At 64.2% G+C, this 115343-nt stretch carries 91 protein-coding genes and 1 pseudogene (2 of these 92 cut by a window edge); 51 read left to right on the top strand and 41 right to left on the bottom strand.

From position 1 onward, the window contains the following. The 3 genes from HK353_RS09640 to HK353_RS09630 form a co-directional block, all read right to left on the bottom strand. Nucleotides 1-2810: the 5' portion of an alpha/beta fold hydrolase gene (locus tag HK353_RS09640; protein WP_173155614.1), read on the bottom strand. The gene continues 19 nt to the left of window position 1, outside the view; only the first 2810 of its 2829 coding nucleotides appear in the window; it begins with the start codon at nucleotides 2808-2810; its stop codon lies beyond the left edge, outside the window. A gap of 8 nt (nucleotides 2811-2818) precedes the next feature. Then, the gene (locus tag HK353_RS09635; RefSeq protein ID WP_173155612.1) at nucleotides 2819-3847 is read right to left on the bottom strand and encodes a 3-oxoacyl-ACP synthase III; all 1029 of its coding nucleotides are present in this window, start codon (nucleotides 3845-3847) and stop codon (nucleotides 2819-2821) included. Between the two features lie 124 nt (nucleotides 3848-3971). After that, nucleotides 3972-5000, bottom strand: coding sequence for a hypothetical protein (locus HK353_RS09630; protein ID WP_173155610.1), 1029 nt, complete (start codon nucleotides 4998-5000; stop codon nucleotides 3972-3974). A 344-nt stretch (nucleotides 5001-5344) separates the two neighbouring features. Here HK353_RS09630 and HK353_RS09625 point away from each other — a divergent pair, with 344 nt between their 5' ends. Continuing rightward, a complete protein-coding gene (locus HK353_RS09625) occupies nucleotides 5345-6148 on the top strand; it encodes a 3-oxoacyl-ACP reductase (RefSeq protein WP_173155608.1) in 804 nt (267 codons plus the stop codon). Nucleotides 6149-6251: 103 nt separating this feature from the next. Here the strand turns inward: HK353_RS09625 and HK353_RS09620 are convergent, their stop codons facing one another. From HK353_RS09620 to HK353_RS09610, 3 genes are all read right to left on the bottom strand, one after another. Then, a complete protein-coding gene (locus HK353_RS09620) occupies nucleotides 6252-6932 on the bottom strand; it encodes a dienelactone hydrolase family protein (protein ID WP_281063469.1) in 681 nt (226 codons plus the stop codon). Next, complete coding sequence (locus tag HK353_RS09615) at nucleotides 6850-8433, bottom strand: FMN-binding glutamate synthase family protein (protein ID WP_173155603.1); 1584 nt, start codon at nucleotides 8431-8433, stop codon at nucleotides 6850-6852. The genes HK353_RS09620 and HK353_RS09615 overlap by 83 nt, the downstream gene beginning before the upstream one ends. Nucleotides 8434-8579: 146 nt before the next feature. Further along, entirely contained in the window at nucleotides 8580-9074 is a 495-nt protein-coding gene (locus HK353_RS09610) for a TM2 domain-containing protein (protein ID WP_173155601.1), read from the bottom strand. Between the two features lie 155 nt (nucleotides 9075-9229). On the opposite strand from HK353_RS09610, the gene HK353_RS09605 reads away from it, so the two are divergent. Continuing rightward, nucleotides 9230-10621 (top strand): MFS transporter, encoded by a 1392-nt coding sequence (locus tag HK353_RS09605; RefSeq protein WP_173155599.1) that lies wholly within the window; start codon nucleotides 9230-9232, stop codon nucleotides 10619-10621. A 107-nt stretch (nucleotides 10622-10728) separates the two neighbouring features. Continuing rightward, nucleotides 10729-11628, top strand: coding sequence for an enoyl-CoA hydratase-related protein (locus tag HK353_RS09600; protein ID WP_173155597.1), 900 nt, complete (start codon nucleotides 10729-10731; stop codon nucleotides 11626-11628). Nucleotides 11629-11711: 83 nt separating this feature from the next. Here HK353_RS09600 and HK353_RS09595 read toward each other — a convergent pair whose 3' ends face one another. Beyond that, entirely contained in the window at nucleotides 11712-12413 is a 702-nt protein-coding gene (locus tag HK353_RS09595; RefSeq protein ID WP_173155595.1) for an NUDIX hydrolase, read from the bottom strand. A 193-nt stretch (nucleotides 12414-12606) separates the two neighbouring features. Here HK353_RS09595 and cls point away from each other — a divergent pair, with 193 nt between their 5' ends. Beyond that, nucleotides 12607-14103, top strand: a complete 1497-nt coding sequence (cls, locus tag HK353_RS09590; protein ID WP_173155593.1) for a cardiolipin synthase — start codon at nucleotides 12607-12609, stop codon at nucleotides 14101-14103. A 242-nt stretch (nucleotides 14104-14345) separates the two neighbouring features. On the opposite strand, the gene HK353_RS09585 is transcribed toward cls, so the two are convergent. Further along, nucleotides 14346-14786: a hypothetical protein gene (locus HK353_RS09585; RefSeq protein WP_173155591.1), complete on the bottom strand. Its 441-nt coding sequence runs from the start codon at nucleotides 14784-14786 to the stop codon at nucleotides 14346-14348. Between the two features lie 359 nt (nucleotides 14787-15145). Continuing rightward, nucleotides 15146-16180: an agmatine deiminase family protein gene (locus HK353_RS09580; protein ID WP_173155589.1), complete on the bottom strand. Its 1035-nt coding sequence runs from the start codon at nucleotides 16178-16180 to the stop codon at nucleotides 15146-15148. A gap of 217 nt (nucleotides 16181-16397) precedes the next feature. Here HK353_RS09580 and HK353_RS09575 point away from each other — a divergent pair, with 217 nt between their 5' ends. The 3 genes from HK353_RS09575 (at nucleotide 16398) to HK353_RS09565 (ending at nucleotide 19766) form a co-directional block, all read left to right on the top strand. Then, complete coding sequence (locus HK353_RS09575; protein WP_173155587.1) at nucleotides 16398-17567, top strand: CoA transferase; 1170 nt, start codon at nucleotides 16398-16400, stop codon at nucleotides 17565-17567. A gap of 215 nt (nucleotides 17568-17782) precedes the next feature. After that, a complete protein-coding gene (locus HK353_RS09570) occupies nucleotides 17783-18571 on the top strand; it encodes a DUF5819 family protein (protein WP_173155585.1) in 789 nt (262 codons plus the stop codon). Beyond that, nucleotides 18561-19766: an HTTM domain-containing protein gene (locus HK353_RS09565; protein WP_342589874.1), complete on the top strand. Its 1206-nt coding sequence runs from the start codon at nucleotides 18561-18563 to the stop codon at nucleotides 19764-19766. The genes HK353_RS09570 and HK353_RS09565 overlap by 11 nt, the downstream gene beginning before the upstream one ends. Before the next feature lie 229 nt (nucleotides 19767-19995). Here HK353_RS09565 and clpB read toward each other — a convergent pair whose 3' ends face one another. Next, nucleotides 19996-22602 (bottom strand): ATP-dependent chaperone ClpB, encoded by a 2607-nt coding sequence (gene clpB, locus HK353_RS09560; RefSeq protein ID WP_173155583.1) that lies wholly within the window; start codon nucleotides 22600-22602, stop codon nucleotides 19996-19998. 150 nt (nucleotides 22603-22752) lie between these two features. After that, nucleotides 22753-24330 carry a Na+/H+ antiporter gene (locus tag HK353_RS09555; protein WP_173155581.1) on the bottom strand — a complete coding sequence of 526 codons (1578 nt, stop codon included), beginning with the start codon at nucleotides 24328-24330 and terminating at the stop codon, nucleotides 22753-22755. Nucleotides 24331-24438: 108 nt separating this feature from the next. Here HK353_RS09555 and HK353_RS09550 point away from each other — a divergent pair, with 108 nt between their 5' ends. Then, nucleotides 24439-25218 carry an enoyl-CoA hydratase gene (locus HK353_RS09550; protein WP_173155579.1) on the top strand — a complete coding sequence of 260 codons (780 nt, stop codon included), beginning with the start codon at nucleotides 24439-24441 and terminating at the stop codon, nucleotides 25216-25218. A 45-nt stretch (nucleotides 25219-25263) separates the two neighbouring features. Further along, nucleotides 25264-26184 (top strand): NAD-dependent epimerase/dehydratase family protein, encoded by a 921-nt coding sequence (locus HK353_RS09545; protein WP_342589873.1) that lies wholly within the window; start codon nucleotides 25264-25266, stop codon nucleotides 26182-26184. Nucleotides 26185-26268: 84 nt separating this feature from the next. On the opposite strand, the gene HK353_RS09540 is transcribed toward HK353_RS09545, so the two are convergent. The 6 genes from HK353_RS09540 to HK353_RS09515 form a co-directional block, all read right to left on the bottom strand. Beyond that, complete coding sequence (locus tag HK353_RS09540; protein ID WP_173155575.1) at nucleotides 26269-27108, bottom strand: SDR family NAD(P)-dependent oxidoreductase; 840 nt, start codon at nucleotides 27106-27108, stop codon at nucleotides 26269-26271. Next, nucleotides 27105-28847, bottom strand: a complete 1743-nt coding sequence (locus tag HK353_RS09535) for an FAD-binding dehydrogenase (protein ID WP_173155734.1) — start codon at nucleotides 28845-28847, stop codon at nucleotides 27105-27107. The genes HK353_RS09540 and HK353_RS09535 overlap by 4 nt, the downstream gene beginning before the upstream one ends. Nucleotides 28848-29096: 249 nt before the next feature. Next, entirely contained in the window at nucleotides 29097-30035 is a 939-nt protein-coding gene (pheA, locus tag HK353_RS09530) for a prephenate dehydratase (protein WP_173155573.1), read from the bottom strand. Further along, nucleotides 30032-30880, bottom strand: coding sequence for a glycosyltransferase family 2 protein (locus tag HK353_RS09525; protein WP_173155571.1), 849 nt, complete (start codon nucleotides 30878-30880; stop codon nucleotides 30032-30034). The genes pheA and HK353_RS09525 overlap by 4 nt, the downstream gene beginning before the upstream one ends. A gap of 81 nt (nucleotides 30881-30961) precedes the next feature. Beyond that, nucleotides 30962-31840 carry a DUF5926 family protein gene (locus HK353_RS09520; RefSeq protein ID WP_173155569.1) on the bottom strand — a complete coding sequence of 293 codons (879 nt, stop codon included), beginning with the start codon at nucleotides 31838-31840 and terminating at the stop codon, nucleotides 30962-30964. A 150-nt stretch (nucleotides 31841-31990) separates the two neighbouring features. Next, a complete protein-coding gene (locus HK353_RS09515; RefSeq protein ID WP_173155567.1) occupies nucleotides 31991-32905 on the bottom strand; it encodes a GTP pyrophosphokinase in 915 nt (304 codons plus the stop codon). 154 nt (nucleotides 32906-33059) lie between these two features. Here HK353_RS09515 and HK353_RS09510 point away from each other — a divergent pair, with 154 nt between their 5' ends. Then, nucleotides 33060-33662 (top strand): nucleotidyltransferase family protein, encoded by a 603-nt coding sequence (locus HK353_RS09510; protein WP_342589872.1) that lies wholly within the window; start codon nucleotides 33060-33062, stop codon nucleotides 33660-33662. A 1340-nt stretch (nucleotides 33663-35002) separates the two neighbouring features. Here HK353_RS09510 and HK353_RS09505 read toward each other — a convergent pair. The 7 genes from HK353_RS09505 to HK353_RS09475 form a co-directional block, all read right to left on the bottom strand. After that, nucleotides 35003-36121 carry an XdhC family protein gene (locus tag HK353_RS09505; protein ID WP_342589882.1) on the bottom strand — a complete coding sequence of 373 codons (1119 nt, stop codon included), beginning with the start codon at nucleotides 36119-36121 and terminating at the stop codon, nucleotides 35003-35005. A 105-nt stretch (nucleotides 36122-36226) separates the two neighbouring features. Further along, nucleotides 36227-37549: a benzoate/H(+) symporter BenE family transporter gene (locus HK353_RS09500; protein ID WP_173155561.1), complete on the bottom strand. Its 1323-nt coding sequence runs from the start codon at nucleotides 37547-37549 to the stop codon at nucleotides 36227-36229. 12 nt (nucleotides 37550-37561) lie between these two features. Next, the gene (locus HK353_RS09495) at nucleotides 37562-39157 is read right to left on the bottom strand and encodes a class I adenylate-forming enzyme family protein (RefSeq protein WP_173155559.1); all 1596 of its coding nucleotides are present in this window, start codon (nucleotides 39155-39157) and stop codon (nucleotides 37562-37564) included. A gap of 3 nt (nucleotides 39158-39160) precedes the next feature. Then, the gene (locus HK353_RS09490) at nucleotides 39161-40417 is read right to left on the bottom strand and encodes a xanthine dehydrogenase family Fe-S subunit (RefSeq protein WP_173155555.1); all 1257 of its coding nucleotides are present in this window, start codon (nucleotides 40415-40417) and stop codon (nucleotides 39161-39163) included. A gap of 2 nt (nucleotides 40418-40419) precedes the next feature. Next, nucleotides 40420-41322 carry an FAD binding domain-containing protein gene (locus HK353_RS09485; RefSeq protein ID WP_173155552.1) on the bottom strand — a complete coding sequence of 301 codons (903 nt, stop codon included), beginning with the start codon at nucleotides 41320-41322 and terminating at the stop codon, nucleotides 40420-40422. A 1-nt stretch (nucleotide 41323) separates the two neighbouring features. Beyond that, nucleotides 41324-42103 carry an enoyl-CoA hydratase/isomerase family protein gene (locus HK353_RS09480; RefSeq protein WP_173155550.1) on the bottom strand — a complete coding sequence of 260 codons (780 nt, stop codon included), beginning with the start codon at nucleotides 42101-42103 and terminating at the stop codon, nucleotides 41324-41326. Between the two features lie 27 nt (nucleotides 42104-42130). Next, the gene (locus HK353_RS09475; protein WP_173155548.1) at nucleotides 42131-44596 is read right to left on the bottom strand and encodes a xanthine dehydrogenase family protein molybdopterin-binding subunit; all 2466 of its coding nucleotides are present in this window, start codon (nucleotides 44594-44596) and stop codon (nucleotides 42131-42133) included. Nucleotides 44597-44690: 94 nt separating this feature from the next. Here HK353_RS09475 and HK353_RS09470 point away from each other — a divergent pair, with 94 nt between their 5' ends. The 3 genes from HK353_RS09470 (at nucleotide 44691) to HK353_RS17610 (ending at nucleotide 46014) form a co-directional block, all read left to right on the top strand. Then, nucleotides 44691-45257 carry a PadR family transcriptional regulator gene (locus HK353_RS09470; protein ID WP_173155546.1) on the top strand — a complete coding sequence of 189 codons (567 nt, stop codon included), beginning with the start codon at nucleotides 44691-44693 and terminating at the stop codon, nucleotides 45255-45257. A gap of 129 nt (nucleotides 45258-45386) precedes the next feature. Further along, complete coding sequence (locus HK353_RS17300; RefSeq protein ID WP_173155544.1) at nucleotides 45387-45776, top strand: transposase; 390 nt, start codon at nucleotides 45387-45389, stop codon at nucleotides 45774-45776. Nucleotides 45777-45822: 46 nt separating this feature from the next. Beyond that, nucleotides 45823-46014: an XdhC family protein gene (locus HK353_RS17610; RefSeq protein WP_217278370.1), complete on the top strand. Its 192-nt coding sequence runs from the start codon at nucleotides 45823-45825 to the stop codon at nucleotides 46012-46014. A 289-nt stretch (nucleotides 46015-46303) separates the two neighbouring features. On the opposite strand, the gene HK353_RS09455 is transcribed toward HK353_RS17610, so the two are convergent. Then, complete coding sequence (locus tag HK353_RS09455; protein ID WP_173155542.1) at nucleotides 46304-47098, bottom strand: exodeoxyribonuclease III; 795 nt, start codon at nucleotides 47096-47098, stop codon at nucleotides 46304-46306. A gap of 155 nt (nucleotides 47099-47253) precedes the next feature. Between HK353_RS09455 and HK353_RS09450 the strand changes: the two genes are divergently transcribed. Next, a complete protein-coding gene (locus HK353_RS09450; protein WP_173155540.1) occupies nucleotides 47254-48078 on the top strand; it encodes a thioesterase family protein in 825 nt (274 codons plus the stop codon). Beyond that, nucleotides 48075-48851 (top strand): SDR family NAD(P)-dependent oxidoreductase, encoded by a 777-nt coding sequence (locus tag HK353_RS09445; RefSeq protein ID WP_173155538.1) that lies wholly within the window; start codon nucleotides 48075-48077, stop codon nucleotides 48849-48851. The genes HK353_RS09450 and HK353_RS09445 overlap by 4 nt, the downstream gene beginning before the upstream one ends. 585 nt (nucleotides 48852-49436) lie before the next feature. On the opposite strand, the gene HK353_RS09440 is transcribed toward HK353_RS09445, so the two are convergent. Together HK353_RS09440 and HK353_RS09435 are read right to left on the bottom strand one after the other, a co-directional pair. After that, nucleotides 49437-49784, bottom strand: a complete 348-nt coding sequence (locus tag HK353_RS09440) for a hypothetical protein (RefSeq protein ID WP_173155536.1) — start codon at nucleotides 49782-49784, stop codon at nucleotides 49437-49439. Nucleotides 49785-50056: 272 nt separating this feature from the next. Beyond that, the gene (locus HK353_RS09435) at nucleotides 50057-50329 is read right to left on the bottom strand and encodes a GlsB/YeaQ/YmgE family stress response membrane protein (RefSeq protein ID WP_173155534.1); all 273 of its coding nucleotides are present in this window, start codon (nucleotides 50327-50329) and stop codon (nucleotides 50057-50059) included. A gap of 240 nt (nucleotides 50330-50569) precedes the next feature. Here HK353_RS09435 and pyrE point away from each other — a divergent pair, with 240 nt between their 5' ends. The 4 genes from pyrE to HK353_RS09415 all read left to right on the top strand — a co-directional run bounded on the left by pyrE (nucleotide 50570) and on the right by HK353_RS09415 (nucleotide 54497). After that, the gene (gene pyrE / locus HK353_RS09430; RefSeq protein WP_062862586.1) at nucleotides 50570-51136 is read left to right on the top strand and encodes an orotate phosphoribosyltransferase; all 567 of its coding nucleotides are present in this window, start codon (nucleotides 50570-50572) and stop codon (nucleotides 51134-51136) included. 207 nt (nucleotides 51137-51343) lie between these two features. Continuing rightward, nucleotides 51344-52219, top strand: coding sequence for an ATP-binding cassette domain-containing protein (locus HK353_RS09425; RefSeq protein ID WP_173155532.1), 876 nt, complete (start codon nucleotides 51344-51346; stop codon nucleotides 52217-52219). Then, nucleotides 52219-53871 carry an ABC transporter permease gene (locus HK353_RS09420; RefSeq protein WP_173155530.1) on the top strand — a complete coding sequence of 551 codons (1653 nt, stop codon included), beginning with the start codon at nucleotides 52219-52221 and terminating at the stop codon, nucleotides 53869-53871. Before HK353_RS09425 ends, HK353_RS09420 begins: the two co-directional genes overlap by 1 nt. Then, a complete protein-coding gene (locus tag HK353_RS09415) occupies nucleotides 53868-54497 on the top strand; it encodes a TrmH family RNA methyltransferase (protein WP_173155528.1) in 630 nt (209 codons plus the stop codon). The genes HK353_RS09420 and HK353_RS09415 overlap by 4 nt, the downstream gene beginning before the upstream one ends. A gap of 459 nt (nucleotides 54498-54956) precedes the next feature. Here the strand turns inward: HK353_RS09415 and HK353_RS09410 are convergent, their stop codons facing one another. Continuing rightward, complete coding sequence (locus HK353_RS09410) at nucleotides 54957-56102, bottom strand: acyl-CoA dehydrogenase family protein (protein ID WP_173155526.1); 1146 nt, start codon at nucleotides 56100-56102, stop codon at nucleotides 54957-54959. 38 nt (nucleotides 56103-56140) lie between these two features. After that, nucleotides 56141-57334, bottom strand: coding sequence for an acyl-CoA dehydrogenase family protein (locus HK353_RS09405; RefSeq protein ID WP_173155524.1), 1194 nt, complete (start codon nucleotides 57332-57334; stop codon nucleotides 56141-56143). 303 nt (nucleotides 57335-57637) lie between these two features. Between HK353_RS09405 and HK353_RS17605 the strand changes: the two are divergent. The 13 genes and pseudogenes from HK353_RS17605 to HK353_RS17470 all read left to right on the top strand — a co-directional run. Next, nucleotides 57638-58054: pseudogene (locus HK353_RS17605) on the top strand (ATP-binding protein); the annotation flags it as partial. Nucleotides 58055-59434: 1380 nt separating this feature from the next. Then, complete coding sequence (locus HK353_RS17600) at nucleotides 59435-60184, top strand: helix-turn-helix transcriptional regulator (protein WP_245395923.1); 750 nt, start codon at nucleotides 59435-59437, stop codon at nucleotides 60182-60184. After that, nucleotides 60169-62742, top strand: a complete 2574-nt coding sequence (locus HK353_RS09395) for a LuxR family transcriptional regulator (protein ID WP_173155520.1) — start codon at nucleotides 60169-60171, stop codon at nucleotides 62740-62742. Before HK353_RS17600 ends, HK353_RS09395 begins: the two co-directional genes overlap by 16 nt. Before the next feature lie 283 nt (nucleotides 62743-63025). Then, nucleotides 63026-65713, top strand: coding sequence for a LuxR C-terminal-related transcriptional regulator (locus tag HK353_RS09390; RefSeq protein ID WP_173155518.1), 2688 nt, complete (start codon nucleotides 63026-63028; stop codon nucleotides 65711-65713). A gap of 248 nt (nucleotides 65714-65961) precedes the next feature. Continuing rightward, nucleotides 65962-67896, top strand: a complete 1935-nt coding sequence (locus tag HK353_RS09385) for a nucleoside-diphosphate sugar epimerase/dehydratase (protein WP_173155516.1) — start codon at nucleotides 65962-65964, stop codon at nucleotides 67894-67896. Beyond that, the gene (locus HK353_RS09380; protein ID WP_173155514.1) at nucleotides 67893-69095 is read left to right on the top strand and encodes a DegT/DnrJ/EryC1/StrS family aminotransferase; all 1203 of its coding nucleotides are present in this window, start codon (nucleotides 67893-67895) and stop codon (nucleotides 69093-69095) included. Before HK353_RS09385 ends, HK353_RS09380 begins: the two co-directional genes overlap by 4 nt. A gap of 352 nt (nucleotides 69096-69447) precedes the next feature. Then, nucleotides 69448-70062 carry an arsenate reductase/protein-tyrosine-phosphatase family protein gene (locus tag HK353_RS09375; RefSeq protein WP_173155512.1) on the top strand — a complete coding sequence of 205 codons (615 nt, stop codon included), beginning with the start codon at nucleotides 69448-69450 and terminating at the stop codon, nucleotides 70060-70062. A gap of 80 nt (nucleotides 70063-70142) precedes the next feature. Next, nucleotides 70143-70745: a sugar transferase gene (locus HK353_RS09370; RefSeq protein WP_342589871.1), complete on the top strand. Its 603-nt coding sequence runs from the start codon at nucleotides 70143-70145 to the stop codon at nucleotides 70743-70745. Then, nucleotides 70732-72093: a lipopolysaccharide biosynthesis protein gene (locus HK353_RS09365; RefSeq protein WP_173155508.1), complete on the top strand. Its 1362-nt coding sequence runs from the start codon at nucleotides 70732-70734 to the stop codon at nucleotides 72091-72093. The genes HK353_RS09370 and HK353_RS09365 overlap by 14 nt, the downstream gene beginning before the upstream one ends. A 4-nt stretch (nucleotides 72094-72097) precedes the next feature. After that, complete coding sequence (locus HK353_RS09360) at nucleotides 72098-73276, top strand: glycosyltransferase family 4 protein (protein WP_173155506.1); 1179 nt, start codon at nucleotides 72098-72100, stop codon at nucleotides 73274-73276. Between the two features lie 108 nt (nucleotides 73277-73384). After that, nucleotides 73385-74935: a tyrosine-protein kinase domain-containing protein gene (locus tag HK353_RS09355; protein WP_173155504.1), complete on the top strand. Its 1551-nt coding sequence runs from the start codon at nucleotides 73385-73387 to the stop codon at nucleotides 74933-74935. 104 nt (nucleotides 74936-75039) lie between these two features. Beyond that, nucleotides 75040-76458, top strand: a complete 1419-nt coding sequence (locus HK353_RS09350; protein ID WP_173155502.1) for an O-antigen polymerase — start codon at nucleotides 75040-75042, stop codon at nucleotides 76456-76458. A gap of 154 nt (nucleotides 76459-76612) precedes the next feature. Beyond that, entirely contained in the window at nucleotides 76613-77650 is a 1038-nt protein-coding gene (locus HK353_RS17470; RefSeq protein WP_342589870.1) for an ATP-grasp domain-containing protein, read from the top strand. Nucleotides 77651-77709: 59 nt separating this feature from the next. Here the strand turns inward: HK353_RS17470 and HK353_RS09340 are convergent, their stop codons facing one another. After that, nucleotides 77710-78966, bottom strand: a complete 1257-nt coding sequence (locus HK353_RS09340; RefSeq protein ID WP_342589869.1) for a type III PLP-dependent enzyme domain-containing protein — start codon at nucleotides 78964-78966, stop codon at nucleotides 77710-77712. A 394-nt stretch (nucleotides 78967-79360) separates the two neighbouring features. Here HK353_RS09340 and HK353_RS09335 point away from each other — a divergent pair, with 394 nt between their 5' ends. Further along, nucleotides 79361-80401: an ATP-grasp domain-containing protein gene (locus tag HK353_RS09335; protein ID WP_173155496.1), complete on the top strand. Its 1041-nt coding sequence runs from the start codon at nucleotides 79361-79363 to the stop codon at nucleotides 80399-80401. Between the two features lie 295 nt (nucleotides 80402-80696). After that, complete coding sequence (locus tag HK353_RS09330; RefSeq protein WP_173155494.1) at nucleotides 80697-82988, top strand: helix-turn-helix transcriptional regulator; 2292 nt, start codon at nucleotides 80697-80699, stop codon at nucleotides 82986-82988. On the opposite strand, the gene HK353_RS09325 is transcribed toward HK353_RS09330, so the two are convergent. From HK353_RS09325 to HK353_RS09310, 4 genes are all read right to left on the bottom strand, one after another. Then, entirely contained in the window at nucleotides 82978-84717 is a 1740-nt protein-coding gene (locus HK353_RS09325; protein WP_173155492.1) for an ABC transporter permease, read from the bottom strand. The genes HK353_RS09330 and HK353_RS09325 overlap by 11 nt on opposite strands. Then, on the bottom strand, nucleotides 84714-85652 hold the full coding sequence (locus HK353_RS09320) for an ABC transporter ATP-binding protein (protein WP_173155490.1): 939 nt from the start codon (nucleotides 85650-85652) through the stop codon (nucleotides 84714-84716). The genes HK353_RS09325 and HK353_RS09320 overlap by 4 nt, the downstream gene beginning before the upstream one ends. Continuing rightward, the gene (locus HK353_RS09315; RefSeq protein WP_039212078.1) at nucleotides 85649-86293 is read right to left on the bottom strand and encodes a TetR/AcrR family transcriptional regulator; all 645 of its coding nucleotides are present in this window, start codon (nucleotides 86291-86293) and stop codon (nucleotides 85649-85651) included. The genes HK353_RS09320 and HK353_RS09315 overlap by 4 nt, the downstream gene beginning before the upstream one ends. Nucleotides 86294-86362: 69 nt before the next feature. Next, complete coding sequence (locus tag HK353_RS09310; RefSeq protein ID WP_173155488.1) at nucleotides 86363-87553, bottom strand: lipid II:glycine glycyltransferase FemX; 1191 nt, start codon at nucleotides 87551-87553, stop codon at nucleotides 86363-86365. A gap of 208 nt (nucleotides 87554-87761) precedes the next feature. Here HK353_RS09310 and HK353_RS09305 point away from each other — a divergent pair, with 208 nt between their 5' ends. Then, nucleotides 87762-88103 (top strand): ArsR/SmtB family transcription factor, encoded by a 342-nt coding sequence (locus HK353_RS09305; RefSeq protein WP_039212082.1) that lies wholly within the window; start codon nucleotides 87762-87764, stop codon nucleotides 88101-88103. 31 nt (nucleotides 88104-88134) lie between these two features. Continuing rightward, nucleotides 88135-88623: an SRPBCC family protein gene (locus tag HK353_RS09300; RefSeq protein ID WP_173155478.1), complete on the top strand. Its 489-nt coding sequence runs from the start codon at nucleotides 88135-88137 to the stop codon at nucleotides 88621-88623. Between the two features lie 36 nt (nucleotides 88624-88659). Here the strand turns inward: HK353_RS09300 and HK353_RS09295 are convergent, their stop codons facing one another. Next, the gene (locus HK353_RS09295; RefSeq protein ID WP_173155476.1) at nucleotides 88660-89991 is read right to left on the bottom strand and encodes an MFS transporter; all 1332 of its coding nucleotides are present in this window, start codon (nucleotides 89989-89991) and stop codon (nucleotides 88660-88662) included. Between the two features lie 234 nt (nucleotides 89992-90225). Between HK353_RS09295 and HK353_RS09290 the strand changes: the two genes are divergently transcribed. Then, nucleotides 90226-92139, top strand: coding sequence for a BCCT family transporter (locus HK353_RS09290; protein ID WP_173155474.1), 1914 nt, complete (start codon nucleotides 90226-90228; stop codon nucleotides 92137-92139). A 315-nt stretch (nucleotides 92140-92454) separates the two neighbouring features. Further along, nucleotides 92455-93480 (top strand): class II fructose-bisphosphate aldolase, encoded by a 1026-nt coding sequence (fbaA, locus tag HK353_RS09285; protein WP_173155472.1) that lies wholly within the window; start codon nucleotides 92455-92457, stop codon nucleotides 93478-93480. Between the two features lie 466 nt (nucleotides 93481-93946). Here the strand turns inward: fbaA and HK353_RS09280 are convergent, their stop codons facing one another. Continuing rightward, complete coding sequence (locus HK353_RS09280; RefSeq protein ID WP_173155470.1) at nucleotides 93947-95485, bottom strand: amino acid carrier protein; 1539 nt, start codon at nucleotides 95483-95485, stop codon at nucleotides 93947-93949. Nucleotides 95486-95957: 472 nt separating this feature from the next. Here HK353_RS09280 and HK353_RS09275 point away from each other — a divergent pair, with 472 nt between their 5' ends. The 4 genes from HK353_RS09275 (at nucleotide 95958) to HK353_RS09260 (ending at nucleotide 101688) form a co-directional block, all read left to right on the top strand. Beyond that, complete coding sequence (locus HK353_RS09275; protein WP_173155468.1) at nucleotides 95958-97592, top strand: ABC transporter substrate-binding protein; 1635 nt, start codon at nucleotides 95958-95960, stop codon at nucleotides 97590-97592. Between the two features lie 141 nt (nucleotides 97593-97733). Further along, nucleotides 97734-98825 carry an ABC transporter permease gene (locus HK353_RS09270; protein WP_173155466.1) on the top strand — a complete coding sequence of 364 codons (1092 nt, stop codon included), beginning with the start codon at nucleotides 97734-97736 and terminating at the stop codon, nucleotides 98823-98825. Beyond that, nucleotides 98825-99886: an ABC transporter permease gene (locus HK353_RS09265; protein ID WP_245395905.1), complete on the top strand. Its 1062-nt coding sequence runs from the start codon at nucleotides 98825-98827 to the stop codon at nucleotides 99884-99886. Before HK353_RS09270 ends, HK353_RS09265 begins: the two co-directional genes overlap by 1 nt. Continuing rightward, nucleotides 99883-101688, top strand: a complete 1806-nt coding sequence (locus HK353_RS09260) for a dipeptide ABC transporter ATP-binding protein (protein WP_173155464.1) — start codon at nucleotides 99883-99885, stop codon at nucleotides 101686-101688. Before HK353_RS09265 ends, HK353_RS09260 begins: the two co-directional genes overlap by 4 nt. A 67-nt stretch (nucleotides 101689-101755) precedes the next feature. Here the strand turns inward: HK353_RS09260 and HK353_RS09255 are convergent, their stop codons facing one another. Next, nucleotides 101756-102415 carry a TetR-type transcription factor C-terminal domain-containing protein gene (locus HK353_RS09255; protein ID WP_173155462.1) on the bottom strand — a complete coding sequence of 220 codons (660 nt, stop codon included), beginning with the start codon at nucleotides 102413-102415 and terminating at the stop codon, nucleotides 101756-101758. Between the two features lies 1 nt (nucleotide 102416). Between HK353_RS09255 and HK353_RS09250 the strand changes: the two genes are divergently transcribed. The 3 genes from HK353_RS09250 to HK353_RS09240 all read left to right on the top strand — a co-directional run bounded on the left by HK353_RS09250 (nucleotide 102417) and on the right by HK353_RS09240 (nucleotide 104392). Next, the gene (locus HK353_RS09250; RefSeq protein ID WP_173155460.1) at nucleotides 102417-102803 is read left to right on the top strand and encodes a hypothetical protein; all 387 of its coding nucleotides are present in this window, start codon (nucleotides 102417-102419) and stop codon (nucleotides 102801-102803) included. An 8-nt stretch (nucleotides 102804-102811) separates the two neighbouring features. Beyond that, entirely contained in the window at nucleotides 102812-103390 is a 579-nt protein-coding gene (locus HK353_RS09245; protein WP_173155458.1) for an NADPH-dependent FMN reductase, read from the top strand. Nucleotides 103391-103630: 240 nt separating this feature from the next. Beyond that, the gene (locus HK353_RS09240) at nucleotides 103631-104392 is read left to right on the top strand and encodes a 3-hydroxyacyl-CoA dehydrogenase (RefSeq protein ID WP_173155457.1); all 762 of its coding nucleotides are present in this window, start codon (nucleotides 103631-103633) and stop codon (nucleotides 104390-104392) included. A gap of 14 nt (nucleotides 104393-104406) precedes the next feature. On the opposite strand, the gene HK353_RS09235 is transcribed toward HK353_RS09240, so the two are convergent. Continuing rightward, entirely contained in the window at nucleotides 104407-105039 is a 633-nt protein-coding gene (locus HK353_RS09235) for a response regulator (protein WP_173155455.1), read from the bottom strand. Further along, complete coding sequence (locus HK353_RS17085) at nucleotides 105036-106445, bottom strand: histidine kinase (RefSeq protein ID WP_173155453.1); 1410 nt, start codon at nucleotides 106443-106445, stop codon at nucleotides 105036-105038. The genes HK353_RS09235 and HK353_RS17085 overlap by 4 nt, the downstream gene beginning before the upstream one ends. 181 nt (nucleotides 106446-106626) lie before the next feature. On the opposite strand from HK353_RS17085, the gene HK353_RS09225 reads away from it, so the two are divergent. Together HK353_RS09225 and HK353_RS09220 are read left to right on the top strand one after the other, a co-directional pair. Next, nucleotides 106627-107640, top strand: a complete 1014-nt coding sequence (locus HK353_RS09225; protein WP_173155451.1) for a CPBP family intramembrane glutamic endopeptidase — start codon at nucleotides 106627-106629, stop codon at nucleotides 107638-107640. Further along, nucleotides 107637-108041 (top strand): hypothetical protein, encoded by a 405-nt coding sequence (locus HK353_RS09220; protein ID WP_173155449.1) that lies wholly within the window; start codon nucleotides 107637-107639, stop codon nucleotides 108039-108041. The genes HK353_RS09225 and HK353_RS09220 overlap by 4 nt, the downstream gene beginning before the upstream one ends. On the opposite strand, the gene HK353_RS09215 is transcribed toward HK353_RS09220, so the two are convergent. Then, entirely contained in the window at nucleotides 107983-108870 is an 888-nt protein-coding gene (locus HK353_RS09215; RefSeq protein WP_173155447.1) for a hypothetical protein, read from the bottom strand. The two genes, HK353_RS09220 and HK353_RS09215, sit on opposite strands and share 59 nt — an antisense overlap. A gap of 343 nt (nucleotides 108871-109213) precedes the next feature. Then, entirely contained in the window at nucleotides 109214-110245 is a 1032-nt protein-coding gene (locus tag HK353_RS09210) for a nitronate monooxygenase (protein WP_173155445.1), read from the bottom strand. A gap of 442 nt (nucleotides 110246-110687) precedes the next feature. Between HK353_RS09210 and HK353_RS09205 the strand changes: the two genes are divergently transcribed. From HK353_RS09205 to HK353_RS09190, 4 genes are all read left to right on the top strand, one after another. Continuing rightward, on the top strand, nucleotides 110688-111977 hold the full coding sequence (locus HK353_RS09205) for an aminotransferase class I/II-fold pyridoxal phosphate-dependent enzyme (protein ID WP_173155436.1): 1290 nt from the start codon (nucleotides 110688-110690) through the stop codon (nucleotides 111975-111977). Between the two features lie 154 nt (nucleotides 111978-112131). Beyond that, nucleotides 112132-114069: a sensor histidine kinase gene (locus HK353_RS09200; RefSeq protein WP_173155435.1), complete on the top strand. Its 1938-nt coding sequence runs from the start codon at nucleotides 112132-112134 to the stop codon at nucleotides 114067-114069. Next, entirely contained in the window at nucleotides 114057-114701 is a 645-nt protein-coding gene (locus tag HK353_RS09195; protein WP_173155433.1) for a response regulator transcription factor, read from the top strand. The genes HK353_RS09200 and HK353_RS09195 overlap by 13 nt, the downstream gene beginning before the upstream one ends. A gap of 1 nt (nucleotide 114702) precedes the next feature. Next, nucleotides 114703-115343 carry the 5' portion of a hypothetical protein gene (locus HK353_RS09190; protein WP_173155431.1) on the top strand. It continues 295 nt past the right edge of the window, so the window shows 641 of its 936 coding nt (coding positions 1-641); its start codon is at nucleotides 114703-114705; the stop codon falls past the right edge of the window.

The raw sequence follows: 115343 nt of genomic DNA, 5'->3' as shown, positions 1-115343 counted from the left end.
GGCCCACCGGCCAGGACGCTGCCGGCCCAGGCGGCGAGGCGGGAGCGGTCGATCTTCGAATTGTGGCGGATGTCGGTGGGGAACTCGGGCGCCACGAGCACAGCGGTCAGATCATGGCCGACCGCCTCGGCGACCTTCTCCCGCAGGCGCGCCGTCAGGTCCAAGGGCGCGAGACCGGGAGACAGCGAGGTGCCCTCGGCATCGAGCACGGCCACAAGCGCCTGGGTGCCGACCGGACCGATGCCGACGACGGAGCTGCGGCTGACCTGCACATCGGCGTCGATGAGCGCTTCAAGGCCTCCGGGCCCGACCGGTCCGCACGGCGTCGTGACGACATGCTGCAGACGTCCCTCGAGCCACACCCGACCGTTCTCATCGATGTGGCCGATGTCGTTCGTGCGGTGCCAGGTCAGACCACGCAGATCATCACGGGCCGAATCCGCAGTCGTGTGCCACAGATTGTCGTAGCCGGACTTGATATGGGCGGCACTGACGACGAATTCGCCGAGGCGGCCCTGCGCGGTCGCGCCCTGCAGCAGCTCATCGGCCGAACGTCCCGACTCATCGATGGGGGCCAGAGCGAGTTCGACGCCGTCGATCGGCTGCCCCACGCAGACCCCGAGACCACCGGTGGCATCGGCGGCGGCCACGCCGTCACGGTCGATGTCGGTGAGCAGGAGACCCTCGGTCATGCCGTAGGGGGAGTGGATGGACGCGTTCGGGAACACCTCGGCAATGGCATCCATGAGCTCCAGGGGCACGGGCGCACCCGCCGAGAGCACGAGTTCGACCCCGGCACACGCTTCCCGCTGCCGGTCATCGAGCTCGCCGGCGGTCGCGGCGACATTCGTGTATGCGGCCGGGGAGGCGAAGACCATGGTGGCCCGTCCGGCGATGATCGCATCGGCGATCGCAGTGGCCGTGAGCGTCTTCGGTTTCGTCACCGACATGTCCGGTGTCACCGAGGTGGCTCCGATGGCCGGTCCCAACAGGGCGAACGGTGGGAACCCGGCAACCAGCCCAGTGCCTTCGGTGACGTTGAAGGTCCTGGTCAGTACGGCCGCCAGCGCGGAGATGTCCGCATGCGTATAGCGCACGCCCTTCGCGGGTCCTGTCGACCCGGAGGTGAAGAGGATCGCCGCGTCGGCATCCGGTGACGGGGTCGGCAGCTCGGCCCGGTGCGGGGTGCGGGAGAGTTCCGTCAGGCTCGTCTCTGCCTTGAACACGCGCGAGCGCACGGGTCCGAGCCGACGCACGGAGATCCGCCGGCCGGGCCAGCCGAAGGCGCGGGCCAGAGCGAGTCCGGGCAGCTCGCCGATGATCCACTGCGGATCGGCCGAGGTGATCGCCCGAGTCATTCCCTTCGGGCCGAGTCCGGCATCGGCGACGACGGCGACCGCGCCGATCTTCAGGCACGCATAGAGGGCAGCGGTGAGATTGTTTCCCGGAGGCACAAGCATGGACACCCGGTCCCCGGGCTTCACGCCGAGGTCGAGCAGTCCGTTCGCGATCGACGTCGTCACGTGCCACAGGTGGTGCCAGGTGATCTGCTGCGCCGGATTCTGCGCGAAGTCGACCGAGGCGAGCGCCTCGTCGTCACGGCGGGCATCGAGGATCGCCGTCACCGCGCGGACCTCCGCAGATCCGTTGCCGGTGGCGGAGTCATCCGCGACATCGGAAGTCGATCCCCTCGCCGAGGAGGGCGTTCCCGACCGCGCAGACGCTGCTTCCGTCGCCGAGGCGGCCGCGCCCTTCCGCTCGGACGATCCTTTCGCGGGGGCCGCCTCGGTGGGGGTGTTCGCGGTGGTGGGCGCATCGAACTGGGCGCTCAGCCAGTCGAGGACGAGACCGGGAACATCGTGATCTTCGCTGACGAGGTGGGAGGCCGTTTCGAACCGGTGCACATCGGCCTGGGGCAGGCGCTGGCGCAGGTCGCGCAGATAGCGTTCGAGGAACGCCGGATCCTTCGGGCCCCAGACGAGCAGCGCCGGTTTGTCGAAGGCAGCGATGTCCTGGCCGATGCGCTGGAGTTCGGGATCGGAGGCATGAGTGTCATCGACGGGGATGTCGGCGACGAAGTTGCCGATCGCCCACCGGTCCTCTGCCCTCCGGTACGGGGCGTGGAAGGCGTCCTTGGTTTCGGCGTCGAGGTCGCCCAAGGCGAGGGTGACGCGCAGGAAGCCGTCGGTGAGCACGGTGGCCGCAGGCAGCATGGGCCCGGCCAGGGTCGCGCGCAGCGGCGCAGGAACCGGGGCGTCCTCGGGCTGGTGGACGGCCGTGTTGAGGCTGATCGCCGCGGACACCAGTTCGGTGTTCCTGGCGGCCCAGCCGAGTGAGAGGACTCCGCCCCAGTCGTGACCGATCGTCACGATCGGGTGGGTGGCGGATCCGGTGGCGGCCACCTCGGCGAACAGGTTGGAGACGACCCCATCGAAATCGCTGATGCGATCGGCGATGCGACGGACCTCTGCGGATTTCGGGGCCGGCATCGAGGAGTGGGCGAGCCGTTCGGAGAAGCCCATCTCGAGCTGGTCGGGGGCGATGAGCCGCCAGGCGCGGCCGCCGGACTGCGCGGCATCGATGGTGGCCTGTGCCAGCCTGCGCCACAGATACGACCAGGTCGGGTTGCCGTGGAGGGCGACGATCGTGCCCGCCGGCTCCACACCGGCTGCGGTCAGGGCGGGCAGCGTGTCGAGCACATGGAACGCATGCGTCCCGTCGGAGGTTCTCGCCTCGACGATTCGGGACCAGGCGGGGTCCCACTCGGGCAGCTGCGGGGGAAGCGTGGCCGGCCGTGCAGGAAATCTCATGAAGGTCTCTACCACTCGATCTCGGTCATGGCGGTGTTGAGGCCGGAGCCGACGCCCATGCACAGGATGCGGTCGCCGGGTCTGAGGTTCTCGGCCTCACGGGACAGGGTGATGGGCAGTGAGGCGGGGCCGACGTTGCCCAGCTCCGGGTAGCTCACGGGGATCCGGTCGGGGTCGAGGTTCGCGGCCTTCGTGATCGAATTCGTGTGCACATCGGAGACCTGGTGCATGACGTAGCGGTCCATCTCCCGCCAGTTCCACCCGGTCTCGTGGGCTTCCTCCCACGCAGCGACGACGAGTTCCATGCCGCCGGAGAGCAGCCCCTTCGTGTCGGTGAACATTCCGTTGTGATCGCCGACGCACAGCTCGTGATGCTGGGTGGCCGCACGGGTGATCCCGCCGAGGATGCGGTGGCCCTCCGGATGTCTGTCGGCCGGTCCGAGGACGGCGGCGGCAGCGCCGGATCCCAAGGTCAGGGACGCGAATTCGTTGAGGTACTCCTCGCGGGTGATCTCCGGGCGGTTGAGGCGACGCAGCGTCGCGTCTTGGACGCGGGAGGCGTCTTCGCCGGCGACGATGAGGGCGTATTCGATCTGCCCGGCGTCGATCATGTTCGCGGCCAGGGTCATTCCGTTGACGAATCCCAGGCATGCGTTGGCGATGTCGAAGTTCATCGCCTGCGGGCCGAGCCCGATGCCGGCGTGGACGCCGACGGCCACGGACGGTTCCAGGTGCTCACGGGTCACGGAGGTGTTGACCATCAGTCCGATGGCGTCGGGAGGGACCCCCGCCTCGGCGAGGGCCTTCTTTCCGGCCGCGATCGCACCATCGGCGAACTGGTGGGGCTCATCCCAGTTGCGGCGGGCGTACACACCGGCGACGCGTTGGAGCAGACCCTGGGGCAGTTTGAGAGATGACAGCGTATCGGCGAGGCGGTCGTCGAATTCCTGCGAGGTCACTTCGTTCGGGGCCAGGGTCTCGGTCAGGCCGAGCAGGGCCACGTTGGAGTGCCGAAATGTTGCGTTGCCATTCGCCAATTGAAGTACTCATCCCTTTTCGGGTCGTTCGTCGGTGTCGATATCGTCCGCAGAGGCGCGCGCCTGACGCGTCACCACGGGGGAATTCCGGACCTATCTTACCGCCCGGTTTCTGGGATGTTCATCAGCGTGTGAACCAGGTGAAGCCGTCATAGAGCAATCCTGTGGCGGCGAGCACAGCAATGACGGCGAGGACGAGCGAGGTCACAGTGTGCGAGACCTTCGACGTCTGGAAGCGCACGGCACGCGAATACGACATGGGACGATCGGTGACGTTGTGGCCGAACTGGGCGAAGATCCGCCAATCCATCACGTCGACGAGCGACTTCGCGGCGAGGGTGAAGACGATGATGCAGCCGATGCCCATGAACAGCAGGAACACGAAGCCGAAGAAGCCGAAGTCCTTGAAGAACGTCACCACCCGGTCGCCGATGGCCACGGCGAAGGCGGAGAAGCCGTCGCTGAAGGGCAGGGCGTCGAACGAGTCGGTGATCGTGGACAAGCTGATGTTGTCGCGCACTGTCTGCACGGAGCCGATGTACATGAAGATCGACGCGGCCAAAGCGACGAGCAGGTTGATGATGGAGATCGTCGCGTTGTCCGGCCAGAAGTCCAGGTGCTTGATCGTGTAGGTCGCCGAGAGAGCCACGCAGATGATCGCGCCCGTCAGCGCGCCGATGGTGGCCGGCAGCAGCAGGTTGTTGAAGAACACGAAGGCGACGACGGCGATGAGTGCGGCGCCGAGGATGTAGGTGAACACTGCGACGGTGTCGCCGTTGGCCGCGGTGGCGGCTCGTCGGTTGGCCTCGATCATCTGGCCGGAGTACTGGATGTTGGCGGCGAGTTCGTTCTTCGTCGCTCGCGGCAGATCGGCGTCGACGTCGTCGTAGCCCTGCGCGTTGTAGCCCTGCGCGTTGCTGGGCAGAACGCGGGTCTCATCCTCGCTGCTCCACGGGCGACCGGACTGGTTGTAGCCGGGCTGGCCGTAGGGGTTCTGACCGTACTGAGTCTGCGGGTAGCCGCCCTGGGCGCCGCCTCCACTGGCGGGGTTCCTGGGCTGCCATCGTCCGAGCTTCGCTCCGATGAAGTAGATGACGAAGACGACGAGAGCCGCGAGGACTCCGATGGAGATGCCGGCGCCGAGCTCGTTCATAAGGGTGACTTCCTGGGGATGGACAACGGTGGTCTTCTTTTCAGTCTATGGACTCATGCCGCTCAGAGCACGTTCCGTCGCCCATGTGCGCGCGGTTCGGGGCGATTTGCTCCTTGCTGAGCGGGGTGCGAACACGGCCGTCGCACGATTGTTAGGTCGATCCACGGTGTTCTGAGCCGCGGTATCACCGTGGATCGACCCAACAATCGCCACGTACCACGGTGGTTTCGCACTGCAGCGCCGTCGCGCACGACTCCGTCCTGGCACAGCTCCGTCCTGGCACGCGTGGTTCGTGGGTATGGTGGGGTCAGGATCCGCCCACCGACGTTCGAAGGAGACACGCGATGAGCAACCCACAGGCATTCACCTCCGAAGCCCTGCCTCTCGATGAGCAGGTCGTGCTCGTCACCGGGTCCGGACGCGGCCTGGGCGCTGCGATCGCGAAGGCCTTCGCACCGGAAGGTGCGGCGCTGGTCATCAACTATCGATACTCGGCCGAGACTGCAGAAGAGCTCGCCGAGGCGGTCCGCGCTCGTGGTGGACGTGCAGTGGCCATCGAAGCCGATGTCACGGACTCCCGCGCCGTCGACGCCATGTTCGAAACCGCCGCCGCCGAGTTCGGTACTCCCGTATCCACTGTGGTCAACAACGCTCTCGCAGACTTCTCGTTCAACGGCGATGAACGCCAACCGGCCGATGAGATCGACTATTCGGATTTCGCCGACCAGTTCCGCGGTTCCGTCGAGGGCGCGGTCAACACGATCCAAGCCGCGATGCATGGTTTCCGAGAGCTCGGATCTGGCCGGGTCATCAACATCGGCACCAACCTCTTCCAGGACCCGGTTGTCCCGTACCACGACTACACGGCAGGCAAGGCGGCGCTGCTGTCGCTGACCAGGACGTTCGCGAAGGATCTCGGTCCGGCCGGGGTGCGGGTGAACATGGTCTCCGGCGGACTGCTGCGCACCACCGATGCGTCCTCGGCGACGCCCGAAGAGGTCTTCGACCAGATCGCGGCCGCCAGTGCGCTGCGACGTGTGACGACTCCGGAGGACTTCGCCTCGGCGGTGGTGTTCTTCGCTTCTCCCGCTTCGCGTGCGGTGACCGGTCAGAACCTTATCGTCGACAACGGCCTCGTCATGGGCTGAGACGGCCGACTGTGACATGTGTGGGCAGCGCCCGCCAGCATCGACGGGGGTGAGCGGCGGGTGGGCTGCGTGCAAGGGCGGCCCCGGAGCCGGGGAGTGGATTTCAGAACCGGTCGAGGAAGGCCAAGGCCCGTTCGTAGAGCAGTTCGGCGCTGTCCTCGCGGTAGTCCGGAGTGGTCGGGTCGCTGAACAGGTGGGTGCTTCCCGGGTAGAGGAAGTACTCTGCCTGCGCACCCGCCTGCGTCGCAGACTCCATCAGCGTCTCGATCGTGCCCGGGCTGCGCCAGGAGTCGTCGACGGCGAAATGAGCCTGCACTGGCACTCCTACCTGCCAGCGCGTCGGCTTGGGGAAGCCACCGCCGTGGAAGAGCAGGACTCCGCGGGCACGCGGATCGTTCTTGCCCATCTGCTGAGCGAGCGCGGCACCGAGTGAGAATCCGCCGAAGACGAGATCGGCGCCGAGGTCCTCGCAGGCGTCCTTCACCCGATCCACGAGGGTCGAGAACCCGACCTCCTGGGAATGGGCGACTCCCGATTCTGCGTCGTCGAAGGTCCTGCCCGCGTAGATGTCGGGAGTGTGCACGGTATATCCGGCCAGGGCGAAGCGTTCGGCGATGGCGTCCATCCCGGACGTCCGCCCCAGAGCCGAGTGGAGAAGGACAAGGGTGGTCATGGGCAATCCTTTCGGAAGCGACGGCGGCTCAGCGGCTGTGTCCGCGGGGGATGGTGAAGGTGTCCGCGCGGGCCGTGGCCCAGTCGTCGGCCCACTCCGAGGGGGTGTCATCAAGGAGCTCGCCGGGCTTCAGCCAGTCGTAGAGGCGAGCATAGGACCAGGATTCGGAGGCCGAGACATTGCGTCGCAGCATCGTCGGCTCCAGCTCGTCCGGTGCTGCCGCACCCATCGATGCCATGAGGCGGACCGCCTCGGCGACGACTCCGTCGTGGTAGTTGCGCACACGTTCTGCCTTGGTGGGCACGTCGATGGCGCGCGCTCGCCGCGGATCCTGTGTGGCGACGCCGACGGGGCATTTGCCCGTGTGGCAGGCCTGGGCCTGGATGCAGCCGACGGCCATCATCATCGCCCGCGCCGAGTTCGTGAAGTCGGCACCCTGGATGAGGCGTTTGACGATATCGGTGCCGGTGGCGATCTTGCCCGAGGCGCCGACCTTGATCTTCTTCCGCAGGCCCGCGCCGACGAGCGCGTTGTGGACGATCATCAGCCCCTGGGTCAGAGGCAGACCGACATTGTCCTCGAACTCCAATGGTGCAGCACCCGTGCCGCCTTCGGAGCCGTCGACGATGATGAAGTCCGGCAGGATCTGGGTCTCCACCATGGCCTTGACGATCGAGAGGAACTCCGTGCGCGAGCCGATGCACAGTTTGAAACCAGCCGGCTTGCCGCCGGAGAGTTCTCGCATCTGCCGGATGAACTCGAGCAGTTCGATCGGAGTCGAGAACACCGTGTGTCCGGGAGGGCTGATGCAGGTCTGGCCGACGGGGATGCCGCGGATCTCGGAGATCTCCTCGGTGACCTTCGGCCCTGGCAGCACACCGCCGATGCCCGGCTTCGCGCCCTGGGAGAGCTTGAGCGAGACCATCTTCACCTGCGGGTCCTGCGCCTTCTCGGCGAAGATCTCGGGGGAGAATTTTCCTTCGGGGGTGCGGGCTCCGAAGTATCCGGTGCCGAGCTCCCAGATGAGGTCGCCGCCGTGCTCACGGTGATACGGCGAAATCGATCCCTCACCGGTGTCGTGGGCGAATCCGCCCAGCGCCGCACCCTTGTTCAGGGCTCGGATGGCGTTGTTGCTCAGCGAGCCGAAGCTCATTGCCGAGACGTTGAGCAGCGAGATGTCGTAGGGCTGGGTGCACTCGTCACCGCCGACGCGCACGCGTGGTGGCCTGGGCGGATTGGGGATCGGCATGTTCGAGTGCATGAGCGCCTCGTAGCCGGCGCGGTCGACATCGTGCTCGGTGCCGAACGCGTGTTCTGAGTGAGTGCCTTTGGCTCGTTCGTAGATGGTGGTGCGGATGTCGCGATTGAACGGGCGCCCGTCCCAGTTGCGTTCGATGAAGTACTGCTGGATCTCCGGCCGGATCGACTCCAGCAGGAATCGGGCGTGCCCGGCGATCGGATAGTTGCGCAGGATCGAGTGCTTCTTCTGCGTGAGATCCCATGCGGCGAGTGCGCCGAGTCCGAGCGCCGAGGCGGCCGCCGCCGCTCCGGCGATCTGCTTGCCTGCCGATTCGCCGGTGAGCATCCGGACAATGGGGAATTGCCGTTTCATTGTGCCTCCTTGAACTGTCCTGATCTCGAGCCTAGACCGAGAACGTGCAGTTTTCAGGAAAGGCAGACCTGAGACAGTCGTGAACTGTCGGCGAACCGTCTCAGGACAGGCTGCCGAGGCGCATCAGAACAGGCGGCGGGACCGTCTCAGAAGAGGCTGCCGAGGAACGTCGTGACGAGCTCGTCGACCTGCATCGAATAGGCGACGATGAGGGTGAACCCGGTGGCGATCCACGCGATCTCCTTGTCCTGCGCGTAACCGCGCAGCGGCTCCCGCCGATAGCGCAGACCGCAGGCGAGGACGATGCCGAGATCGATGATCCACCAGATCCCCATTCCGCCGAGGCTGAGCAGCTTGAGCGCGCCCGTGAGGTACCGGCCGGTATAGAGCCGATCGAAACCGAGGGCCCCGAAGAGCATCGACAGCAGCCAGGTGATGACGAAGGACCGATTGCCGGGCACGCCCGTGTGTCGGCTATCGGTCGGCGCAAGCGATTCCAGGGACGAAGCAGAGACACCAGGGGAGGGCAGGGCCGGGTTCTGTGGAGCGGCTGACGAGTCAGAGGGCGCGGCAGGGCGGTTCGCGTGGTCTGCGCTGAGTGCGGGAATCTCGCTGGTCGCCGTCATCGCTGGCACGTCCATTCACTGCTCGTCGAACTTCAGGTCTTCAGCCTAGAAGTCCCAGGACCGCCTCGGCGATGGGGTTATCCTCCGCATCCCCGCGGTGTCCGGACTCACACGGTCCGGGACCCGGAATCGTTTGAGCCGCTGCTTGCCGGAGGCATAGCGTAGGGCTCATGAGCACAGGTGAGCCGAGTCCGACGAGCACTCGGCGTACCGTAGCCGCGGTCTTCCTAGCGGGAATCTCCGTCTTTCTCGTCCTCTATGAGACCCAGGGACTGCTGCCGGCGATCCGGGACGCCTACGGAATCGACGGTCCGACGGCGAGCCTGACCGTGTCCGCGACGAACGTGGCCATGGCCTGTTTCCTCATTCCCTTCTCGATGCTCGCCCCGCGCATCGGCCACGCCCGCCAGATCGGCGCGGGGGTGATCGTTGCGGCGATCCTCGCGCTCGTCCTTCCTTTCACTCCGACCCCGGAGCTGCTCATCGTCGTCCGGTTCCTCCAGGGACTGGCGATCGCTTCGGTGCCGGCCACGGCCATGGCCTATCTCTCTTTGCGTCTGCCGCCGGCCGCGCTGCCCGGAGCGATCGGGGTCTACATCGCCGGAAACACGATCGGCGGGCTTTGCTCGAGGCTGCTCACCGGGCTGGCGTCGGAATTCCTCGGCTGGCACGGCGGGCTTGCGTTCACCGCGGTCGTGTCACTGATCTTCGGGCTCATCGTCGTCTGGCTGCTGCGCCACGATCTTTTCTCCACCGCCCGCAGCCGGGCCGTCCTCGATTCGGACGATTCCGCTCCGTCCGATACGGATCCCACCCCCACCGAGGCGGCCGACCCTGACGCTGTCGCCGCAGGTGACGGCAGGGCCAGCAATGCTCTCGCCGACGGTGATGGCGTCCCGGCCGCTACCGACGGGTCCGTCGACGACGATGCCGACTCTGCCGGCGACGCCGCCGACGACGGTGGGGCTGGGAGCGCGCAGCCGCCTCGGCGAGCGATTCCGCTGCGCGGAGGTCTGTGGCGGATCTACCTCACCGGGTTCCTGTGCATGATCGTCTTCGGCGGATCATTCACGATGCTCGGCACCCGCCTGCAGCACGATCCGTGGCACCTGAGCGAGGGCGCGGTCGCCCTGTTCTTCCTCATCTACCTCGTCGGCACCGTCGTCACCACGTATTACGGCCGCTTGGCCACGAAGTACTCACGCACTCGGATCACCCTGGCGGGAATGGTCATCGCGCTCGCCGGTGCGGGGCTGACTCTGGTCGATTCGCTCGTGGTGATCATCATCGGCATGTCGCTGCTCACCGCCGGATTCTTCCTCGGACATACGGGTGCTTCCGCGGCGGCGAGTGCCGCCCGGCCGGGAGTCGACTCCACACGTTCTGCGGCCATCTACCTCACCGTCTACTACCTGGGTACGAGCCTCGGCGCCTGGCTCTCGGCGGTCCTCTTCTCCGACTTCGCTTGGCCGGGAGTCGTCGCCATGTGCGCGAGCTCCCTCATCGTGGTCTTCGTCTTGACCCTGACCGGTGCTCCGCTAGGCTTCAGGAAACGCAGCTGATCGCTCGTTCAGTGTCGCCGGCGTCGGTGGCCTGTCGCCTGCGGTTGCGTCGTGCTCCTCATCCGCCGGTGACTTCCGCGCCGGCATCGTCGTCGAAAGGCCAGTTCATGTCCGAGACCACCAACTCGACCGTCGTCTACGCGATCACTGACGGCGTCGCCCACGTCGAGATCGACCGTGCCGACAAGCTCAATTCGCTCACCCGCGAGGTCTTCGAAGACCTCGTCGAGGCGGGGCTGGCACTGAAGGATTCGAGCGAGGTCAAGGCCGTGGTCCTGTCCGGTCGCGGTCGTGCCTTCAGCGCCGGTCTCGACTTCACCGAGATGGCCCGGATCGCCGGGGCCGGAGCAGCGACCCGCTCATCCGCTGAGGAAGTCGCCGAGCAGGCCGAGGCAGCGGCCGAGCGGAACGCCGGTGAATCGGAAGCGGCGGACTCCGTGGCCACCGCCGTCGATATCGGCGAGCGACTCGGTTCGGCCCGGGCCCTGGCGCAGAAAGCCGTGCACGTGTGGTCGCTCGTCGAGGTTCCGGTCATCGCGGCGGTGCGCGGACCGGCGCTCGGCGGCGGGCTGCAGATCGCTCTCGGTGCGGACATGCGTGTGGCCGGACCGGACGCGAAGCTCTCACTCATGGAACTCAACTGGGGGATCATCCCCGATATGTGCGGCACCCAGCTGCTGCCGCGACTCGTCGGACCCGCTCAGGCGAAGAAGCTCATCGTCACCGCCGATACAATCGGTGCCGAAGAAGCTCTGCGCATCGGCCTCGTCGAAGAGGTCGTCGAGGACCCTCTGGCCCGTGCTCTCGAACTGGCCGGGCAGATCGCGGGCCAGTCACGGTCGGCGCTGGTGTGGGCGAAGCGGCTCGTCGACCTGTCCTATGACTCCGACTTCAGCACCGGACTCGACGCCGAACAGGAAGCCCTCGCGGCGCTGTTGGGCACCGACGAGCAGAAGCAGGTCGTAGCCACGCGCCTGGCCGCGATGAGGGCCCGCGCCAAGGGCTGAGGTCGAGATCGCCGGGGTCCTGCTGCGAACAGCGAGATCCTGGACTCAGGCGCGGGAAGTCGGACTCAGGCGAATGAGGTGACCTAAGAACCGCGGTTGGAGGGGAACTCCGGGCGTACGGGATCGATGATCCTCTCGGCGGTGATCGCCTCGGCGGCGGTGGAGAATTCCGCGAGCTCACGCAGCAGCACGAACGTCGGACGCATGAGCTTCAGCCGCCCGGCTCCCTCATCTGCGAGGATCCCGGTCACCGAGCGCCACTCGCTCGTGTGCGCCTCCGTCGTCTGATGCTGGGCGGCGGCGAGCTCGGGAGCTGCGATCGTATAGAAGTACGTATCGAAGCGTTTGGGCCGACCCAATGGAGTCACCCAGTTCGCCCACGGTTTGAGCCCGACCGGGTCGAGGACCGCGCCCGTCTCCTCCTCGACCTCGCGCACAGCGGTGGCGAGCAGGACGCGCCAACCCTCGGCATCCTCGGCGATGGTCGAATCGGACCATGCGGAGGTGTGCACCTGCGGATCGGGGACGGCGATGGTCGGTGCGGTCGTCGCATCGACAGGGTCGACGCGACCGCCGGGGAAGACGACGACACCGGCCGCGAAATCCATCGTCGATACCCGGTGCTGGACGAACACCTCGAGCCCCTCGTCCCCGTCACGGAGCATGAGCACGCTGACGGCGGGCTTGATCGGGACCGCCTCGGCGTCGGCGATATCGGGACCGCGGCTTGCGCTGTCGGCGGTATCCGAACGGTCTGAGCCTTCGGGGCGGATGTCTCGAATCACGTTCAGCACCTTCGCTCTCAGCAATTGATGTCTGCTTTCAGTATGCCCGGACTCGGGCAGACGGCCGACGGCGGGGTGGGGCGAGTGCGTGCGTGCGGGGCGGGCAGGATACGATGGGTGACAATCTGACATCCTCCATCTGAGGCCGATAACCCAACCGGTGACGAACAGGGCGGGGCTGAACGGGCACTATATGAGCAGTTTCGGGGTCTATCCGTTCTTCAACATCAACCAGGCTTGGCCGAACTGGCTGATCATCATCCTGCTGTTGGTCGACATGATCATCCGCATCATCGCGCTCGGGTGGATTCCGCACAATCGCAGGCCGTCGGTCGCGCTCGGCTGGCTGCTTGCGATCTTCCTCATCCCGTATGTGGGCATTGCGGCGTTCCTGCTGCTGGGGTCGTCGAAGCTGCCGAAGCGGCGGCGGGACAAACAGTCGAAGATGAATGACCTCTTCCGCGATCAGATCCGCCACCAGGCGATCGTCGGACGCCAGGACCATATGCCCGAACCGCTGAGCACCGCAGCGCAGCTCAACTTCGACCTCGGTGCCCTGCCCATGACCCACGGCAACTCCTTCGACCTCCACGTCGACAACCACGCCTGCATGGAGGCGATGGCCGATGCCGTCGACCGAGCACAGCGGTTCGTCCACTTCGAGTTCTACATCGTCGCCATCGACGACACGACGAGGCGGCTGCTCGAATCGCTGCTGGCCGCGCACCGGCGCGGTGTGAGTGTGCGGGTCCTCATCGACCATGTGGGGTCGCTGGGCTACCCGGGCTATTCGGAGCTGGTGAAGAAGCTCGACGCTTCGGGCATCAGCTGGCGCCGGGCGCTGCCGATCCGCCCTTGGAAGGGCGAGTACCAGCGGCCCGACCTGCGCAATCACCGCAAGATCCTCGTCGTCGACGGGGAGGTCGCGTTCACCGGTTCGCAGAACATCATCGACCGCAGCTACAACAAGGCTCGCAACCGCCGGAAGGGCTTCCAGTGGAAGGACCTGTCGGTGGAATGTCGTGGACCGGTCGTCGAAGAGCTCGATGCCGTGTTCATCACCGACTGGTATTCGGAGACCGACGAGATCCTCGACGAACCCGACAGCTTCGAGCTCAAAGCTCCCGAATTCGGCGGCATCCAAGCTCAGATCGTGCCGTCGGGCCCGGGCTTCGAAGACGAGAACAATCTGCGCCTGTTCAACCACCTCATCTACAATGCGAATCGTCGCGTCGTCGTCTGCTCACCGTATTTCGTACCCGACGAGTCCCTGCTGCACGCGCTGACGACCGAGGCCAGATCGGGAGTCGATGTGCGTTTGTACGTCGGTGAGACGAGCGACCATTGGCTGACCCATAAGGCGCAGCAGTCGTACTATGACGAGTTGGTGCGCGCCGGGGTGCGGATCTTCATGTACCACGCGCCGACGGTGCTGCACTCGAAGTTCCTCATGATCGACGACGAGGTTTCGATCATCGGCTCGTCGAATATGGACGAACGGTCCTTCGCGATGAACCTCGAGGTCACGCTCTTCATCGTCAACAAGGAATTCACGCAGCGCATGTACGACCTCGAGGCCGAACGCTATGCACCGAATTCGGTCGAGCTCAATGCGGAGGAGTGGCAGGCGCGGCCGCTGCTGAAGAAGTATCTGGAGAACGTCGCCCGCCTGACGAGCTCGCTGCTGTAGGCGCGCGGGGACGTTGCCTGCAGCGGCGGTGGTACCTGCGAACTGGAGTGCCGTCGTCATCGCGGCGGGAGGGAGCGGGTGGAAGCCGCGGACGTCGAAGGCGGCGGGATCCGCAAACAGCACAGAAATAGGCGTATAGCCCAGTTTCAAAACTAGGCTATACGCCTATTTTTGGGCCGTAGCGAACTAGGTCGGGGTCGCGCTGACCGAAGTGCGCGGCGACTCAGCCGGCCTGCCGATGCTCAGTGGTCGTCGGCGACTCCGGCCGGACCTTCGTCCTCGAGGTGACGCTCGGGATCGGTGATCGAGTCCTGGGCCTTCGGCGAGGACTTGTGCTTCGCCGTGGTGTTCGACTTCGCTGTTTCCTGCGCGGCCGTGGTGCTCTTCGCCGTCGTGTCGGTCGTCGCACCAGCCGAATCCTCGTCACCGTCGAATTCGGAGACGGGAGTGTTCGTGGCAGCGGCGGCATTGACCTTGTCGGCGGCGGTCTGAACGGCATCGGCGACGGCCGGCGACTTCTCGCGGATGGACTGGTTGGCCTTCTCGACGGTGTCCTGGACGCGCGGGTCGGTCCACAGATCCTGAGCCTGGGCCTTCAGCCGTTCGTAGCTCTGCCGCCCGGTGCGTGATCCCAGTATGAATCCGACTCCGAGACCGGCCAGGAGAATCAATCTCTTCTTCATGGTCTTGCTCCTCTTCGCAACTCGACGTCACCGTATTCGGCGCTGTTGTGCGGTACAGGTCCGGGCAGCGATGTGGCAGCGCACGGGCACTGTGCCCTCAAGATCCAGCTTATACCGAGTCGGGCTCGTACGGGTATGGATTCGCCCGCGCCGTCATCGCAGATTCTCGACGATCCCCGGCCCGACACGCGGGGAACCCGGCTCGGCACGTGGTAACCCGACTCGGCACGTGGTAACCCGACTCGGCACGTGGTAACCCGGCTCGGCACGTGGTAACCCTGCTCGACACGCGGGGAACCCGGCTCGGCACGCACGGCCCGGGGTTGGAAGCCGGGACCTGCAGCAGGTTCCGGCTCGATTCAGTCGAGACTCGGCTGCTGCTGGGTGATGCAGTGGATTCCGCCGCCGCGGGCGAAGAGCTCTCGCGCATCGACTCCGACGACCTTCCGCCCCGGGTAGACGCGCTCGAGCACGGCTGCCGCCTCGGCGTCCATCGGATCGTCGAAGGTGCAGGCGATGACCCCGCGGTTGGTGACAAGGTGATTGACATACGAATAGTCGACCCACCCTTCCTCGTCGCGCAGCACCTCGGGAGCCGGGATCGGCACCACTTCGAAGGGCGTCCCGTCGGCGGTGGTCTCGGCCGCGAACTGCTCCTTGAGCGCACGACTGAATTCGTAGTCCGGATGGTCGGGATTGCGCTGATCGTGGACGAGGACGACGCCGGGGCTGGGCATCGCGGCGACGATGTCGACGTGTCCCCGGGTGCCGAAGGTCTGATTGTCCCGGTGGAGTCCGCGGTCGAGCCAGATGACCTTCTTCGCCCCGATCGTGCGCGCGAATTCGGCTTCCACATCGGCTTCGGTCAGTCCCGGGTTGCGGCCGGGATCGAGCTGCACGCTGCGCGTTGCAAGCACCGTTCCCTGACCGTCGACGTGGAATCCGCCGCCTTCGTTGCGCAGATCCGAGGACACCACGGGAGTCCCGGCGAGGCCCGCGACGAATTCTCCGATGTGCTCATCGTGGTCCCAGCTCGCCCATTCCTGCGCGCCCCACCCGTTGAACACCCAGTCCACCGCATGCAGGGCACCTGCCTCGTCGACGACGAAGCTCGGCCCGATATCGCGCATCCACGCATCGTCGAGTTCAGCGTTGACGATCGTGATCGCGTGGTTGATCCCCTCGCCGAGGTGGCGCTTGGCATGATCGGTCTGTGCACTGGTCACCACGACCGTGACAGGGGTGAATTCGCTGGTGGCGCGGGCAACGGCGGACCACGTGGCGCGTGCCGCCTCGGCCTCGGCTTCCGTGTCGCCGAGCGCGTAGCCGGAGGATGGGAATGCCATCCAGACTCGGTCCTGGGCGGCGGTCTCCGCCGGCATGTGCAACGTCATCGTTCGTCCCTTCGCTGGTGGACTGTCGCTGAGCCGAGTGTAGCCAGAATCCCGCCGAGGCGGTCGACGGATTTCGTTGCCGCCCGCCCGGCTCTCGGCCCGTTTCCGCGGACGCTCACCCCACAGGCCAGGGCGGCCATGTCGATTCCGTATAGTCAGGCGAAGAACAGGCAAGTAGGAAGAACAGGCAAGTAGAACGTGCCAAAGGAGGCATCAAGTGTCAGCAGCAGACGCAGCATTCGGACGGCAGGGGACGGGGCCTCTGGCCGGAACCATCGTGGCCGATTTCTCCCGAGTCCTCGCCGGCCCCTACGCGACGATGATGCTTGCGGATCTGGGTGCCACGGTCATCAAGGTGGAGGGGAAGACCGGGGACGATACACGTCACTGGGCACCGCCTCGGCGCGGGGATGATGCGACGTATTTCCTCACAGCGAACCGGAACAAGCACTCCGTCGTCCTCGATTTCAAGGACTCCGACGACCTTGCCTGCGCCCAGCAGCTCGCCGCTCGCGCGGATGTGCTCGTGGAGAACTTCAAGGCCGGGGGACTGGCGAAGTACGGCCTCGACTATGAGACGGTCAGCGCCGTCAATCCGGGCATCGTCTACGCCTCGGTGACGGGTTTCGGTCGCGACAATCCTCAGCCGGGCTACGATCTGCTCATCCAGGGCTTGTCCGGATTCATGTCGGTCACCGGCTCCGAGGAGTCGGGCCCGGTGAAGGCGGGTGTCGCCGTCGTCGACGTGATCACGGGACTGCATACGGCGGTCGGCATCCTCGGCGCGCTCAACCACCGCAAGGACACCGGGGTCGGTCAGCTGGTCGAGACGAACCTGCTGTCCTCGGCGCTGTCCGGGCTGGCGAACCAGACCTCGGCATATGTGGCCGGCGGCGTGGTACCGCAGGCGATGGGCAACAAGCACCCGAGCCTCTACCCGTATCAGCCGATGCCCACGGCGGAGGGTCAGATCATCATCGCGTGCGGCAACGACAAACAGTTCGCCCGGCTCGCCGAGGTGCTCGGCCACCCCGAATGGGCGACCGATGAACGGTTCGCGAACTTCGCCGACCGCAACGTCAACCGCGATGACCTCGAACCCGAGCTCATCGCCGCGCTGAGTGAGAAGACGAACCAGGAATGGTTCGACATCCTCACCGAGGCGGGGCTGCCCTGTGCGCCGATCAACTCGATCGCCCAGGGTGTGGACCTGGCATCGTCGCTGGGGCTCGAGCCCGTCGCCGAGGCAGGTCAGGGCGATCGCGTCATCCCCACCGTGGCCAACCCGATCCGGTTTTCTGAGACCCCGCCCAGCTACGAACTGGCACCGCCGACGCTCGGCGATTCCACCGAAGCGGTCAAGGCCTGGCTGCGGGCGGCCGAATAGACTTCGTGCGTGCGCCGCGAATCGGCAAGTCATCGTGAGGAAGTCATCGTGCTTCTGATGACCGCGGATGATTCTGCCGCTGCCCGGGCGGGCAGTGCCACAGCTGAAGTACCCTAGTCACTGTGCGTTGTCACCGAGAGATCTGCCAAGCGACCGATGAGGCGCGGGACCTGCGGTGACGGCAGTCGTATTCCCAAGAGAGTTCCGGAACCGAGATGGACAATGAGCCGACCGAGGTCACACCTCGGAGACGTTCGGCGGTGAAACGGACCGTGATGGTCATCGCGATGGCGATCACAGGGTTCCATATCTTCGCCAGCTTCCTGTGGATCGCCCCTGCTTCGACGGCGAGGGAGGTGATTCCCGGCGACCTGCTCTCCAAATACATGATCCCGCTGTGGGGGCAGTCGTGGAGCGTGTTCGCCCCCGAGCCGATCAACGGCGACTACTACTTCGATGTGCGCGCCGTGATCACAACCGACAGCGGCGAAGAGGTCACTCAATGGGTGCGGGCCACCGATGTCGAGCTCGACCACTCGACATACAAGCTGTTCCCGCCGCGGTCGGCGGGGCTGGGCATCGGAGTGGCCTCGGACATCAAGGGCTCATGGGAAGAGCTGCCCGACGATCAGAAGGCGATCGTCAAACTCGACTACTTCAAGGGCGATGATTCCGTCGACCGGCTGGAGACGAAGCTGGGGGAATACGACGACCCGGAGAACGCGATTCCCGCCTACCTGGAGAGCGAACATCTGGCCACCGCGTATGCGACGCAGGTGGCGAAGGCCATCTGGGGCGACGACGTCCAGCGCGTCCAACACCGGGCCGCCCGTCAGAACGTCGTGCCTTTCGCCGAACGCAACGACAAAGACGCGAAGCGTCCGAACATCCAACCCGTCCCCGTGGGATGGCGCGCACTCGTCGTCGAAGACCATCAGTCCCAAGAGGAATTCACGAAGTACTTCTGTGCCTCGGACGAAGTGAGGTGCGTTGGTGAACAGTGATGACACGACCTGCACAGGCGGGGACGACCACGACGCAGAGGGCACTGACCAGCGGACGGGCACGGCCGCCTCGGCGCGTGATTCGGCTCCTGAATTCGGGTTGGTCCCGGTGACGACCCTGGTGCGGACGAAGCTCGCGCAGGGGTGGGCCTGGCTCGAGGAGATGCTCACCGGTCGGTACCACGCGACATACGGGCTGGCGGTGACGCGGATCCTCATCGGATTCACCGGTCTTGGCCTCATCCTCACGAACTTCAGCGCGCGGCATTACACCTTCGGTGTGGGATCGGCCTGGAACGGGGAGATCGCCGAACCCAAGAGCGATTTCCCGACCATCTGGCTCTTCTCCCTCTTCCACCGTGCGGTGACGACGCCGCCGCTGTTCACGGCGATGATGATCGGGCTCGCGCTGTTGGCGATCGTCATCATCCTCGGGTGGCGGACGCGGCTCGTCCTGCCGATCTACCTCGTGCTGTGGGTGAGCTTCATCGAGCTCAACGACGGAGCAGGGGATCAGGGCGACAACGCCTACCGGATGTTCATGATCGCCTTGCTCTTCGCCGATACGACCCGCAGATGGTCCCTCGATGCCAGGCGGCGCGCGCGGAACCCGGAATTCCCGGACAACGACGGCGGACAGTGGCGCTGGGCGCTCATCATGGCCAATAATCTCGCCATCGTCGTGCTCGCGTTCCAGGTTTGCGCGATCTACATGTCCGGCGCTCTGTACAAGGCCGGAGGCGAGGCTTGGCAGCACGGTTTCGCCGTGTACAACCCGTTGCACACTCAGCAGTTCGGCACGTGGCCGGTGCTGTCGGACCTGATGACGGCGTGGGGGCCGATGGTCGTGGCGATCTCGTGGGGATCGATCCTCTTCCAGTGCGCCTTCCCGTTCATGCTGTTCAACCGCTACACCCGCATCATCGCGCTGCTGGGCATCCTGTCCTTCCACTTGGGCATCGCCCTGCTCATGGGCCTGCCGTGGTTCTCGCTGACGATGATTGCCGTCGATGCGATCTTCATCCGCGACCGTTCATTTGCGAAGGTCAGCGCCTACCTGCGGCATTGGTGGGCGTCATCGGCCCCGCGGTCCGTCGGTGGGGCTTCGGGCGGTTCCGCTGGTGGCGTCTCGGGTGCTGCCAAGGGCGGGTCTGCGAAGACTCGTACGCGGTCGTCCTCAGGCTCTCGTGGCTAGTAACCGTCGCGCATAGCGCTCAGCAATCGGCAGATGCTGAAATGGGACACCCTGCTCTGAAATGCTCACCGAAGAAAATGAGCGATCCAGAGCAGGGTGTCCCATTTCTGTGCTGTGCCGCGCTGCGGTCAGCGAAACAGCCCAGTTTGAGTTGAATAGCACCTGTTTGAACATGGGCTATTCAACTCAAACTGGGCTGAATCCGCGCAGCACGCCCCGGCGGTGAGGCTTACCGCTTGGGGCGCAGCTCCAGGCCGGTGGCCTCGGGGTCTTCGGGCAGGTCGACGACCACGGTGTCCCCGTCGACGATGTCTCCGGCGAGCAGTGCGCGGGCCAGCCTGTCACCGATCTCGCGCTGGACGAGTCTCCGCAGCGGCCGGGCGCCGAACGCCGGATCGTAGCCTTCGAGGGCCAGCCAGTCCTCGGCAGCCTGTGTGACCTCGAGCGAGATCCGGCGGTCGGAGAGCCTGCGCGACATCTGCGCGATCTGCAGATCGACGATCGACGCGAGCTCGGTTTGGCTGAGTGCATCGAAGAGCACGATGTCGTCGAGCCGGTTGAGGAACTCGGGCTTGAACGTCGAATGCACGACATCAAGCACCTTGGACCTCTGCTCCTCGGTCGACAGGCTCTTGTCGACGAGGAACTGCGAACCGAGGTTCGAAGTCAGGATCAGGATGGTGTTCCTGAAATCGACCGTACGGCCCTGACCATCGGTGAGGCGGCCGTCATCGAGGACCTGCAGCAGGATGTCGAAGACGGACGGGTGCGCCTTCTCCACCTCGTCGAGCAGGACGACGGAGTACGGACGACGGCGGACCGCTTCGGTGAGCTGGCCGCCCTCGTCGTATCCGACGTAGCCCGGAGGGGCACCGACGAGGCGGGACACGGTGTGCTTCTCACCGTATTCGCTCATATCGATCCTGATCAGGGCCTTCTCATCGTCGAACAGGAAGTCCGCCAGCGACTTCGCGAGCTCCGTCTTACCCACACCGGTGGGCCCGAGGAACAGGAACGAACCGGTCGGACGGTCGGGGTCGGCGACACCCGCACGCGAACGGCGGATGGCGTCGGAGACCGCGGCGACGGCGTTCTTCTGACCGATGAGGCGCTCACCGAGGATGTTCTCGGCTTCGAGCAGCTTCTCGACCTCACCTTGGACGAGGCGTCCTGCGGGGATGCCCGTCCAGGAGGAGACCACCTCGGCGATATCGCTGCTCGAGACCTTGTCCGAGACCATCGGATCCGAGGTCTGACCGGCTTCGGCCTGAGCCTCTGCTGCTTCGGCTTCGGCGATCTCCTTCTGCACGGCGGGGATCTCCCCGTAGAGCAGGCGGGATGCGGTCTCGAGGTCCGTGTCGCGCTGAGCCTTCTCGGCCTGCGAGCGCAGTTCGTCGAGCTTCGTCTTCAGCTCACCGACCCGGTTGAGGCCGGCACGCTGGGACTCCCACGTCGCTTCGAGCGAACGCAACTCCTCCTCTTTGTCGGCGAGGTCGGCGCGTAGGGCGCTCAGGCGTTCGGCCGATGCGGAATCGGTCTCCTTCGACAGGGCCATTTCCTCCATCTTCAGGCGATCCACGGCGCGGCGGAGCTCATCGATCTCGACCGGAGCCGAGTCGATCTCCATCCGCAGGCGGGAGGCCGCCTCGTCGACGAGGTCGATGGCCTTGTCCGGCAGCTGCCTGCCGGTGATGTACCGGTCTGACATCGTCGCCGCGGCCACCAGCGCGCCGTCATTGATCGAGACCTTGTGGTGCGCCTCGTAGCGTTCCTTGAGCCCGCGGAGGATCGCGATCGTGTCCTCGACGCTGGGCTCTCCGACGAACACCTGCTGGAACCTGCGCTCAAGGGCGGGGTCCTTTTCGATGTTCTCGCGGTACTCGTCCAGGGTCGTGGCGCCGATCATCCGCAGCTCGCCGCGGGCGAGCATCGGCTTGAGCATATTGCCCGCGTCCATCGAGGAGTCCCCGCCGGCGCCGGCTCCGACGATAGTGTGGAGCTCGTCGATGAAGGTGATGATCTGCCCGTCGGAGTTCTTGATCTCCTCGAGCACGGCCTTGAGCCGCTCCTCGAACTCGCCGCGGTACTTCGCACCGGCGACCATGGCGGACAGGTCGAGGCTGATCAGCGTCTTGTCCCGCAGCGATTCGGGCACGTCTCCGGCCACGATCCGCTGGGCCAGGCCCTCGACGACGGCGGTCTTGCCGACGCCGGGATCACCGATGAGGACGGGGTTGTTCTTCGTCCTGCGCGAGAGCACCTGGACGACGCGGCGCACTTCCTTGTCGCGGCCGATCACCGGGTCGAGCTTGCCTTCGCGGGCGGCGGCGGTGAGGTCGACGCCGAACTTCTCCAGCGACTGCATGGTCTCCTCGGGGTTCTCCGAAGTGACCTTCTTGCCTCCGCGCAGTTCGGGCAGGGCCGCAAGCAGTGCGTCCCGGTTCGCCCCATTCGCGCGCAACGTCTCTCCGGCGCCGTCATGTCCGGCCGCCGCTGCGAGCAGCAGGTGCTCGGTCGAAACGAACTGATCGCCCAGGGAGGTCATCTCCTCCTGCGCGAGGTTCATCATCTCGAGTCCGGCGCGGGACAGGCCCGGCTGGCTGACCGAGGCTCCGCTGACCGTGGGGAACCCGGCGATCACTGCTTCAATCGCGGTGAGCACCGACTGCGGGTCGGCACCGACCTTCGTCAGCAGGGCCGAGGCCAGGGAGTCGGGCTGCTTGAGCAGCGCGGCCACGACGTGGGCCGGTTCGATCTGGTTGTTGTGCCGGGCGACGACGTCGTTGACCGCAGTCTGCAGAGCCTCCCGGGATTTGGTTGTCATCTGTGCGTCCATCTGCGCATCTCCTTCTTAAGATTCTGGGCTGATTCGAACTCTCACCAAAAACAACATCGACAAAGTTGAGTCTATTCCGCTCAACTTTGAATTTCCAGAGGAATCTTCTTCGAAGTATCCCGCCCGGATGCGTGCCCCTGTCCCCCGCACCTACCTCGTGATGACCGACTGGAGGTCGAAGCGGTGGAGCACGCGGTCGGCGATCTCGGGATCGGTCCCGCGTTCGCGCCGGGCCTTGAGCACCTCGGCGCGCGCGGACTGCATGGCTTTCTTCTGCACGGCCAGCATCTGCTCCCGGTGTTCCTTGAACGCCATCGCCTGCTCCGAGCTCGCCTGGTCATCGGTGGTTCCGCTGAGCTGATCGTGCAGGACTTTGAACCTCGCCCGCAGGGGTTCGATGACGTCGTCGGGCAGACTGTCATCATTCTTGATCTCGCGCATCGCAGCCTTGTAGGCACGCAGAGCGATGTCCCTGGTCGCCTGATGTTCCTTCTCCGCCTCGTCGTCGATGCCGAGCACAGCGACGACGGTCGGAAAACTCAGGCCCGCCAGCACCAGCGTGAGCAGCAGGACCACCGCGGCCGCGACGACGACATAGGACCGCCCGGGGAACGGGGCACCGGAACTCGTCGTGGCCGGGATCGACAGCGCCAAGGCGACCGTGGCGAGGCCGCGCATCCCGCCCCAGGTCATCAGCGTGGCATCGCGGACGCTCAAGGGCGCGGCATCCGGATCCTCCTCGCGTCGCTTGCGTTCGATGAGCGTGCCGAGCAGCAGCCAGACGAAACGGACGGCCACGACGATGAGAGCGATGAGCGTGCCGACGAGCAGCGCTCGCCCGAGGTCGGCATGCTCGGATTCGACGATGAGACGCAGATCGAGGCCGATGAGTCCGAAGGCGATTCCGGTGATGAGCATCTCGAGGACCTGCCACGTCGAATTCTGCGTCACCCGCTCCGCCGAGTTCCCCTCGACATCGCGGCGCCGCACTTCGAGAGCGGCTACGACGACGGCGATGACCCCGCTGGCGTGGAAGTGCTCGGCCACGAGGTAGACGCCGAAGGGCAGGACGAGCATAAGGGAGGACCGAGCGATCGTGTGATCGATCTTCTCCATCACCCACCAGGCGGCGAAGGACAGCACCAAGCCGACGATGATCGCCACGACGGCGGAGACGACGAACGACACGGCCAGATCTGCGTAGTCCACCTCGGTGCCGGCCAATACCGCGGCCATCGCGGTCTGGAAGATGACCAGCGAGGCGGCATCGTTGAACAGGCCTTCGCTCTGCAGGGTCGACATGATGCGGCGGGGGATCGACACGGTGCTGGCCACGGCTTCGACAGCGACCGGGTCGGGTGGGGCGAGCATCGCGCCGAGTGCGATGGCCGCGGCGATGGTGATTCCGGGGATGAGGAAGACAGCGGACCCGGTGACGGCGGCCACGGTGACACCGACGAGGGCCACGGACATGCCGAGGATCGTGCGCCACCGGATCGCGAACAGCGCCCACGATGTCTTCTGTGCGGCGGCGAAGAGCAGGGGCGGCAGGAAGAGAGGGAGGACGAGCTCCGGATCGATGGCCACCTCGGCGAAGGTGGGGATGAACGCACCGGCGATGCCGATGAGGACCATGAGCGCCGGCCACGGAAGCTTGAGCTTCTGCCCCAATCCGACCACCACCGAGGTGGCGGCACCGAATCCGATGATCATCAGCAGTGTGGTCATGCCAGTCCCTCCGAATCGCTCCCACCGAGGCAGATGTGTCCGGAGGCGGGCGGAAATCGTCTGCGCAGATTCCGCGCCGGGCCCGGCGACCTTTGGCAGAATGAGGCTATGTCGGAATCAATTGTATTCGCGCAGTTCGACGACGGAGTCGCGTCCGTGACGATCAACCGGCCGTCCACGCGCAACGCACTGTCGCGTGAGGTCATGGAAGACCTCATCGACACCCTCACCGAGGTGGGGCAGCGTACCGATGTGCGCGCGGTCATCCTCATCACCGCCGGTCATGTGTTCAGCTCCGGTCATGATCTCACCGAGATCCGCGGGGCGGATCTGGAGACGCAGCAGACCACGTTCGACGCCTGTGCCCGACTGATGCAGCTCATCCAATCCATCCCACAGCCGGTCATCGCGCAGGTGCAGGGTGTGGCCACGGCGGCCGGCTGCCAGCTGGTGGCGACCTGCGATCTGGCCGTTGCCGCCGAGTCCGCCAGATTCGCAACTCCGGGAGTGAAGATCGGTCTGTTCTGTTCGACTCCGATGGTGGCCCTCTCCCGTGCGGTGCCGGCGAAGCAGGCGATGCGGATGCTGCTGACCGGTGATTTCGTGACCGCCGAGGATGCGCTGAAGTTCGGTCTCGTCTCCGATGTCGTCGCCGACGCCGACCTCGAGTCCGCCACCTTGGAATTGGCTCTCAAGGTCGCGTCCGCCTCGTCGGCTACAGTTGCCCTAGGAAAGGCCGCGTTCTACGAACAGCGGGAGCTGCCTGTGGCCGACGCCTATGCGCGGATGTCGCAGGTGATGGCGGACAATGCCGTCGCGGCCGATGCGCAGGAAGGGATCGACGCCTTTCTGACGAAGAGGGAGCCGCAGTGGCAGCACCGCCGCTGAGGCGGTGGGCGCGAAGATGAGAGAGGGAACGTTGTGGCGGTGATAGTGACCGGAGCCAGCGGCTTCATCGGTGGTGCCATTGCACGGGCGCTCGCCGAAAGGGACGAAACGGTCTACGCGCTGTCCCGGCGAGATCCCGAGATCCCCGGGGTGAACTTCCAACACTGGGACATCACCGAACCTGCGTCCGCGTCGGTGACCTCCCTGGCCAAGAATGTGACCGCGGTCTTCCACTGTGCCGGAATCGCCTCGGTCAGTGCCGATGACGACGCTCTCTACAACGTGAAGGTGACGGGCACACGTCATGTCCTCGATGCGTTTCCGAAGGCCCGCATCGTGCACGTCTCCTCGACGACGGTGTACTCCGAGTCCGAACCCCACGCCGAGCTGTGGGAGGAAGCCGGTCCGAAGGACCCCAACGACTTCGCCGACGCATATTCTCGCACCCATGCTCTCGCCGAGCAGCTCGTCATGAGGCTCCGTCCCGATGCTGCTATCCTGCGTCCCGCGGCTGTCTACGGTCCGGGGGAGACGATGCTCATGCCGTTCCTGTCGCGGATGTCGAAGAAGGGTGTGCTGCGGCTGCCCGGCGGGGGCAGGCAGAAGGTCACCCTGACCCACGTCGACAATGTCGTGCGGGCCGCGCTCGCCTGCCTCGACGTGCCTTCGGCGGCGGGTCCCTTCAATATCGGTGATCCGATTCCGTACCGGCTCAAAGAGGCTGTGGTCACTCACTTCGCTCGGATGGGCTATGACCAGGTCGTCATCGAGGGTGTCGCGAAGGACAAGGCGCTGGTGTCGGCGAAGCTGGGACTCAAGATCAAGGGCGTGTTCAAGCGCGGGGACCGGGCGAAGCTCTTCCTCGTCAGATACCTGCAGTCGGATCGGACGTACAACCTGTCCCGGCAGCAGCGGGTGCTCGGCATCTCGACCACCCAACACCTCATCCCGTCCCGCCTGCAGTAGGACGCTGGGCCCCGGCGACCAGGTTCAGCGGTACAGCCGGAGATCAGCGGTACACCAATCCGCCGGACCCGGCGGCTGAGACGCTTACCGCTTGAGCCCGTGCTGGGCGGCGACGATTTTCGATACAAGCTCGCGCGGAAGCGCACGCCCCAGCAGGAACGGCAGCGGTGCTCTGCTGCCGACGGCGTAGAACTCCCGCGGTCTCGGCGCGACGATCGCAGCGACGATCGTGGCCGCGACTTTGTCGGCCGGAATGCCGCCGCGTTCGTTGGCGTCGAGGTGCTCGAGCATCGTCGTCACGTCCCGCGTATAGGTCGACCCCGCTTCGAGGTACTTCGTCCGCCGCAGCCCGATACCCGTGGCGATCGATCCCGGTTCGACGGTGGTCACCCAGACGCCGAAGGGCGAGAGCTCCTGCCGAGCCGCCGTGGCGAAAGCGCGCAGAGCCGCCTTCGCCGCAGAATACGAACTGCGGTGGGCCAAAGGGAAGCTGGCGAGCATCGACCCGACCATGATGATGCGTCCCGCCCGCCGCGCACGCATCCCGGGCAGGACGAGTTGGCTCAGTCGAACCGGTCCGAACACGTTCGTACGGAAGAGCCGTTCGACGGCACCGGCCGGCAGCTCTTCGAACGGACCCGACTGGCTCTCACCGGCATTGTTGACGAGCACGTCGATGCCGTCGAACAGGCCGAGTTCCTCGAGCTCCGCGGCCAGCCGGTTGGGGCCATCCGGGTCGGCGAGGTCCAGCGGAAGATATCTGACACCGGGGATCCGATCGGCAGGGGGGATGCGGTCCGGGTTCCGGCTGGTTGCCAGCACCGTGCAGCCTTTCGCCGCCAGCGCCTCGGCGACGGCTCGACCGATTCCCGAGGTGCCGCCGGTGACTAAGACGGTGAGGGCTGTACGCGCGCTGCCGGTCACGAGTGCGCTGCTTCGCCTCGTGCAGACCCGTTTTCCGGTCGCACAGATGTCACCGCACGGCCCGCCTGCTCGGCGGCAGCGCGTCCGGCGCGGAGGCCGGAGAAGATGCACCCGCCGAGGAACGTTCCCTCGAGCGCGTTGTACCCGTGCATTCCGCCGCCCCCGAAACCGGTGACCTCGCCGGCGGCGTAGAGGCCCGGGATAGTCTTGCCGGATCCCGCGAGCACCTGCCCGTCGAGGTTCGTCTCCAGCCCGCCGAGGGTCTTGCGTGAAAGCAGGCTCAGACGCACAGCAATGAGCGGACCGTGCGTCGAGTCGAGGATCTTGTGCGGTTTGACCGCACGCACGATCTTGTCGCCCAGATAGGACCGCGCATTGTGGATGGCCTGGACCTGCGCGTCCTTCGAAAAAGCGTGCTCGGTCTGCCGGTCCCGCTGCCGGATCTGCTCAACGAGGTGGTCGTGATCGATGACCGGCCCGCGGGAGCGTTCGTTCATTCCCGCCACCAGTTCCTCGGTGGTCTCGGCCACGACGAAATCGGAGCCGTACTTCTTGAAGGCCTCGATCGGCCCCGGCGCATCGGAGGAGCGCACCCGATCGAGCGTGATCCGAATGTCCTTCTCCGTGAGGTCCGGGTTCTGCTCCGAACCGGAGAGCGCGAATTCCTTGCGGATGATCGACTCGTTGAGCACGAACCACGAATAGTCGTGCCCGGTCTCAAGGATCGTGCGCATCGTCCGATTCGTATCGAAGCCGGGATAGTTCGGCGCAGGGAACCGATTGCCCTCGGCATCGAACCACATCGACGACGGCCCCGGAATGATGCGGATCCCGTGCCCCGGCCAGATCGGGTTCCAGTTCTCGATGCCCTCCGTATACGCCCAGATCCGGTCCCGGTTGATGAGGCTGGCTCCGGCATCCTCGGCGATCTGCAGCATCCGCCCGTCCACATGAGCGGGCACTCCGGCGAGCATCGTATCCGGGAACTCGCCGAGGCGGTCGACCGGCCAGTACTTCTTCATCAGTTCGAAATTGTGTCCGATGCCGCCGGTGGTGACGATGACGGCGGGTGCCCGGAGTTCGAAGTCGGCGAGTTCGTCGCGGTTCGATTCGACTCCGCGGGCGGTGTGGCTGGGGACGAGCGTCCGCCCACGGACACCGACGACGGCTCCAGCCTCGGTGATGAGTTCGTCCACGCGGTGACGGAAGGCGAACTCGACGCCTCCGGCGGCCTCCGCGGTCTCGACAGGCTCACGGAAGACTCGGACCACCTCGGGGCCGGTGCCCCAGGTGAGGTGGAACCGGGGCACGGAATTGCCGTGCTCGCCTGCCCCGGACCCACCGCGTTCGGCCCAACCGACAATCGGGGTCAGACGTAAGCCGAGGTCACGCAGGTACTGGCGCTTCTCGCCGGCGGCGAACTCGAGGTAGGCCTCCGCCCATTTCCGGGGCCAATGATCCTCGTCGCGGTCGAAGCCCGCCGAGGTGGCCCAGTCGTCCTTGGCGAGCTCGAGTGAATCGTGGATGCGCAGTCGCCGCTGTTCGGGGGAGTCGATGAGGAAGAGCCCGCCGAGGGACCAGAACGCCTGTCCGCCGAGGTTGGCGCGGTTCTCCTGATCGAGGATGAGTACCCGCTTGCCGGCCTGGGTGAGCTCATGGGCGGCGACGAGTCCGGCGAGACCGGCTCCGACGATGATCGCATCGGGAGATGGGCGGCCCTGGGCGAAAGAATCTCCCATCGCGGAGCTGTTGCCGCCATCACCGGGTGAGCGGGACGGGTCCGTGCTGTCGAAAGAACTCATCGTCGACTCCTCTGTCGCATCTGTCGGCCGTTGAACCGACGTTAAGTGTGCGCAGATTGTCCGGAACGGGCCGGATTCCGACGATCTGTGCACACTTACTTACCAGTAGACCTCAGTATTGCAGACGTTCCCGGTGTGAAGAGGCACAGGCGGTCCGAAGTCAGGCGCAATTTCGCCCAACGTCCATCAGCCTTCGAGGGTGCGCTCCAGCCAATCGGCGGCTGCGGCGAATGACTCGTCCGTCGTCGTCGGGTCGACCGGCACCACTGCTCCGTCGGAGCTCGGGTAGCTGCCGAGGAAGTGCAGCTTGAGGGCCGCTCGGTGGACACCCTGCAGGGCCTCGGCCATGCGTGCCTCGTGGATATGTCCGAGCAGGTCGATCGAGAACTGGTAGAGGCCCAGCCCGTCACCGGTCGGCCGGGATTCGATGCGGGACATATTGATCCCGCGGCTGGAGAACTGTTCGAGCAGTTCGAGCAGCGAACCCGCACGGTCCGAGCGCAGGGCCGCGACGATGGTCGTCTTGTCGGCCCCTGTCGGAGCGGGCAGAGGACCCGGGCGGGTGACCACGACGAATCGGGTGACGGCGTCTTTGCGGTCGCCGATGTCCTCGGCGACGATCTCGAGTCCGTAGCGCTGAGCGGCCAGGGCCGGGCAGACGGCAGCCATATGGTCACCGGCGTCATTGGCCAGATCCCTGGCGGCCGCGGCAGTCGAGGACGTCGGCAGGTAGACGGCTTCGGGGAAGTTCTCGTTCATAAACGCCCGCACCTGTGCCTCGCCGTGCGGGTGCGAACCGAAGGAGGAGATCTCCTCCCTGGTGGTGCCGGGTTTGACGGCGAGGACGAAGCGGACGGGCACGACCACCTCGGCGATGATCTGCAGCCGCCCGTTCTCGGTGAGCGCATCGATCGTGGCGGGCACTCCGCCTTCCAGTGAGTTCTCGATCGGCACGACAGCGGCATCACAGTCGCCCTCGAGCACCGCGTCGAGCGCCGAAGGGGCGTTGCGCATCGGATGAGTCGTGGCCTCGGCGCGCAGGTTCCGGGAGTCGAGGAAGCTGAGCAGGGCCGCCTCGGTGAAAGTGGCCTCAGGGCCGAGGTACGCGAAACGGTTGAGGCTCACTTGCCGGTCTCCTTGTGTGGATCGGGGGAGTTCTGCGTGGAATCGGAAGACCCGGAATCGGCGGGGGCGGAGGAGGCACCGAGGGCCGGCGTCCCGCCATTCCGCTTCGCGCGGAGGCGGCGGACGAGGATCGCGCGGGCGACGTCGCGGTACTGGGCAGCACGGTGCAGCTGGGCTTTCAGATCGCGACCGGTGACGCGGTGGTGGAGGTCGCATTCGACCTCTTCCACGCGCAGTCCGGCGTTGACGACGTCGATGGTCATGGCCGCCTCGACGCCCCATCCGGCGGCGAACGGCAGGGCCGCGTCGAAGGCCTCTCGCGACAGACAGCGCATGCCCGACAGCGGCTGGGTGGCGTCGAATCCGGAGAGTTCGGCGATGCCTTTCTTCGCCAGTCCGACGACGAAGCCGAAGCCCCCGCCCTTGCGTTTCTGCGCGGGCAGGATCGCGATCGTCATGTCCGCTCGACCCGCGAGCACGGGCTCGGCCAGGGGAGCGGTGTTGACGGCTGAGTCTTCGAGGTCGCCGTCGATGAACAGCAGCGCCCGGTGGTGCGGGTCGACGCCCGGATCGGCGTCGGAGATCTCCCGATTGCGCAGAGCGAAGGCCCCGGTCATCATGGCCGCAGCCTTGCCCTTGTTCTTTGGGTGGGTGATCACCTCGGCGCCGGCCCGGCGGGCCCGGGTCCCCGTATCGTCAGCCGACCCGTCGTCGACGACGAGGACCATGTCGACCCCGGGGATCCGCTTGGCCGCAGCGACGGTGGCACCGATCCGCTGGGATTCGTTCATCGCGGGGATGATGGCGGCGACCGCCTCGGGGGCGGGGTGCGGCTGTGCGCTCATGTCGGTTCTCCTGTCCGTCACCGGCACCGAGGCGGGGCACCCTTTTCGGGTCCCGCCTCGGTGATGGGGTGGTGGCGGATGTCAGTGGATGGTCAGCTGGCGGGACACGATGCCCGAGCGGACGCGGCGGGCCTCGGTGCTCATCGGCTCGGTCGTGTTCAGCGCTTCGTCGAGGCGCTTGCCGAACGCGGCGATGGGCTCTTCGACGTCGTCGACCTGGGTGCCGAACTCGAGTTCCCAGACGGGGACGATGATGCCGTGGGCGCGGAAGTAGCCGAGGAAGGTGCCGATTCCGCCGAGGTCGTTGGCGTTCTCGGCCTGCAGGCGGGCCAACGCATCGACGACGCGGTCCTCACCTTCGGGGCGGGCCCAGCGGACGTAGGTGCGGCCGGACATCTCGGTCCAGTAGGCGGAGTCGACGGAGGCGAGCTTCTCGGTCGGGGCCACGGAGTCGTTGGCCTGCTGAAGGGCGGCGGCGACGTCGGCATCGGACTCGGCTTCGGGCAGGGCCCAGTAGTCGAAGTTCTCGAGCACGCGGACGTCGAACGGGTGCGAGGTGTCGAGGATGTCCTGCAGACGCGGGCCCTCACCGGGTTCGGTGGTCGCCTCGATGGAGGTGCCGGGTTCCGCTTCGGCGGCGGCGAGGATGCCGCGGGCGACATCGCGGGAGGCATCGGTCGATGACACGGGTACCTGCATGCCGGCCAGGATCTCACCGTCGTCGCGGCGCCACGCCTGCCACGCGGCAGGCAGCAGCGAGGTGATCGTGACCTCATGACCGCCGTACTCCTCGGTGAGCTTCGCGGTCGCGGTGGCCGCGGGCACGAGTTCACGCAGGCAGATGAGGTCGGCTTCGAACGGCAGGTCCGCGAACGGACGCGCGACGAATGCCGTGGCCTGCGCCCTGGCGAGGCGTTTGGCGATGAGTTCTTCCTTGGAGCGCTTCGACTTCTTTCCCATGGGACGCAAGTCTAGTCGGTGGAGCGTGTGCCAGGCTGTTGGGTTCGCAGGCGTGCCTGTGGCGGCGGGCGCAGATGCGTAGTCCGCGACCGGGCGCAGAGAGGCCGACCGCTGCTGAGCGCAGACTGTCCGGGCCTGATGCGCCGCCGTTCAGCCGTCGTGGCCGACGGGAATGAAGTAGCGCGTGTTGTTCGACTCGTCCATGCGCACCTGCAGCTTGTCGCCCGGGTGGGGGAAGGCGGAGCGCTCCGGATTGTCGGGAGTCAGCCCGAGCGTCTCCAAGCGGATGATGCCGTGGCGGCCCACCTCGTCGGCGGCGAGGACATAGGAGTGGTTGAGTTCGCGGATCGTGACCTCGATGGCCGGATCGGTCGGTTCGTCCGCCTCGGCGAAGGCTCGGGGCGGGGCGGAATTGCCCATGCCCAGATACGCGCCGACGTCATCGGCGATGTAGCCGGCCACGGAGTCGGCTTGCGCCATCAGACCTGCGAGGATCACCGACAGCCGTTCCTGCTGGGCATCGGATTTCAGGGCCTGCCCGGGTTTGAAGAGGTGCTCCTCGGCGAGCACGCACCACGCGTCCTGCATGATCGTGCGCAGCTGGAGTTCGACGAGGACGGAGGGCTCGGAATCGAAGGGAACCTCGACGATGAGGTGGCGGCCGCGGTATCCGGACGGTTTCGGGGCTGCGGAATAGTCGCGCACCTCGGCGATGGAGAGGTTCGTATCGTCGCTCACCTCGGTGAGCAAGCCCCACAGGGCCGACTGTTCGCGTTCGGTGCGGCAGATGACGCGGGCGCCGACGACATCGATGACCTGGTTCTCGACCTCGACGGATTCGTGGATCTCGTCGTTGGCATCGGCGAGCTTGCGGCGCAGCTTCTCGCCCGTGCGCAGCCGATCCTTGATCCGACCGTCGACGACGCGCACTCGATCCCCGGAGAGCAGGGCGGACGGAGCGCGGACGGACTCGACCCAGTCATTGACCGTCTCGAGAGCGGCCCTCCAGGTGGACTCACGCCGGTCGTAGGCTTCGTCGACCAATTCGCGGACAGTTGCTGACATCCTCGTCACCTTCCTAGCTCCTGATTCAACTTCACCAGAAGACGCCGAGGATGTCTATGGCTGGGCGGCTAATATTGCCGCGGCAGTGCCACAGGGTGAGACGATCTATGGTGACTGATGTGACGGATTTCGAAACTCGCGTCAGCATGATCGTGTGGCAGCAGGGAAGGGGTCCCGTATGGGGACTCCGAAGGTGCTGCGGAGGGTGAATGATGGCACGTCGCTGCTTTCTCATCACCTCAGGGCGCTGGCTGCAGTAGATCCAGCTGAGATCCTCGTGGTTCTCGGCGCGGGAGCCCACCAAGCGCAATCTCTGATTCCGGAAGGCGTTAAGACGATACTTAACCTCGACCATGCGATGGCAATGGGCCGGTCTCTGCAGACCGGATTGCGGGCAGTTGATCCGCACTCGAACGTTGCCGTAGTGACATTGGTGGACCTGACAGACACTCCAGCGGAGATCTACCCCCGGCTGATAGAGAACGCTACCGACGGTGTGTTAGCACGCTGCACATGGGGCTCGGTTCCGGGCCACCCGGTAATGTTCGGTCGTAATTGGATATCTCGAGCGATCGATGCGTGTGGCGGCGATTCGGGAGCTAAACGATTATTCAGAGAGGCTTCCGATTCTGTCACACTGATCGAAGGCGGAGACCTTCTGACGCCAGGCGCGAACGGACCTTTCGATGTGGATACGCCGGCTCAGGCTGCGGCACGAGGGATTAATCTTCCCGAACGGAACGACGGCCGCCCATAAGCTCTCATTGCTCCGCGCGCCCTGTGTTCCCTCGGATCTGTCTCACAAGCGGATGATCTGAAGAATTGTTTTGCTATCAGCGCGCGAATCCATAGCTTCGTTGATTGATTCGAGTCCGATATGTGAACTGATGAGTTTCTCAATTGGCAGGCGCCCGCCCTTCCTCCATTAGGCAAATCTGTATGTCGCGTGAGGGTACCGCCGAGCCGGTACACCTGCCGGTGATGGACGTCGACTGCGCCACCTTTTGCCGGGGGAGAAATCGAAGACCGGGCATCAGACCTGAGTTCCACAACTTTGGCGCCCCGCAAACCGATGCGGCAGTAGCTCACCCCGCCGGTCGTAGACCACCTCGATCCAGGGAGCGACTTCCCGCATCGCCTCAGCCCGAGTTTGCCAGACTCGCCGCTCGAAGAACTCCGGTTTCAACAACGACCAAAGCGGCTCCGACATTGCGCTATCCCAACACACCCCAGTCCGGCGCGCCGATTGCTTGGGGCCAGCTCGACCGACGCCTGATGCAACTGCGCTGACGTGTACTGCGCTCCTTTGTCGGCATAGAAAGTGACGTCATCTGGAGCCATTTCTCGTAGCTTATGAGCCATCGTCAACGGCCGTTCCACGAGGTCAGAATGCTGTCTGGCAACCATCGTCCGCCCAAACACTCGGCCTGAGCGCCCATCGCGGATGACGCACAAATACACGAACCCATCCCACGTGCGCCAATACGTAATGTCGCTAACCCGCGGGGCATCCAACCCATCACATCCCAGACCCGTTTCACGAGGTCCGGGATGTGATGAGTCACCACTACCGGCAGCGTCGTAGCTGGCTTGAACCTGCGCGGGCTGATCTCTTCGAGGCCCTGCCCACGTAGCGATGTCGTGACCGTCGTCTCATCCACGCACACGTTTTGTCCAGCCAGTTGCGCTGCCGCCTGCGGTGCGGCGTAGACGCCACCAGACTCCGCGTAGACCGCCCCGCCTTGCCTATCAAAGCTCCGTTGCACACTGCCGCGTTTCGCTGGTCCGGCTTGCCGGCGCTTCTTCCACGCGTAGTACCCGGATTTCGTCACCTGAAGGAGTTATGCCATCCGGTGAATCGCGTACCGAGCCTTCCCCCGAATCCATCAGTTCGAATTTCTCTTGTTTTGCGGCTTCGACGCGAGGAAGGCGGCCGCTTTTCCCAGGAACTCGTTGTCCAGTCTCAGATCGAAGTTCTCCCGCCTCAATCGGGGCAGTCCAGCCCGTTCGTCCTCGTTCAACGGGCCCGTGGGGTCACCGTCGACGCGGCGTCGGTTTCTCTCGGGTTTGACCCAGGTGCCCAGGGTCCGTCCCCGTTCATGGTTGATGTTGAGCTAGGCCAGATATCGGATTTGATCTGCTCGGCTTCGGTCGATGGATCGAGGTAGTCAACTCTGAAAGGGGCCTACCAGTTGCCCCTGTACGTTGAGCAATGATTTCTGCGCAGATAGAGATCGCCGTTTCCTCGGGGGTGCAGGTCCCAAGGTCCAGTCCGATAGGAGACGACAGGCGGTCACGCTGTGCCTCGGTGATACCCCGTTCGCGCAACCGCTTATCGCGGTCGGCGTGAGTACGCCGACTGCCCATCACCCCGATGTATCCAGCGTGCGTCTTTAGAGCCTCTTCCAGAACGGGCACGTCGAACTTCGGATCATGGGTGAGGACACAGATGGCCGTTCGACGGTCAACTTGGACCTGGTTGAGGTACCTATGTGGCCACTCCACGACTACATTATCTGCTGCTGGAAACCGTGCAGCCGTTGTGAATATCGGCCGAGCGTCGCACACCGTGACATGATATCCGAGAAACGATCCAAGCTCGGTCAACGCGGCAGCGAAATCGATCGCTCCGAAAATCAGCATGCGTGGTGGCGTTGCAAAAGACTCGACGAAAACCGACACGTCTTCTTTGCGTCGCTCCCCCTCGAAGCCGAGGTGAAGCAGGCTGTTTGCTCCCTGCTCTAGGAGTCCCAATGCGTCTGCCACCACGGCTTCATCCAGAGGCGCGTGTCCGGTTGAGCCGTAGCATTCGCCTCCAACGATCAACACTTGGGACCCAACGTTGGGGCCTACGACAACCGTGGCAACCGCCGCCGGTTCACGTACGTCGACGGCCGCCGCCAGTTTCTCTATCGGGTGCAGGTTGGGATCGATCCTGTGAATGAACACTTCGAGAACGCCTCCGCAGGTGAGCCCAATCTCGAAGGCCTCGTCGTCGCTCACACCGTAGCGGACTACTGCTGGGGTTCCTGTGGCCAGTGCCTCTTGGCAACGAAGATACAAGTCTCCTTCTACGCAACCTCCGGACACACTGCCAACCACTTCTCCCGCGCTGTTGACTGCCATCGCCGCCCCGGGTGCACGTGGTGACGACTTCCAAGTCCGGATGACAGTCGCAACAGCGAACGGCTCCGTCCAAGCACGGATATCGTTCAAGATTTCACGCAATGCGTCACTCCGTTCTACTTTGAAGCATGGAGTTGCTCTGTACCTTGCCAACGTGACCCCACCGGGGTCTGACCATTCACGAGCCTTCTCTGTTCAGCGCGCTTCCTCGGTAGCTGGAGGAACGTGGCTCATGTCCGCAGCATCCGTTTTGTCACGAACACGGAAGTCGTTTGTTTCCAGTATCAATGAGGTCAGCACCCCACCGATCAGCGCCCAGAAGGGAGCGGAGATCTCGAACAAGGTCACACCGCTCATCGCTATAACGAGGGCTACGAACGCGCCGAGTTGGAATCGCTTCTCAGCGAAACTTGATTGGAACGCTGACAATAGCACGCCAATCATGGCGAGGCCGGCCAGCGTAGCGGTCAACTCCGGTGGCAAAGCAGTGACTAGGGCTAAAGCAACGCCTGCGAAGACACCGAAGAGGCAAAAGAGAATGCCATTCAGCACGGAGGCCACGTAGCGTCCGTCCCTATTCTCGCCGGCTTGCTCGGAGGAGCATATTGCGGTCATCGGGCCGGCGATGTTTGCGTTGTGCCCTCCAAAGAGCGGCGCGAGGAGACCGCCGATGCCGCTGATTATGGTCATGGCATTGAACGGCGGGCGGTATCGTTCAGCCATCATCACACCCATCGCCTGGGTGTTCTCCGCACCGATGACCAGGAGCGCCAGTGGCACTCCCACTGCAAGGATCGCTCCGATATTGAACGCCGGGGCTACCAGTTCCGGTGACGTGAGTCCGACGCCGCCTTCAAGAGACCCGTAGGAGCCGGTGACTGCTGCTGCGATACTTCCGAACACCAGAGCCCCCAGCACACCAGGAATCGCTTTGATGAAGCGAGACAGGAGGAAGTAGCCCACGATAGCCGCACCAACAACAATGGGCGCGGTCAGGAGCGAGTCGACGACGGCGGTGCCGAATCGGATGAGGGCCCCAGCTATCATGGCCATCACTATAGGGAAGGGGATCCAAGTAATGACCTTTCGAATGGCACCCGTCAATCCAAGGATAAGGACGATCAGGCCAGCCGCAAGATATGCTCCTATCATTTCTGCGAACGTGTACTCCTGCAACGCCCCGACGACGAGGACCGCTCCCGGAATGCTGTACGCGCCTGTGATCGGCTGTTTGTAGTAAAGGGCCATCACCAGACTGATCAGACCACCGAAAACATAGATCCCGAAGATCCACGATGCGCTCTGGGCAGGTGTGAGACCTCCGTCCTGGGCGCCTTTGATCACGACGAGCGCGGGACCTGTGCAACCGAAGATAGCCGCTACGATGGCAGCACCGAACGTGGCGAGGTTGAGGTGCTTGGGTAAGCTGCGAAGACCGGACCTGAAACCGGGGCCACGCTCGATGAGCCGGTTTCTCGCAACAGACGATGGTGCGTCTTGGTTGTGGGGCGTGGACATGATGTCTCCCTGCTAGACGGTCTCAACGGGTGGATGGCCAGGACTGGCATCACTGCCGGTACCGCCCTTGAGGATATAAGCGCCAGCGACCAACTCCCGGCGAAGAATCTTGCCCACCGGGCTCTTCGGGATCGAGGCAATCACGAGAACACGTTTGGGACGTTTGTACTGGGAGAGGGGGGCCTCGGTGCGAGTCCATTCGAGGATACGTTCAGCAAAGACCTGCGGATCCTCGTTCTCCTCTTCAGGAACGACGAATGCGGTCACCGCCTGTCCCCATTTCTCGTCCTTGAGCCCGACGACCGACACCTCAGCGATGTCGGGGTGGCGACTTAGGATGTCCTCGACTTCAATGGGATGGACGTTCTCTCCCCCGGTGATAATCATGTCGTCGACACGACCGTCCACCCAGAGATCTCCGTCTTCGTCGAAGTGACCGAGGTCGCCTGTGTGGTACCAACGTTCACCGCGTATCGCTTTTGCATTTGCGTCAGGCCGACGCCAATAGCCGGAAAATGCTTCGTCGGAGTCTAATGAAACAACGATCTCGCCAACGACGTCCGTCGGAAGAGGAGTATGCGAAGCTGCAGGCTCTGGGTCAACTACCCGCAGCTGGGACAGCATTCCGGCTCGTCCGGCGCTGCCTGGCTTTCTGGAGGCTTTGTCCTCGACGGCGAAGGTATATATTTCGCTCGACCCGTAGTGGTTGACGAATACCTCGGGCACGATTTCTTTCTCGAGCTTTTGGCACAGAGTCGAGGTCATGGCGGCGCCGGCGAAAGCTAGTTTGCGTACAGTGGAGGCTACGTGCTTCAACTTTCCGGTCTGAGCGAGAGCCCAAAAGGCAGTTGGTACGAGATATAGTGCCGAGATTCGCTCTGCCTCGATCAGTTCGATGGCACGTTCCGGGTCGTACACTGGCATCTCGACGAACTTTCCTCCGACGATGACCATCGACAGGAGGGAGCGCAGACCCATGGTATGGTACATCGGCATAGCTCCCAGCGTGGACTCACCGGACGCGTACTGAGCCTGCATGATGTGAGCAACTGAGGCTGCGAACTCGTTGCGCTGAGTTCGTGGGACGCCTTTCGGTTTGCCTGTGGTCCCTGACGTGTAAAGCATGACACTGGCGTCTGATTCACTCACGTTGATACCGGGAGGTGCAGTGTCGGCCTCTGCCACGGTGGCTTCGAAATCTGCAGCACCCTCGATCGGGCTGGTCCCGGCGTGGAGCATCGTGGCACTAGGAGTAGACTTCTTTAGGGCGTCCTGCGTGATGCCGGAGGCCAGATCGTCGCAGACGATGACAGTTGGTTCGGCATTTTCGAGACAGTAGGCCAACTCTGGTGCCGAGAGCCGGATGTTGAAGGGCGTGGACATTGCGCCCAGCTTTTGCAATGCCAGGTGTGTCGAAGCCATCACCTCGGAGTTGCTCAGAAAGGTCGCAACACGGTCCCCTGGCTTCACCCCCAAGGCGAGCATCGAATTGGCAATTCGATTGGTACGCTCGTCCCACTCGGGATAAGTCATCCGACGAGAACCCGCGAAGGCAATCCGATCGGGGAATCTTTCCGCTGCCCATGTTAGTGTTCGGCCGATCTCCATTGATCATTCCTTTCTCTTGATGCGCTGTACGAGAGCCCGTGCCCGGGCCAATACGAGCCTGGTAGCCATCTTGACTGCGCTTGGGGGAGCGCCGCCTACCTCCGGTTCTTCGCCCCGCGCGGTGGCGTCAAGGGCGGCAGTGAATTGGTTGAACATGTCGTTGCTGACGTCGTCCGCCAACGATCTGCCGAACTGGGCGATCCGACCGGTCATATGCATCTCGGCGTGCGCATTGATGATGCTTCCTTCTCCCGACGGATCGATCTCAAGCTGGACGACACCTTGTACGGTGCCGCCGCTGGGATCGTTCGCCTCAGCGAGAGCGCGTAGCGAATGAGAATCCGGGTCACGCTCAGTAACGTGTATGTCGCCGACGAAGGAGAGCTTGACGGGCCCGAGGGCAACCTGAATGCGCCCCAGATACTTGTCGTCTCCAAAGTCGTCGACCAGCTCTGCTCCGGGTAGGCAACGGGCCATCCGTTCGGTGTCGTCGATTACCACCCAAAGTTCGTCGACACTTGCGGCGACTTCACTCGCGACGTCGATCGTCACGGTTGGCTCACTCTGAGGAACATGAATTTCTTTCGGACCCTCAGCGGCGGCGATTTCATGTCCACCGTCGCCGGCTGAGCCGCCGCCGGTCGACGTGCGCGGCAACAGCGCGGCGTGGCCGCAGTTGCGGGGCCCTGGAATTCCACCGGGGTAGCTTTCGGAGACGTCAGCGACTGCATCCATGATGTGGCGATACCCCGTGCACCGGCATAGCACTCCGGACATTTGGTCGGGCAGATCCTCTGCCGAAATCCCGGGCTTATGCTTGAGTAGGTCATAGGAGCTCATGAGCATTCCAGGCGTGCAAAATCCGCACTGGAGAGCGTGGTGATCCGAAAAGGATGCCTGAAGCGGATGGAGGTCATCAGGCTTCCCCAACCCTTCGACGGTGATAATCTCAGAACCTTCTAGTTGGCAGGCCAGCAGTAGGCACGCGCGGGCAGCGTCACCGTCGACGATCACCGTGCACATACCGCAGACACCGTGTTCGCAGCCGATGTGCGTTCCCGTGAGGCCGAGATGATCGCGCAACGCGTCGGAAAGAGTCACCCGCGGTGCCACTTGGACGGTGGCCGGACGGCCGTTAACCGTAAAGCTTACGGTTACTGCCTCGTCGGCGGCGACCCGCAATGGTACGTCCTCCGCGCGAGGCTTCCGGCTGGGAGCGATCGTGTGTCCTAGGGATGAAGCGATGGATCTGATGGTCATGGCTAGGCACCTTTCAGACTCGACCGATAGGCCCGCGCGAGTTCTCTGGCGGCGAGGACGCGAACGAGCCGTTTTCGGTATGCCGTGGAGCCGTGTGAGTCGCCAGCCGTGGTGACGACGTCTTCGGCCATCGCGTGGGCAGGTTCTTCCAATGCGTTGGTAATTTCCGAGGTGGGAGCGGCTGGGTCGCCCAGGGAGTCGACGGCCCTTTGTAATGCACCGCTCATGTCGCGTAGTTGTGGCTTATCAGAGACTCCAAAAGAGGTTATAGGGGCCTCTACCACTGCGCCAGATGTCGACCGCACGCGCGCAGCAACCCCGGCGATGGCATAGTCCCCATGCCGACGAGCAATCTCGGCAAATCCGTATCCCTCGTCGGACGACGCGATCGGGAACGACACGGATGTGACGATTTCGGTTGGCTCGGTGACCGTGGCCATCGCGCCAGTGAAGAAATCAGCCGCGCTCACCTGTCGCCGGCCGTTGGGACCGGTGACTTCAACCGTGGCATTAAGTGACATGGCCACCGCGGGCATTTCGGCGGAAGGATCTGCGTGGGCAAGACTGCCACACACTGTGCCCCTGCTCCGGATCTCGCGATGGCCGACCCACGGTAGCGCCAGCCCAAGCAAAGGCACCAGCTGTGATGCCTCTCTCTGGACCCGGCGTTGGCGAACTGCTGCCGCCACGCGCAGGCACTGGTCATCCACTGTCATGTGAGTGAGTTCCTCCACTCGGGTAATGTCCACCAAGGTACTTGGGCGGCCCAGCCGCATAGCCAGTACGGGTACCAGGGATTGGCCGCCGGCGATGACCTTGCCGCCACCGTGCTGGGCGGAACCAAGTTCCGTGACGGCGTCCTGCAACCGGGTCGGACGAACGTAGGCGAAGGGTGCGGCCTTCACGTTAGCGGCCCTCGAAGGTGGGAGTGCGCTTTTCGTTGAACGAAGCAACTCCCTCGGCAAAGTCGTGGGTCGAGCGCAGCATCGCGTACGATTTGCGCTCGAGCTCTACGCCGGTAGCCAGTGGGCCGTCGACGCCTCGGTCGAGAACTTCCTTAGCCGTGCGCAGTGCGATTGGTGAGTAACCAAGCAGGGTCTGGACGACCCGTTCCACTTCTTCAGCCAACGCCTCAGCACCTGCCGAGATCGAGGGGGCAAGGCCCCAGTCGAGTGCCTGTTGCGCGTTGATCCGGGCGGCAGTGAGCACGTGGTATTTCGCGCGCGAAAGCCCGACGAGGCGGGCCAAACGCTGGGTGCCGCCGCTTCCTGGCATCATGCCGAGCCGCATCTCCGGTAGTGCAAACTGTGTGCGATCAGTGACCAGCCGAATGTCGGTTGCCAAAGCCAGCTCAAAACCGACGCCGAAACAGTATCCATCCACCGCCGCAATCACTGGTTTGGGAGAACGCGCCGGTGCAGTGATGTCCTGACCAAGATCAGTCAGCTCATAGGGCTCAACTTCTATGAACCCACTAATGTCGCCGCCGGAGGTGAAGTGATCACCCTCCCCACGAATTACTACCACTTGAATCTGCGGATCCGCATTGATTTCCGCGAAACGCTCGCTCATCACGCTGCGCATCTCCATCGTGACGATGTTGTAGCGACCGTGTGAAAGCGTCAAGTTCGCAACGCGTCCGTCGTGGCTGCGGTCCAGTCGAATTTCTCCACCAGTAAGTGCCATGGTCTGTGATTCCTTTTTGTAGTCGGGTTAGCTGTTGGACAAGAGTTCGTGGATGACATTGCCGTGCAAAGGAAGTGAGGTAATTTGCACGCCATGGGGAGCCAGCGCATCCGATACTGCGTTGGCGACTACCGCTGGAAAGCTCATGCTGCTCCCTTCACCCGCGCCCTTTGCGCCAAGTCGACTCAGCGGCGACGGGGTCTCGAAGGTTTCGCTCGTCAACGGGAAGGCGGCCTCTGCCGAGGTAGGGACGAGGTAGTCCATGAAAGTGGAGGTAGGCTGTCCTGACTCGCTGTAGAACATCTCCTCATACATCGCCCCGCCGAGCCCATGCACCATGGCGCCGTGTATCTGACCCTCGAGAAGGACTGGGTTGAGTACGGTGCCGGGGTCGTGAACGGAGAAGACTTTTTCAATTGCGATCTCCAACGTCTCCGGATCGATGCGCACAACGGCTAGCTCGAGGACGAAGCCGTAGCACAGCGAGGAGTTGATTTGGTCTGTTTTTGAGGCCGCAGTTGATTCCGGTGGGGTGAAGGCAGCTTCTGCATTGAGCTGGGCCTCGAAGGTATCAGGAAGCGATCCCGGGTCCCAATGGATGAGGCCGGCAGCATGGCGGAACAGGACGGATCGTTGAGGATCCGCTGTGACTCGTACCTCGCCATCGGCAAGTTCCAGTTCCGTCGGGTCTTCGGCAAGGAGGACGGAGGCCGCCACTTTGATGGTTGCCGCGATTCGGTCGGTCGCTTCTACGAGCGCTGACGTGAGCAGTGGCGAGAATCGCGAGGAGTAGCTGCCGGTCGTGATCGTCCACGGCGTAGTCGCGGTATCCATGTCGATCTTGGGAACCACCTGTTCGACAGATAGACCGAGCTGGTTGGCTACAATCTCGCGCGCGACGGTCGCGTGCCCTTGCCCCTGCGGGACGGTGCCTAGCAGCACCGAAACGACGCCTTGGGGGTCAACGCTGACTCGTACGTGTTCGGTGGAACCAGACTTGTCCCGGCCGCGAACCCGCTCGTCCTGCGGGGTGGCGAGAGCGATGTAACCGATGTTCGTCGCTGAGGGCTCGACGATAGCGGCTATGCCAATGCCCATGATCTCACCGCGTTCCCGCGCTGCTTGCTGTTCGGCCCGCAACTTCTCATATTGAGCGCTCTCAGTGAGCATTGCGAAGGCCTTTTCATAATCGCCCGAGTCGTAAATCCCTCCTGTGGGAGTGGCATAGGGGAACGCTGATGTCGGGATGGCATTGGTTCGCCGGAGTTCCAGGGGGTCTTTGCCTACCGTGACAGCGATTTTGTCCATCAATCGTTCCAGCCCAAAGTAGAGTTGCTGCCCGCCAAATCCACGGTTGAGGCCTGTGGGCACCTTGTTGGTGACGACGGCCCGTGCCCTCATGCGCACAGCGTCAATTCCATAGGGGCCGGTGATGTTGCCGAAACAGCGGTACAGCGTGGCAGGTTCTGGCGGACGGAGGTAAGCGCCGACGTTCTCCTGGAAGTCCACGTCCAACGCCTCAACAGTGCCTGTTGCGGATACAGCAGCCTTGAAACGCATGATTCGATCTGAACCTGCTGAGCTAGAAAGCAGGTGTTCGATACGGTCCTCGGTCCATCGCACCGGTCTGCCAGCATGTCGACTGGCAAGGGCCATGAGGGCGATATAGGGGTAGACCCCGGATTTGATACCGAAGCTTCCACCGTTATCCGCCGGGACGATGATCCGCAGTTGGGCAGTCGAGATTCCGAGTGCGCCGGCCAGAATGGGAACGATGGAGAAGGGGCCGTGGAAGTTCGCATAGGCGGTGATCTGGGGCCCGGTGGATTCATCACGCCATTCGGCGATGACGGAGTAGCATTCCATGGGCGTGGAGGAATAGCGCGGGAACTTGTACTCCTCGCTGACTACGTGTGCGGCGCGGGCAAAGGCGTCATCAACCGAACCGAAAGTGAAGCTCCGGTCGCTGGCGATATTGCTGTCCGCACCTTCGTGAAGGACAGCGCTGTCGGGATTGGCCGCCTTTTTGGTATCAACGACTGCGGGGAGGACATCGTAATCGACTCGAACGAGCTCCGCGGCGTCTTCCGCGGTGTAGCGGTCTGTGGCAACGACAACCGCCACTGGCTCACCGACATAGCGGACTTTATCCGTCCCAGTCGGGTAGTAAGGCATATTCGTGCGTAGAGACAACGGAAAGGGTTTGAGGGTCTCAAGAACCTCTTCTGGTCCGATGACGGCGGCGACGCCCGGATGAGACCTGGCGCGGGTTAGGTCAACTTTCCGGATTTTGGCATGCGCATGAGGACTGCGGACGATCGCGGCGACCAATGTGCCAGGTAGCGGATCGAGATCATCGAGAAACCGGCCTTGCCCGGTCACAAGCGGCGGATCCTCGATTCGTGAGCCGGTTATGCGCCCATCAGATGTCGCGGGGATTTTGGTAAGCGGTTGGGTGACCTGACGGCCCGGGCCCTTGGCGGTCGCGTCCATGCGATCCTCTCCCTATAGTTCCCTATAGTCCGTACCATACCGTCCATATTGGACCGTATGAGCTTGATCATCAGCGTAGGATATGGTTGGGGTCATGTCAACAGATCGGCTAAGCGTTACGTCATACGTTGTTCTGGGGCTCATTGGCTTACGTGGCCCCTCGACGTCCTACGATCTCAAGCGTGCGGTGAGGCATTCGGTCGGGTTCTTCTGGCCCTTTCCCCACGCGCAGTTGTATTCGGAGCCCAAACGCCTATCGGAAATTGGTTTGCTGGACGTCACGACGGAGAAGGGTGGGCGGCGGCGGCAGACCTTCGAGCTTACGGACAACGGTCGAGAAGCTCTGCAGCGTTGGCTCGCCGAGCCAACGACCGAACAGATGCAGGTCCGTGACATCGCTGAATTGAAGCTGTTCTTCGCCGAGCTCACGACGGAGGAAGATGTCCTCGCGCTGGCTCAGGAACAGGTCCTTCAACACAAGAATCGGATTGATACCTACGAATCCATGCAGTCTCGGTTCGCAAGTAACGACGACATCGCGCCCCGGTTGGTCCCACTCCGCCTCGGCTTGGCTATGGAACGCGCTGCCCTACACTTCTGGGCGGACCTCACCGAAGAGATCGAGGATCATATGGGTGCCGCCACCAATGAGAAAGTATGAGAATTGGACTCATTTTCCCATAGCCATCTTTGCGCCCTTTCCTTTCGATGTTGACTGTCAAATTCCCTCTGACGGTCGCTAGGGTGTGTTCCCTACTGTTGGCGTTTCCAGGATTGACCCGGTGGGTTCGTGACGACAAAACAACCACTCCGTGAATTGACTGATGGGCAGTTGGAGACAACGGAACCATTGCTGCCCTCGAACGTCAGCAAAAGAGACCGAACATTTGAGAGTACCCGTCGAATGGTCGAAGGAACCGTCTACCGATACCGGTACGGCATTGCCTGGCGCGACCTGCCACGCGAGCGCTTCGGACCCTGGCAGTCCGTATGGAAACGCCGCCGCCGCTACCCATCGAGCGGCCATTGTGATCAGCGCGATCCTGACATAGATCAGCCAATAAAGGAGACATGCCTTAGACGAATTTCCATGATGCGGTGGGAAGGAGACTTTTCGTGGACACCCTGTCGATGTGGATCGCTCACGCTGTTGCCGCACCGACCTGAATGTTTCGCTTAGTGCGGAAACCAGATATTCCATACGAAACTGTGGCACTCCGGCCAAGATGATCGTCTTGGGCGCCAGCTCGCTCGCGGTTGCGCTGGTGAGAGTCGGAAAGCTGACCGGGTATCACGTCACCGTCTGCGACGCGCAAGCGACTTTCGCCACTCGGGAACGGTTTCCCGATGCGAACGAACTCGTAATCAGGGGCCGCACAGGTATCTCGATGAAGTTTCGGCCAATCGGCGTACCGTGATCTGCGAGCTCATGCCCATGATTCGAAGTTCGATGTTCCGCTCCTGGAGCGTGCTCTGCGATCAGACGAGGGTTTCATTGGTGCGATGGGGTCTCGACGAACGACTGACTAGCGGTATGAGCGACTCCGTGCCCCGTTCGGACTCGACTCGGGGGGCAAAGCCGGCCCAAGAGATCGCAGTGTCGATGATTCAGAAGTTCGTCTCTGGCATAGAAAGCGGAACGAGCCTGCCGCTGGGGGAGGCGCGGGGACCGATTCACGGAGCTCGGAACAGCAATACCGGAGCCGTTCAGACGTCGTAGTCGACGATGACGGGAGCGTGATCGGACGCGCCTTTGCCCTTGCGTTCCTCACGGTCGATCTCGCCTGCGGTCGCTGTCTTCGCCAGCGCCTGCGAGGCGAGCTGGAAGTCGATGCGCATGCCCTGCTTCTTCGGGAACCGCAGCTTCTGGTAGTCCCAGAAGGTGTAGACGCCGGGTCCGGGCGTGAACTGGCGGGTCACTTCGCTCAGGCCCGCGCCGAGGAGATCATCGAAAGCGGCGCGTTCGGCATCGGAGACGTGGGTGGCGCCGTCGAATTCGGCCATGTCCCAGACGTCCTCGTCGAGAGGAGCGACGTTGAAGTCACCGCAGAGCACGAGCTTCTTCTGCGGTTCGGCGCTCAGCTGGGCGGCGATATCGGCCGTCAGCGCCTTGTACCACTCCAGCTTGTAGCCATAGTGCGGGTCGTCGAGTTCGCGGCCGTTGGGCACGTAGAGCGAATAGACGCGTACGTCGTTGCAGGTCACCGACAGCGACCGGGCTTCGACGACGGGTTCTTCCGAACCGAAGGCAGGGATGTCCTTGAACCCGATCTCGGTGTCGGCCAGTCCGACGCGCGAGGCGATGGCGACACCGTTCCACTGGTTGAGGCCGTGATAGCTGACCTCGTAGCCGCGCTCGGTGAACAGCTCCTCGGGAAACTGCGAGTCCTTGCACTTGAGTTCCTGGATGGCCAGGACATCGACATCCGATCGATCCAGCCAGGCCCCGATGCGGTCGTGGCGGGCACGGATCGAGTTCACATTCCACGTAGCGATTCTCACCCTCCCACCCTAAGCCGTCCGCGCCGGAGGTGAAAACAGGGTGTCGACGGCTCGGGTGGGCCGCCTCGGCGATGATCTGCCGGAGCCGCACGGGACGGGTATGCGCTTCGCCCCTGCGCCGATCGCGGTGTCGACGGCTCGATAGGATTGGGCCCATGCCTGAAGCTCCCAATGATCACCTCGGCCACGACGGTGCCGCCTACCCGGACTCCTACTATGTGCGGCTGTCCGAGGACCGCCTCATCTCAACTCTGCACAGCCAGGGCGCTTGGCAGCCCGGCGATCAGCACCTCGCGCCTGCCTCGGGGATAGTGCTCGCCGAGATCGAACGTCGACTGCCCAGCGACAAGCTCATCTCCCGGGTGACCTTCGACGTCCTCGGTGTCATCCACTCCGGCGAGTTCACCATCGATGTCGACGTCGTCCGCCCCGGCCGCACCATCGAACTCGTCGAAGCGCAGATGCGCCACGGTGAGCGCGCCAGCGTGACCGCTCGGGTGTGGAGACTGCAGGCCTCCGACACCGAGGCGGTCGCCGGCGACGAATGGTCCGCGATGCCGCCCGTGTCCGAAGTGCCCGAGATCCCATTCACCAACCGCTGGGGCGGCGGCTACATCGCGTCCCTCGAGGGGCGCCAGGGAGTGGACGCCCGCCCCGGCTACGCACGGTCCTGGGTGCGCAGTCCCTATCCTCTCGTCGACGGTGAGATCGACCCGCCGACTGCGGCTTTCGTCAAGTTCGTCGACACCGCCAATGGTCTGGCCGTCCGTGAGGATCCGAAGACGACGTTCTTCCCGAACGTCGACCTCTCCATCCACCTCACCCGCGTGCCCGAGCCCGGCTGGGTCGGCTTCGACACCAAGGTGGCCTTCGGGCCGACCGGCCTGGGCGAGACGACGAGCGTGCTCAGCGACGTCGAGGGTCCCATCGGCACAGCAGTGCAGTCCCTGACCGTGCGCCGAGGCCAAGGCGCGGTATGAATCCGCGGCCGCGTGCCCTCATCACCGGGGCGAGCTCCGGGCTGGGACGCGGCTATGCCCGCACCCTGGCCGCCGAGGGCTACGACCTCGTCCTCGTCGCCCGGGACGAGGTCCGGCTGAGTGAGCTGGCCGAGCAGCTGCGAACCATGCAGAATATCCACGCCGAGGTGGCCATGGCCGATCTGTCGATCCGTGACGGTATCGACGCGGTCAACGAGATCATCGCGACGCAGCCGATCGACGTGCTCATCAACAATGCCGGCTTCGGTCTGCGCGGGACACTGCTGGATACCGATTCTGCTGAGCTCGATGCGCTCGATCGGGTGCTCGCCGGGGCGGTGAGGGAGCTGTCGCTGGCGGCGGCCCGGCGCATGCAGGCCCGCGGTCGCGGAGGGATCATCAACGTCTCCTCGCTGGCAGCGGTGACGACGATGGGACAGTATGCCGCTTCGAAGGCCGCGACCCTGGTGTTCACCGAGGCGCTCGCCGGGGAGCTCAGAGACAGCCCGGTGACGGTCACCGCCGTTCTGCCCGGGTTCATCCGGACGGAATTCCACAGCCGCCTCGGTGTGGAGCGTCCGGGGCCCGGCCTGATCTGGCTCAGCGTCGATCAGGTGGTGCGGCAGTCGCTTCGCGATGCGCGGGCGGCCAAGGTCGTCTCGGTGCCGGGATGGGGGTACCGCATGGCCTCGCTCGTGGCTCCCCTGGTGCCGCGTCCGCTCATGCGCTGGGGCTCGACCGGATTCTCCTTCGCCCGCACCCGCGATCGCTGAGTCGGGATTCGTCACGTGGCCTCGTCGGCATGACGCGCGCCAGCGGTGATCGCTTGGCACCCCGTTCGCTGAGTCGGGTCTCGCAAGACGTGTCGGCGATCATCGAATCGTGGTCGTATGCGCGTCGCGAAATGTGACCTATATGCAATTTTCTGCAGGAGCGGCACAAATGAGTTGAGGATTGAACTATCTGGAGTTGAGCCTGTGACCAGGGGTTTTATTCTGATCGCTTCTATGCTATAAAGCCCGACAGGATTCAAGACGGTGCGTGAGATTCTTTACAAGCGATATGAAAGTGTGGTCAAATTAATGTGTTCGCCCGGTGGGGATCGGGTGGACATAACGGACGTATGGGGATGCGTCCGGGTACTCGAGGGGAGTGCTGCGAGGACCCCGGGATGTCGCGATCACGCGCCCCGGGGTTCTTGTCATTCACAGAGAATTTCGCGAACGCCTGCCTGACTTCAGGTCACTTTCGGACATCCGAACTCACATCCAGGTCGCTATCGGATACTTCTGCGCGTGGAAGGTATCCGATAGTGCCTATGTTCGGCGGCCGCACCCGATAGTGCCGGAGGATCTGGGTCATCGCGTCGACGGTGCTGCCCCGGTCGAACGGTCCGTCGAGGCGCGCCGGCGCTCGAGCATATACCCATGCTTCCACGCCCTCGGCGATGGCGGTTGCGGAATCATCCGCGAGGCCGTCGACGCAGTGTCCGGTATCCGCGCCCGCAGCGTGAATCTGACTCCTGCGGGCGAGCCGGAGGCAGCGCCGTCGAGGTCTGACGAACCAGTGAGGGCCTCAACGTCCGGATCGATGCGCATCTCGACGACAGTCGGCCCGTGTCCGAGATCGTCGATGAGCTCTTCGTCGTCATCGCCGTCAACCTGCAAGCTGCGGTCGACGGTCCCATCGGGGAGATCGACATCCACGGCGCCGTCTGCGGTTGCACGGTCAGTGGCGGTGCGGGTCGGTCGTGGTCCTGCGGAAGGCCCCGAAACCCAGCGAATTCCGCTTTCGATGCACCTTGCTCTCAATTGCCAATCTCAATTGCCCAATGAGGAAACTGTGCATTTCAGAGAAGGGTGTTCCACAAACTCGCCTCGGCCGTGACTGAAGCGGGTTCACTTGCTGCGGGCACAGAAAGAGGTGGACAGCCCAGTTTCAAACTTGGGCTGGCCACCTCTTTCTGTGCTGCAGTCGCTCAGTCGGCCTTGCTCTTCGAGCGTCCGGTGATGAGGCCCCAGATGATGAGCACGATCAGCGAACCGCCGATCGCGCAGAGCCACGACGACAGCGAGAAGAACTTATCCATCTGCGCGCCGAAGATCATGCCGCCGAGCCAGCCGCCGACCATGGCTCCGATCACGCCGAGGATCAGTGTGGCGAAGAAGCCGCCGCCCTGTTTACCGGGCAGGATCGCCTTAGCGATGGCTCCGGCGATGAGTCCGAGGATGAGATATGCGATGAAACCCATGTTGCTCACGTCCTTCCTGAAGGCACTTGACCGGCTGGGCTGCGCGGTGTTGTTGACACTCTACAACTCACTGTAGTCGAAAGTCCAAAGGTGTGTTGATTCTTTATAGCATCGGTACAGACGCAGGCGCGACGAAATCCTTACGCTCCAGATCTGTGCCGTCTGTCACGTCCGCATCCGCCGCCGTCGCTGAGACGGCGCTGAGCGATCGCCCGAAACCCGCGCATTAGACTGGAGACCATGACCGACAGCGCTGACACTCGCCGACAACTGCTCGACCTCATCGACGAACTCGCCGTGGTGCGCGGCAGGGTGACCCTCTCCTCCGGCAAGGAGGCCGACTACTACCTCGATCTGCGTCGGGTCACTCTCGATCACCGCTCGGCACCGCTCGTCGGCGATGTCGTCCTCGACCTCCTCGAGGCTCATGATCTGCTCGACAAGGTCGACGCCGTCGGCGGCCTGACGATGGGTGCCGACCCGGTCGGCACCGCCGTCATGCACCGGTCTGTGGTGCGCGGCACCCCGCTCGATTCCTTCGTCGTGCGCAAAGAGGCGAAGAAGCACGGAATGTCCCGTCGCGTCGAAGGCCCCGACGTCGCCGGCAAGCGCGTCGTCGCCGTCGAGGACACGTCGACCACGGGAGGTTCCGTGCTCACCGCCGTCGAAGCGCTCAAGGAAGCCGGCGCCGAGGTGGTCGCCGTGGCCGTGGTCATGGACCGCGACACCGGCGCCAAGGAACGGGTCGAAGCGACGGGAATTCCGTACCTGACCGCGCTGACGACCGCGGACCTCGGCCTCGACTGACCTCGAACTCGACTGACGGGGGACCGCCTCGGCGGGTTGATGCTTAGCCACGACCGCCTCGGCGAGAACGAACCCACCGAACACGACCTGGGACTCGACTGGCAATTCGGTCGAAATCACAGGCCCGGTTTGAAACACGTCTCTGATTTCAACACGATAGATGAGACACTCCCACAGTATTGCCTGATGCAACAGTAAGGATGACGCGTGCTCACACTGAAAGAGGTTTCCCTGCGCAAAGGGAAGCGGACATATCTGGACGAGGTGAGTTTCACCGCCGAGGCGGGCCGGATCACCGCGATCGTGGGAACCCGCTCGGCGGGCCGCACCGAACTCGTGCGCATCATCATGGGCCTGATCTCCGCCGACGTGGGCAGCGTCGAACTCGAGGACTTCGAGCTCGACTTCGGTGATCGACAGAACTTCGGGTATCTGCCCGCCGAGCGCGGGGGATACCCGAACATGCGCGTGCTCGACCAGATCGTCTACCTCGCCCGCCTGCACGGGATCACCCTGGGCGCGGCCGAACGGAATGCGCTGACCCTGCTCGGCCACCTCGAGCTCGCCGACCGCGGCTACGCACCGTTGAAGAACCTCTCCGGCGCCGAGATCGCCCGCGTCGACATCGCCGCGACGCTGGCCGCCGACCCGGACGTCGTCGTCATCGACGATGCCTTCGCCGGCCTTGACGCCGCCTCGCTGCGCCTGGTCACGTCCCTGCTGCGGGCCCACGCATCCTCGGGCGTGCCTGTCATCCTGGCCACCGACGACTGGGAGGCCGCACAGACGTTCGCCGATGATGTCATCATCCTGAACCAGGGCAAGGTGACCGCCTCGGGCAGCGTCGAGAAGCTGCTCGGTGACCCGCACTACCGCGTCGAGACGGCGGACACCGAGGCGGACGCCTCGGTGCTGAAATCCCGAACGGGAATCAGCGATGTGAAGACCGTCGGACGCGAGGGCGTGAGCTTCCGCGCGAATGATGCGAAGTCAGCCGCCGCTGCCGTGGCTGAGCTGAAGAATGTGAAGAACTTCGAAAGTGTCCGCCCGACACTGGCCGAGCAGTACAAGGAGGCTCTGTAATGGCGCGCAAAGACAATGGTGCGAATGACGAGTCCCCGGAACCGCTCGTGTCCAAGGGCACGGCCGGCGAAGGCATCGACGACCTCGGTGTGCCCGTCGATGACGATGTGATCGAAGACGAGACCACAGCCGAGGAGGTCGACTCGGACGCCGAGGCGACCGTGACCGGTGCGGCTAAGGGGTCGGCCGCCTCAGGGAAGAAAGACTCGGACGCGAAGGGTTCGGACGAATCCGGCGCGACTGCCGGTCTCGACGACGTTCCCTTCGAGCTCGCCGAGGACACCCCCGATCCCGACGAACTGCCGGAGACCGGACTGGTCTCGGAGTTCGTCGATGTCGGCAACCGCCAGGCCGCGTGGCTCGTGTCGAATCGTGAGTCCACCACGGCCATGCGCAGCCCGTACTTCCTGGTCACGGCCGGCGTGATCATCCTCGGCGTGCTGGCCGCGATCATCTCCGGAATCGTCGCCGACGTGCAGAAGGACTCGGGCACTCCGACCATGGCGATGGTCGGAGTCGGCGAGCAGGCGGCGATGTATGAGCAGCAGCTGGGTGTGAAGATCACCGACGTCGACGACGCGCAGGCGGCCGAGAAGCTCGTGCGTGAGGGCAAGGTCGACGCCGCATTCATCCAGGACCCGAGCGGTCAGGGACAGCCGACGATCATCGCACTGGACAAACAGCCCGACGCACTGCTCGAGAAGCTCGCGCCGAAGACCGAAGCGACGCTGCTCGAGACGCCGGCCGTCGACAGCGATGTGGCCACCCCGCTGCTGTGGGGAATGGTCGTACTGTCGCTGCTCGTCGTCGCCACTTTGGGCACTGCGCTGTATCAGAACCTGCGCTTGGAGAAGCGCAACCGGATCACCGAGATCATCGCGGCCACGATTCCACCGCGCGCCTCGGCCTCGGGACGAATCACGGGCATGCTGACCCTGGTCGTCGTTCACCTCGTTGCGGCTGCCGTCGTCACCGAGCTCGGACTCTCGCTGTCGGGCAAGACGTCCCTGGCATTCGCCATGCTGCCGGGCCTGGGCTGGTTCGCGCTGGCCCTGCTGCTCACTGCCTGGTCGGTGTTCGCGCTGCTTGTCTGGGCGTCGACCGTCGTCGGCTCCAAGGCGCGCGCCGCCTTCCTAACGATCATCGGCGTCATCACCGTGGCGGGCTTCTTCGCCCCGGTCATCATCGGACCCTCGGGCACCGTTGCGAAGGTGCTTTCGTGGACGCCGTTCACCTCGCCGCTGGGCATCGCCGGCCGCTCCTTCGCCGGTCAGGCCGAGTGGTGGGAAGGCCTCGTCGCCGCCGGCATCGCCCTAATCCTCGCCGTCATCCTCCATGCTCTGGCCTCGGGCGCGTACGTGCGCTCGGTGCTGTCCGGTGGCGGACGCGGCGGCAAGACCGTGAAGATGAGCAAGCGCGCGCAGAAGGTCGGTGCCACCACCTCGGCTAAGGGCCCTGCGAAGGCGGACTCGAGCGCCGACGACGCGGAGGATGCCGATTCGGACGCCGCAGACGACGAGAAGTCGGCGGACGACGAGAAGTCGGCGGCTGCCTCGGCGAAGGAATCCGGCACGAAGAAGTCAGACGTGAAGTCCGGCGGAGCAGACGAAAAGGACGCGAAGTCGGCGGATGATTCCCGCGACGACAAGTGACCGAAAGCGTTGAACCGCAGGTGGGGGTCGGTCCATGGACCGGCCCCTGGCCTGTGGGCGAGCACTTCGATCCGGAGCTGCTGGCTGATGGCGATCGGCGCAATGTCGTCGACAAGTATCGGTACTGGAAGCATGATGCGATCGTGGCCGACCTCGATGACTCGCGTCACGACTTCCACGTCGGAGTCGAGAACTGGCAACACGACCTCAACATCGGTTCGGTCGTGCGCACCGCCAACGCCTTCAACGCCGCAGCCGTGCACATCGTCGGCAAACGCCGATGGAACCGGCGCGGAGCGATGGTCACCGACAAGTACCAGCACGTCATCCACCATCCGAGCGTGGACGACCTGCTCAGCTGGTGCGCCGAGAACGACGTGCCGCTGTTGGGCATCGACAACTTCCCGGATTCTGTGCCGCTTGAGACCTACGACCTGCCTCGGCGCTGCCTGCTGCTGTTCGGCCAGGAAGGACCGGGACTGAGCGAGGAAGCGCACCAGGCGAGCCGCGACGTGCTCTCGATCGCGCAGTACGGTTCGACGCGGTCGATGAACGCCGCAGCCGCCGCCGCGATCACCATGCACTCCTGGATCCGCCGGCACGTGTACGACCAGCCCGTGAACTGACTTCTCTGCCTGCAGCGGCGGCCTCGCATCGGGGGACTTGGTCTCCCTGAGGAATTCTCCCGTCCTCCTCGTACAGGAGGCCGCGGTCTCGCCGAGGATGCCCTGTCCTCCTTGCGCAGATGCGGTTGACGGCATTGTTGGGGCGATCCACGGTGTTTCCCGTACTGAAAACACCGCGGATCGACCCAACAAACCGATTCCGCCGGGAGCTGCAGCGTATCTGCCCATGAAGTGCCGAGGGCGCCGTACCCTCGCCGGGGTTGAGCAAAGCAGACACGGACGCTGCGAAGTTACGCAATGCGTGGAGACGAAGAAGCGCCGAGGCGGCACGACGATGGGCGTGCCGCCTCGGCGCTTCCGTGCTGCCGGGATCCGGCCGCCTCGGTGGGCGTTGATAGGCTCCGACGACGCAGCGCCGCACGCTCGGGGTCGAACGTGCGGCGCTGAAGTGCCGCTGCCTCAGCTGAGGTCGGCGGCGTGGGGTTCGATGAGTCCGCCGAGTTCGGCGAGCTCCGCGGTCAGCGAATCCGAGTCGTCGAAGGTGCGGGTCATGACCGTCAGGCGCTTGGCGTAGTGACCGATGGGGTATTCCATGGTCATGCCGATGCCGCCGTGCATCTGGATCGACTCCTGGCTGATGTTGCGAGCGGCCCGGTCGACGATGATCTTCGCGGCGATGACGTCGCGGTGGCGGTCCTTCTCGGCGCCCGGGACCTCGGAGGTCACGGCCAGGCGAGAGTACAGAGCCATGCTGCGCGCGTACTCGAGTTCGGCGTAGAGGTCGGCGGCGCGATGCTGCAGAGCCTGGTTCGCACCGATCGGAGCACCGAACTGCTCACGGGTCTTCAGGTACTCGGCGGTCATCGTCAGCGAGGCTTCGAGCGCACCGACGGCCTCAGCCATGATCGCGGCGTTGCCCAGGTCGAGGACCTCGGACAGCACGGCGTTGGCATCGGCGGCATCGAGGCGCTGGGCGGCGACACCCTCGAGCTTGAGGTTCGCGCTGCCCAGACCATCGGCCTGGCGCTGAGCCACACGGGTCAGACCTTCGGCATCGGCGGCGACGAGGTAGAGGCCGAGTTCGCCATTCTGCGTGGCGGTGACGACGAAGTGGTCGGCGACGTCTCCGCCGAGCACGTTGTTCTTCTCACCGGTGAGGGTGAAGCTGCCGTCGGCACCGGAAGCCTGAGTCTGCGGAGCGTCGACTGCGTAACGCAGTCCGGGCTCGAGCGTTGCGAGAGCGAGGAAGGTCTGGCCCTCTGCCACACCGGGCAGGATGGCCTGCTTCTGCTCCTCACTGCCGCCGAGCAGAACGGCATTGGCGCCGAGGACTGCGGTGGCCAGGAACGGTTCGAGGACGAGAGAGCGACCGAACGCCTCGGCGACCACGGCCACCTCGTTGAAGGTCATGTCCGCGCCGCCGTAGGACTCGGGGATCGCAAGCCCGAGCAGTCCCATCTCTGCGAAGGCCTGCCACTTCTCGCGGGAGATGCCCTCGTCGCTGCGAAGGATCTCTTCGCGCTTTGCGATGTCGTACTCGCTGCGCAGGTACTTGTTCAGAGTGCTGGCGAGTTCTTGCTGAATGTCGTTGAGTTCAAGATCCATTGTTGTCCTTCTTGGGAGATCGAGTGAGCGTCGGTATCTCAGAGACCGAGCAGTGCCTTCGAGATGATTCCGCGCTGCACCTCGGACGAACCGCCGTAGATGGTGACCTTGCGGGTGTTGAAGTAGCCGGGCAGGGCATCGACAGCTCCGTTGGGCAGGTCGGACAGACCCTGGCCCTGCACGCGGTCGGAGACGAAGTCGAGACCCTGCGGACCGAGCACGTCGACGAGGAGTTCGGAGATGTCCTCCTGCAGCTGGGAGCCCTTGAGTTTGAGCACCGAGGAGCGCGGATCCGGCTTGTCGGACCCGGCGGCCTGGGTCGAGAGGATCCGAAGCTGGGTCATCTCGAGCGCGGTGAGTTCGGCTTCGATCTTCGTCAGACGAGCGGAGAACAGGGGATCGTCGAGCAGAGTGCCGCGAGCGGTCTTCGTCACCGCGGCATAGGCCTTGGCACGGGCGAGGTTGACCTTCGAACCGCCGATGCGGGCGATTCCGGTGCGCTCGTTGCCGAGGAGGAACTTCGCGTAGGTCCAACCCTTGTTCTCTTCGCCGACGAGGTTCTCGACGGGCACCTCGACATTGTCGAAGAAGATCTCGTTGACCTCGTGGCCGCCGTCGATGAGCTGGATCGGACGGACGGTGACGCCGGGGGTCTTCATGTCGATGAGCAGGAAGGAGATGCCGGCCTGCTTCTTCACATCCGGGTCGGTGCGCACGAGGTTGAAGATCCAGTCGCCGTACTGGCCCAGGGTCGTCCAGGTCTTCTGGCCGTTGACGATGTACTTGTCGCCCTGGCGCACTGCGGTGGTCTTGAGCGAGGCGAGGTCCGAGCCGGCGTTGGGCTCGGAGAACCCCTGCGACCACCAGATGTCGATGTTCGCGGTGGCGGGCAGGAAGCGCTCCTTGATCTCCTGCGAGCCGAAGGTGGCGATGACGGGGCCGACCATGGAGACGTTGAACGGCAGCGGCTGCGGAACGCAGGCTAGCTGCATCTCTTCGAGCCAGATGTGACGCTGCACGGGGGTCCAGTCCTGGCCGCCCCATTCGACCGGCCAGTTCGGCACGGCGTAGCCGTGCTCGTTGAGGATCCGCTGCGAGGTGACCATGTCTTCCTTGCTCAGCTCCTGGCCGGTGGCGACCTTGAGGCGGAGTTCCTCAGGGATCTCCGTGCGGTAGAACTGACGCATCTGCTGCGCGAACTCGCGCTCTTCTGCATTCAGTAGGGTGTCCATGCGAACTCCTTATAGATCGTTCAGTAACTTTCCTTCAATGGTACGGTCCGGTGTTCGGCCTCACAAGTGGGCGATGAGGGATATCCTCGCCGAGGCGGCCCCCAGCGGGGGCGGACGTTGATGTCACAATCGCCTAACTTTATTTCGAAAATGTATTACTACAGCTATCGCAAGTGGTAATACTGTTTGTGGAATTTCTTCGGTGATTCCCAGACGTGAGCCTCTCCGGACCGAACCCCGTGCCGCTGGGGCTCCGCATTCCCCGCCGCAGAAGATCCCCAGGGGTACGGAAAGCTGAGTGACGTGTCAGGCAGGACCACACACATCCCCCCGGTCGCACCCTCGCGCCGGCTCTACGGATATGAGTCCGAACTCTCGACGCTCGTCGACGCGCTCTCCGGGCAGCGTCATCTCGGTGCACTCATCATCGGCGCGGCGGGCGTCGGGAAGACCGCGTTGGTCAACACCGCACTCTCTCGTCTCGACCCCGATCTGTCGGTCACCCGTCTGCGCGGCTCGGAGAATGCGCGGGCCAGAAACCTCGGAATCTTCGGAATCCTGCTGTCACGGGAGGGCATCGACACGGACCTCCCACCCGGTCGAGCGCTGTCGGTGATCGGTGACCTGTTCGAACGCAGAGCCGCGGGCGGGCGCTCTCTGGTCGTCGTCGACAATGCCGATCTCGTCGACGATCATTCCCTAGCAGTGCTGGCTCAGCTGACGGATGCACGCAGGATCACGCTCGTCATCGCCGCCGAATCCGCACGCCCGCCGGTCGATCTCATCGCCGGCCTGTGGCTGGCCGGGAACGTCGTCAGGATCGATCTGGACGGTATCGACGAGGCGGATGCGGTGGCGATGATCACCAGCATCGGACTCATGGAGACCGAGACGAGATCGGTCTCGGAGCTGACCGCCCTGGCCCATGGCAATCCGCGGCTGCTCGAGAGGCTGCTGTTCGGACGGAGCCGGACCAGCGGGGTCGAAACCGCGATCGCCCGGGTCGATCAGTCCAGTCGAGAGGTCATCGAAACCGTCTCTCTCATCGAAGCGGTGCCCTATGACGTGCTCGTCGGACTCACCAGTCCGCAGACGATCGACGCTCTGGCGGAGGACGGTCTGCTCTCGATCTCGAAAGGGCGAGGGGGAGAGGTGAGCATGCACGAACCCGTCACGGCTGAGAATGTCCGCGCCGCGGTCCCTCCGTCTCGCAGTCTCGAACTGCTCACTCGGTTCGATTCCGTGGTCGACCGTTCGGCTCTCCATGGTCGGGCGCTCTTCGGCTGCGCCGCGTGGTCGATCTCCTTGGGGCGAGTGCCGCCTCCCGAACAGGTGCGGGAGGCCGCGGGCTGGGGGAACGCACAGGGCAGGTACCTCGAAGCCGCGGAGATCGTCCGGACCAGCGGCTACCGCGGCTCCGAAATCGACCTCGAGCTCGCCCGCTGCGAGTGGGGAGCAGGCCGTCTCAGGCAGGCCAGGGAGATCATGGTCCCGCTCGTCTCCGAAGCATGTCTGAATCCGGATGCCTCAAAGCACGAGTACCTGTCCCGACTCGCCTCCATGGAACTGAGGCTGGTGGACCCACGGAGGCCCGAGGATCTGCGGCTCGACTGGGTCCGGGACACGCTTTCGCTGCCGATCGACATCGGCCGCCTGGACGCGACGCGTGCTCGATTCGAACTCAAAGGAGGTCGGATCGCCGCTGCCTGCGCTCTGGCCGAAAGCGTCTATCTCAACCACGCGTGTTCGGTGCGCCACCGTCTCAGGGCGTGTGCGTTCCTCGGCGTGGCAGAAGTGATGGCCGGGCACATCGAACTGGGGCTGAGCTATATCGCCCAAGCCCGGCTCATGTTCGGACTTCCCGGGCCCGAATCGTTCGAACGGGAAGATGCCGTCCCGCAGTTCTTCGTGGCGAACTTCATCGCCGGCAACTGGGCCGAGGCGCGAACGGCAATGGATGAACTGACGTCCAGCCGACGGCTGACCAGACTGACGAACGCGCTCATCGACCTGCGTACCGGCAACGCGGCGAAGGCTCACCACATCTTCAGCGAACTCAACCTCGGTGCCGACCCCTGCGACACCGTCGATATAGCGGGAATGGCCAGGTCGGCGCTGTCTTTCTCCGCGGTGCTGACACATCAGCGGAGCGAAGTCGTCCCGATCGCCGTCGACGAGGGCTCCGACGCCAGTCGGCACTCGTGGTGGGCGTCCTTCGAAGCCAGACTCTTCGACCTTCAGGCATTGGCGCAGACGTCGCCCGGGCCCGCAGGCCCGCAACTGTACGAGCTCGGGGCCTGGGCGGACGAGCACGGCGCGCACACTCTTGCCTGCCTCGCCTGGCTCGAAGCCGGCCGGCTCGGGCATGAGCAGGCCATCGGCTGCCTGGCGGCGTCGGCCGGCAGGGTCGATGGTGCCCTCGGTCGCCTGCTGCGTGCTGTGTCTCATGCCTTCAGCACAGGCGATCTGCAGGCGCTCATCACCGCGGCCCGTGAGGCGCTGCTCTTCGGCGCCGTCGTGCTCTGCGCCCAACTGTCCGGCGAGGCCCGACAGCGCGCCGTCGCCGAAGGCGATGCCACAGCCACCAAAGAAGCCCGGATCCTGCTGGGGCGGAGTCGGCGCGAGCTCGACTTCGGCAGTGATGGAAAGCTGTTCCATGAGAACTTGACCGAGCTCGAAGAAGCAATCATCACCGGTGTCGTCGACGGCCGGACGAGCGCCGGGATCGGAGTGGAGCTGCACCTGTCGGCCCGAACCGTCGAATGGCACCTCGGCCGTCTCTACCGCCGAGTTCACGTGGCCAATCGGCAGGAGCTGCGAGAGGTGGTGACGGAATGGCTGAGGAACTGACCACAGCAGCCGCCTCGAGTGCTCCTGACGGAACTGAGATCTTCGGACGCAGAGGCGAACTCGACCTGATCCGTCAGTCATTGCGCTGTTCGGAATGCTCCGGCATCCTCATCGAAGGTGAGATCGGCGTCGGCAAGACCCTCCTGGCGAGAACGGCCTTCGCGGATGAGAACGACGGAATCTGGATCCGCGGGGACCGGGTGCACCAGAACACCGAGTTCGGCGTCTTCGGTCTGCTCGTCGACCTCGATGGCGACTCTTCCGCGCTGCTGGGGCGAATCGTGTCCCGGCTCACCGCGACTCGAACTCCCCAGGCGGTCTTCGTCGACGATGCCCACCTGCTGGACTCCCGCTCGCAGGAGATCCTGACCGACTTGGCCAGTGTCGGCTCGATCAGACTCGTCGCGATGACGCGGTCCAACCCCGAGAGCGGGGTCATGCCGTTCTCGACTCTGGTCGAAGACCGTGTGCTCCAGCATCTCGTCGTCGGTCCGCTGCCGCGTGAGGACTACCGTCTGATGATCGAAGATCGCCTCGGGCACATCGTGTCCCAAGCAGTGGTCGACATCGTCGATTTCCATTCGAAGCGCAATCCGGGCAAGCTGCTCGAACTCCTCGAGTACACCGAGCGGCGTTCGCGATTCCTCATGCGCCGAGGAGTGTGGATCCTCGACGGGTTCGACACCGACTTCGATGCTCGTGCCCGCGACTATGCACGGATCGGTCTTGCCGACCATTCGCCGCAGGAGACGGAAGCCCTCGAACTGGTCGTCCTTGCGGGCGAAGTGGAACTTGCGACACTGCTCGAGGCAGGACTCGGGGAAGCCGCGGATGCGCTCGTGGCCGCCGGCGATCTGAAGATCGATGCGCAGAGATCTCATGTCTATGAGGCGGTCGAGAACCACGCCTCGGACACGATCAGGTTCACAACCCCGACTGGTCGGAGCAGAGAGTGGTTCGACTTCATCGACGCTTGCGGAGATACGCCTTCGGAACGGTCGCAGGTGGTCAGGGCCGAATGGGGGCTGAACTGCGGAGCTGAGGTCAGCGAATCGAAGACCATCGGAGCCGCACTGGCGGCCGCCCGCCTCGGAGACTGGCATCGGGCCATGCGGCTGATGGGGGAAATCCCGACAGAACGATTGAGTCCGCACGAACTGCTCTCGGTCGCCCTGCTCTACTGCGGATGCAATAAAGCTCCGCTCGGCCTCGACTTCCTGGCCCACGGCGTTCGCACGGCCTGTTGCGCACAGCTGGTCGTGGACTCACTCGTGGTGTGGTTGAATCGCGCTCTCAGCTCCATGTCCCCCGCTCTGCGGCTTGCGGATTTCCGCACCGCACTGGAACGGCTGCAGGACGACGGTGACGGACACCCCGGAGAGGGAGTGGATGCAGAGTTCGGGCTCAAGCTGTTCGACCGAGTCGCTGCGGTCGTGGCCGACGAACGACCGATCACGGTGGATGTCCTAGAGGGACTCTCCCACGAGAGCGTCGCGTCGGGCAGCTTCCATCTGTTCGACACGATGCTGCGCGCAACGGACATGCTCGACGCGGGCCTCACTGTGGAAGCGCTCGCCCTCCTCGAGTCCCTGCAGGCCGAATTCCACTTCGAAAGCACGGCAACGCTCCATGTGGTCATGCTGCGGGGGCGCACCCTCCTGCAGCTGGGACGGGCAGGCGAAGCGAAGCAGCTGATGACAGCGCTGCCGACCCACGACATCGCGTATCTGTCAGCCCGTTCGGGTCCGATCGACCTGCTGTGGGCGCAGACCCACCTGCTTGAGGGCAACCTTCCGGGAGCGATGAAGGCGCTGCGAGCCGCGATCGAATCACTGACCTATTGGAATTTGGGCACGCAGCTTCCCATCGCATTGGCCGAGGCCGAATATGCGGTGTCTCGGGTGGGAACTGCGGCTGAGGCCGATGATCTGCATGCCCGCTTCGACGAGCTGCCCGTGACGGCTCCTTACCATGAATATCGGCGGGCTCTCGTGCTGCGGACGACTGCACGTGCGATTCGCACAGGGGAGCCCAGGTACGAACACGAGCTGCGCCGCAAGTTGGACGAAGCCGAAGCCGATGGGGCAGCGGCGATCGTCGTCCTCATCCGCCTGCATCTCTTCCTGCATTTCGATGAGATCGCACCCGAGGCGATGTGCGAAGCGGCCGCGAACGGAACCGGGCGTGAGTTCGACATCGTCGGCCGCCTCGGCACTGCTCTGTGCGATCATGATCGTGCTGCTTTGACCTCGCTTGCGGAGGAATACGGCCCGTCGATGCCGGACCTGGCGGGCAGATGTGTCGCACTGGCCGCACGATTCGGAGCCGGCCAGAGCCGCGGACCGGGTGGGCAGGTCACGGGGCTGACTGCCCGGGAGAAGCAGATCAGTGCGCTCATCGTCGCCGGTCGGACGAATGCGGAGATCGCTGCGGAACTGGGCGTGCGGGTGCGAACGGTCGAGGGACACACGTACCGGCTGTTCCGAAAACTCGGCATCGAGCGCAGAGAACAGGTCGCCGAGGCGATGCGGGATACCGAAGGCCGACTGCGCGCCTGAGCTCGAACCGAGTATGCGCGACTGCGGGATTTCGGACACGAGTGAGTACTCGCAGTGATGCTCTAGTGGTGACCCTGCGGTGACTGAGTAGTGACCTGACGGGGACTCCCGTATCGACCACCTGGTCCGGGACGGCCGCCGGCGAGCAGTATCTGAGTATGGACATCACACCTCAGCCTCCTCAGCGAACCGTTCCCCGCGCCGTGCGAACGGCAGCGGCCATCCCCGGGCCGGTCACCCTTGTGCGGACGATCTCCCCGGACGAGACGGCGGGAGGCGGATCATGCGTCAGGTGATTCGTCGCAAGGAAGTCGGCGACCTCCGCTCCCTCCTCTCCCGACACCGTGCCGCTGCTCTCACCGGCGGCTTCGGGTCCGGAAGGCGTTCGATTCTGCGGGCACTGGAGTCGGAGTGGGACGGGACGGTCATCAGGGCCGCATCGAGTCCGCTCGACGAGGACACGCCCTTGTCCGGGTTAGGCGGTCTGCTCGCTGCAGTCAGCGCATCCGCGAACGGACCCTCCGATCCGTCGGAGCTCGCTGCCGATGAGGTCGTGCCGAGCATGATGGCGGCTCTCCGATCGATCCCCGGAGAGGAGGACACGCTCATCCTCGTGCCCAATGCCGATGACATGGACATGGACTCGCAGCGGGTGCTCGGTCAGGCGCTGCGCCGGTTGAAGTCGGGACGTCTGCACATCGTCATCACGGTTCGGTCGATCGACGATGACGGTCCGTTCGCCTCGGTGCCGGAGATCGAACTTGCGGATCTCAGCATCGCCGAGCTCATCGAGCTCGCCCGCGACCTCGCGTTGGCCCGCTTCGGACACACGCGCATCGCCGAGGAGGCGGCCCAGGTCGCCGCCCACGCCGCAGCTGGTCGTCCCTTGGCCGTCAGCCACATCCTCGAGGAGATGGCGCCCAGCGAGATGCGCGGGGAGATCGCGCTGTCGATCCCGGTGCGAGTGGGACCGGCCAGCCGACCGATGATCGCCGACTACGTCGAGGGGCTGAGCGATGGCGCCGATGCGCTTCTCAGATGCCTGTCGCTGTCCCCGCTGACTCCGCTGCGGCCCCTGGCCAGGAGGCTGCCCGGGTTCTGGGAAGCCGTCGACGAGTTGGAATCGCGCGGCACGATCGAACGTCGGGGAGCCTTTCTGCGGATACCGCACGGATTCGTCCGTGCCATGGTGCAGCAGTCGATGGGAGCGAGCGAGCGACGCCGGACCCACCTCGTCCTGGCCGAGGACTGTGCCGACACATGGCCGCAGATCGAGGCATGGCATGTCTCGTTCATCGACCCGGGTGAGGAGACCGCGCAGCAGCTGGCGGCGCACGCTCTCAGCCTGGTGCGCCGCGGACTCACTGCCGGAGGTGCCGAATTCGCCGAACGGGCCATCCGAGTCTGCGACGACATCGAGGAGCTGCGCGGTCAGTTGGTCGAGATCGCCGAGACACTGTCCGATCACGGGCAGTTCGCCTTCTCTCACCGCTATGTGCGGATCGCCTCCCGGTCGAACCGGGCCGCGGTCGTCGTCCGCGCTCGGACGCTCGAGGTCCGCAACGTCTTCCTCGAGACGCAGACGCTGCCGTCCCCCCTGTTCACATCGTGGAGCAGATGCGAATCGGAGCAGGCGCCCGCCGAAGTGGCGCGCCTGCAGCTGACTCTGGCGCTCTGCCATTGTGAACGGGGCGAATTCGCCCGAGCGCAGGAACTTCTGACACTTGCCGAAACCGCCGCTGAGCACGTCCGTGACAGCGACGAGCAGCTTGTCCGCGCCGTGCGCATCCTGCTCGACAGCAACAGCGGGGACGACAGGTCGGCGCTCGCGGGATTCGCGAACCTGCAGGAACATCAGGATTCGATCAGACCGAGCTTCGGACTCGCCGTGGCCCAGGGGCTGGTGCTCACCGAGCACTATGAAGCCGTGACCGCCGTACTCGATCACATCGGTGAGACCTGTGCCGCGACCAGGGTCTGGAAGCGGCAGGTGGATTGTGTCCGTGCTGATCTGAACATGCGCCTCGGCCGGATCAGTCAGGCCGTCGAGGTCATCGACAAGGTCATCGCGGAATCGGAGGCCGAGAAGCGCAGAGGACTCGTCGTCGTTCGGCAGGATCGGATCCTGCTGCTGCACTCCTGGAAGCTGCTGCTGACCGGACGCACCGGCGAAGCAGGGCTCGTCGAGGAACAGACGGCGGCCTGGGCTTCGGCGACGAACAACCACCGCCTGCTGGCCGAGCTCAATGCGCTTCAGGGCAGATACCTGCTGCGCACCGACTGTCCGGCCGAAGCGCTCGGGCACCTTCGACGCTGCGAACAGCTGTCAATGGACGAGGCCAACCCGAACGTGCGTCGAATCGACGGCGACCTCATCGAAGCGTTGGTGGGTGTGGGCAGACGCGAGCATGCGACTCTTCTGCTGCAGAAGCTGCGTGACCGCGCGAAGGCGTGCCCATCTCGGTGGACCGATCTGGTGGTCAGCCGGAGCGAAGCGCTCCTGGCCGCCGGGGAGACAGCCACCGAACTGTTCGGGAGAGCGCTGCGGCAGTCCGGCAGCACTGAATTCGTCTTCGAGAAGGCGGTCGCTCATGCGGCATTCGCCTCGAGACTGACCGACAACGGGTCGAAGCTGAGAGCACGCGAACAGAGGCTCGCCGCTGCCGCGCTGTTTCGCGAAGTCGGGGCCGATCGTTTTGCCGACCATCTCCGCACCGGTCAGATCGTCGACGAGCCGGAGGCGCCGACGATGCCTGAGATTCCGCGCCTCGGCGAACTCAGCGATGAGGAGCTCAAAGTCGTCGAGCTGGTCCGTGCCGGGCTGAAGAACAGGGAAATCTCCGAGCGGATCTTCGTCTCCCTGCGCACCGTCGAACTCCGCCTCACGGCTGTCTACCGCAAGCTCGATGTCGGGTCGCGAACAGAACTCGTGTCTCGTTTGGCAGGCAACCCGCGACTCGCCGCGGTCTGAGCTGGCGTCCGTGCGGAGCGTGAGCCGCAGACGGTTCGCGCCGTCTGCGGCAGAACGCCCCGCGGAGACCCGCACCGCAGTCGCGGATGACCGCAGTCTCTCCTCCGCAACCACCAGAACAGAGTCATCGCACTCCTAGCGTGAAGTCGACGCATTCCGCAGTTGGAAACGCAGCATCGCCGGCTCTCACCGACGATGCCCGGCCGCCACAGCGACGGGGCCGGAAGAGTCGAACATGGGAGATCACGATGACTGTGTCAGAACATCCGAATCCACTCACCCGGACAGGCGCGGTGGGCGCGGCTCCGCCGACCCCGGTGACTGCCGGTGCACCCCGGTCGGCGCGGCTGGCGATGCAGATCTGGAGGAACAAGACCAGATTTCAGCTGGTCTTCGACGTCGGAGCATGGGCTGTTGCCGGACTGCTCGCATCGGCGGTCATGGGTGCGGGTGTCGTCGGCGCAGCTGAACTTGCCTCCGCAGCAACGACCGCAGTGGTCCTGCAGCTGCTCCTCGGTCTGCTCATCGGGCTCTACCGCAGTCGCTACCACTACGGCAGCTTCGCCGAATACGGCGGCATCGCGATCATCGCCCTGATCATCGCGTGCGGTCTGATGGCTGTCACCTTGGGGGATTCCCCATTCGTTCTGCTCACCGTGTTCTCCGCCGTCATCTTCATGACCGGCAGCCGGTACCTCGTCCGCTGGTCCCACCAGATCGCGACCCGTCCGCTGCAAGGGGAGCGAGTGCTCGTCGTCGGCGCCGGTGCCGCGGCTGAGTCCCTCATCCGGCAGATGCTCTCCGACCCCTACGGTGCGTATCTTCCCGTCGGTCTCATCGACGACGATCCGCACAAACGGCAACTGAGCATCCATGGGGTCCGTGTTCGGGGCACGAGTGAGGAAATCGCCGAGGTGGCCGGATGGCTCAATGTCTCCGGAGTTATCGTTGCGATCGCCGATTCCGAGGCGGATTTCCTGCAGACCTGCCGTGATCGTCTGCAGCCGACGGGGAAATGGCTGAGGACGATCCCGCCCCTGGCAGAAATGGTCAATCGGAAGGTCGAGATCGGCGATATCCGCGATATCAAGGTCGAAGACCTCATCGGTCGTGCTCCGGTGCACACCGATCTGGCGGAGATCGCGAAGAAGGTGGCCGGCAAGAGGGTGCTCGTCACCGGAGCCGGAGGATCGATCGGCAGCGAGCTCTGCCGACAGCTGTTCGCTCTCCACCCAGAGAGTCTCGTCATGCTCGACCGGGATGAGACCGCGCTGCATGGAGTCGAACTCACGCTCTACGGTTCTGCACTGCTGATGTCGCCGAACACCGTGCTTGCAGACATCCGAGACCGGGCTGCACTTGATCATATCTTCGCCGAGGCGAAGCCGCAGATCGTGTTCCACGCAGCGGCGCTCAAACATCTGCCGATGTTGCAGCGGTTCCCCGAGGAGGCGTGGAAGACGAATGTCCACGGCACCCTCAACGTCCTCGAAGCAGCACGCGCGGTCGGAGTCGAAACCTTCGTCAACATCTCGACGGATAAGGCCGCCGCACCGACGAGCGAGCTCGGCCGGAGCAAACGGATCGCCGAAAGACTCGTCAGCGGATTCGCGGCGAAGTCGCCCGGCACCTACCTCTCGGTTCGCTTCGGCAATGTTCTGGGCTCCCGCGGATCTGTGCTCCTGTCGTTCCAGGAACAGATCCGACAGGGTGGTCCGATCACAGTCACTGACCCGGAGGTCCGACGGTTCTTCATGACGATTCCGGAGGCGTGTCAGTTGGTGCTGCAGGCGGCGACGATCGGCGAAGACGGTTACGTCATGGTTCTCGACATGGGTGAACCCGTGCGAATCGTCGACATCGCCCGGAGTCTGGTTGCGATGTCGAATCAGAATACCGAGATCGTCTATACCGGGCTGCGTGAAGGTGAGAAGCTCGACGAGGAGCTCTTCGGCGACTACGAAGGCACTGTCATTCGCATCCATGACAAGATCAGCCGCGTTGAGGCTCCGGTGCTCTCGCCCGTCGATCTGCCGGATTTCACGGCCGACCGCGGCATCATCGACGACTTCTGTGACCGCTCCTGCAGGCCCCAACCGGAAGTCGGCCGTCGAGACCCGGTCGGTGGGCCCGTCTATCTGCCGGAGCCGGTCAAGCTGGTGAAGGATGAGGTCAGGCAATGACGATTTCGGACGCGGTGCCGTCGAAGCCTCAGACAGCTGCTCCGCCTCAGACTGTCCCGGCTGCCAAGCGGATTCTGCTGTCAGGTCCGGATGTCGGAGAACTCGAAGAAGAATACCTGCTCCGTGCTTTCCGCAGCGGATGGATCGCTCCCGTCGGCCCCGACCTCGACGCCTTCGAGAAGGAACTGGCAGACAAGGTCGGAGTCGCTTACGCGGTCGGACTTTCCTCGGGGACGGCCGCCCTCCATCTCGGGCTGCTGGGTCTGGGAGTGAGACCGGGAGACCGGGTGATCACGTCGACGATGACCTTCGCTGCGACGGCGAACGCCATCACCTATTGCGGTGCCGAACCGGTGTTCGTCGACTGTGTCGACGACGGGAACATGGATCCGATTCAGCTCCATCGGGCGCTGAAGGACTCGATCGTGGGCGGAACGAAGCCAGCGGCTGTCGTCCCGGTTGATCTTCTGGGTCGGCCTGCGGACTATGATCGGATCCTTCCGATCGCTGCCGAATTCGACGTTCCCGTCCTCGTTGATGCGGCGGAATCGCTGGGATCTCGCTTTCGCGACCGAGCCTGCGGCAGCCTCGGCCAAGCTGCGGTGGTGTCCTTCAACGGGAACAAGATCATGACCACCTCGGGTGGGGGTGCTCTACTGACGAATGATGAGCGCTTGGCTGAGTACGCCAGGTATCTGTCGACCCAGGCCAGAGAGCCTGTGGCGCACTACGAACACAGAGAGATCGGGTTCAACTACCGTCTGAGCAATCTGCTCGCCGCGCTCGGGCGGGCGCAGTTGGCACGACTCGATGGTCTGGTCGAACGGCGTCGGGAGATCCGCCGCCGTTATCGCGACTCGATCGTCGCGGTGACTGACGGGATCACTCTCTTCGGTGACGACAACGAACACCGTGACAACGCCTGGCTGTCGGCGATCCTCGTCGATCACAGTCGTACGGGCTTCAACGCCGGCGAGCTCGGTGCGTGGCTGGCCGAGCACGATATCGAGACCCGTCCGCTGTGGAACCCGATGCATCTGCAACCGGTCTTCGCAGGAGCACAGATGTACGGCGGTGAGGTCTCCGAAGGCATCTTCGCCTCCGGTCTCAACCTGCCGAGCGGATCAACGATGAGCGACGCCGATATCGAGCGAGTTATCGCGACCGTCGAAGTATTCCTCGACCGGCGAGCTCGTTGAGCCCCGCGATGTGTGTCGAACTGCCAAGCCAACAGTTCAGCGCCCACTTCTTGTGTAGACGGCATAGCGAGAGTGGATATCCGCACTCCATTTGCGGGCCTCCGCAGGGCAAGGATCGGAATGGGCCGGGCAGGAAATATCGAAGATAGCGTGAGTTCGAACTCGCCTCCGGGCTTCGATCAATGGGCGGGCAGTGCGGCGTCGTTCTGTGAGCCGCCGCAAGGGAATCGCGCGCTTCAGTTCGGATCTGTCGCACGGATTCCATGGTCAAGGAGGGTACAGGCATGGAGAACACCGGTCGGGTGGAATCTGCGGTCGCGTATATAAGTTGCAGGCGGACGGTCAAGAACTGATGTCGGAAGAATTCAATGTCCTCACGGTGTGTACGGGCAATCTCTGCCGGTCGCCCCTGGCAGAGCTCGCGCTTGCGCAGCGATTTGCCGAAGTCTGCGAGATCCGCGTTCATTCAGCCGGCACTCATGCGGCCTTGGGGCATCGGACGCCGGAAGAAGTGTGGGAGATCGCCGGGTTCATGGGGGTCATCGAAGGGCGGGCCGTACACGCTCGGCAAGTGGACGAAGATCTGCTCGGCGCTGCTGACCTCGTGCTTACGATGACACGCGATCAAAGGCGTGAGGTCGTCGAGCTCAACCCTCGCATCGTTCGCAGAACCTTCACAATCCGAGAGATTTCGAGTCTCGCGGCAGTCACCCGAGATGAGGATATTGTGACTGAAGGTGCAGTTCCGACAGCTGACCGCGCAACCCGCTTGCGTGCTGCAGTCGAAGCAGCTGGTCGGCGCCGGAGCAGGAGGCGGAACCTCACACTTCCGGCGCACGACGATGTCGTTGACCCCTACGGCTGCTCTCGGGACATCTATGCACTTTCGGCCCTCCAGCTCGCCCCTGCTGTCGAAGGGGTATCGGTTCTGTTTCAAAGAGCGCTGAACCTCGGCGAGGGGGAATGATGTTGAAAGGCAGACGACGGCCGGCGGCAATGAGTACGCGACGTGCGCACACTTCGGACGGACGGACCTCTTATGACAATGTGAAACGCATTGCCGATATCTGTTTCAGCGTGATCGGACTCATCTTGGCGTCCCCTGTGATCGCCGGAGTGGCCCTGGTTGTCCTGGCCGTCCACGGTCGACCGGTGCTTTTCCGGCAGTCTCGGCCAGGGCTGGGTGGCAAGGTCTTCGACATTCTGAAGTTCCGAACCATGGTGGAGCCCGACGAAGAGCGTGTGACTGACGGACAGCGCCTGACGCGACTCGGCCGGTTCCTACGCGCTTCGAGCCTCGACGAACTCCCTTCGCTGTGGAATGTCGTATGCGGTGATATGAGCTTTGTCGGTCCGCGACCATTGATTGTCGAATATCTCGATCTCTATACGCCTGAGCAGGCTCGACGGCATGAGGTTCGTCCGGGCATCACCGGATTGGCACAGGTCAGGGGTCGCAACGATCTTGAGTGGGCAGACCGTTTCCGCCTCGACGTGGAATACGTCGACGGCAGATGTCTGCGAATCGACATCTCCATCGTTCTGCAGACGGTGCGAACAGTCGTCGGTCGGCGGGGAATCAGCAAACACGGGCACGACACCATGCCTGTGTTCACTGGATGGGAGAACTCCAGTGATGTCAGCCAGTGACGGGCAGAGGGGCACGAAGATCGCCGCAGCAGTTTTGGTGGCAGCCCAGATCTTGGCGGCCGGTGGTGCAGTGGCAGTCAATCTGCTTGCCGCTGTCGTGTTGAGTCCGGCGGGGCGCGGAGACCTGGCTTTTGCACTGCAATTGGCATACTTTCTTTCCGTGTTCGCGGTCATGGGGCTCGAACGGCCCTTCATCGCTTCGCGTTCTGGAGGATTCGGCACCGAATATCGTGTCTTTGCACGCATGGTGACGCCTGGCACGCTCTGCGTTCTGCCCATCGCCTTCATCGCAGCAGCGCTGTCGCCGTTCAGCACCAGATGGATGTGGATGGGTGTGATTGCGATTGCCGCCTACGTTGCGCTCAATTCATTGGTGCATGCTCTGCGCGTCGCCTATGTGTGCAGCCGTGAGTGGAAATGGTTTGCCGTCAATGCGATCGTCACCCAGCTGATCATCGTCGTCGGAGCGGTATTGCTGGTGCTGATCGGTGTGAATGACCCGGTGGTGTGGATGTGGGCCTATGCGGCCTCCGCGGTACCGACAGCGATCCTCCTGTTCGTCGCACCCCGCCCCTCGAAGCACTTGGAACCCACCCGAACCGAGAAGCGAGGACTTCGCCGGCGGGGCTGGGTGCTGCTCCCATCCGAATTCAGCAATTCCGCCATGCTTCGATCCGATCGACTGCTTCTGCCGATCTTGAGCAATTCAGCTGCGCTGGGCCTGTACGTCACAGTAGCCACTGTTCTCGAGATGGCCACCTGGCCGGTGCAGCAGTGGGTTGATGCCTCATTACGGAATTGGTCTCAGGGCTTCTCTTCCCATTCCTTCCCAGCGGTGCGAATAATCGCCCGAAGCGTTCTGCTGCTGGTGGCTTCTGCCGCGGTACTCGCAGCTGCAGCATACGCCATGATCGTCTTTGTTCTGCCGGACTCCTATGCGCCGGCGGCGGCCGCAATCATCCCATTGGCTGTATCCGCCGTCATCTTCGGAGTAACACGCGTCCAACAGGGCCTCCTCATCGCTGCGGACTCCCCGGGAACGGTGTCGGTCGTCGAAATCATCGGCACCGTGGCCTCGCTCATTGCATACATCACCCTGATACCGCACTACGGAATGTTCGGCGCGGCCTACGGGTCGATCATCGGATATGCCGTCTGCGCCGCTGCCGGAGCCTTCACGCTCGCGCGGGTGATCAGGCGCAAAGCAAGGCCGTCGTATGCAGATGGGCCGAGCGCTGACGTTGCCGATGGTGGCGTGGAATTGTCAGACACCGCACCGACGGCTGCACAGCCTGCAGGATCTGACATCGAGCTCATAGACCGATATCCGGACCGGACAAGGAAGTGAAGTCATGGACGTATTGATGATCGCTCATTACACAGCAACTGGATGGCTGCCGAACGATCGCTTCGACAGCTTGGCGAGCATTCTTGCTCGCCGCGGTGCAGAAGTCGAGCTGGTCACATCCTCGTTCCTGCACGCGTTCAAGACGCAACGCGACACTTCGGTGGAACGGAACCCGCTGTACTCGACCACCTATGTGCATGAACCGTCGTATCGGAGCAACGTCTCTGCCGGTCGTCTGCGCAGCCACCGAGCCCTCGGCAGGAACCTTGCTGAATACCTGCGGCGGCGGAAGGTCCCGGACATCATCTACTGTTCCATGCCTTCTCTCGAGGTGGCGCATGCCGCAGCCGAATTCGCGGAGAAGAACGATGTGAGATTCATCCTCGACGTGCAGGACCTATGGCCAGAGGCCTTTGAAATGGTCTTGCGACCACGCTGGATGGTGCGCCAGGCTCTGATCCCCATCCGTAGGCGTGCCGAGGCGATCTACCGAGTTGCGGATGCAGTGGTGACCGTCTCCGAAACCTATTCAGAACGAGTGAGTTCGGCACGCAGGGACGGCTCGACTGTCTCCACCGTGTACCTCGGGTCGGATCTGGCGAGATTCGACACCTATCCGGTTCTGCGTCCTCTCCGAACAGGAATCGCGGAGCTCGCATATATCGGAACTCTGGGACACAGCTACGACCTGCCTTCGGTGTTCGGGGCTCTGCGCGAACTGAGAAAGGAAGGCATCCGCATGCGCCTGCACGTCATGGGTACGGGTCCCTTCGAAGATCGCTGGCGTGATGAAGCAGGGGATCTGGATGAGGACGTGGTGTTCTACGGCAAGCTCGAATACCCGGAGATGGTTTCGCGTCTGCGCGGGTGCGATATCGCCATCAATCCCATTGTTGCGAACTCGGCGGCCAGCATCATCAACAAAGTCTGCGATTATGCAGCCGCAGGACTCCCTGTCGTCAACTCTCAGCAGTGCGCCGAGTACCAAGATCTCCTCACCGAGTATGGAGCGGGTATCAATTGCGAATCGACTCCGGCCGCATTTGCCGAGGCCCTGAAGAAGATGGCCGATGACCGTCGACTGGCAGAACGCGGCCGAGGATCCAGACGAATGGCCGAAGACCATTTCGACCGGTCAAAGACGTACGAACGCCTCGGAGGGGTGGTCCTCGATGCACATTGATCGTGGAGGCTCCCTGGGTGGTCATGTCCACCCACAGGGGCAGCGCCGCGCACTTCTTTCTCACACCTCTCAGTCAACTGAACACTGCCGCGTAGGAAGTGAACGATCATGATTGTTCAGCACTATCTGACGATCCTCCGCGAACGGTGGGTCTACGCACTGTCGACCGCCTTCGTCGTGATAGCTGCGGTAGCCGGGATCACGGCGCGGCAGCCCCCTGTGTACGAGTCGTCCGCAAACGTCTTCGTCCGTACCGATCCCGGCAATTCGGTCACCGACCGCTCGGCCGCGGCTGATTACGCGCGGCAGCAGATCGACACCTATGCGGATCTCGTTACCACTCCTATCGTGCTTGATCCCGCCATCAGATCCCTCGACTTGGATGCCGACGCCGGACAGATCTCTGACAGGGTCTCAGCAGAAGTGCCCGAAGACACCCTCCTCATCTCGATCACCGCAAGAGCAGACGGTTCCGAAGCGTCGGCGAAACTTGCGAATGCGGTGGCTGAAAGCCTGCAAGAGCAGGTCGCAGACCTCGAAACCACCAGCGGAAAGGCGACAGTCCAACTGACGGTCGTCACTCCGGCGACGGCGCCGAAAGCGCCGTCCTCGCCGAACCTCACACAGAACTTCGTGCTCGGATTGATCGCCGCGATACTCGCAGGGATGTTGGCTGCCGTGCTCAGAGATCGACTGGACAACAAGGTGCGGAAAGCAGATCACATTGAGCAGCTGACCGACGCCGCGGTGATCGGGACGGTCCCGCTGATCACTGCAGGAGAGAACCACGTCTTCGTTTCAGAGCACGGATCGCAGAACGTTCAGGCTGAACCGTACAGGGAGCTGCGGTCGAATCTCCGCTTCCTTGAGCCGCGGGGCAGGAGCCGCTCTCTGCTCGTGACTTCTTCTGTGAAAGGCGAAGGAAAATCGGTGACCTCCATCAACCTCGCTTCCGCCCTCGCCCGCGGCGGGGACCGCGTGCTTCTTGTCGATGCTGACCTACGCGATCCCTCTGTGCACCGGTATCTCGGAATAGAAGGGGGCGCAGGCCTGTCGACAGTGCTGATCGGGGATACCGAGTTGAAAGACGTCGTCCAACCTATGGAACTCGTCAACCTCGCCGTTCTTGCGAGCGGGCCGATACCCCCGAACCCGGCTGAACTGCTGGACAGCGAGCAGATGACAGTCTTCCTCGAAGAAGCCACCAAGCAGTACGACGCCGTTGTCCTGGACTCTGCGCCAGTGCTTGCTGCGACAGACGCAATAGCGATGGCTACTCGAGTGTCTGGAACCGTCTTCGTCGCTCGAAACGGGGTTGTGCGTCGAACGCAGATCACTCAGGCGCTGCGAAAGATCCAACTTGTGCGGGCGCGCCTTCTCGGACTCGTGCTCAATGGGGTACCCCGGACCACAGGCACAACATATTCGCAGAGTTATGGCAGCAGCTATGCCGCGCATTCAACTCGGAAAGATCCCGACACTTGGGCGCACCGTGCTGAGCCGGAGCCCGTCTATTCGAAGCAAGTGGCGGTCCGGCAGGCGGAGGCTCCTCCAGACTCCGACCGTGAGATCCCCCTCTCAGCTTCTGACAGCTCTCTGCGTCAGGCTTCAGGTCGTGGATCTGTCTTCCCCGGGGAATGGGCGATCAGCAATGATTGAGCTCGGGCAGGGTGAGTGACGTGCTGCCGCCTGTCCGCCCTCACAGGGACTCGTCCGAGGCCCGGAGAGGTGCCCTCAAGGACCCTGCTCATTCTCCGATCTTTGTGGCATCACTGAGCGCAGTCTGTGTGCTGATCGTCGTCATTGCTCGCCTGTGGTTCTCCACGGATGTCGAAGCAGCCGCATACTCGAGCGGGGTCATCGCCGCAATTTCCTTTGCCCACGGCATGACGCTTTTCGTGTTACTCGGACGTGATCGGATCACTATGCCGGGACTGTTCATGGCATCGAGTGCAGCAATCGTCGGGGTCAGCGGATTGCTCGTCATCCCAGATCCGACTTTCATCGTCGGCTCCCACCCCGAGGTCTACCTCAATACGGCTTTGTTCGGCAGTACGCTGACTCAGATCGGGATCGGAATGCTCTGCCTGAGATCCGATTCAATAGGACGTCCTCATGAGGTGGTGCTGCCTGTCCGCTGCGTGCAGTGGGCCCTCGGCGCCGGAGTCGTTACGCTCGCGGCCACAGTTCTTCTGGGAGATCGGCTGGGGGTGCTGTCGGACGGATTCGGGTCATCGGCGATTCTGCTCATCTGCATTGCGATTCTGCTCAGCCCGCGCGGTCTGAGGAACCCTTGGAATACCGTGACCATCGCCGGAGCACTCCTGGTGTATCCGACCGCCATCATCTCGGGGACAGGCCGTTTGCGAGCCATTGCGCTCATCTTGGCCGCTGTCTACATCTTCTTCCTCAGATACGGGCGTCAATGGCTGAAAGTGGTCGGAGTATTCCTCGCCCCGATGATTCTTGTGGTGTTGGGTGTATGGCGCAGGGAATACGAAGCCTCGTTGAGCGGCGAGCACGGGAACGATACGGGCCTCTCGTCGATGTTCGTCGGCATCGGCAACTTCGGGTCTCTGATACATGACTTCGACCTCGGAGGTCTCCCGACTCTCGGAGCATCGCTTCTGTCACCATTGCGGGCAGCGCTGCCCGATGGCTTCGCGCCCGACTGGATACCCGACGCTATCGGCTATCAACTCGCTGCTCTGACAGATCCGCAGCTGTATGGAACCGGGTTCTCCACGGTGGCAACCGTCTATGGCGATCTCTGGTGGAATTTCGGAGCGCTGGGCCTGGTGATCGGGGTTCCGCTTCTCGCCGTGATGCTTGATCGCATCGACTCATGGACGATCCGCAGCTACAGACGTGCTGTCCAGGGGCCACGCGACCTTCTGCTCTTGGTGTTCTTCGCAGCCCTATTGGGCGGAGTCGGGGACATCGTCTGGTCCGGATTCCACACATGGATAGTGCGAATGTACGCACGAATTGCAGCACTCGTCGTCCTCTGGCTGCTCACCTTCTACGTTCCACGCCGAATCATCCCGCAATTCGTCTCCTTCCAGCAGGGGGAGCCGGAGCGACGTGCTGACAAAGAAGACTCATTCGCCGACTCCCTCGACCACCGACGCCGGCGGACGGCCCAGTACGTGAAATTCTCAGCTGTCTCGGAACCGCAATGATTCTCGACATCGGCCCGACCTCGGCTGCACAGGGCAATGTGCAAGTGCGTCGGCGCTTGCTGCTGTTTTCGTTCCCAGCCAGTGCTGCCTGCTTCGATACAGTGATTCGAGTGCTCAGTGAGAAGTTCGAAATGCATTCGAGGGAGGACCTAGTATGAAGAATTCGAACGGGTTCAAGGTTGTCATTGCCTCTGCCGCCCACCGGGCACATTATGTGGAGTGGTTCAAAGCGGCCTTGAGATCCGAAGGAATCCACGGCGAAGTCATCGCGTTCGAGTACCGAGGCACGGCTCCGACCCTTTCTTTGGCAGACCGTGGCGTGGTGATGCCGGCATACAACTCTCCTGAGTATCGCGAAGAGGTATTGAACTGGGTTCGGCGAGAGTCACCTGCCCTCTTTGTCTCGGTGAATGACTACGAGCTTCAGGTATTGGCAGGCGGCCTGGCAGACGAGCTGCGTAGGTTCGGTTGCACAGTCGCAGCACTCGACGCCGATGCGCAGAACATCGTCCTCGACAAACACCTGATGGCTTCGAGGTTGCGTGATCGAGGACTTCCTACCCCCGCAACCTGGCTCGGCAGTGAGGCTGACACGGCGCAGGCGGCGAAATCGGGCGGGAGATTCATCGTCAAGCATCGTTTCGGAAGCGGATCAGATGGGCTTCGCACTGCCACGGGTGAGACTCTGCTGGAAATGGTCATCGAATCGGCGAAGACGGCAAGAGACGCCGGCGGACAACCGACAACTCGCGGCGAGGACGCCGTCATCATCCAGACCCTCTTGCCCGGAGCGGAGTTCGGCGTCGATGGAGTGTTCGCTCTCGATGGGACCGGTCGTCTGAATGGGGCACTTGCGCGGCGCAAAGACCGGATGAGAGGCGGAGACACCGATGTCGCCACAACAGTCGCAGCGAACGGCTTCACCTGGGCACTGGCCGAACTCGGAGACCTCCTCAAGCCTGTTGGGCCGATCGATGTCGACTTCAGAGAAGACGCCGAAGGCTCCCCGCAGATCATCGATATCAATCCGCGGTTCGGTGGAGGGTACCCGTTCTGCCACCTTGCAGGAGCGGATGTTCCCGCCTACCTGGTCCGTGAATTGGCGGGACTGGCCGATGCTCCATCACTGTTGGACTATGAGATCGGGATGACGACGGCGAGAAGAGACGAATTCTCCGTTCTCCGTCTATAGCGCCGTCCAACGGCCGACGTGAGTCGCCTTGGAGTGCCAGGACTTTGCCTGAGGTTCTGTCACGAACCAGCTGCGACCGCGGCGGGTACCGATGCCGTGGCATCGAGCCACGTATGTCCGCCCAGATAGTCGTCCACCGAGCCCCTCCGCCTCACCAATTTCAGAGAATCGTCGTTCCGGACGAAGACAGCTGGAGGGAATTCGATGAAGGAAGACTGGTAGGACATCGTGTAGGCACCGACCCGGTAGAAGACGATCCGGTCACCTTCCGATAGCCGCGGCGCGTCTCTCAGGACTGTTAGGCGATCGTCCTCCATACAGGTGAAGCCGCAGATCACCTGTTCGGGAATCGCTTCCTCGGAAGCGGCATCGATTCGCACATCGAACTCCCTCTGTCTCCGAAAGAGGGGATCGATATTGGTGCGACTGGCATCAGTGACAACGTACCGGTGATCTCCGACGTCTTTGACGTCGACTACTTGTGAATGGAATTCCACAGGCACCGCAATCAGCGAACCGCCCGGCTCGACGATCAATTGAGTTCGATCGATGTCGACCGCTCCCTCAAGTCCTCTGCGAATCGTCGACACATATTGGTCGAATGTCGGAGTCCCGGCAGGACTGCCGAAGAACCCGCCGCCGATATCGATCCATTCGAGATCGAGGTCGAACTCGGAGATGAGCTCGGCAGCGAGTTCTGCCGACGCCTTATAGACTCCCAAACTCTGTGTGAGCGAATTCCGGTGCATATGGAGACCAGCCACCCTCACCCCTGCGGCCGTCAGCATGGACATCGCCGCGCCGAGTTCACCATTCTCCGCATTGAACCCGAAACGGCTGTGCTGTCCCGACGTCGTGCTCTCCCCGGGACATCTGTCTTCAAGATTCCAATTGACTCGCAATCCCACCGAAAGCGTCTGCTCGGTCTGTTCCTTGGCAAATTCGGCGGCCCACCTGACCTCTCTCTTTGAATCCAGGTTGACGACTGACCCGTGGGCGAGAGCTTGGCGCAATCGCTGCCGACTCTTGACCGGGCCGTTGAACACGATGCGATCCGGGCGATATCCCACGGACAGTGCAAGTTGGTACTCGGCATCCGATACCACCTCTGCCCAGATGCCTTGCGTATTCATGAAAGACAGAAGCCATGGCAGCGCATTCGTTTTGAAAGAATATGACAGCACTGAATTCGGCCATTGATTCAGAAGTGCTTGGCGAAATCGATCGATGAATTCTTCGAGGACTGATGAGTCCAAGACAAAAGCCGGCGTTTGGGGCTCGTGCTGCCGGGTCCCGTGCTGCGCCACTTCAATCACTCTCTTCTGTGTTTCATGTCGTGTATTCAAGCAGTCTACGGAGAGCATCTGGGGTGCGGGGACATTCCGCTGTTTATTGCGGAGAACCGCATGCTGCAATCGAGGTGTCCGATGATAGAAATAGAATCAAGTCGGCGTAGACAGATCTGAATCTCTGTTTCGCAGTAATCGTCTGCGTCGTGATGTTTGAATTCTGTAATTCATGATTTCGGTCCAGGCGAAATCCATCTATACAGAATTCGCTTGATGTGATCGGTGAGCGTGCTGACTCGTGTTGTCTCATTCGCGTTTGAAACGGCAGCTGATTGCATTCGTGTCCAACCGAAGGGGGCGCCGCCTGCACTCCCCGACGCCTTCCGGCCCGGGGGACTCAGACCAGATCGAGGAGGATGGTATGACAGCAAAACCAGAGACGATCATCATCAGCTCAGCGGGGAGACGCCTGTATCTCATCGACTGGTTTCGCGAGGCTTTCGAGGCTCTTGACATCGAAGGGCGAGTGGTCGTTGCGGAAAACGATCCGACAAGCTCCTCCGCTTCCTACGGCGACGTCGGCCGGAGTCTGCCGAAATACGATGATCCAGACTATGGTCGAGAGCTGATGAGCCTGGTTGCCGAATTCGACGCCAAGATCCTCATTTCGGCGAATGACTACGAGCTCATTCATGTCCATGTGAATAGCGGACTGGCGAACTCTCTTCGGGAGACTGGTGTGCTGGTGCCGGGAGTATCGGCGGCCTGGCAGGCCGGCTGCGCCGACAAGCTGCAGATGGCGCAGTTGCTCGCCGCCATTGAGGTACCGACGCCGGCGACCGTCAGCGGCGCGGATGACCAAGGAATCGATGAGTTGAGCGCTCGGGCCGACGAATTCGTCGTCAAGCACAGATTCGGCAGCGGGTCCTCGGGCCTGAGAGTGGTCTCAGCGGATCAGGTTCGCCAGGCGGTGACAGAAGCCGCACTTTCTGCCCCGGCGGCAGGCGGGCATCCGGGTACCCGGGATGATGTTGTGGTGCAGCCGAAGCTCCCGGGGGCTGAATACGGTGTCGACATCATCGGGAGTCTGACAGACGGCGGAATGCTCAGCGGCGTGCTGGCGCGCCGCAAGGTTCGCATGAGAGCCGGAGAGACGGACAAAGCCGTGACTGTCGACGCCGCACCCTTCGCTCGAATCTCTGAGCTGATTGCCGGAGCTTCAGATCTGACGGGGCTCATCGACGTCGACGTGTTCGTCGATGACTTCGGCGAGGCTTCCGTGATCGACATCAACCCTCGCTTCGGTGGTGGGTATCCATTCGTCCACCTTGCCGGTGCAGATGTGCCGCTGTACTACCTTTCTCAGGCATTCGATATCGAGGTCGATGAGTGCTGGAACAAATACGAGTTGGGTGTTGTGTCCGCCAAATACGAGAGTATTCGGGTGACGGGGCAAGTCTGAGAGGCTGTGACGCTTCTTCGCGCCTAGCGAAGACTCGGGTGCTATTGCTGGTGACTCGGTCGGCGGATCGGTTCCGACGCAGTCGAATTGCCGCATGGTGGTGGCGGACTACCGCACATCGCCTGCCGCAGGACGTGCCTAGTGATTGATTCCGGGCAGATTGGAAATCGGAACCAACGCGCGGGCAGTGTGCTGGCAGACCGGCATCGAAGACCGGACGTCTAAGAGGGGAGCTCACGTGTACGTCGATGAGCGTGACGCGGGTGTGATCCGCCGAGATGAAGGATGGGCGACCATGAGCTCGAAAGCTGAAGGGAAAGCGTACGATCCTCGCCTCAGCCTGGGAGACTTCATCGTCGAACTCGAATCCTCAGGGGTGGGTCCGGTTGACTCCGAGCTCTGCCACCTGCTGTGGACGGAATGCGCCGGTCGTGCTCGCTTCGCCGAGGCGGTCCTCCGCGCCGCTGCCACCGCAGGGGTCACGGTGGATCCTGGATCTGCGGCCTTCGCCGATTGGGTCGTCGAACTGTGTCCACGACTGTCCCTCGAGCTGGGAGCCGGTGACACAGCAGCCGCCTCGGTACTCGCTCAACTCAGCGCTGTGTCAGAGACGACCGCCTTGCGGGCGCTGACAGCGGTGGCCGACGACCTCCTCGGCGGAATAGGGGTCAATGACCCTGAAGGCGTGCTGGTCCGACTCCACTCCAGCGGGATACTCACTTGTGCGGAGGACCAGGTGAGGGGGTCACTGCTGCAGGTGCCCTCCCTCATCGCCGCCAAGCTGCGCCATGAGCTCGCCACCACAGCCGGTGGGGGATCCGCGGTCGCAGCCCTGCTCGAAGTGCTCATCGAGCATATGGAATCGGCAGGCACCGTCGAGCCGGAGCTCCTCAGCGACGTTTTGATCGTGGCCCGACACGGCGGCTACTGGACCCAGCTGCTGCGAGTGACCGAGGCGGTGGGCATTCCGATGTTCCTGCTCACGCCGCGGACCGCCTGCACCGCGTTTCGGCTTCTGCCGCCCAAGACTCGTGCGAACTGGCCCGGACTCGAATTCTTCGGAACCCTCGCCGAGGATATCGACGCTGATTCCGCGGCCGCCGATCCAGCACGCATCCGTGCCGCCGCGATCAGGCATACCGGCCCGGGACTCCTGAGGTCACGACTGCCGGGGATCCTCGGTGCCTCGGCACCGGGAGAAGATGAGAGCGGAGAGATCCGGCCGGACGGATTGCCGGTGGACGTCGTCGGCACCGTTCGTCAGATGATCGGTCTCGCCGATTCCGGCCGGCACGGTGACGCCGCAGAATTGGGCATCCGTGCCGCGGCGAAGATGCCCAGTGTGCGTGGGCGTTCCGTCGTCCGACTCCTCACTGCGATCGCACTCCACCATGCAGCCCAGTCTCGCCGGGCACTGTCCCTGCTCAATGAGATCGAGGGGCCAGCCCGGGCCGGTCACATCGACGGTGATTTCCTGCTGCCGGCAATCATCGCGTGGACGGCTCTCATCTCGGCCGTCAGCGGCGACTGTGAACGCGCCGATGCCCATCTCGCATCGGCGGCAGAGCCGTCCGAGACCAGCCGAGTCGGTGCCGGAACCGGCTCTGTCGCAGGTCGTTCAGAGACACCGCCGAGCGTCATCATCGACGAACACGTCACTCCGCCGCTGCGTATCGCAGCGGCACTGAGGGCTCTCGACCGACTCGACCTGGAACGAGCCCAGGCGGAGTTCGATGCGTTGTCCGCTTACCCCGAGCTGCGAACGTTGTGGGTCTATCTGCCTCTCATCGCCCGGACCTTGGCAGTGCTGTCCGCAAAGTCCGAATCCGGGTTGCTCTTCGTCAACGATGATGCCGAGCGATATCGCGATTCCGGAGTCCTCTCCGCCGCTGAGAAGGATCTGCTTGCGTTCGGTCGTAGCACGGTCTTCATCGCACTCGGCCAGCTGCGGTGGGCCGAGCTCGACCGAGAGAGGCTCTCGCCAGCGTGTGATGCGCGCATCGTCCTCGACGTCCGCTCAAAGCTCGTGGCCGGTCGCAACGACGAGGCGATAGCGTGCGCCGATACCTGGTTCTATCACCGCTCGCTCAGTCCGCGCAGCCGCGCAGAACTCGCCGCTATCAGAGCCGCAGCCAAACTGCGCACGGGGGACGAGGCCGCGGCGCAGAGTGACTTCATGATGGCTGTGAGTCTCTCGACCTGGGTGAGCTCGCTGCTGCCGCTTGCACTGCTGCCGCTGACCGATCGCAGCCGACTCGTCGACCTCACGGCCGACTCGCCCGTATGGGCGGAAGCTGCAAGTGAGTTCGCCGCGACCTTCGCTTCACCGGCGCAGCTGAGGGAGCGGCTGCGCCGTATCGGCCCGGTCTCCGTGGACCTGGCAGAAGCGCCGCAGCTCAACGCCGGCGAAGCCCAACTCATCGACCTGCTGGCACGGGGTCTGTCAGTCGCCGAGATCGCCGGCGAACTGCAGCAGGTTACCGGAACCGTGAAGAACCGTCTCTCCGCTCTCTACCGCAAATTCGGAGTCTCGAACCGGGCGGACGTCCTCAGCCGCGCTCGGTCCTTGGGGTACCTCACGCAGTGACGAGATCCCGCCTCCGGAACCCGACCATCCCAGCCCCGACGAGGACCACAGCGATGCCGACCAACCACAGCACCGCCTCGGCGGAGAGATCCTGTGCCGGATATTGGCCGATATGGGTGAACAGGGACAGGTCGAGGATCGCATCGTCGAGCTGCATCAGCCCGCCGAAGAGCGCGAGCACCGCCGAGGCACCGAAGACGATCCAGCTCAGGCTCATCAGCCGTGGGGCGAAGCCGTATAGCAGGTAGGCGAACCCGAGCAGCGCCCAGATCGACGGCGCCTGAGCGAGATGCCCGAGCAGGGTCGGCCACAGCAGAGACCAATCATCCATTGACATCGCCGCTCCCACACCCTCGCCGAGGCCGGCCATGGCCATCAGCCATCCCGCCCCGAACAGCGTCACCACAGCCCACGAAGCCAACCAGCCAGCACGGGAGACCGCGGTCGCGAGCACAGGTTCGGTGTGGAAGGAGGACTCCTCGGAACGCAGCCCACCAGCGGCGATGACCGCATACGCGGCGACGATGATCGCGAAGTACAGGGCCATGTATCCGAGGTAGCCGTCGACGACTCCGGACCGTCCGCCCATGATCGACAGGATCTCCGGCGGCATTCCAGCCGCTCCTTCGTCCATGGGCCCGGTGAACGAACCGAACACCACACCCATGACCAACATGCTCATCGACCACCAGATCAGGCTCGATGCCTGCAGGCGCAGTGCCAGACCGAACGACGTCGACAGCAGCGGTCCCGCCTGCGACCGGCCCAACCGTTCGGCGACGATCCCGGCTCCCAGGTCACGGCGTGACTGCAAGACGACGGCCACGACGACGAGGACCGCGAACAATCCGACCGAGTACAGCAGCGGCCACCAGCGATCGAGGGTGAACGACGCCGTCTGCTGCGACCATCCCAACGGTGAGAGCCACGACAGCCAATCGAGCGAACCCCCCCCCGACACGTGCGACATATCGCCGATCCCGCGGAGGACGAAGCTGAGTGCAAGCACTGCTCCGGCCATCGACGAGGCGGCCCTGGCGAACGCGCTCAGCTGCACCGTGACCGCGGTGACGGCGGCGAAGACACACCCCACCGCGCCGATTCCGACCGTGAACAGCACCGTCGCCGACCACGAATCCGGCTCGGCCTGAGAGAAGCCGAACGCCGCCGCCATACCCGCGCTGAGCAGGAGATTCATGAAGACCGTGAGCGCAAGGGCGGCGATCAGCTGAGTGTGCCGACCGGTGACGCCGGCGCGGACGAGTTCAGCTCGCCCGGTCTGCTCCTCGGCACGCGTATGCCGGGAGACGGTGAGGATCGACATCAGAGCCGCCCCGATCATGAGGAACACCCCGTACATGCCGACGATGAACCGCGGGATCGTCACTTGGTCGAGCCCGTAACCCGGCCCCGTGATGAGCGCCATCACCGGATTCTTCGAGAACGCCGTCATCGCCTGCAGCGAATCCGAATCCATGACCACCGCGATTGCATTCGCGAAATACGCGGTGAGCGCAGACAGCGCAATCACCCAGATCGGCAGCCACAGTCGATCCCGCCGCAGCATGAACCTCAGCAGGTGACCCAACCCTGCCAGGTTTCCCTCGCCGAGGCGGCCACGCCGAACACGTTCATGTGCACCATGATGATGCCCGGTTTGCGGTGAGTTCCCGGGACCTCCGTGGACAGTGCGATCCCCGTCGTCCGTGTATGCGGCCAGCAGATTCATGACTCCTCCTTGCCGTAGTGACGCAGCAGCAGCTGTTCGAGGGTCGGCGGGGTCGCGGTGAGCGATTCGACATCGTGTTCGCCGAGCGCCCGCATGATACGGGGCAGCTGCGCCGTATCGGCGCTGAAATGCAATCGCGAACCTTCGCGGACGAGGTCGTGGACTCCGGTCGTTTCGGACAGGGCGGGCACATCGTGTTCGAGCCCGACGGTGATCGTCGTCCGTGACAGGTGCCGCAGCTCGGACAGGGTCCCCGTCTCGACGATGCGACCCGACCGGATGATCGACACCCGATCGGCCAGGGCCTCGACCTGGGCGAGGATGTGGCTGGAGAGCAGCACCGTGCGCCCGGCGTCCTTCGCCTCGCGAATGCAGTCCTGGAACACCGCTTCCATGAGCGGGTCGAGCCCGGCCGTCGGCTCGTCGAGGAGCAGCAGTTCGACATCCGAGGCCAGAGCTGAGATGAGCGCGACCTTCTGCCGGTTGCCCTTCGAATAGGTCCGTCCCTTCTTCCGCGGATCGAGGTCGAAGCGTTCGATGAGCTCATCGCGACGACGTCTGTCCACACCTCCGCGCAGCCTGGCGAACAGGTCGATCGCCTCGCCGCCGGTCAGCCCTGGCCACAGTTCCACATCGCCGGGAACATAGGCCAGGCGGCGGTGCAGGGGGACCGCCTTCGACCAAGGATCCTCGCCGAGGAGGCGCACCGTACCCGAGTTATGTCGCAGGATTCCGAGCAGAATCCGGATCGTCGTCGACTTGCCGGCGCCGTTGGGGCCGAGGAAGCCGTGGACCTCGCCGCGGGCGACCTCGAGGTCGAGACCGTCGAGGGCGCGGACGCGTCCGTATGATTTCACGACTTCGCGCATCGAGATCGCCGCCGAGGCGGATGCTCGGCTGCCGTCGGTTCGGCGGGCGCCGGTCAACGTGCTCATGGTTCCTCATCTCTCAGTCCAGAGTTGTCAGGGACGGACTCGAGCGCTCCGTGCAGGTAGAGATCGAGCAGGTGTGGGGCGAGTCGGGTCATGGTCTCCGCGGTGTCGTCGGTGCCGAGGACCGAATGCAGGCGGTGTTCGAGCATTGCAGGTGCCAGGGCCATGACCGCGATGGTCGCCGCCTGGCCGTGCGGGTCCTCACTCTGACGAAAGGTGTAGCCGGCGAAACCGTCGGTGATATACGACTCGACGAGGTCGACGTAGTGATCGAAGTAGCGCTGACCGTGCTCGCTGGGGTCGAGCAGGGACTTGACGAGGTAGTCCACAGCGGTGGACATCTCGGGGTCGCCGAACATCATCTGCACAGCCATCGTGGCGTATTCGGCGTTGCGCGCCTTTGCGCTGGTGATCAGTTCGAATACATGGTCGTCGCAGGCGCTGCGCAGTCCGTCTTTGGAGCCGAAGTGGTGGATGACCAAGCCTGGGGAGACATCGGCGGCAGCGGCGATTCCGCGGACTGTGGTCTTCGTGAACCCGTGGCGGGCGAACTCGGCGACGGCGGCCGAGAGGATCCTCTGCGCCGTCTCCGGCGAGGTGTTGGGAGAGCGGCGCGAGTTGGAGTCGGAAGTCGTTGAACGCATGTTTAATATTAAACGCGCGTTCAATCAAGGTGTCAATAGATGGTGTGAACCGTGCTGAGCTGGCCGCGGTCAGGAGGGGTCGCGTCGTGCGAGTGCTGGTAACCGGGAGTGCAGTCGAGTTGCGGAGGCGAGCAGAGGATCTATGCGCGAGCGGGCAGCGTTATAGGCGGGGACGGCGTGCGAGAATGCGGCGTAGGTTCGAGGGGTGATGGGCAGTTCCCACGCCCCCATGTATTCGTGGGCGTCAGCGCCCATTTCAGTCTTGAAGCGGACCAGACCGCTACCGCCCATATCGAGGCCGAGGCAGTCCTTGACTCCACCCAGGTCGTAGGATTTAGCGCCTTCGGAAAGAAGCTGTCGAATCAAGGCGAGATACAGGGCATTCGAGGGCTTCATTCGTGGGTTGGTCGTGTCGGTCGCGGTGTGGATGCATTCAGCGGTCGAAGACACCCGAGCTGTGGTCGTGGCTCCGAGTACTTCGCCGTTGAAGCGGGCGAAATGCGTGGTGAAGCGGCCTGGCAGTCCTTGAGTGAGATGGGTCCACATGGTCCTGAAGAAGTCGGTGGACAGGGTTGCGAATCCGTTTCTATTCCCGGTTGAGGTGTACAGGAGCTGGAAATCATCGACGTCGGCAATGGATGCCAATTCGATCTTGACGCCTTCACGGGAGGCCTTCTTCGCGTTGTATCGCCAGGTCTTGTGCATTCCGGCAAGGATGTCATCTTCGGTGCGGTCTTCGAGATTCAGCAGGAAGTTGAAGCGGCCGTAATCGATATGCGTCTCCTGGGGGGCAGACTTTTCGATCCATCCGGAGTCGCGCATGATCGCCCTCAGCTGCAGAGCTGTGGGGTTGGTGTAATCGGGAGCGAGGTCACGGAAGTGCCTGGCGATCGGCTCGCGGAGTCCTGCTCGTACCGTTGCATTGTCCCACCGTCGGAGGCTGAGGTACGGGAGCATGCGGACGCCGATGACATCGTTTGCTTCGAGAAATGAACGCAACGTTGAGAGCTGCTCGCTTATGTCCGCATTGTCCCAATCGATCAGTGGGCCGTAGGGAATGAAAGCGAAGCGCTTCTTCGTTCCGGGGATCCGGCGGTAACGGATGATTGCGACCGAGATCGGATCTGCGCCGTCGGCATACCAGCCCACCGGCACGTAATCGGGCCAATCGACTCGCCGTGCCTCCGCCCAGAATGGAGTCTGTTGGTAGCTGACATCACCGAATCTCTGCAGGCTGGTGAGGAATGCGTCGGGTGTCATGGCTCGGATCGTAGTCATAGAGAAACCGTATTGTTCGGATGGTCGCCAGGGGGCGGAAGTTGTGTGCACGTGCGGATTCCCGCACCTGACTTGCGGTATTGATCGAGGGGCAGCAGGTGCTTCTCCTGAGTGTCGGGTGAAGCAGTCTGTTCTGAGAAATCTCGTTCCGCCTATTTACATACAACCAACCGGTTGTATGATTAATGGCATGAAAGGACTTCTCGACGATGAGGCGGATGCGCTGTTCCAGGCATTGGCCGACCGCACTCGGCGCGATATCGTGCGCCGAGTCGCTGGAGAAGGGCTTTCGGTGTCCGATCTGGCCGCCGACTACGACATGAGCTTCGCCGCAGTGCAGAAGCACGTTGCAGTCCTCGAACGTGCAGGACTCGTGACGAAGCGCCGAGTCGGCAAGCGGCAGATTGCGCACGCAGAGGTGGGTCCGCTTCGCACCATCAGAAGCATGCTCGCCGAGCTCGAAGACCAGTGGGTCGAACGAGTGCAGAGAATCGACGACCTTCTGGCCGGGGACGAGCAGGCCGGGTCGTGAGGCAAACCACCGCAATGCTTGAGGAGCAGCCATGCCGGTCATCGACACATACCATGACGAAGAGACACTGACCCTGACGATCGTCGCCGAGTTCGCGGCGCCGCTCGAGCGAGTGTGGGAGGTCTATGCCGATCCCCGCCAACTCGAGCAGATCTGGGGTCCACCGACGTACCCGGCCACGGTCGTCGACCATGCGCTCGAACCCGGTGGCAGAGTCACCTATTTCATGACGAGCCCGGAGGGTGAGAAGTTCTGCGGGCTGTGGGAACTGACCGCCGTCGACCGCCCCACGCGCTTGGAATTCCGCGACTACTTCGCCGATGAGGACTTCACCGTCGTCGAATCGATGCCCGGAAGCAGCTGCATCTACCGCTTCGAGACGACCGAGACCGGGACTCGTGCCACCTACGAATCGGTGTTCGACTCGACCGAGGGGCTGCGCACCGTGCTGGAGATGGGTGTCATCGAAGGCTCGACCGGAGCGATCAACCAGATCGACGATCTGCTCGCCCGGCAGTGAGCCGGCGCGGCCGGCGCCCGACCTCGCCGCAATGGCTCAGCTCTCGACGCGGGCCTGCATGGAGTGGGCCGGGGCGTCGGGTCGGACGGGAATGATGAGCGCCAAGCCGACCGCGAGGACGATGAGGATGCCCAGCGTCCCCGCCCGCTCGAAGCCGAAGATCTGAATCGACAAGGCGAACATCGCCGGTCCGAGGAAGCTCACAGCCCGTCCGGTCGTGGCGTAGAGTCCGAAGTTCTCCCCAGCCGATTCCGGTGGAGTGATGCGGGCGAGGAACGACCGGCTCGAGGCCTGAACCGGACCGACGCAGAAGCTCAAGATCAGGGCACAGGCCCAGAACACGGCCGCCTCGGCGCTGAAGAGGATCGGCAGCCCGCCGAGGATGATGACGATGAGACCGGTGATGATGACGGGTTTCGGCCCGAGTCGATCGTCGAACCACCCGGCGATCATCGCCCCGGCGCCGGCGGCGACGTTCGCGGCCACGCCGAGGATGATGATCTCCGACGCGGAGAACCCGTAGCCACCGGCGGCGAGGACGCCCGCGAAGGAGAAGATCGCGGCCAGGCCGTCCCGGAAGACCGCCGAGGCGATGAAGAACCGCAGCGTCTGATGCTCGGTCGACCACATCCGGATCAGACGGCGGACGAGGCCCGCGTAGTCGGCGATGAATGCTCTGATCGGGTGTCCTCCCGAGGTGCCCTTGACCTTCGCCCCCGGTGCCGAGATCAGAGCGGGGATCGCGAAGATCGCGAACCACACGGCGGAGAGGACTGCGACAATACGGAACCGCAGTCCTTCCTCGTCGCTGGCGCCGAGGAGGCCGACTTCGGGTTGGATGACGAGGACGAGGAGGATGACGAGGAGGACCAGCCCTCCGACATAGCCCATTCCCCAGCCGAATCCGGAGACCTTGCCGACGTTGTCGGGGTTGGTGATGCGGACCATGATCCCGTTGTAGGACACCTCGGCGAATTCGAAGAAGACGCTGCCGACGGCCAAGAGCAGAAGACCCAGCCACAGGTAGTCGGGGGAGTCGCGGACGAAGAACAGGCCGAACATCGTGAGCACGACGATTCCGGTGTGCACACCCAGCCACAGGCGATGCCGACCACCGGCATCGGCCCGGGTGCCGGCGGCCGGGGCGACGACGGCGATGACGAAACCGGCCGCGGCCATCGACCAGCCCAACGCCGAGGATCCGGCCTCCTCGGTGGAGGCGACGGACTTCGTCAGATACGGGGCGAAGACGAAGGTGATGATCACGGCGTTGAAGGACGCCGACCCCCAATCCCACAGGGCCCAATTGAAGATGCGCAGGCGATTGCCCGAACCAATGCCCGAACTGGGCGGATTCAACGTGGCCATGAGGCCACTGTACTGAATGCCGGGACCGAAACGTGGAGTGAGCCGTGGGGCAATTTCCCGGCTCGGGCCGCTCTTCTCGCAAGTCGTCTTTCCTGTTGCGGTGCAGAGTGGATTCCCGCCGTGACCAGGGATATCACCCCTGTTGTGTGGGTTCGGACTGAAAGTTGCCTTGAAGGAGGCTGGGGAATACGGCAGAGTGAAGCGGTAATCCATTCATTCGATCAGGAGGGCGACATGAGCGACCCCGACACGAGTTCCCAAGAGGGAAACGGGTTGGGTCCGGGCCCCGAAGAGCAGCTGCTCTTCGGCGAACCAGACCCCGTAGAACTTCATCTGCCCGAGAAACTCCACATCGGCGAATCCGACTCCGATGACGCAATCACTCAGAAGCTGCAGCGCCAGGGAGTGCGCATCGGCAAGGGCATGATCGCCCCGCGCGTATTCTGGCCGGCGCTGATCATCATCGTCGGCATCGTCGTATTCTCCGTGGCACTGCCCGAGGGCACCGGCAATGTCATCTCGAACATCCAGAACTGGATCGTCACTCAGCTCGGCTGGTACTACATGCTCGTCGTCGGGCTGTTCGTCGGCTTCGCGATCGTCGTCGGCTTCTCGAAGTTCGGCAAGATCAAACTCGGCAAGGACGACGACGAACCCGAATTCGGCGTCATGTCCTGGTTCGCCATGCTCTTCGCTGCGGGCATGGGCATCGGTCTCGTCTTCTACGGTGTGGCCGAACCTCTGACCTATGCGACGACCGGACCGAAGCCCGGCTGGCCCGGCGGTGAGGTCGAGAACGCCCAGATGGGCATGGCACAGACCTTCGTCCACTGGGGTCTGCACCCCTGGGCTCTCTATGCCGTGCTCGGTATGGCTTTGGCCTACGCCATCCACCGCCGCGGTCGCCCGCTGTCGATCCGATGGGCACTCGAACCGCTGCTCGGCAACAAGGTCAAAGGCTGGGCCGGTGACGTCATCGACATCATCGCGATCTTCGGCACCGTCTTCGGCATCGCCACCTCGCTGGGTCTCGGCGTCAAGCAGATCTCCGCAGGACTCAAGCACATCGGCGTCGTCGGCGACTACGACAACACATTCCTCATCATCCTCATCGTCATCATCACCTTGCTGGCCACTGCCTCAGTGGTCTCGGGTGTGGGCGCAGGAATCAAGTGGCTGTCGAACATCAACCTCACGATGGCCGGCGTCCTGCTGGTCACGGTCCTCGTCTTCGGCCCGACTCTGTTCCTGTTCCAGAACTTCGTCGAATCACTCGGCGTCTGGCTGGCGAACGTCCTCAACATGACTTTCGACATCGGTGCCTACTCCGGCAAGGAAGGCGCCGAATGGAACTCGAGTTGGACCCTCTTCTACTGGGGCTGGTGGATCTCCTGGGCACCCTTCGTCGGTGTCTTCATCGCCCGCATCTCCCGCGGGCGCACCGTCCGCGAGTTCATCGCAGGCGTCCTGCTCGTCCCTTCGATCGTCGGCTTCTTCTGGTTCTCCGTCCTCGGCGGAACCGGTATCTACCGTCAGATCTTCGGCTCCGGCGACCTCGTCGACCCGGACGAAGGAGTCGTCGCCGAGCGTGTCCTCTTCGACGTGCTCGGAGACCTGCCGCTGGGCTCGATCCTCTCGGTCATCGCGATCATCCTCGTGGCGATCTTCTTCATCACCTCCTCGGACTCGGGCTCCCTCGTCGTCGACATGCTCGCCTCGGGCGGTCACCCGAACCCGCCGATCTGGTCGCGCGTGCTGTGGGCGCTGATGGAGGGCGCGATCGCCATCGCGCTGCTCATGGCCGGCGGACTCACCGCCCTGCAGGCGGGATCGCTGGTCACAGCGTTGCCGTTCTCGATCGTACTGCTGCTTGTCTGCGTCTCGACTCTCAAGGCCTTCAGCATGGAGGCCAAGAGGACGGCAGCCATCGAACGAGCCGCACGGTTCCGTGCGGTCGGTGAGCACTTGGCCGATGACTTCGACGAATACCTCGGCGAGAAGGTCGACGAACGCATCGACTATCGGCTCAAGAGCTCCCAGGGCCTGCTCGGCAAGCAGCGCGCGAAGTCATCTTCCCGAGACAGCAAGCGCGGTGTGCGTGAGGTTCCGACCCGGGAGACGGAGACACCTCCGGACACGGAGTCCTGACCCGCACCGAGGCGTCTCGGTCCGGGAACGCTGCCTGCCCTCCACGGCGAGGCACGGTCCCGCACCGAGGCGGCTCACCTCCGACGCAACCGCTCGACCATCCGGTCGGGCGGTTGCGTCGTTCACGGCCGATGCCAGGGGAGGGCATCCTCGGCGACAGGATCCGAAATCGCGTTCCGGGATTCGTTCACGGCCGATGCCAAGGGAGGGCCGCCTCGGCGAGGGAAGCCGCGCTCCGGGCCTCCCTGCCATGGGCGGGACGGAACGAGTAGGCTGGTGGCAGCAGAAACGGCCGACCCCGACCAAGGAGCATGTATGCCCATCGCCAGCCCCGAAGTGTATGCCGAGATGATCGACCGCGCGAAGACCCAGGGCTTCGCCTACCCCGCGATCAACTGCACCTCCTCGCAGACGATCAACGCCGCCATCCGCGGCTTCGCCGAGGCCGGCTCCGACGGCATCGTGCAGATCTCCACGGGCGGTGCCGAATACATGTCCGGCCCGACGGTCAAGGACCGCGTGCGCGGTGCGATCGCGTTCTCCGTCTTCGCCGCCGAGGTGGCCAAGAGCTATGACGTCAACATCGCGCTGCACACCGACCACGCCCCGAAGGACGCCGTCGAAGCGTGGGTCAAGCCGCTGTTGGCCGAGTCGACCGAGCGAGTGAAGAACGGCGGCGAGCCCTACTTCCAGTCGCACATGTGGGACGGCTCGGCCGTTCCCCTCGACGAGAACCTCACCCTCGCCGAGGAGCTGCTCGAGCTCTCGGCGGCAGCTCACTCGATCCTCGAGATCGAGGTCGGCGTCGTCGGCGGCGAAGAGGACGGCGTCGAGAACGAGATCAACGAGAAGCTCTACACCTCCGTCGAGGACGGGCTGGCCACCGCCCGCGCGCTGGGCACCGGCGAGAAGGGCCGCTACCTCACGGCTCTGACCTTCGGAAACGTCCACGGCGTGTACAAGCCCGGCAATGTGAAGCTGCGCCCCGAACTCCTCGGCGAGATTCAGGAGAAGGTCGGTGCCGAGTTCGGCAAGAAGGCTCCCTTCGATCTCGTCTTCCACGGCGGCTCGGGCTCGAGCGCAGAAGAGATCGCCGAGGCGGTCCGCCACGGAGTCGTGAAGATGAACATCGACACGGATACCCAGTACGCCTTCACCCGTCCCATCGTCGAGCACATGTTCCGCAACTACGACGGAGTGCTCAAGATCGACGGCGAGGTCGGCGACAAGAAGCTCTACGACCCGCGCTCCTACGGCAAGGCCGCGGAGAAGGGCATGGCCGAGCGCATAGTCGAAGCCTGCCAGAATCTCGGCTCGGCAGGCACCAGCCTGAAGAAGTGAGGCTCAGCCGGCTCAGTTGGGACAGCCAGCTCAGCCGGCTCGGCTGGTGAGCAGGCTCGGCTGGTGAGCCGGAGGGCAGCAGCCTCTGCCCCGCGAACCGACAGCGGCCGTCGCCCGATTCCGGGCGGCGGCCGCTGCAGTTATGCGCATGTGGATCGTCCGGCGGGCGAATTGTGGTCACCTTCGGATACTTTCGCCGGAATCTAGGTCGCCATCGGATACTTTCGAGCGCGAAAACTATCCGATAGTGACCTACATTTGCGCCGAGGTTAAGGCATGAGCCGTAGGTCTCAGGGTCGGGCGGCGGTCGCTGCTCTGTGCGTCGCTGTGATTGGCACGAGGCCCGGGACGCCATTGTCCCGGGCCTCGCAGTCTGTCCCCCGCATCGGCGGACGAGTAGTCTGCCGAATGGCCTGCCTGCCGATCGGCCGCCTGCCGGGTGGCAGGCAGCCGACCGCGTGGGGCATCAGCCTTTCGGCACCGCCTCGCCGGCCTTGAGGCGAGCCACCCGCTGATCCCAGAAGTCGGCATTGCGCACGCCGATCTTCTCGGGCTCGAACACCGGGTCCAGGCCGTGCTTGGTCTGGCGTTCGAAGTCGCGCAGGAGCTTGAACGCCGGCTGCTGCAGGATGAGGATGCCGATGATGTTCAGCCAGGCCATAAGGCCCACGCCGATGTCGCCGAGCGCCCAGGCGCTGCCGGCCGTCGACATCGCACCGACGGCGACGGCGACGAGGATGAGCAGCTGCAGCACGCGCTTGCCGACGGCGAGCACCAGGGTGTTCTTGACCTTGCCCAGCAGGTACACGAGGTTCGTCTCGGCCATGTAGTAGTACGCGACGATCGTGGTCAGAGCGAAGAGGAAGATCGAGATCGCGATGAAGCCGGCACCGAAGCCGTGGATCATCGAGTCGAGTCCCGCCTGCGGCCACTTTTCGCCCGGAGTCGCAGCGATCTCCTCGGCCATCTGACCGCGACCGGTGCCGATGATCGTCGTCTCGTCTGCGTCGAAGACCTTGTACATACCGGTCGAGAGGATCATGAACGCGGTCGCCGAGCACACAAACAGGGTGTCGATGTAGACCGATCCGGCCTGCACGAGTCCCTGCTTCGAGGGGTGCGAGACCTCGGCGGCCGATGCGGCGTGCGGTCCGGTTCCCTGCCCGGCCTCGTTCGAGTAGATGCCGCGCTGGACGCCCCACTGGACCGCCATGCCGATGATGCCGCCGAAGGCCGCTTCCGGTCCGGCGTCGATGCCGAAGGCCGAGGTGAACATCAGCTCGAAGACCGGAACGATCTGGTCGGCGTTGATGATGGTCACGGCGATGGCCGCGATGATGTAGATGACTGCCATGAACGGAACCGCCAGCGAAGCGAAGTGAGCGATGCGCTTGATTCCGCCGACGACGATGAAGCCCATGACGATGACGAGCGCGATTGCGGTGCCCCAGGTGGGAACGCTCCAGGCGTTCTCGACGGCGCCGGAGATCGCATTGGACTGGATGCCCGGCAGCATGAAGGACATGGCGATGACGGTCACGGCCGCGAAGACCATGCCGTAGACCTTGAACAGGCCGCGGGCCTTGGTGTGGCGGTAGGCCTTCTCGAGGTAGAAGGCCGGGCCGCCGCGGTACTCACCGGTGCGGGGATCCTGTTCCTTGAAGATCTGTCCCAGGGTGGATTCGACGTAGGACGTCGAGGCGCCGAGGAGGGCTGAGATCCACATCCAGACGACGGCACCGGGGCCGCCGAAGCCGATGGCGGTGGCGACACCGGCGATATTGCCGACGCCGACGCGTCCGGCCAGAGAGATCGCCAGCGCCTGGAAGGACGAGACGCCCTCATTGGAGCTCTTTCCCGTGAACATCTGCCTGAAGATGGCGGGGATCTGACGGATCTGAACCGCGCGGGAGCGGATCGTGAAATAGACACCTGCGCCGAGGCACAGATAGACGAGGGCGGATGACCACACAACCCCGTTGAGCCAGTCGATGAAAGCGGACACGCTTCTCCATTCGTTCTTCCGCGCCGGGATCGCCGACACGGTGTTGCTTATCTAGCATCTGTCCCAGAGCACCGGCCAGCGGGGACCGGCCAGTTTCACGAGAGTTTCCCTAGCGTTCTCTGTGATGCACCTCATAAGTCAAGCCGATTGTCATCGGTGACGCAAATCGCATTCGCCGAGGCGGCCCCCCGTGGCGCTGCCGTCGACGCGGTCGTGTGATTTCACGGGGCCGGGGGCGTACCGCGGCAGGCGCGGGCGCAATGCGGGCGACGCCGAAAGGGATCTCGGCCATTGCGGCAAGGGAATTTCCGCTGTGTTGGTTGAGTCGCCTCGGCGAATTGTTGCGAAGTCATTGCGAACTGGATCACTTCATGTGGGTCAGTTCACTATTTGGGACGGGAACCGTATTATGTGGTGCGGATCTCTTCGAGCAAAGAAGACACGAAGAGCACTTGTGAAAGACAGGAACACCATGAAACGACGAACCGGTGCAAAGGCTGCGGCCATCGCCGCGGCCGGCGCTCTGCTCCTCTCCGCCTGCTCGACCTCGACGACCGGAGGCGGCGGCGGGGATGACAAAGGTGGAATGCTCACGGTCGGAACCACGGACAAGGTCGTGGCTCTCGACCCGGCTGCTGCGTATGACAACGGAAGCTCCCTCGTCGAACAGCAGATCTACCCGTACATCCTCGCCTACAAGCCGGGCACGGCCGAGCTCAACCCCTCGATCGCGGAATCGGCTGACTTCACCGAGCCGACGAAGTACGAGGTCAAGCTCAAGGACGGGCTCAAGTATGCCAATGGCAACGAACTGACCTCCTCCGACGTGAAGTTCTCCTTCGATCGGCAGCTGAAGATCCAGGACCCCAACGGGCCCTCCTCGCTGCTCGGCGGCTTGAAGTCCGTGGAGACCCCGGATGAGAAGACCGTCATCTTCAACCTCAAGCGCAAGAACGACCAGACCTGGCCGGGTGTGCTGGCCAGTGCCGCCGGACCGATCGTCGATGAAGATGTGTTCTCGGCCGACAAGGTCACGAAGGACCAGGAGATCGTCGACGGCAAGGCCTTCGCGGGCCCGTATACGATCGACGGCTTCAAGTTCAACGAGCTGATCACCTACAAGGCCAACCCGGACTACAAGGGCTTCGTCGAGCCGGCGAAGACCGAGACCGTGCAGATGAAGTACTACTCGGACGCGAACAACATGAAGCTCGACGTCCAGGAGAACACCATCGACGTGGCATGGCGTTCGCTCTCGGCCACCGACGTCGAGGACCTCGGCAAGAACGAGGACCTCAAGGTCCACAAGGGGCCCGGCGGGGAGATCCGCTACATCGTGTTCAACTACGACACGATGCCCTTCGGTGCGAAGACCGACGACGCCGACGAGAAGAAGGCGCTCGCTGTCCGCAAGGCGATGGCCGACTCCGTCGACCGTCAGGCGATCGCCAGCCAGGTCTACAAGGACACCTTCACACCGCTGTACTCGCACGTGCCCGACGGGCTTCCCGGCTCCGACGAACCGCTGAAGTCCGAATACGGCGACGGCAAGGGCGGCGCCGACGTCGAGAAGGCGAAGAAGGCGCTCAAGGACGCCGGAGTCAAGACCCCGGTGGAGCTGAAGCTCCAGTACAACCCTGACCACTACGGTCCCTCCTCGGGTGATGAATACGCCCTGGTGAAGGACCAACTGGACAAGACCGGGCTGTTCAACGTCAAGCTGCAGTCGACCGAGTGGGTGCAGTACTCGAAGGACCGCACTGACGACGTCTACCCGATGTACCAGCTGGGTTGGTTCCCGGACTACTCGGATGCCGACAACTACCTCATGCCGTTCTTCTACGACACGGATGAGACTCCGTCGTTCCTCGCCAACCACTACCGTGACGAGGCGATGAACAAGGAGCTCAACGCTCAGTCCTCGATCGCTGATAAGGGCAAGCGCGAAGATGCCCTGAAGAAGATCCAGGGTGAGCTGGCCGACGAACTGCCGACCCTGCCGCTGCTGCAGGGCAACCAGATCGCCGTGTCCGGCAAGGACGTCAAGGGCGTCGACGACACACTCGACCCCGCGTTCCAGTTCCGTCTGGCACTGCTGAGCAAGTGATCACCCACCCGAGGTGCAGGTGAGCCGATCAGGCCGCCTGCACCTCGTGGCGCGTCCGCGGCGAGGTGCGTACACCTGCAGTGACCCCCGCCGAGCCGTCCCTTGCCGCTCGCGCATCGAAACACATCCCATAAGGAACACATGTCTGCTGCCATCAGCGAACCAGGGGCTGAGGCCGCCGAGACTTCGGTCGCGGTCAAGAAGCCCTCGGGAGGCGGTCTGGGACGTTATGTCCTCATCCGCTTCCTGCTCATCATTCCCACCATCTTCATTCTCACCACTCTGGTGTTCTTCCTCATGCGCATCACCGGTGACCCGATCACCGCAGCGCTGGGCGGACGCCTGACGAAGGCCCAGCTGGCCGAGCGCGTCCACGCCGCCGGCTACGACCGGCCCATCCTCGTCCAGTACTTCGAATACCTGGGCAATCTGCTCAAGGGCGACTTCGGTACCGCGGTCTCCGACGGGCAGCCGGTCTCGTCGATCCTGCTCAACTACGGAGCAGCGACCGTCGAACTCGTCTTCTACGCGCTCATCGTCGCGTTCATCCTCGGCATCCCGCTGGGCATGCTCGCCGCCTACCACCGCGACAAGGCCCCCGATGCGGCACTGCGTGTGCTCGCGATCCTCGGCTATGCGACCCCGGTGTTCTTCGCGGGCATGGTCCTCAAACTCGTCTTCGGCGTCTTCCTGCCGATCCTGCCCGTCGCCGGCCGCGGCACCACAGAGACCGAATACATCATGTCCGGTGTCGTCGGCCCGACCAGGTTCTACCTCATCGACGCCCTGCGCATCGGCAACTTCTCCGTCCTCGGCGATGTGCTCGCCCATGCGGTGCTGCCGGCGATCGCGCTCGGCGTGCTCACCGCGGGAGTGTTCCTCCGGCTCGTGCGCACGAACCTCATCGGCACGCTCGAGCAGCAGTACGTCGACTCCGGTCGATCCCGCGGAATCTCCGAATACCGCCTGGTCACCAAGCACGCGTACCGTCCAGCGCTGATCCCGATCATCACGGTCATGGGTATGCAGATCGCGCTCATGCTCGCCGGCGCCGTGCTCACCGAGACGACGTTCGAGTGGAAGGGGCTCGGCTTCAAACTCGCCGAGTACCTGACCGCCCGTGACTTCGTGGCTGTGCAGGGAATCGTCGTGTTCCTCGCCGTCATCGTCGCGGTCACGAACTTCCTCGTCGACGTCATCGCCGCGTTCATCGACCCGAGAGTGAGGTACTGATGTCCACTCCAGACAACCCGCAGAACCAGGGCCCGGCTGAAGAGGCCCAGACCTTCGCCGAGGAGGCTCCCGGCTCCGGAGTACCGGCAGTGGCGTTCGACGACCGGGCCAAGAAGTCCTGGTTGTCCCGCCTGCCGATCATCTCGCATCTGCGCCAGTCCGTGGGGCTGCAGCGCGGAATGCTCATCACCGGCCTCGTGCTGTGCGGAATCGTGCTCATCTGCGCGATCTTCGCACCGCTCATCGCCCCGTACGGCTTCAACCAGCTGGGCACCTCCGAGGGCAACTTCGGGTCGAAGCTGCCGCCCGGCGGCACCCATATCTGGGGCACTACCGTCGGCGGCTACGATGTGTTCTCCCGTGTCGTCTGGGGTGCCCAGACCGCAGTGGCCGTCATCGTCGTGGCCGTGGTCATGTCGATCTTCGCCGGTGTCATCCTCGGTCTCGTCTCCGGCTACATCGGCGGATGGCTCGACCGCATCCTCGTCGTCATCGCCGATGCCGTCTACGCCTTCCCGACCCTGCTGCTGGCGCTGGTCATGTCGATTGCGATCTCCGGCGGTCAGTCGAGCGCGTGGGGCGGCATCGCCGCGGCCGCATTCTCGATCACGGTCGTCTTCATCCCGCAGTACTTCCGCGTCGTCCGTGCCGAGACTCTGCGGTTGAAGGCCGAACCGTTCGTCGAATCGGCGATCGTCCTCGGCGCCTCGAAGACGCGGATCATCTCCAAGCACATCTTCCGCAATGCCACGCGGACCCTGCCGCTGATCTTCACACTCAACTCCTCCGAGGCGATCCTGACCTTGGCCGGACTCGGGTTCCTGGGATTCGGCATCGAACCCACCTCGGCGTCGGAATGGGGATATGACCTCAACAAGGCACTGCCGGATGTCACCTCCGGCGTGTGGTGGACGGCGGTGTTCCCGGGCGTGGCCATCGTGCTCACGGTGCTGGGAATCACCCTGGTCGGTGAGTCGATGAACGACCTCAACGACCCGCGTCTGCGTGTGAGGCGCAAAGCCAAGGTCAAGAACGTCAAGCCCGCGGAGGTCACGGCATGAGCAAGCAGAAACACGAGCGGACCGCCTCGGCGACGGACAGCATCCTCGATGTCGACAGTCTCGACGTCACCTTCTCCACCGACGGCGGGGACGTCCACGCCGTCAAGGACGTGTCGCTGAGCGTCTCGCCCGGGGAGGTGCTGGCGATCGTGGGTGAGTCGGGGTCCGGTAAGACCGTGACAGCCCGGTCGATCCTGGGGCTGCTGCCCGAGACGGCGCAGCGAACCGGGGCCATCGTCATCTCCGGGCAGAACGTACTCAGCGTCTCCGCCGATGAGCTGCGGGCCATGCGCGGCCGAGATGTGGCGATGGTCTTCCAGGAGCCGTCGACGGCGCTCAACCCCGTCTTCACGGTCGGGTGGCAGATCGCCGAAGGTCTGCGCGCGCACGATAAGAAGGCGAGCAAGGCCGACCTCAAGGCGCGCGTCGTCAAGGCCATGCGGCAGGTCGGAATCCCCGATGCCGAAAGCCGTTTCGACTACTACCCGCACCAGTTCTCGGGCGGGCAGAAGCAGCGCATCGTCATTGCCATGGCCCTGGCACTCGGGGCGAAGCTCATCGTCGCCGACGAGCCGACCACCGCACTCGACGTCACCGTGCAGGCGGAGATCCTCGACCTGCTGCGCGAGCTGCGCGACGAGACGGGCACTGCTATCGTGCTCATCACCCACAACATGGGCGTCGTCGCCGACCTCGCCGATCGCGTGGCCGTGATGCTGCGCGGCGACCTCGTCGAGGTGTCGTCCGTCGAACAGCTCTTCAACGATCCGCAGGAACAGTACACGCGCGAACTCCTCGCCGCTGTGCCGCGGATCGGATCCACCGTGGCCGGCAGTCGCAAGGCGGCCGCCGCCTCAGCGCGCACTGACTCGACGGGAGAGGCCTCGGGTGGGGTCGCCTCGGCGGGGGAGACGTCGGACGGGCCTGCCTCGGCGAGGGAGGGAGCCGCCTCGGCGAAGAACGGGGACGCGCGAGAATCGATCGTGACCGCGCGCGAGCTCGACATCGTCTATCCGGGCGGCATCGGCAAGTCGGACTTCCACGCGGTGAAGAAGGTCAGCTTCGACATCAAGGCCGGCGAGGTCTACGGGCTCGTCGGTGAGTCGGGGTCGGGCAAGACGACGATCGGACGCGCGATCGCGGGCCTGACCAGGGCCAGCGGCGGGAGTCTGTCGGTGCTCGGGCACGAGATGGTCGGGTTCAAGGAGCGTGAGTTCTCGAAGATCCGGCGACGGATCGGGTTCGTGTTCCAGGACCCGGCGGCCTCGTTCAATCCGCATCTGTCGATCGGGGAGTGCATCGCCGAACCGTTCGCGATCCACCGTCGGGAGATGAGCGCGAACGACCGGTCGCAGCGAGTGCTCGAACTCCTCGATTCCGTGCAGCTGCCGAAAGCGTATGCGGCGCGGTATCCGCATGAGCTCTCCGGCGGTCAGCGGCAGAGGGCGTCGCTGGCGCGCGGACTGGCGCTCGATCCGGAGCTGCTCATCGCCGATGAGCCGACCTCGGCGCTCGATGTGTCCGTGCAGGCGAAGGTGCTCGAGCTCTTCGTCGAGCTGCAGAACCGCTTCGACTTCGCGGCGCTGTTCATCAGCCACGACCTCGCCGTGGTCGACATGCTCTCCGACCGTATCGGGGTGCTCTTCCACGGCGAGCTGCTCGAAGAGGGCGCAGGTGAGCAGGTTCTCGGTGCGCCGCAGGAGGACTACACCAAACGCCTCATCGCCTCGCTGCCGGTCCCGGACCCGAAGGAGCAGGCGAAGCGCCGCGAGCTGGCAAGAACCCTCCGCCCAACCCCCTAATTACTACCTGACGGCGGCGCAGCAACCTCGCGCGAGGTAGCTGGGCCGCCGTCAGGTAGTAAGGGGGTCAGTGGGTGTCGGCGATGAAGTCGAGCATTCCGGCCTGATTGACCGGCAGGGCCAGCAGGCGGTCGAGTTCGGCCTCGTCGGGGTCGATGCCGAGGATGCGCATCGAGTACTGAGTGAAGTCGCGCTCGATCATGTCAGGCGTCAGGTCTCCCGTCGGCCGGTACCACAGCGAGAGTGAGTTGCAGATCGAGTGGATGGCTCGGGTGGCCAGAGCCGCACTGCTGACGCGGAACTTCCCAGCGTCGATGCCGGCCTGGACGATATCGCCCATGATCTCGCGGGCCTCCCGCTGGAGTTCTTTCACGCGGACGGCGTTGTCGCCGGTGAGCCGTTCGGTATCGCGCAGCAGCACGGTGGAGACCGAGACGTTCTCCATGCGATAGCGGGCGAGATAGCGCACCGCCACGGCCAGCTGATCGACGACATCATCATCGACGTCGGCGATGACCGCTCGGCAGTGCTCGACGTACCAGGTATACGCTGTGTGGACGAGCTCGTAGAGAGCTTCCTGCTTGGACGGGAAGTAGTAGTAGAGCGCGGAGAGGCTCAGACCTGCTGTCTGGGCGATATCGCGGATGGACGCGCCGTCGAATCCTTTGTCCGCGAAAGTGTCCCGGGCCGAGCGGAGAATATTGTTGCGGCCGTTGGTTGAGCGCACGATGACCGGACTCCTTGCCTTGTTTTCCGTTGAAGCCGACTTTTTAACGAACAGTCTTTCACTTGCCCAACGACCATACACGACAGGTGGTCTCTGCGGGCCTGATTTCGCGCGGAATTACGGTATCGCCGTGTTCGGCGTCCGTTGCGACCGGTCGCGGACTTCGTATGGCCCCGTCACCGGAATAGTGATCGAGCAGTGCCTGGTCAGTGACCTGACCCAGCCTCAACCGGTGACCAGCGTCACTCTCTATCTGGGAATGATTGAGTGTTCAACGATGTTGGTCACGGTGGAGTTGCAGCCGACCCGGTTCGCCGAGGTCGCAGGCTCGGCCCGTGAACTCGACCGCCATGGCCGCCCGGCCGGTGGGCACCGCTCAACGATTTGAGGACGCATATGCTCAACATTGCCATCATTCCCGGAACTTCCCGCCCGCAGGCGCTCAACCCGCAGATCGTGAGCTGGGTCGAGCAGCAGCTGGCTTCCAATGATGACGTCCGAGCCGAGGTCGTTGACTTCGGCAGCTTCGACCTGCCCCTCCTCGACGAGGTGATCCCCGCCGGTGCGAAGATGTACGCCAACGACCACACGAAGGCCTGGGGCGCGAAGCTCGAAGAGTTCGACGCCTTCATCTTCGTCACCCCTGAGTACAACCACTCGATCTCCGGCTCGCTGAAGAACGCCCTCGACTTCGTCGCGACCGAGTTCAACCACAAGGTCGCCGGCATCGTGAACTACGGCGCCGACAAGGGAGTGCGCGCCGCTGAGCACCTGCGCCATATCCTCGCGAACTACAAGCTCGCCGTCGTCCGCGACCAGGCGTCGTTCTCGATCTTCACCGACGTCGCCGACGGCACGTTCGCCCCGACCGAGGTCTCGGCCGCCCCGTTCGCCTCCATGGTCGACGACATCGTCGCCTGGGGCGAGGCCCTGAAGTACGTGCGCGAAGCCGACGCCGAGGAGCAGGCCGCCTGAGTCCACTCTCGCAGCTGAGCTGAGACAGGCCCGCCGGTCACCCGACCGGCGGGCTTCGTCGTCCCCGCGTCGACCGAAACCGTCGCCGTCGCGACCGAAACCGTCCCCGTCGCGACCGGCACCCCCGGCAGGATGATCCCTCACCGAGGCGGCCCCACCCGACCGTGCACAGTGACCGTCCCCACATCTGCGTTAGAGTCGCAGTGATCAACTGTTCGCTCAGCGATGCAAAGGACACTCATGGATCTCACGAACACCGTCGCCCTCGTCACCGGCGGAGCCTCCGGTCTCGGCCGCGCCACCACCGAACGCCTCCTGGCTGCCGGCGCCCAGGTCGTCATGGTCGACCTCAACGCCGAGGTGGGGCAGCAGGTCGCCGCCGAACTCGGCGACTCCGCTCACTTCGTCACCGCTGACGTGACGAATGAAGAGCAGGTTCAGGCCGCCGTCGACACCGCGACCGGGCTCGGCGCTCTGCGCGTCGTCGTCAACTGCGCGGGCGTCGCGACCCCCGGCAAGCTCGTCTCCCGCAAGGGGCCGCTGCCGCTCGAGGCATTCCAGAAGGTGTTGAACATCAACATCGTCGGAACCGTCAACGTCTGCCGCCTCGCCGCTGCGGCCATGCAGCAGCAGGAGCCGGACGGCGAAGAGCGCGGAGTCATCGTCAACACCGCCTCCGTCGCGGCCTTCGACGGCCAGATCGGCCAGATCGCCTACTCGGCGTCCAAGGGCGCCGTGGCCGCCGTGACATTGCCAATGGCTCGCGAACTCGCCGCCTCTCTCATCCGTGTCGTCACCATCGCCCCCGGCATCTTCGAGACCCCGATGATGGCCGGTCTGCCCGCCGAGGCGCAGGAATCCCTCGGCAAGTCCGTGCCGCACCCGGCCCGACTGGGCAAGCCCGCCGAGTACGCGCAGCTCGTCGAATCGATCGTCGCCAACCCAATGCTCAACGGGGAGACGATCCGCCTCGACGGCGCCATCCGCATGGCTCCGAAATGATCGACTAGGGAGGCTCAGCGGCGGGCGTTGACGAGCAGCGCCAGCTGCACCCGAGAGGTCACCTCGAGCTTGTCGAAGATGCGCGCCAGGTGGGTCTTCACCGTCGCCGTCGAGACGAACAGTGCCCTGGCCACCTGCGCGTTCGTCAAACCCTGGGCGACCGCCTCGGCGATCTCCCGTTCTCTGGTCGACAGATTTGCCAGCGGATCCTGACCCGACGCCGAGGCGGACGGACGGGACGACATCAATGTGGCCAAGGCGGTCGCCGACAGGGTGCGGGTGCCGTCGGCTGCCGCCCGAACGGCGGTGATGAGCTCTTCCGGCGGGGTGTCCTTGAGGATGTAGCCAGCCGCCCCGGACTGCAGAGCGCGGTGGATGAAATCGTCGGTCCCGAAGGCCGTGAGCATGAGCACCTGCGGATGTTCGGGATCGGACAGCAGCGTCTGCGCGGCCTCGAGCCCGTCGAGTCGGGGCATCCGGATGTCCATGAGCACGAGGTCGGGACTCAGCCGACGGGCGAGGTCGATGGCTTCGACACCGTCGACCGCCTCGGCGACGACCTCGATATCGGCCGCCGCGCCGAGGAGGAGCTTGAGGCCCGAGCGCATGAGCGATTCGTCGTCGGCGATGATTACCCGAATGCTCATGGCTGCGTCTCCTGCTCGTCGGGGGAGTCGATCGCACCGGCAGTTCCCCGGGCGTCGCCGTCCGTGAAGATGTCGGCATCGACGGGGATGCGGGCACGGAGGGTGAACTCCGGGGTCGTCGTCACCGTGAGATCGCCTCCCATGGCCTCCATTCTCTCCCGCAGGCCGAGCAGTCCCAACCCGGATCCGGAGACGAGCTGCTGCGCTCCCGCGCGGAAAGCCGGGGCCAGACCCGTGTGCGGATTGCTGGCGACGAGCACCAGATGACCGTCGGCCTCATCGAAGCCGACCTTGATCGTCACCGTCTGGCCCGGGGCGTGCTTGACCGCGTTCGTGATCGCCTCCTGGACGAAGCGGTAGATCGTCGTCTGCTCGAGTGCCCCGCACCGGTGGAGCGCCTCGTCGGTCACCGGTTCGAGGTAGCGCAGTTCGGCGGTGTCGCCCCTGGCCGCGACGAGGCGGTCGATGTCGGGGTCGATGACCGTGCCCTGGTCATCACTGCGCAGCATGGTGAGCACCTCACGCAGTTCGACACCGGAGCGACGGGCCGCATCGGCGATGAGTCGGGCGCTTTCGCGGACCTCGTCGGGGTCGAGGTCCTGCCGCACGGACAGAGCACCGGAGTACATTGCGATGACGGAGAGATGGTGGGACAGGGAATCGTGCATGTCGCGGGCGATGCCGCGTCGCACCTCGGCGATGGCGCGGTCCTGCCGGGAGCGTTCGCGCAGCAGGGTCTGCGCAGCGGAGTCGATGAAGCCCTGCTCGCGGGCGCCGCGGATGACGCCGACGATGACGATGACGGCGAAGACGACGCCGTTGGTGACGAAAAGCGGGACTTCGAAGGCGCCAGCAGCCCGTGGGGTCAGGAAGTAGGCCGCAGTCTGAGCGATAACTGCCGTCGCCAGTGCGCCGAAGTCGAGGGCCCAGCTGCGTCGGGCCGACAGAGACACAAGCATGATCGAAGCGGCGAAGGCGCCGAGGGCGCTGACCGTGCCGAGGAGGATGCCGATGATTCCGACGGTGACGGGAATCCAGCCTCCGGGGCGGCGCTGAAGCGATTCGACGGACCCGTCGGCGGCGAGGTACTCCTCGCCTCCGCGGCCAGTAACGGTAAGGAACTCGCGCAGCTTCTCTGCGGCAAGGACCTTCGGCCGCAGCTGTGTGTGCGGAACCTGTCGTCCATCGTAGATGAGGACGATAGGCAGGCAGACGAGGGCGATGAGCCCGAAGACGAGGTGGACGAGGAATTCGAAGAAGAGAGCGTCATCCTGGGCTTCTGCGCTGTCAAGGTCTGGCCATTCGGTTCCGATGACGATGAGGAGCAGGAGCACACCTGCGACAGCGGCGATGCCGGTCCAAAGGAGGGCACGAGCGAGCGGGCGGCGGGCGGGGCGAGGGGTCACCCTTCGAGCCTACCGGTGAGACGGTGGATGGTCTGTCGCCCAAAAGGATGAAACCGGTGCGGGCTCGCAGTCGCAGGCATCCGGCCGACGGCCATCTGACGTGCGTATTCATCCGATCGGATGACATGAATCATGCCCTTGACCGATGGTGGGCGGCCGCCGGTTTCGAAAGGGTGGAGACATGAGAACTCAACCCCACACACTGCACTATCATCGTCAGTTCGCCGCATTGCCGGGCAACCGGTGGTACAAACCGCTCCTCGTGGCCGTCCTGGCCGCGGTGTTCTACCTCATCGCAATAGTCGTCCTCTTCGTCGGCTTCTTCTTCTGGGCACTGTTCGCCCTCGGCGCCGACAGCGACTTCAACGCGTGGTCGGACCAGCTCATCGACATGAACACGACCACCGGCGTCCTCTTCGGACTCATCAGCGTGATCCTCATGTGGCCGGCCGCCGAGCTCGCGACCCTATGCATCTACCGGCGCTTGTTCTCCTCGATGTTCTCGCTCCGCGGGGGCATGCGATGGGGGCGGCTCGGCCGTTATCTGCTGGTCGGCGCGGCCGTATGGGTGGTCTGCGCGATCGTCATGGTCATCTTCTCCGACGGAGCGATGGGCAACCTGACCTCGGGAATCGTATGGAACAGCCAAGTGCTCGCCATGCTCATCGCAATCATCCTCCTCGTTCCCTTCCAGGCGACGGCCGAGGAGATCGTCTTCCGTGGCCTGGCCATGAACATCATCGGCTCATGGCTGCGCCACCCCGCGTGGGCCGTGCTCATCCCCGTGCCGATGTTCGTCGCCGGCCACCTTTACGACCTGCCGGGACTCATCGACGTCGGCATCTTCGCCGTCATCGTCGGCACCCTGACCATCATCACCGGCGGTCTCGAGGCCGGAATCGCCTTCCACATCGTCAACAACGTCTTCGCTTTCGGTCTGGGTGTGCTCGCCGGTGCCGACCTCAATGCGACGAGCGCACCGACGATGAAGGTCGTCATGTCGATCGCGGCTCCGATCGTCTTCGGCACCGTCGTCGTCCTCGATCATCGCCGCCGAAGCGGATCGTCCTTTCGCCGAGGCGGCCCGACCGACCGTGAACCGATCCGTCCCTGCGGGGACAGCCCAGAGAACGAGGAAACCGCGGTGGACAGCGACGTGAATGCGGACACCGAAATGAAAGCGAACCTGTCATGAGCTACTACAGCGAGCTCGCCCAGAACCTGCGCAAGCGCGGGTGTGAAGAAGACCAGGTCCTCACCGTTCTCCACGAGGTCAAAGACAGAGCGGAGGCGGCAGGGACGACACCCGAGGCCGAGTTCGGCACCCCCGAAGAGAAGGCCTCAAAGCACAGCGGGAAGCGCGCGCGGTCCACGGGCCAGACGACGCTCAACGTGTTCGGATTCGTGGGCGTGTGCTGTGTGGTCGTCTACGCCATCTGGCCGGGACTGTTCGATTTCAAGAACCCCGTGCTGTCGAACTTCGCCGGCATGATCGCGCTCCTCGTCCTGCTCGTCCTCGGCGCGTTCGTCGCAGGTTTCATCGACTCTCGTCTGCCGAAGGGGTTCGAGGCTCCGCGGTCAGAAGCCGATCGATGAGCTCGTCTGCAGTGATGCCCTCGGCCCGCGCAGCGGCGTCGATGCGATCGAGCGTCGAAGGCGACAGGGCCGGCGCCGGTTGGGACGACGGCTCGGACGACGACGGTTGAGTCGATCGGGCTGACGTCTCGCCGACGCGGTCGGCGCGCGCAGGCTTCGACCCGGCCCTGAGCAGCAGCGAGGTCAGCGGCACGACGACGACCCCGAGTGCGGCGAGGATCCACACGATCCCGTTGAGGCGGGTCAGCCACTCGAGTTCCCACGCCGACTCCACCCAGATCGTGACGAGAACCAGGCTCGTGCCGAGGCCAAGCAGGCCGAGCGTGATCGGCAGCCCGATCCGCACCATCCAGGACCGGGGCACCAACAGCAGAATGAGCGCGGATATCGAGGCGACAGCGGTGAGGAGTGCGAACGAGGACAGGGTTTTGAACAGGAAGTCCCAGACATCGTAGTTATCCGGTCCACCAAATGGATCGCCCCAGAGGAACCACAGACTCAGCGCCATCGTGACTGCAGCCATGCCGATCGTGACGATCCCGAACCACTGGACCCGGCGACCGATGAGCGTGGCTCCGCAGAACGCTGCGACACTGACGGCGCCGGTCAGAGCCGTGGTGCCGATGACTTTATACGTCGCTTCGGACTCGATGTCGCCGAGGAGGACGATGATCCCGCCGGCCGCAGCCAGGCTGAAGGCCACGACGATGACGATGGCGATCGTGCGCCGCAGGATACGCACCGATTGTCTCGGTGCCTTCGGATCCGACGCCGAGGCGGTCGCCGACGAGGGCGGAGGTGCAGAAGCGGCGGGAGGCGGCTGTGACATGGGGCGACAGTCCTTCCAGAAGGGAAAGCAGGAGGGGACTTCCAGTATGGCACCGGATGCTCGACACGTACCTGAGGCGGTGTTGAGTCGGCCCCACCTGCAGGCTCCCGTCCAAGGCTTCGACGCGTTCGCGCATCCCCTGATGCCGAAACCTCCGCCGAGGTGGCCGTGCACACCCGCGTCCGTCCCCGTGAACACTCACGTCTCGAGGATCTTGTCGAAGCTGGGACTGTGCGACCGTACCCAGATCGTCGTCGCCGCCGACGACTCCGGGTTGGTCGTCGCCGGGAGCTGAGCGGCGCGGTTCGGAGAGGGGCGTGTGCGGGGGACGCCGGCTCGTTGACTACTCGCGGGCGAATCCGGCGCCGAGGTTCTTGACGATGGTCTCCGCCGATCCTTCCTGGGCGCTGCGGTAGCCGGTCCCGGCCCACAGGTGCAGGCCGTGCGGGTCATCGGCCTTCTTCGCCGCGGCCCGGAATTCCTTGGTCACATGGTGCACCGCCGGGTAGGCGTCGACGGCGATCGAGTCGAACGTCCGCACGAAGTCATTGACCAGTGCCCGCGCCGGCCGTCCCGTGAACGCCCTGGTCAGCCGCGTCTCCGTGAACTCGTCGGCGGCGAGTGCGGCCCGATGCGTCGGTGCTGTGCCCGCCTCGTCGGAGCGCAGCAGCAGGGTGCCGACGAGGACGGCGCTCGCCCCAGCACCGAGGAGGTCACCCACCATTGCTTCACCGTCGACTCCGCCTCCGGCTGCCACGGGCAGGTCCACCTCGGCGAGGATGTCATGGACGAGATCGACGGTCGCGCGGTCCTCGATGGTCCGCGTCGGATCGGCCGTACCCGAATGTCCGCCGGCACGCGGCCCCTGGACGATGAGCCCGTCGACCCCGACTTCGGCGGCCGCACGAGCCTCGGGAACCGAGGTGACGGTGGCGACGACCTGAGTGCCGACGGCGTGGAGGCGGTCGACCGCCTCGGCGGTGGGCAGATTGAACGTCAGCGATACCAGAGGAACAGGGTGCTCGGTGAGCCAGTCGAGCTTGTCGTCGAAATGGTCGTCATCCTCGACCGGCTCGTGATCGAGCGTGATCCCGCGGGCTGCCGCGGCTGGTTCGAGCGCACTGACGAAGTCGTCGAAAGCCTCGCGATCGACGGGGACGGGATTCGGAGCGAAGAGGTTGACGCCGAAGTTCGAGGTCGTCTCACGCATCCGTGTGATAAGCGGAGCGAGGGCCTCGACGGTGAGATAGCCGCCCGCGACGAATGGGAATCCGCCGGCCCGGGCGACAGCCTCGGTGAGTTCGGGCGTCGTCGTCCCACCGGCCATGGGGGCACCGATGATGGGCAGTGAGGTCTTCGCGAAGGCGATCGTCACGGTTCTCTCCTTTTACCGGCTGGCCCGGGCTCGGCGTCAGTCGCCGAGCGAGGCGGCCGCGTGGTCGGGCGTGCTCATCGCCATTCTCACACGATCGGCCGCGGCGAGTATGAGGTGACCGCTGGACGGTATCCCTCGGAAGTATCGGTCGGCGGGGCAGAGACTGTCCCCGGCAGTCCTCGCCGGTGCCGGCATTGCCGTCGACGTTCTCACCCGGGACAGTGAGCCGCCTCGGCGAAGAACGGGCGTCGGTAGGGCCACGGTCACATGGGACGGCGAGCTGACTAGGCGGGTGATGATGACGTTCTGCGTCGAAAGATGACGGACATTATGACGTGGAATGACCGCGCGCGTCATGGAGCGCGCGCGTGGGGTCCGCGGCAGATCAGACTGATGGTGACCGCAGAAGCAGCGGTCACCATCAGCGAAGGAAGGATCCGCCGTGAGTTCATTTGCCACCGAGCCCACAACACCCGCCGGAATCTCGACCCGATCGGTGCACTCGGGAGCTACGCCCGAAGCGCACACCGGTTCGGTTGTGGCTCCGATCTTCCAGACCTCGACCTTCATGATGGACACCCCGGGCGACACTCGCGCAGGCTTCGACTACGCGCGCACCGGCACCCCGAACCGCAGCGACCTCGAAGAGGCACTGTGCGAACTCGAGAATGCGACGTTCGCAGCCGCGGTCAACTCAGGCACGTCCGCAGAAGTGGCGGTGTTCTCCGCGCTGCTGGGACCCGGTGATGAGATCATCATTCCCCGCGACGTCTACGGCGGCACGTACCGCCTGCTGAAGAACGAATACGAACGGTGGGGCGTGGGCATCCGCACCGTCGACCTCACTGATACGACTGCGCTGGCGGCCGCAATCAGCGAGAAGACCGCGATCGTGTGGGTCGAGACGCCGAGCAACCCCGGCCTCGACATCGTCGACATCGCCGAGACCGCTCTGCTCGCGCACGAGGCGAACGCGCTGCTGGCCGTCGATTCGACGTTCGCGACCCCGATCCTGCAGCGCCCGCTCGACCTCGGCGCCGATCTCGTCATCCACTCGACGACGAAGTTCATCAACGGCCATTCCGATGTCATCGGCGGTGCCGTGCTCGCCGGTGACGGCACCACCTGCGCCCGCGCCGCCGAGGTGGTCGGGCGTCTCGAGAGCCACCTGGCCTCCGTGAGCCTGGGGATCGCCCCCTTCGACGCGTGGCTGACCCGGCGCGGGATCAAGACCCTGCCGGTGCGGATGAAGGCCCACTGCGAGAACGCGCAGGCCGTGGCCGAATGGCTGGAGACACGCGATGAGATCGCCGAGGTGCTCTACCCCGGACTGCCTTCCCACCCGGGGCATGAGGTCGCGAAGGCGCAGATGAACGGGTTCGGGGGAGTGGTCTCCCTGCGCACCGACACCGAGGAGCGTGCGCTGGCGCTCGTGAAGAGCACGAAGCTGATCACCCTGGCCGAGTCGCTCGGCGGAGTCGAGTCCCTCATCGATCATCCCGCGACGATGACGCACCTGGCCGTGGCCGACTGCGAGCTGAGCATCGACGGGGCGTTCATCCGCCTCTCGGTCGGCATCGAGGACATCGACGACATCCTCGCCGACCTCGCGCAGGCCCTCGACGCGACGGCGGGAGCTGTCGGTGGAGGTGCGGCTTCGGCCAACGGTGCCGCGGGCGACTCGGACCGCGAGGCATCGTCAGAGACTCGTCCTGCCGTTGCAGCGGTGTGATGCGTCGGTAACGGCGCAATCAGCCGTCACCGGGGTGTTCTGTCGCTGACGGTGGCGAATGGTGGGTCCGGTCACTGCCGCGGGGGAAAACCCGATGTGGGGTCGGAGGTCTTCGTGCTGTTGGCCGCGACGTCACTCCCGTAGCGTTATTGCTATGAGTGAGAAGACCCCCGAGAACCCGCAGGATCAGGAGCCGCATGGCACCGATCCGGTGGAGCCTCAGATCCCCGACGCCGAGGCGGCCCCCAGCGCCGGTGGGCGCGAAGAATCCATCAGCGCCGAGGCGATCGTCAACGCCCCGCCGACCACAGAGATAGATGAGCCGACGGCCAGCCAGGCCGGAGAGTTCCGGACCAAGCCGCTCGATCTCGACGTGCCGTTCGCTTCCGGTTCGACTCGCCAGTGCCCGCAGCAGTCGCAGGCTTATGGACAGTCGCAGGATCCCCAGCAGCCGACCAGGCAGTGCGCACAAGCGCCGCCCCGCGTCTGTGAGCAAGGGCCGCAGGCCCCACAGACTCCGCAAACCGGGCAGACTCCGCCGCCCGGACAGGCTCCGGCGGCCCACCTCGCATCCCCGAACCGCGCCTCAGCACCCAGCCACTCCGCTCCTCGCACCTACCCCTCGGCCCCGGCCTCCTATGGCCCCGCCGGACAGCAACCCCAGCAACCGCGGCAGCCCCAGCAACCGCGCCAACAGCGACCACCCCGCCAGGGGCCGCCTCCGATGCCACCCCCACGACCACCTCGGCGAGGGAGGCAACGCACCGAACCCGCCCCGGTCACCGGCTCACTGCCGCTGAGCCGGGACGAGGTCACCGAGATCCCCGCCGACGGGCCCATCACCTGGCCCAAACGCCCCACCGGAATCATCGGCGTCGCGAACCTCGTGCTCTCCGCCGTCCTCGCCCTGATCTGGGCGTGGATCCCGCTGGGACTGCTGTTCACCGGAATCGGCGGAATCTTCGCCCTCGGGCTCGGCGTTCTCGCCCTCCTCGTCTGGGTCCTCGTTCAGCAGGGCGTGAACAACGCCGAACGCTACCGGGCCGAACTCATCTACTCCGATAAGATCCCCGTCCCGAAGATCGAAAGCAGCAATCGCGATCCCGGCATGGGCCGCTTCCTCCACAACCGCTGGCTGCAGGTGAAATCCGGTGCCTTCTGGCGCTCGACCGCCCACCACTACATCAAGATGCTCCTCGGCCTGATCGTCGTCGCCGGCACCATCGCCGCAATCTGCGGATCGATCTTCGGCATCTTCGCCGCCATCAACCCCCATGGAGTCAACACCTTCTTCATCGGCGAAACCATCGACGGTCCGGCCCGCATCGGTGTGGCCATCGGCTCCGTCATCGTCCTCGCCAGCTCCCTGGCCATCCTGTGGTTCGCCCCGCTGCTCGATCGCGCCCTCGACCGGGCGCTGCTCGCCCCGGCCCGCACCGTGGCGCTGCAGGCCGAAGTCACGGAACTCGATCGGGCCCGAATGGCCGGCCTCGAGGCGGCCGCGGCGGAACGTCTGCGCATCGAACGCGACCTCCACGACGGAGCCCAGCCCCGCCTCGTCGCCCTGACCATGACTCTGGGAATGGCGAAGACGAAGATCGACTCCGATCCGGAGAAGGCGAAGGAACTCGTGGCCGAAGCCCATACCGAAGCAAAGGGCATCGTCAACGAACTCCGCCAGCTGGCCCGCGGAATCCACCCCGCTGTCCTCACCGACCGCGGACTCGACGCCGCAGTCTCCGCCCTGGCCGGACGGTCGACGATCCCCATCGACGTCGATGTCCGCCTCGAGGGGCGGATCGGACGCGAAGCCGAGGCCGTGTCCTACTTCGTCGTCGCCGAATGCCTGACGAACATCGCCAAGCACTCCGGCGCCACCCGCGCCAGCGTGTTCATCGCACCGACCGAGAGCGGTGTGCAGATCGTCGTCACCGACAACGGCCACGGCGGTGCTCGTGTCGACCGCACCGGGCGTCACACCGGGATCGCCGGTCTCATCGACCGGGTCGAAGCCGCCCGTGGCACACTGAACCTGACCAGCCCCGCAGGTGGGCCAACGACTGTAGTTGTGGAGGTGCCATGCGCATCGTAATCGCTGAAGACTCCGCCGTCCTGCGGGCCGGACTCGAAAGGCTGCTCGCCGACGCCGGGCACGAAGTCATCGCCGCCGTGCCCGACGCCAGTGAACTCCTCGCGGTCGTCCACAACGATCCGCCGGACCTCGCCGTCATCGACGTGCGCATGCCCCCGACGTTCACCGACGAAGGCATCCGCGCCGCCGTCCTCATCCGCAAGCAGAACCCGGACGTCAAGGTCCTCGTGTTCAGCCAGTACGTGGAGGAGCAGTACGCGTCCGAACTCATCGCCGAGAACACCGGCGGCTTCGGCTACCTGCTCAAAGACCGAGTCGCCGATGTCGAAGACTTCCTCACCGCCGTCGACGAGGTCGCCGGAGGCGGCACCGTCCTCGACCCGGAGGTCGTGTCCCAGATCCTGGTGCGCACGCGCAAGAAAGACGGACTCTCGACTCTGAGTCCTCGGGAACTCGAAGTCCTCCAGCTCATGGCAGAGGGCAAGTCCAATGCCGCGATCGCCCGCACCCTGTACCTCAGTGCCGGTGCCGTAGAAAAGCACATCTCCTCGGTGTTCACGAAGTTCGGCCTCACCGCCGACACCTCGGAGAACCGCCGGGTCCTCGCCGTCCTCACATTCCTCGGAGCCTAGAATGCCTGCCACAGTGCGCATCAGCGAATCCGCCCGCGTCGGTCTGCGCGCGGTCCTCGTCGTCCTCGCCGCCGTCGTCCTCCTCGTCCCCGTCATCGTCAGCACCGCCCAAGCCGCTTCCCGCCTCGACTACGGGCGGATCGAATCGTCCGAACCGCTGCCGAAGGCGATGAAGGAACTCAAGATCGGCCTCGACTCCGGTGGTGCCGTCGACATCAAGACCGCCGACGTCGCCGAGGCGACCGTGAAGCTCACCGGCACCGGTCCCCGTGACAGCTCCGCGGACCTTGAGGTCGACAGTCGAGCCGATACCGCCGAGGTGGCCGTGAAGAACGGCGGGAAACTCGAGAACACCCGGTTGACCGTCACCATCCCGACCAGTGAGGCGAAAGACCTTGCGCTGGACTTCGACGGCAACTACGGCCGGTTCGATGTCACCGGCGACTTCGCCGAGATCAACGCCGATACCGGCGGTGGAACCGCGAACGTGACCGGTTCGGCAGAGAAGGTGCGGACCACGAGCGATTGGGGTGCCACCTACCTGGACGGAGACTTCGGGACGGTGTCGGCCAAGACCGGGGTCGGTGCCATCGAAGGCGAGAACCTCACCGTCAGCGACCGCATCGACGTGGTCAGTTCGAC

Source organism: Brevibacterium permense, assembly GCF_013280495.1.
In the GTDB taxonomy this organism is placed as follows: domain Bacteria; phylum Actinomycetota; class Actinomycetes; order Actinomycetales; family Brevibacteriaceae; genus Brevibacterium; species Brevibacterium permense.
Note: the sequence above shows the minus strand (reverse complement) of the source record. Positions and strands in the feature narration are given on the sequence as shown.

What these genes read in the sequence shown, in the direction of transcription:
- HK353_RS09630 (WP_173155610.1), bottom strand. Translation starts at nt 5,000, where the DNA reads ATGAACGAGCTCGGCGCCGGCATCTCCATCGGAGTCCTCGCGGCTCTC.
- HK353_RS09625 (WP_173155608.1), top strand. Translation starts at nt 5,345, where the DNA reads ATGAGCAACCCACAGGCATTCACCTCCGAAGCCCTGCCTCTCGATGAG.
- HK353_RS09620 (WP_281063469.1), bottom strand. Translation starts at nt 6,932, where the DNA reads ATGACACCCCCTCGGAGTGGGCCGACGACTGGGCCACGGCCCGCGCGG.
- HK353_RS09615 (WP_173155603.1), bottom strand. Translation starts at nt 8,433, where the DNA reads ATGAAACGGCAATTCCCCATTGTCCGGATGCTCACCGGCGAATCGGCA.
- HK353_RS09610 (WP_173155601.1), bottom strand. Translation starts at nt 9,074, where the DNA reads ATGGACGTGCCAGCGATGACGGCGACCAGCGAGATTCCCGCACTCAGC.
- HK353_RS09605 (WP_173155599.1), top strand. Translation starts at nt 9,230, where the DNA reads ATGAGCACAGGTGAGCCGAGTCCGACGAGCACTCGGCGTACCGTAGCC.
- HK353_RS09600 (WP_173155597.1), top strand. Translation starts at nt 10,729, where the DNA reads ATGTCCGAGACCACCAACTCGACCGTCGTCTACGCGATCACTGACGGC.
- cls (WP_173155593.1), top strand. Translation starts at nt 12,607, where the DNA reads ATGAGCAGTTTCGGGGTCTATCCGTTCTTCAACATCAACCAGGCTTGG.
- HK353_RS09585 (WP_173155591.1), bottom strand. Translation starts at nt 14,786, where the DNA reads ATGAAGAAGAGATTGATTCTCCTGGCCGGTCTCGGAGTCGGATTCATA.
- HK353_RS09580 (WP_173155589.1), bottom strand. Translation starts at nt 16,180, where the DNA reads ATGACGTTGCACATGCCGGCGGAGACCGCCGCCCAGGACCGAGTCTGG.
- HK353_RS09570 (WP_173155585.1), top strand. Translation starts at nt 17,783, where the DNA reads ATGGACAATGAGCCGACCGAGGTCACACCTCGGAGACGTTCGGCGGTG.
- clpB (WP_173155583.1), bottom strand. Translation starts at nt 22,602, where the DNA reads ATGGACGCACAGATGACAACCAAATCCCGGGAGGCTCTGCAGACTGCG.
- HK353_RS09555 (WP_173155581.1), bottom strand. Translation starts at nt 24,330, where the DNA reads ATGACCACACTGCTGATGATCATCGGATTCGGTGCCGCCACCTCGGTG.
- HK353_RS09550 (WP_173155579.1), top strand. Translation starts at nt 24,439, where the DNA reads ATGTCGGAATCAATTGTATTCGCGCAGTTCGACGACGGAGTCGCGTCC.
- HK353_RS09535 (WP_173155734.1), bottom strand. Translation starts at nt 28,847, where the DNA reads ATGGGAGATTCTTTCGCCCAGGGCCGCCCATCTCCCGATGCGATCATC.
- HK353_RS09525 (WP_173155571.1), bottom strand. Translation starts at nt 30,880, where the DNA reads ATGAGCGCACAGCCGCACCCCGCCCCCGAGGCGGTCGCCGCCATCATC.
- HK353_RS09520 (WP_173155569.1), bottom strand. Translation starts at nt 31,840, where the DNA reads ATGGGAAAGAAGTCGAAGCGCTCCAAGGAAGAACTCATCGCCAAACGC.
- HK353_RS09515 (WP_173155567.1), bottom strand. Translation starts at nt 32,905, where the DNA reads ATGTCAGCAACTGTCCGCGAATTGGTCGACGAAGCCTACGACCGGCGT.
- HK353_RS09500 (WP_173155561.1), bottom strand. Translation starts at nt 37,549, where the DNA reads ATGTCCACGCCCCACAACCAAGACGCACCATCGTCTGTTGCGAGAAAC.
- HK353_RS09495 (WP_173155559.1), bottom strand. Translation starts at nt 39,157, where the DNA reads ATGGAGATCGGCCGAACACTAACATGGGCAGCGGAAAGATTCCCCGAT.
- HK353_RS09490 (WP_173155555.1), bottom strand. Translation starts at nt 40,417, where the DNA reads ATGACCATCAGATCCATCGCTTCATCCCTAGGACACACGATCGCTCCC.
- HK353_RS09480 (WP_173155550.1), bottom strand. Translation starts at nt 42,103, where the DNA reads ATGGCACTTACTGGTGGAGAAATTCGACTGGACCGCAGCCACGACGGA.
- HK353_RS09475 (WP_173155548.1), bottom strand. Translation starts at nt 44,596, where the DNA reads ATGGACGCGACCGCCAAGGGCCCGGGCCGTCAGGTCACCCAACCGCTT.
- HK353_RS09470 (WP_173155546.1), top strand. Translation starts at nt 44,691, where the DNA reads ATGTCAACAGATCGGCTAAGCGTTACGTCATACGTTGTTCTGGGGCTC.
- HK353_RS17610 (WP_217278370.1), top strand. Translation starts at nt 45,823, where the DNA reads ATGATCGTCTTGGGCGCCAGCTCGCTCGCGGTTGCGCTGGTGAGAGTC.
- HK353_RS09450 (WP_173155540.1), top strand. Translation starts at nt 47,254, where the DNA reads ATGCCTGAAGCTCCCAATGATCACCTCGGCCACGACGGTGCCGCCTAC.
- HK353_RS09445 (WP_173155538.1), top strand. Translation starts at nt 48,075, where the DNA reads ATGAATCCGCGGCCGCGTGCCCTCATCACCGGGGCGAGCTCCGGGCTG.
- HK353_RS09435 (WP_173155534.1), bottom strand. Translation starts at nt 50,329, where the DNA reads ATGGGTTTCATCGCATATCTCATCCTCGGACTCATCGCCGGAGCCATC.
- pyrE (WP_062862586.1), top strand. Translation starts at nt 50,570, where the DNA reads ATGACCGACAGCGCTGACACTCGCCGACAACTGCTCGACCTCATCGAC.
- HK353_RS09420 (WP_173155530.1), top strand. Translation starts at nt 52,219, where the DNA reads ATGGCGCGCAAAGACAATGGTGCGAATGACGAGTCCCCGGAACCGCTC.
- HK353_RS09410 (WP_173155526.1), bottom strand. Translation starts at nt 56,102, where the DNA reads ATGGATCTTGAACTCAACGACATTCAGCAAGAACTCGCCAGCACTCTG.
- HK353_RS09405 (WP_173155524.1), bottom strand. Translation starts at nt 57,334, where the DNA reads ATGGACACCCTACTGAATGCAGAAGAGCGCGAGTTCGCGCAGCAGATG.
- HK353_RS17600 (WP_245395923.1), top strand. Translation starts at nt 59,435, where the DNA reads ATGGCCAGGTCGGCGCTGTCTTTCTCCGCGGTGCTGACACATCAGCGG.
- HK353_RS09395 (WP_173155520.1), top strand. Translation starts at nt 60,169, where the DNA reads ATGGCTGAGGAACTGACCACAGCAGCCGCCTCGAGTGCTCCTGACGGA.
- HK353_RS09390 (WP_173155518.1), top strand. Translation starts at nt 63,026, where the DNA reads ATGCGTCAGGTGATTCGTCGCAAGGAAGTCGGCGACCTCCGCTCCCTC.
- HK353_RS09385 (WP_173155516.1), top strand. Translation starts at nt 65,962, where the DNA reads ATGACTGTGTCAGAACATCCGAATCCACTCACCCGGACAGGCGCGGTG.
- HK353_RS09380 (WP_173155514.1), top strand. Translation starts at nt 67,893, where the DNA reads ATGACGATTTCGGACGCGGTGCCGTCGAAGCCTCAGACAGCTGCTCCG.
- HK353_RS09375 (WP_173155512.1), top strand. Translation starts at nt 69,448, where the DNA reads ATGTCGGAAGAATTCAATGTCCTCACGGTGTGTACGGGCAATCTCTGC.
- HK353_RS09365 (WP_173155508.1), top strand. Translation starts at nt 70,732, where the DNA reads ATGTCAGCCAGTGACGGGCAGAGGGGCACGAAGATCGCCGCAGCAGTT.
- HK353_RS09360 (WP_173155506.1), top strand. Translation starts at nt 72,098, where the DNA reads ATGGACGTATTGATGATCGCTCATTACACAGCAACTGGATGGCTGCCG.
- HK353_RS09355 (WP_173155504.1), top strand. Translation starts at nt 73,385, where the DNA reads ATGATTGTTCAGCACTATCTGACGATCCTCCGCGAACGGTGGGTCTAC.
- HK353_RS17470 (WP_342589870.1), top strand. Translation starts at nt 76,613, where the DNA reads ATGAAGAATTCGAACGGGTTCAAGGTTGTCATTGCCTCTGCCGCCCAC.
- HK353_RS09335 (WP_173155496.1), top strand. Translation starts at nt 79,361, where the DNA reads ATGACAGCAAAACCAGAGACGATCATCATCAGCTCAGCGGGGAGACGC.
- HK353_RS09330 (WP_173155494.1), top strand. Translation starts at nt 80,697, where the DNA reads ATGAGCTCGAAAGCTGAAGGGAAAGCGTACGATCCTCGCCTCAGCCTG.
- HK353_RS09325 (WP_173155492.1), bottom strand. Translation starts at nt 84,717, where the DNA reads ATGAATCTGCTGGCCGCATACACGGACGACGGGGATCGCACTGTCCAC.
- HK353_RS09320 (WP_173155490.1), bottom strand. Translation starts at nt 85,652, where the DNA reads ATGAGCACGTTGACCGGCGCCCGCCGAACCGACGGCAGCCGAGCATCC.
- HK353_RS09315 (WP_039212078.1), bottom strand. Translation starts at nt 86,293, where the DNA reads ATGCGTTCAACGACTTCCGACTCCAACTCGCGCCGCTCTCCCAACACC.
- HK353_RS09310 (WP_173155488.1), bottom strand. Translation starts at nt 87,553, where the DNA reads ATGACACCCGACGCATTCCTCACCAGCCTGCAGAGATTCGGTGATGTC.
- HK353_RS09305 (WP_039212082.1), top strand. Translation starts at nt 87,762, where the DNA reads ATGAAAGGACTTCTCGACGATGAGGCGGATGCGCTGTTCCAGGCATTG.
- HK353_RS09300 (WP_173155478.1), top strand. Translation starts at nt 88,135, where the DNA reads ATGCCGGTCATCGACACATACCATGACGAAGAGACACTGACCCTGACG.
- HK353_RS09295 (WP_173155476.1), bottom strand. Translation starts at nt 89,991, where the DNA reads ATGGCCACGTTGAATCCGCCCAGTTCGGGCATTGGTTCGGGCAATCGC.
- HK353_RS09290 (WP_173155474.1), top strand. Translation starts at nt 90,226, where the DNA reads ATGAGCGACCCCGACACGAGTTCCCAAGAGGGAAACGGGTTGGGTCCG.
- fbaA (WP_173155472.1), top strand. Translation starts at nt 92,455, where the DNA reads ATGCCCATCGCCAGCCCCGAAGTGTATGCCGAGATGATCGACCGCGCG.
- HK353_RS09275 (WP_173155468.1), top strand. Translation starts at nt 95,958, where the DNA reads ATGAAACGACGAACCGGTGCAAAGGCTGCGGCCATCGCCGCGGCCGGC.
- HK353_RS09270 (WP_173155466.1), top strand. Translation starts at nt 97,734, where the DNA reads ATGTCTGCTGCCATCAGCGAACCAGGGGCTGAGGCCGCCGAGACTTCG.
- HK353_RS09265 (WP_245395905.1), top strand. Translation starts at nt 98,825, where the DNA reads ATGTCCACTCCAGACAACCCGCAGAACCAGGGCCCGGCTGAAGAGGCC.
- HK353_RS09260 (WP_173155464.1), top strand. Translation starts at nt 99,883, where the DNA reads ATGAGCAAGCAGAAACACGAGCGGACCGCCTCGGCGACGGACAGCATC.
- HK353_RS09250 (WP_173155460.1), top strand. Translation starts at nt 102,417, where the DNA reads ATGACCGGACTCCTTGCCTTGTTTTCCGTTGAAGCCGACTTTTTAACG.
- HK353_RS09245 (WP_173155458.1), top strand. Translation starts at nt 102,812, where the DNA reads ATGCTCAACATTGCCATCATTCCCGGAACTTCCCGCCCGCAGGCGCTC.
- HK353_RS09240 (WP_173155457.1), top strand. Translation starts at nt 103,631, where the DNA reads ATGGATCTCACGAACACCGTCGCCCTCGTCACCGGCGGAGCCTCCGGT.
- HK353_RS09235 (WP_173155455.1), bottom strand. Translation starts at nt 105,039, where the DNA reads ATGAGCATTCGGGTAATCATCGCCGACGACGAATCGCTCATGCGCTCG.
- HK353_RS09225 (WP_173155451.1), top strand. Translation starts at nt 106,627, where the DNA reads ATGAGAACTCAACCCCACACACTGCACTATCATCGTCAGTTCGCCGCA.
- HK353_RS09220 (WP_173155449.1), top strand. Translation starts at nt 107,637, where the DNA reads ATGAGCTACTACAGCGAGCTCGCCCAGAACCTGCGCAAGCGCGGGTGT.
- HK353_RS09215 (WP_173155447.1), bottom strand. Translation starts at nt 108,870, where the DNA reads ATGTCACAGCCGCCTCCCGCCGCTTCTGCACCTCCGCCCTCGTCGGCG.
- HK353_RS09200 (WP_173155435.1), top strand. Translation starts at nt 112,132, where the DNA reads ATGAGTGAGAAGACCCCCGAGAACCCGCAGGATCAGGAGCCGCATGGC.
- HK353_RS09195 (WP_173155433.1), top strand. Translation starts at nt 114,057, where the DNA reads ATGCGCATCGTAATCGCTGAAGACTCCGCCGTCCTGCGGGCCGGACTC.